132 protein-coding genes, 1 pseudogene and 1 riboswitch (1 of these 134 running past the window's edge) are annotated in these 115,343 nt (G+C 36.0%); of the genes and pseudogenes, 20 read left to right on the top strand and 113 right to left on the bottom strand.

Annotated elements, in window-relative coordinates; translation table 11 throughout:
* The 6 genes in view from H9650_RS13875 to H9650_RS13850 are tightly spaced (at most 19 nt apart) and all read right to left on the bottom strand, a layout consistent with a single transcriptional unit that may run on beyond the window.
* Positions 1–767: the 5' portion of a biotin--[acetyl-CoA-carboxylase] ligase gene (locus tag H9650_RS13875; protein WP_225216094.1), read on the bottom strand. The gene continues 214 nt to the left of window position 1, outside the view; 767 of the gene's 981 nt are visible here — the first part of the coding sequence; its start codon is at positions 765–767; its stop codon lies off the left edge, out of view.
* Positions 757–1,938: a CCA tRNA nucleotidyltransferase gene (locus tag H9650_RS13870; protein ID WP_191697458.1), complete on the bottom strand. Its 1,182-nt coding sequence runs from the start codon at positions 1,936–1,938 to the stop codon at positions 757–759. Before H9650_RS13870 ends, H9650_RS13875 begins: the two co-directional genes overlap by 11 nt.
* Positions 1,938–3,068 carry an N-acetyl-alpha-D-glucosaminyl L-malate synthase BshA gene (gene bshA, locus H9650_RS13865; protein ID WP_144536857.1) on the bottom strand — a complete coding sequence of 377 codons (1,131 nt, stop codon included), beginning with the start codon at positions 3,066–3,068 and terminating at the stop codon, positions 1,938–1,940. The genes H9650_RS13870 and bshA overlap by 1 nt, the downstream gene beginning before the upstream one ends.
* Positions 3,069–3,087: 19 nt before the next feature.
* Entirely contained in the window at positions 3,088–3,495 is a 408-nt protein-coding gene (mgsA, locus tag H9650_RS13860) for a methylglyoxal synthase (protein WP_144536859.1), read from the bottom strand.
* 11 nt (positions 3,496–3,506) lie between these two features.
* Positions 3,507–4,283: a 4-hydroxy-tetrahydrodipicolinate reductase gene (dapB, locus tag H9650_RS13855; RefSeq protein WP_191697457.1), complete on the bottom strand. Its 777-nt coding sequence runs from the start codon at positions 4,281–4,283 to the stop codon at positions 3,507–3,509.
* Complete coding sequence (locus H9650_RS13850) at positions 4,283–4,618, bottom strand: nucleotide pyrophosphohydrolase (RefSeq protein WP_151110148.1); 336 nt, start codon at positions 4,616–4,618, stop codon at positions 4,283–4,285. Before H9650_RS13850 ends, dapB begins: the two co-directional genes overlap by 1 nt.
* Positions 4,619–4,719: 101 nt before the next feature.
* On the opposite strand from H9650_RS13850, the gene H9650_RS13845 reads away from it, so the two are divergent.
* Entirely contained in the window at positions 4,720–5,589 is an 870-nt protein-coding gene (locus H9650_RS13845; protein ID WP_151110150.1) for a YitT family protein, read from the top strand.
* A gap of 133 nt (positions 5,590–5,722) precedes the next feature.
* Here H9650_RS13845 and H9650_RS13840 read toward each other — a convergent pair whose 3' ends face one another.
* The 34 genes from H9650_RS13840 to prsW form a co-directional block, all read right to left on the bottom strand.
* Entirely contained in the window at positions 5,723–6,397 is a 675-nt protein-coding gene (locus H9650_RS13840; RefSeq protein WP_191697514.1) for a zinc metallopeptidase, read from the bottom strand.
* Between the two features lie 63 nt (positions 6,398–6,460).
* Positions 6,461–7,048 carry a DUF1405 domain-containing protein gene (locus H9650_RS13835; protein ID WP_191697456.1) on the bottom strand — a complete coding sequence of 196 codons (588 nt, stop codon included), beginning with the start codon at positions 7,046–7,048 and terminating at the stop codon, positions 6,461–6,463.
* A 117-nt stretch (positions 7,049–7,165) separates the two neighbouring features.
* Positions 7,166–7,948 carry a menaquinol-cytochrome c reductase cytochrome b/c subunit gene (locus H9650_RS13830; protein ID WP_191697455.1) on the bottom strand — a complete coding sequence of 261 codons (783 nt, stop codon included), beginning with the start codon at positions 7,946–7,948 and terminating at the stop codon, positions 7,166–7,168.
* A gap of 41 nt (positions 7,949–7,989) precedes the next feature.
* The gene (qcrB, locus tag H9650_RS13825) at positions 7,990–8,664 is read right to left on the bottom strand and encodes a menaquinol-cytochrome c reductase cytochrome b subunit (protein WP_144536871.1); all 675 of its coding nucleotides are present in this window, start codon (positions 8,662–8,664) and stop codon (positions 7,990–7,992) included.
* Positions 8,665–8,684: 20 nt separating this feature from the next.
* Positions 8,685–9,188 carry a ubiquinol-cytochrome c reductase iron-sulfur subunit gene (locus tag H9650_RS13820; RefSeq protein ID WP_144536873.1) on the bottom strand — a complete coding sequence of 168 codons (504 nt, stop codon included), beginning with the start codon at positions 9,186–9,188 and terminating at the stop codon, positions 8,685–8,687.
* A gap of 154 nt (positions 9,189–9,342) precedes the next feature.
* Complete coding sequence (locus H9650_RS13815) at positions 9,343–9,792, bottom strand: YpiF family protein (RefSeq protein WP_144536875.1); 450 nt, start codon at positions 9,790–9,792, stop codon at positions 9,343–9,345.
* A gap of 16 nt (positions 9,793–9,808) precedes the next feature.
* Positions 9,809–10,360 carry a ReoY family proteolytic degradation factor gene (locus H9650_RS13810; protein ID WP_144536877.1) on the bottom strand — a complete coding sequence of 184 codons (552 nt, stop codon included), beginning with the start codon at positions 10,358–10,360 and terminating at the stop codon, positions 9,809–9,811.
* A gap of 20 nt (positions 10,361–10,380) precedes the next feature.
* Complete coding sequence (locus tag H9650_RS13805; RefSeq protein ID WP_225216082.1) at positions 10,381–11,625, bottom strand: tetratricopeptide repeat protein; 1,245 nt, start codon at positions 11,623–11,625, stop codon at positions 10,381–10,383.
* 94 nt (positions 11,626–11,719) lie between these two features.
* Positions 11,720–13,012 (bottom strand): 3-phosphoshikimate 1-carboxyvinyltransferase, encoded by a 1,293-nt coding sequence (gene aroA / locus H9650_RS13800; RefSeq protein WP_151110158.1) that lies wholly within the window; start codon positions 13,010–13,012, stop codon positions 11,720–11,722.
* 13 nt (positions 13,013–13,025) lie between these two features.
* Complete coding sequence (locus H9650_RS13795; protein ID WP_144536881.1) at positions 13,026–14,123, bottom strand: prephenate dehydrogenase; 1,098 nt, start codon at positions 14,121–14,123, stop codon at positions 13,026–13,028.
* Positions 14,123–15,223 carry a histidinol-phosphate transaminase gene (gene hisC / locus H9650_RS13790; protein WP_191697454.1) on the bottom strand — a complete coding sequence of 367 codons (1,101 nt, stop codon included), beginning with the start codon at positions 15,221–15,223 and terminating at the stop codon, positions 14,123–14,125. Before hisC ends, H9650_RS13795 begins: the two co-directional genes overlap by 1 nt.
* A gap of 22 nt (positions 15,224–15,245) precedes the next feature.
* Positions 15,246–15,611 carry a chorismate mutase gene (gene aroH / locus H9650_RS13785; RefSeq protein WP_191697453.1) on the bottom strand — a complete coding sequence of 122 codons (366 nt, stop codon included), beginning with the start codon at positions 15,609–15,611 and terminating at the stop codon, positions 15,246–15,248.
* The gene (gene aroB, locus H9650_RS13780) at positions 15,612–16,700 is read right to left on the bottom strand and encodes a 3-dehydroquinate synthase (RefSeq protein ID WP_191697452.1); all 1,089 of its coding nucleotides are present in this window, start codon (positions 16,698–16,700) and stop codon (positions 15,612–15,614) included.
* Positions 16,701–16,702: 2 nt separating this feature from the next.
* Positions 16,703–17,884, bottom strand: a complete 1,182-nt coding sequence (aroC, locus tag H9650_RS13775; protein ID WP_191697451.1) for a chorismate synthase — start codon at positions 17,882–17,884, stop codon at positions 16,703–16,705.
* Between the two features lie 150 nt (positions 17,885–18,034).
* Positions 18,035–18,805, bottom strand: a complete 771-nt coding sequence (locus H9650_RS13770; protein WP_191697450.1) for a CheR family methyltransferase — start codon at positions 18,803–18,805, stop codon at positions 18,035–18,037.
* Between the two features lie 605 nt (positions 18,806–19,410).
* Positions 19,411–19,857: a nucleoside-diphosphate kinase gene (gene ndk / locus H9650_RS13765; RefSeq protein ID WP_144536893.1), complete on the bottom strand. Its 447-nt coding sequence runs from the start codon at positions 19,855–19,857 to the stop codon at positions 19,411–19,413.
* Positions 19,858–19,937: 80 nt separating this feature from the next.
* Positions 19,938–20,912, bottom strand: coding sequence for a heptaprenyl diphosphate synthase component II (gene hepT, locus H9650_RS13760; RefSeq protein WP_191697449.1), 975 nt, complete (start codon positions 20,910–20,912; stop codon positions 19,938–19,940).
* A gap of 20 nt (positions 20,913–20,932) precedes the next feature.
* Positions 20,933–21,637 carry a demethylmenaquinone methyltransferase gene (locus H9650_RS13755; protein WP_154310934.1) on the bottom strand — a complete coding sequence of 235 codons (705 nt, stop codon included), beginning with the start codon at positions 21,635–21,637 and terminating at the stop codon, positions 20,933–20,935.
* Between the two features lie 15 nt (positions 21,638–21,652).
* Entirely contained in the window at positions 21,653–22,402 is a 750-nt protein-coding gene (locus H9650_RS13750; RefSeq protein ID WP_154310935.1) for a heptaprenyl diphosphate synthase component 1, read from the bottom strand.
* An 89-nt stretch (positions 22,403–22,491) separates the two neighbouring features.
* Positions 22,492–22,713: a trp RNA-binding attenuation protein MtrB gene (gene mtrB / locus H9650_RS13745; protein WP_144536901.1), complete on the bottom strand. Its 222-nt coding sequence runs from the start codon at positions 22,711–22,713 to the stop codon at positions 22,492–22,494.
* 67 nt (positions 22,714–22,780) lie between these two features.
* Complete coding sequence (gene folE / locus H9650_RS13740) at positions 22,781–23,350, bottom strand: GTP cyclohydrolase I FolE (RefSeq protein ID WP_154310936.1); 570 nt, start codon at positions 23,348–23,350, stop codon at positions 22,781–22,783.
* Between the two features lie 178 nt (positions 23,351–23,528).
* Positions 23,529–23,801 carry an HU family DNA-binding protein gene (locus tag H9650_RS13735; protein WP_144536905.1) on the bottom strand — a complete coding sequence of 91 codons (273 nt, stop codon included), beginning with the start codon at positions 23,799–23,801 and terminating at the stop codon, positions 23,529–23,531.
* A gap of 173 nt (positions 23,802–23,974) precedes the next feature.
* Positions 23,975–25,453: a stage IV sporulation protein A gene (gene spoIVA / locus H9650_RS13730; protein WP_144536907.1), complete on the bottom strand. Its 1,479-nt coding sequence runs from the start codon at positions 25,451–25,453 to the stop codon at positions 23,975–23,977.
* Between the two features lie 81 nt (positions 25,454–25,534).
* Positions 25,535–26,242: an LptM family lipoprotein gene (locus H9650_RS13725; protein WP_154310937.1), complete on the bottom strand. Its 708-nt coding sequence runs from the start codon at positions 26,240–26,242 to the stop codon at positions 25,535–25,537.
* Positions 26,243–26,255: 13 nt separating this feature from the next.
* Entirely contained in the window at positions 26,256–26,435 is a 180-nt protein-coding gene (locus H9650_RS13720) for a DUF2768 domain-containing protein (protein WP_225216090.1), read from the bottom strand.
* A gap of 109 nt (positions 26,436–26,544) precedes the next feature.
* Complete coding sequence (locus H9650_RS13715) at positions 26,545–27,564, bottom strand: NAD(P)H-dependent glycerol-3-phosphate dehydrogenase (protein ID WP_154310938.1); 1,020 nt, start codon at positions 27,562–27,564, stop codon at positions 26,545–26,547.
* Positions 27,565–27,587: 23 nt separating this feature from the next.
* Positions 27,588–28,898, bottom strand: a complete 1,311-nt coding sequence (gene der / locus H9650_RS13710; RefSeq protein WP_144536913.1) for a ribosome biogenesis GTPase Der — start codon at positions 28,896–28,898, stop codon at positions 27,588–27,590.
* Between the two features lie 122 nt (positions 28,899–29,020).
* Positions 29,021–30,163 (bottom strand): 30S ribosomal protein S1, encoded by a 1,143-nt coding sequence (gene rpsA, locus H9650_RS13705; RefSeq protein ID WP_154310939.1) that lies wholly within the window; start codon positions 30,161–30,163, stop codon positions 29,021–29,023.
* 93 nt (positions 30,164–30,256) lie between these two features.
* Complete coding sequence (locus H9650_RS13700) at positions 30,257–30,844, bottom strand: lysophospholipid acyltransferase family protein (RefSeq protein ID WP_151110179.1); 588 nt, start codon at positions 30,842–30,844, stop codon at positions 30,257–30,259.
* Positions 30,845–31,516, bottom strand: coding sequence for a (d)CMP kinase (gene cmk / locus H9650_RS13695; protein ID WP_144536918.1), 672 nt, complete (start codon positions 31,514–31,516; stop codon positions 30,845–30,847).
* Between the two features lie 77 nt (positions 31,517–31,593).
* Complete coding sequence (locus H9650_RS13690; RefSeq protein WP_144536920.1) at positions 31,594–32,241, bottom strand: flagellar brake protein; 648 nt, start codon at positions 32,239–32,241, stop codon at positions 31,594–31,596.
* 72 nt (positions 32,242–32,313) lie between these two features.
* The gene (locus tag H9650_RS13685) at positions 32,314–33,597 is read right to left on the bottom strand and encodes a PepSY1/2 domain-containing protein (RefSeq protein ID WP_154310940.1); all 1,284 of its coding nucleotides are present in this window, start codon (positions 33,595–33,597) and stop codon (positions 32,314–32,316) included.
* Between the two features lie 9 nt (positions 33,598–33,606).
* Positions 33,607–34,341: a spore cortex-lytic enzyme gene (gene sleB / locus H9650_RS13680; protein ID WP_225216089.1), complete on the bottom strand. Its 735-nt coding sequence runs from the start codon at positions 34,339–34,341 to the stop codon at positions 33,607–33,609.
* Positions 34,342–34,840: 499 nt separating this feature from the next.
* Positions 34,841–35,536 carry a glutamic-type intramembrane protease PrsW gene (prsW, locus tag H9650_RS13675; protein WP_144536926.1) on the bottom strand — a complete coding sequence of 232 codons (696 nt, stop codon included), beginning with the start codon at positions 35,534–35,536 and terminating at the stop codon, positions 34,841–34,843.
* 79 nt (positions 35,537–35,615) lie between these two features.
* Here prsW and H9650_RS13670 point away from each other — a divergent pair, with 79 nt between their 5' ends.
* The gene (locus tag H9650_RS13670) at positions 35,616–36,602 is read left to right on the top strand and encodes an asparaginase (protein ID WP_154310941.1); all 987 of its coding nucleotides are present in this window, start codon (positions 35,616–35,618) and stop codon (positions 36,600–36,602) included.
* Between the two features lie 563 nt (positions 36,603–37,165).
* Here H9650_RS13670 and H9650_RS13665 read toward each other — a convergent pair.
* The 6 genes from H9650_RS13665 to H9650_RS13640 form a co-directional block, all read right to left on the bottom strand.
* Positions 37,166–38,134, bottom strand: a complete 969-nt coding sequence (locus tag H9650_RS13665; RefSeq protein WP_191697448.1) for a YpdA family putative bacillithiol disulfide reductase — start codon at positions 38,132–38,134, stop codon at positions 37,166–37,168.
* 31 nt (positions 38,135–38,165) lie between these two features.
* Positions 38,166–38,930: a metallophosphoesterase gene (locus H9650_RS13660; RefSeq protein WP_191697447.1), complete on the bottom strand. Its 765-nt coding sequence runs from the start codon at positions 38,928–38,930 to the stop codon at positions 38,166–38,168.
* 172 nt (positions 38,931–39,102) lie between these two features.
* Positions 39,103–39,735, bottom strand: a complete 633-nt coding sequence (locus tag H9650_RS13655) for a CBS domain-containing protein (RefSeq protein ID WP_144536936.1) — start codon at positions 39,733–39,735, stop codon at positions 39,103–39,105.
* A gap of 73 nt (positions 39,736–39,808) precedes the next feature.
* Entirely contained in the window at positions 39,809–40,441 is a 633-nt protein-coding gene (locus tag H9650_RS13650) for a LysM peptidoglycan-binding domain-containing protein (RefSeq protein ID WP_154310943.1), read from the bottom strand.
* A gap of 77 nt (positions 40,442–40,518) precedes the next feature.
* Positions 40,519–41,928, bottom strand: a complete 1,410-nt coding sequence (locus H9650_RS13645; protein WP_144536940.1) for a RecQ family ATP-dependent DNA helicase — start codon at positions 41,926–41,928, stop codon at positions 40,519–40,521.
* Positions 41,921–42,955, bottom strand: a complete 1,035-nt coding sequence (locus H9650_RS13640; RefSeq protein ID WP_144536942.1) for a helix-turn-helix domain-containing protein — start codon at positions 42,953–42,955, stop codon at positions 41,921–41,923. Before H9650_RS13640 ends, H9650_RS13645 begins: the two co-directional genes overlap by 8 nt.
* 111 nt (positions 42,956–43,066) lie before the next feature.
* Between H9650_RS13640 and H9650_RS13635 the strand changes: the two genes are divergently transcribed.
* Positions 43,067–43,315: a ferredoxin gene (locus H9650_RS13635; RefSeq protein ID WP_144536944.1), complete on the top strand. Its 249-nt coding sequence runs from the start codon at positions 43,067–43,069 to the stop codon at positions 43,313–43,315.
* Positions 43,316–43,466: 151 nt separating this feature from the next.
* Here H9650_RS13635 and H9650_RS13630 read toward each other — a convergent pair whose 3' ends face one another.
* From H9650_RS13630 to H9650_RS13575, 12 genes and pseudogenes are all read right to left on the bottom strand, one after another.
* On the bottom strand, positions 43,467–44,060 hold the full coding sequence (locus H9650_RS13630; protein WP_144536946.1) for an ECF transporter S component: 594 nt from the start codon (positions 44,058–44,060) through the stop codon (positions 43,467–43,469).
* 154 nt (positions 44,061–44,214) lie between these two features.
* Positions 44,215–44,349: riboswitch (FMN riboswitch) on the bottom strand.
* Positions 44,350–44,888: 539 nt separating this feature from the next.
* Positions 44,889–46,142, bottom strand: coding sequence for a hypothetical protein (locus tag H9650_RS13625; RefSeq protein WP_191697446.1), 1,254 nt, complete (start codon positions 46,140–46,142; stop codon positions 44,889–44,891).
* Positions 46,135–46,677, bottom strand: a pseudogene (gene sigX / locus H9650_RS13620) (RNA polymerase sigma factor SigX); the annotation flags it as partial. The gene H9650_RS13625 and the pseudogene sigX, both read right to left, overlap by 8 nt.
* 45 nt (positions 46,678–46,722) lie before the next feature.
* The gene (locus tag H9650_RS13615; protein ID WP_151110193.1) at positions 46,723–48,504 is read right to left on the bottom strand and encodes an ATP-binding protein; all 1,782 of its coding nucleotides are present in this window, start codon (positions 48,502–48,504) and stop codon (positions 46,723–46,725) included.
* Positions 48,497–49,213: a response regulator transcription factor gene (locus tag H9650_RS13610; protein WP_144536954.1), complete on the bottom strand. Its 717-nt coding sequence runs from the start codon at positions 49,211–49,213 to the stop codon at positions 48,497–48,499. The genes H9650_RS13615 and H9650_RS13610 overlap by 8 nt, the downstream gene beginning before the upstream one ends.
* A 120-nt stretch (positions 49,214–49,333) precedes the next feature.
* Complete coding sequence (ccsB, locus tag H9650_RS13605; protein ID WP_151110195.1) at positions 49,334–50,518, bottom strand: c-type cytochrome biogenesis protein CcsB; 1,185 nt, start codon at positions 50,516–50,518, stop codon at positions 49,334–49,336.
* Between the two features lies 1 nt (position 50,519).
* Complete coding sequence (resB, locus tag H9650_RS13600) at positions 50,520–52,181, bottom strand: cytochrome c biogenesis protein ResB (RefSeq protein ID WP_151110197.1); 1,662 nt, start codon at positions 52,179–52,181, stop codon at positions 50,520–50,522.
* A 13-nt stretch (positions 52,182–52,194) separates the two neighbouring features.
* Positions 52,195–52,731, bottom strand: a complete 537-nt coding sequence (resA, locus tag H9650_RS13595) for a thiol-disulfide oxidoreductase ResA (protein ID WP_305076191.1) — start codon at positions 52,729–52,731, stop codon at positions 52,195–52,197.
* A 97-nt stretch (positions 52,732–52,828) separates the two neighbouring features.
* Positions 52,829–53,563 (bottom strand): pseudouridine synthase, encoded by a 735-nt coding sequence (locus H9650_RS13590; protein WP_191697444.1) that lies wholly within the window; start codon positions 53,561–53,563, stop codon positions 52,829–52,831.
* A gap of 101 nt (positions 53,564–53,664) precedes the next feature.
* On the bottom strand, positions 53,665–54,627 hold the full coding sequence (locus H9650_RS13585; protein WP_191697443.1) for a D-alanyl-D-alanine carboxypeptidase family protein: 963 nt from the start codon (positions 54,625–54,627) through the stop codon (positions 53,665–53,667).
* 53 nt (positions 54,628–54,680) lie between these two features.
* Positions 54,681–55,259, bottom strand: coding sequence for an SMC-Scp complex subunit ScpB (gene scpB / locus H9650_RS13580; RefSeq protein ID WP_144536965.1), 579 nt, complete (start codon positions 55,257–55,259; stop codon positions 54,681–54,683).
* Entirely contained in the window at positions 55,240–56,010 is a 771-nt protein-coding gene (locus H9650_RS13575) for a segregation/condensation protein A (RefSeq protein WP_144536967.1), read from the bottom strand. The genes scpB and H9650_RS13575 overlap by 20 nt, the downstream gene beginning before the upstream one ends.
* A 54-nt stretch (positions 56,011–56,064) precedes the next feature.
* Here H9650_RS13575 and H9650_RS13570 point away from each other — a divergent pair, with 54 nt between their 5' ends.
* A complete protein-coding gene (locus H9650_RS13570) occupies positions 56,065–56,568 on the top strand; it encodes a DUF309 domain-containing protein (RefSeq protein WP_151110199.1) in 504 nt (167 codons plus the stop codon).
* A 2-nt stretch (positions 56,569–56,570) separates the two neighbouring features.
* Here H9650_RS13570 and H9650_RS13565 read toward each other — a convergent pair whose 3' ends face one another.
* The 12 genes from H9650_RS13565 to H9650_RS13510 form a co-directional block, all read right to left on the bottom strand.
* Positions 56,571–56,930 (bottom strand): GNAT family N-acetyltransferase, encoded by a 360-nt coding sequence (locus H9650_RS13565; RefSeq protein ID WP_144536969.1) that lies wholly within the window; start codon positions 56,928–56,930, stop codon positions 56,571–56,573.
* A 164-nt stretch (positions 56,931–57,094) separates the two neighbouring features.
* The gene (gene lysA, locus H9650_RS13560; protein WP_144536971.1) at positions 57,095–58,417 is read right to left on the bottom strand and encodes a diaminopimelate decarboxylase; all 1,323 of its coding nucleotides are present in this window, start codon (positions 58,415–58,417) and stop codon (positions 57,095–57,097) included.
* Positions 58,418–58,482: 65 nt separating this feature from the next.
* A complete protein-coding gene (locus H9650_RS13555; protein ID WP_151113699.1) occupies positions 58,483–59,928 on the bottom strand; it encodes a spore germination protein in 1,446 nt (481 codons plus the stop codon).
* A gap of 2 nt (positions 59,929–59,930) precedes the next feature.
* Positions 59,931–60,716, bottom strand: a complete 786-nt coding sequence (locus tag H9650_RS13550; RefSeq protein WP_144536972.1) for a SigF/SigG family RNA polymerase sporulation sigma factor — start codon at positions 60,714–60,716, stop codon at positions 59,931–59,933.
* Positions 60,716–61,162: an anti-sigma F factor gene (spoIIAB, locus tag H9650_RS13545; protein ID WP_144536974.1), complete on the bottom strand. Its 447-nt coding sequence runs from the start codon at positions 61,160–61,162 to the stop codon at positions 60,716–60,718. Before spoIIAB ends, H9650_RS13550 begins: the two co-directional genes overlap by 1 nt.
* The gene (locus H9650_RS13540; protein ID WP_144536977.1) at positions 61,152–61,508 is read right to left on the bottom strand and encodes an STAS domain-containing protein; all 357 of its coding nucleotides are present in this window, start codon (positions 61,506–61,508) and stop codon (positions 61,152–61,154) included. The genes spoIIAB and H9650_RS13540 overlap by 11 nt, the downstream gene beginning before the upstream one ends.
* A 353-nt stretch (positions 61,509–61,861) precedes the next feature.
* Entirely contained in the window at positions 61,862–63,166 is a 1,305-nt protein-coding gene (locus H9650_RS13535) for a pyrimidine-nucleoside phosphorylase (RefSeq protein WP_191697442.1), read from the bottom strand.
* Positions 63,167–63,181: 15 nt separating this feature from the next.
* On the bottom strand, positions 63,182–64,360 hold the full coding sequence (deoB, locus tag H9650_RS13530) for a phosphopentomutase (protein WP_191697441.1): 1,179 nt from the start codon (positions 64,358–64,360) through the stop codon (positions 63,182–63,184).
* Between the two features lie 72 nt (positions 64,361–64,432).
* The gene (gene xerD / locus H9650_RS13525; protein ID WP_225216081.1) at positions 64,433–65,332 is read right to left on the bottom strand and encodes a site-specific tyrosine recombinase XerD; all 900 of its coding nucleotides are present in this window, start codon (positions 65,330–65,332) and stop codon (positions 64,433–64,435) included.
* A gap of 188 nt (positions 65,333–65,520) precedes the next feature.
* Positions 65,521–65,961 (bottom strand): ferric iron uptake transcriptional regulator, encoded by a 441-nt coding sequence (fur, locus tag H9650_RS13520; protein ID WP_144536985.1) that lies wholly within the window; start codon positions 65,959–65,961, stop codon positions 65,521–65,523.
* An 85-nt stretch (positions 65,962–66,046) separates the two neighbouring features.
* Positions 66,047–66,514, bottom strand: a complete 468-nt coding sequence (locus H9650_RS13515; protein ID WP_144536987.1) for a hypothetical protein — start codon at positions 66,512–66,514, stop codon at positions 66,047–66,049.
* Between the two features lie 56 nt (positions 66,515–66,570).
* The gene (locus H9650_RS13510; protein ID WP_154310950.1) at positions 66,571–67,113 is read right to left on the bottom strand and encodes an NUDIX hydrolase; all 543 of its coding nucleotides are present in this window, start codon (positions 67,111–67,113) and stop codon (positions 66,571–66,573) included.
* 68 nt (positions 67,114–67,181) lie between these two features.
* Between H9650_RS13510 and H9650_RS13505 the strand changes: the two genes are divergently transcribed.
* Positions 67,182–68,078, top strand: a complete 897-nt coding sequence (locus tag H9650_RS13505; protein ID WP_191697440.1) for an aldo/keto reductase — start codon at positions 67,182–67,184, stop codon at positions 68,076–68,078.
* Between the two features lie 238 nt (positions 68,079–68,316).
* On the opposite strand, the gene H9650_RS13500 is transcribed toward H9650_RS13505, so the two are convergent.
* On the bottom strand, positions 68,317–68,856 hold the full coding sequence (locus H9650_RS13500) for a P-loop NTPase family protein (RefSeq protein WP_191697439.1): 540 nt from the start codon (positions 68,854–68,856) through the stop codon (positions 68,317–68,319).
* Between the two features lie 199 nt (positions 68,857–69,055).
* Between H9650_RS13500 and H9650_RS13495 the strand changes: the two genes are divergently transcribed.
* Both H9650_RS13495 and H9650_RS13490 read left to right on the top strand, forming a co-directional pair.
* Complete coding sequence (locus H9650_RS13495) at positions 69,056–69,643, top strand: ArsR/SmtB family transcription factor (RefSeq protein ID WP_144536995.1); 588 nt, start codon at positions 69,056–69,058, stop codon at positions 69,641–69,643.
* Positions 69,644–69,662: 19 nt separating this feature from the next.
* On the top strand, positions 69,663–70,916 hold the full coding sequence (locus H9650_RS13490) for an MFS transporter (RefSeq protein WP_191697438.1): 1,254 nt from the start codon (positions 69,663–69,665) through the stop codon (positions 70,914–70,916).
* A 90-nt stretch (positions 70,917–71,006) separates the two neighbouring features.
* Here H9650_RS13490 and H9650_RS13485 read toward each other — a convergent pair whose 3' ends face one another.
* From H9650_RS13485 to H9650_RS13430, 12 genes are all read right to left on the bottom strand, one after another.
* Complete coding sequence (locus H9650_RS13485; RefSeq protein ID WP_191697437.1) at positions 71,007–72,632, bottom strand: extracellular solute-binding protein; 1,626 nt, start codon at positions 72,630–72,632, stop codon at positions 71,007–71,009.
* Between the two features lie 67 nt (positions 72,633–72,699).
* Positions 72,700–73,572 (bottom strand): carbohydrate ABC transporter permease, encoded by an 873-nt coding sequence (locus H9650_RS13480; RefSeq protein WP_151110216.1) that lies wholly within the window; start codon positions 73,570–73,572, stop codon positions 72,700–72,702.
* A 63-nt stretch (positions 73,573–73,635) separates the two neighbouring features.
* A complete protein-coding gene (locus H9650_RS13475) occupies positions 73,636–74,568 on the bottom strand; it encodes an ABC transporter permease (protein ID WP_225216080.1) in 933 nt (310 codons plus the stop codon).
* Between the two features lie 163 nt (positions 74,569–74,731).
* Positions 74,732–75,376, bottom strand: coding sequence for a YesL family protein (locus tag H9650_RS13470; protein WP_191697436.1), 645 nt, complete (start codon positions 75,374–75,376; stop codon positions 74,732–74,734).
* Positions 75,377–75,443: 67 nt separating this feature from the next.
* On the bottom strand, positions 75,444–75,959 hold the full coding sequence (locus H9650_RS13465; protein ID WP_191697435.1) for a hypothetical protein: 516 nt from the start codon (positions 75,957–75,959) through the stop codon (positions 75,444–75,446).
* 135 nt (positions 75,960–76,094) lie between these two features.
* Entirely contained in the window at positions 76,095–77,525 is a 1,431-nt protein-coding gene (locus H9650_RS13460) for an extracellular solute-binding protein (protein WP_191697434.1), read from the bottom strand.
* 75 nt (positions 77,526–77,600) lie between these two features.
* Entirely contained in the window at positions 77,601–78,665 is a 1,065-nt protein-coding gene (locus tag H9650_RS13455) for an alpha/beta hydrolase family protein (RefSeq protein WP_191697433.1), read from the bottom strand.
* Between the two features lie 12 nt (positions 78,666–78,677).
* A complete protein-coding gene (locus H9650_RS13450; RefSeq protein ID WP_191697432.1) occupies positions 78,678–80,486 on the bottom strand; it encodes a ligand-binding sensor domain-containing protein in 1,809 nt (602 codons plus the stop codon).
* Positions 80,487–80,499: 13 nt separating this feature from the next.
* Positions 80,500–81,735: a DegT/DnrJ/EryC1/StrS family aminotransferase gene (locus tag H9650_RS13445; RefSeq protein ID WP_191697431.1), complete on the bottom strand. Its 1,236-nt coding sequence runs from the start codon at positions 81,733–81,735 to the stop codon at positions 80,500–80,502.
* A gap of 17 nt (positions 81,736–81,752) precedes the next feature.
* Entirely contained in the window at positions 81,753–83,423 is a 1,671-nt protein-coding gene (locus H9650_RS13440) for a polysaccharide deacetylase family protein (protein WP_191697430.1), read from the bottom strand.
* Between the two features lie 431 nt (positions 83,424–83,854).
* The gene (locus H9650_RS13435; protein ID WP_191697429.1) at positions 83,855–84,118 is read right to left on the bottom strand and encodes a DUF3886 domain-containing protein; all 264 of its coding nucleotides are present in this window, start codon (positions 84,116–84,118) and stop codon (positions 83,855–83,857) included.
* A 13-nt stretch (positions 84,119–84,131) separates the two neighbouring features.
* Positions 84,132–85,316 carry an acetyl-CoA C-acetyltransferase gene (locus H9650_RS13430; protein ID WP_191697428.1) on the bottom strand — a complete coding sequence of 395 codons (1,185 nt, stop codon included), beginning with the start codon at positions 85,314–85,316 and terminating at the stop codon, positions 84,132–84,134.
* 108 nt (positions 85,317–85,424) lie between these two features.
* Here H9650_RS13430 and H9650_RS13425 point away from each other — a divergent pair, with 108 nt between their 5' ends.
* Both H9650_RS13425 and H9650_RS13420 read left to right on the top strand, forming a co-directional pair.
* Positions 85,425–86,321 carry a hydroxymethylglutaryl-CoA lyase gene (locus tag H9650_RS13425; protein ID WP_191697427.1) on the top strand — a complete coding sequence of 299 codons (897 nt, stop codon included), beginning with the start codon at positions 85,425–85,427 and terminating at the stop codon, positions 86,319–86,321.
* A gap of 11 nt (positions 86,322–86,332) precedes the next feature.
* Positions 86,333–87,265 carry an alpha/beta hydrolase gene (locus tag H9650_RS13420; protein ID WP_144537021.1) on the top strand — a complete coding sequence of 311 codons (933 nt, stop codon included), beginning with the start codon at positions 86,333–86,335 and terminating at the stop codon, positions 87,263–87,265.
* Positions 87,266–87,622: 357 nt separating this feature from the next.
* On the opposite strand, the gene H9650_RS13415 is transcribed toward H9650_RS13420, so the two are convergent.
* From H9650_RS13415 to yneA, 5 genes are all read right to left on the bottom strand, one after another.
* Positions 87,623–87,844, bottom strand: coding sequence for a YneF family protein (locus H9650_RS13415; RefSeq protein WP_144537029.1), 222 nt, complete (start codon positions 87,842–87,844; stop codon positions 87,623–87,625).
* Between the two features lie 148 nt (positions 87,845–87,992).
* Complete coding sequence (gene tkt / locus H9650_RS13410; RefSeq protein WP_191697426.1) at positions 87,993–89,993, bottom strand: transketolase; 2,001 nt, start codon at positions 89,991–89,993, stop codon at positions 87,993–87,995.
* Positions 89,994–90,080: 87 nt separating this feature from the next.
* Positions 90,081–90,314, bottom strand: a complete 234-nt coding sequence (locus tag H9650_RS13405) for a DUF896 domain-containing protein (RefSeq protein ID WP_144537032.1) — start codon at positions 90,312–90,314, stop codon at positions 90,081–90,083.
* A 64-nt stretch (positions 90,315–90,378) separates the two neighbouring features.
* Positions 90,379–91,026 (bottom strand): YneB family resolvase-like protein, encoded by a 648-nt coding sequence (locus H9650_RS13400; RefSeq protein ID WP_191697425.1) that lies wholly within the window; start codon positions 91,024–91,026, stop codon positions 90,379–90,381.
* Positions 91,023–91,334, bottom strand: a complete 312-nt coding sequence (gene yneA / locus H9650_RS13395) for a cell division suppressor protein YneA (protein WP_191697424.1) — start codon at positions 91,332–91,334, stop codon at positions 91,023–91,025. Before yneA ends, H9650_RS13400 begins: the two co-directional genes overlap by 4 nt.
* A 175-nt stretch (positions 91,335–91,509) precedes the next feature.
* Between yneA and lexA the strand changes: the two genes are divergently transcribed.
* A complete protein-coding gene (gene lexA, locus H9650_RS13390; RefSeq protein WP_151110235.1) occupies positions 91,510–92,130 on the top strand; it encodes a transcriptional repressor LexA in 621 nt (206 codons plus the stop codon).
* Between the two features lie 130 nt (positions 92,131–92,260).
* Here lexA and H9650_RS13385 read toward each other — a convergent pair whose 3' ends face one another.
* Complete coding sequence (locus H9650_RS13385) at positions 92,261–92,647, bottom strand: hypothetical protein (protein ID WP_191697423.1); 387 nt, start codon at positions 92,645–92,647, stop codon at positions 92,261–92,263.
* Positions 92,648–92,848: 201 nt separating this feature from the next.
* Between H9650_RS13385 and H9650_RS13380 the strand changes: the two genes are divergently transcribed.
* From H9650_RS13380 to H9650_RS13370, 3 genes are all read left to right on the top strand, one after another.
* A complete protein-coding gene (locus tag H9650_RS13380) occupies positions 92,849–93,298 on the top strand; it encodes a DinB family protein (RefSeq protein WP_191697422.1) in 450 nt (149 codons plus the stop codon).
* 637 nt (positions 93,299–93,935) lie between these two features.
* On the top strand, positions 93,936–94,538 hold the full coding sequence (locus H9650_RS13375; protein ID WP_191697421.1) for a hypothetical protein: 603 nt from the start codon (positions 93,936–93,938) through the stop codon (positions 94,536–94,538).
* Positions 94,539–94,896: 358 nt separating this feature from the next.
* On the top strand, positions 94,897–95,583 hold the full coding sequence (locus tag H9650_RS13370) for a hypothetical protein (protein WP_191697420.1): 687 nt from the start codon (positions 94,897–94,899) through the stop codon (positions 95,581–95,583).
* A gap of 96 nt (positions 95,584–95,679) precedes the next feature.
* On the opposite strand, the gene H9650_RS13365 is transcribed toward H9650_RS13370, so the two are convergent.
* The 7 genes from H9650_RS13365 to H9650_RS13340 form a co-directional block, all read right to left on the bottom strand.
* The gene (locus H9650_RS13365; RefSeq protein WP_191697419.1) at positions 95,680–96,369 is read right to left on the bottom strand and encodes an N-acetylmuramoyl-L-alanine amidase family protein; all 690 of its coding nucleotides are present in this window, start codon (positions 96,367–96,369) and stop codon (positions 95,680–95,682) included.
* A 117-nt stretch (positions 96,370–96,486) separates the two neighbouring features.
* A complete protein-coding gene (locus H9650_RS13360) occupies positions 96,487–96,756 on the bottom strand; it encodes a phage holin (RefSeq protein WP_191697418.1) in 270 nt (89 codons plus the stop codon).
* On the bottom strand, positions 96,753–97,046 hold the full coding sequence (locus H9650_RS13355) for a hypothetical protein (protein ID WP_144537052.1): 294 nt from the start codon (positions 97,044–97,046) through the stop codon (positions 96,753–96,755). Before H9650_RS13355 ends, H9650_RS13360 begins: the two co-directional genes overlap by 4 nt.
* A 276-nt stretch (positions 97,047–97,322) precedes the next feature.
* Complete coding sequence (locus H9650_RS13350; RefSeq protein ID WP_191697417.1) at positions 97,323–97,802, bottom strand: ArpU family phage packaging/lysis transcriptional regulator; 480 nt, start codon at positions 97,800–97,802, stop codon at positions 97,323–97,325.
* 167 nt (positions 97,803–97,969) lie between these two features.
* On the bottom strand, positions 97,970–98,131 hold the full coding sequence (locus H9650_RS13345) for a DUF3954 domain-containing protein (protein WP_144537056.1): 162 nt from the start codon (positions 98,129–98,131) through the stop codon (positions 97,970–97,972).
* The gene (locus H9650_RS20685) at positions 98,121–98,246 is read right to left on the bottom strand and encodes a hypothetical protein (RefSeq protein ID WP_263619337.1); all 126 of its coding nucleotides are present in this window, start codon (positions 98,244–98,246) and stop codon (positions 98,121–98,123) included. The genes H9650_RS13345 and H9650_RS20685 overlap by 11 nt, the downstream gene beginning before the upstream one ends.
* 30 nt (positions 98,247–98,276) lie before the next feature.
* A complete protein-coding gene (locus H9650_RS13340) occupies positions 98,277–98,471 on the bottom strand; it encodes a hypothetical protein (protein ID WP_191697416.1) in 195 nt (64 codons plus the stop codon).
* Between the two features lie 222 nt (positions 98,472–98,693).
* On the opposite strand from H9650_RS13340, the gene H9650_RS13335 reads away from it, so the two are divergent.
* The gene (locus H9650_RS13335; RefSeq protein ID WP_144537060.1) at positions 98,694–99,020 is read left to right on the top strand and encodes a helix-turn-helix domain-containing protein; all 327 of its coding nucleotides are present in this window, start codon (positions 98,694–98,696) and stop codon (positions 99,018–99,020) included.
* 31 nt (positions 99,021–99,051) lie between these two features.
* Positions 99,052–99,498 (top strand): ImmA/IrrE family metallo-endopeptidase, encoded by a 447-nt coding sequence (locus H9650_RS13330; RefSeq protein ID WP_191697415.1) that lies wholly within the window; start codon positions 99,052–99,054, stop codon positions 99,496–99,498.
* Positions 99,499–99,939: 441 nt separating this feature from the next.
* On the opposite strand, the gene H9650_RS13325 is transcribed toward H9650_RS13330, so the two are convergent.
* The 8 genes from H9650_RS13325 to H9650_RS13290 form a co-directional block, all read right to left on the bottom strand.
* On the bottom strand, positions 99,940–100,332 hold the full coding sequence (locus tag H9650_RS13325; RefSeq protein ID WP_191697414.1) for a group-specific protein: 393 nt from the start codon (positions 100,330–100,332) through the stop codon (positions 99,940–99,942).
* 14 nt (positions 100,333–100,346) lie between these two features.
* Positions 100,347–100,628, bottom strand: a complete 282-nt coding sequence (locus H9650_RS13320; protein ID WP_191697413.1) for a hypothetical protein — start codon at positions 100,626–100,628, stop codon at positions 100,347–100,349.
* Positions 100,629–100,685: 57 nt separating this feature from the next.
* A complete protein-coding gene (locus H9650_RS13315; protein ID WP_191697412.1) occupies positions 100,686–101,216 on the bottom strand; it encodes a D-glycero-alpha-D-manno-heptose-1,7-bisphosphate 7-phosphatase in 531 nt (176 codons plus the stop codon).
* Positions 101,217–101,413: 197 nt separating this feature from the next.
* On the bottom strand, positions 101,414–101,860 hold the full coding sequence (locus tag H9650_RS13310) for a DUF2262 domain-containing protein (protein WP_191697411.1): 447 nt from the start codon (positions 101,858–101,860) through the stop codon (positions 101,414–101,416).
* A 231-nt stretch (positions 101,861–102,091) separates the two neighbouring features.
* Positions 102,092–102,523, bottom strand: coding sequence for a hypothetical protein (locus H9650_RS13305; RefSeq protein ID WP_225216079.1), 432 nt, complete (start codon positions 102,521–102,523; stop codon positions 102,092–102,094).
* Between the two features lie 194 nt (positions 102,524–102,717).
* The gene (locus H9650_RS13300; protein WP_225216078.1) at positions 102,718–103,050 is read right to left on the bottom strand and encodes a DUF3139 domain-containing protein; all 333 of its coding nucleotides are present in this window, start codon (positions 103,048–103,050) and stop codon (positions 102,718–102,720) included.
* Positions 103,051–103,186: 136 nt separating this feature from the next.
* Positions 103,187–104,038 (bottom strand): hypothetical protein, encoded by an 852-nt coding sequence (locus tag H9650_RS13295; RefSeq protein ID WP_191697410.1) that lies wholly within the window; start codon positions 104,036–104,038, stop codon positions 103,187–103,189.
* Positions 104,022–104,942 carry a WD40/YVTN/BNR-like repeat-containing protein gene (locus H9650_RS13290; RefSeq protein ID WP_191697409.1) on the bottom strand — a complete coding sequence of 307 codons (921 nt, stop codon included), beginning with the start codon at positions 104,940–104,942 and terminating at the stop codon, positions 104,022–104,024. Before H9650_RS13290 ends, H9650_RS13295 begins: the two co-directional genes overlap by 17 nt.
* Before the next feature lie 196 nt (positions 104,943–105,138).
* On the opposite strand from H9650_RS13290, the gene H9650_RS13285 reads away from it, so the two are divergent.
* Together H9650_RS13285 and H9650_RS13280 are read left to right on the top strand one after the other, a co-directional pair.
* The gene (locus H9650_RS13285) at positions 105,139–105,330 is read left to right on the top strand and encodes a hypothetical protein (protein WP_191697408.1); all 192 of its coding nucleotides are present in this window, start codon (positions 105,139–105,141) and stop codon (positions 105,328–105,330) included.
* Between the two features lie 31 nt (positions 105,331–105,361).
* Positions 105,362–105,793: a hypothetical protein gene (locus H9650_RS13280; protein ID WP_191697407.1), complete on the top strand. Its 432-nt coding sequence runs from the start codon at positions 105,362–105,364 to the stop codon at positions 105,791–105,793.
* A gap of 121 nt (positions 105,794–105,914) precedes the next feature.
* On the opposite strand, the gene H9650_RS13275 is transcribed toward H9650_RS13280, so the two are convergent.
* Positions 105,915–106,142 carry a lactate dehydrogenase gene (locus H9650_RS13275; RefSeq protein WP_191697406.1) on the bottom strand — a complete coding sequence of 76 codons (228 nt, stop codon included), beginning with the start codon at positions 106,140–106,142 and terminating at the stop codon, positions 105,915–105,917.
* Positions 106,143–106,412: 270 nt separating this feature from the next.
* On the opposite strand from H9650_RS13275, the gene H9650_RS13270 reads away from it, so the two are divergent.
* The 3 genes from H9650_RS13270 to H9650_RS13260 all read left to right on the top strand — a co-directional run bounded on the left by H9650_RS13270 (position 106,413) and on the right by H9650_RS13260 (position 108,685).
* Positions 106,413–107,327 (top strand): iron-hydroxamate ABC transporter substrate-binding protein, encoded by a 915-nt coding sequence (locus H9650_RS13270; protein ID WP_191697405.1) that lies wholly within the window; start codon positions 106,413–106,415, stop codon positions 107,325–107,327.
* 546 nt (positions 107,328–107,873) lie between these two features.
* Positions 107,874–108,023: a hypothetical protein gene (locus H9650_RS13265; protein WP_154310977.1), complete on the top strand. Its 150-nt coding sequence runs from the start codon at positions 107,874–107,876 to the stop codon at positions 108,021–108,023.
* Positions 108,024–108,505: 482 nt separating this feature from the next.
* Positions 108,506–108,685 (top strand): hypothetical protein, encoded by a 180-nt coding sequence (locus tag H9650_RS13260; RefSeq protein ID WP_191697404.1) that lies wholly within the window; start codon positions 108,506–108,508, stop codon positions 108,683–108,685.
* A 148-nt stretch (positions 108,686–108,833) separates the two neighbouring features.
* On the opposite strand, the gene dnaN is transcribed toward H9650_RS13260, so the two are convergent.
* The 8 genes from dnaN to H9650_RS13220 all read right to left on the bottom strand — a co-directional run bounded on the left by dnaN (position 108,834) and on the right by H9650_RS13220 (position 114,765).
* Positions 108,834–109,964 (bottom strand): DNA polymerase III subunit beta, encoded by a 1,131-nt coding sequence (dnaN, locus tag H9650_RS13255; protein ID WP_191697403.1) that lies wholly within the window; start codon positions 109,962–109,964, stop codon positions 108,834–108,836.
* A 512-nt stretch (positions 109,965–110,476) separates the two neighbouring features.
* The gene (locus H9650_RS13250) at positions 110,477–110,623 is read right to left on the bottom strand and encodes a hypothetical protein (protein ID WP_154310979.1); all 147 of its coding nucleotides are present in this window, start codon (positions 110,621–110,623) and stop codon (positions 110,477–110,479) included.
* A gap of 693 nt (positions 110,624–111,316) precedes the next feature.
* Positions 111,317–111,733: a hypothetical protein gene (locus H9650_RS13245; protein ID WP_191697402.1), complete on the bottom strand. Its 417-nt coding sequence runs from the start codon at positions 111,731–111,733 to the stop codon at positions 111,317–111,319.
* A gap of 407 nt (positions 111,734–112,140) precedes the next feature.
* Positions 112,141–112,788, bottom strand: a complete 648-nt coding sequence (locus H9650_RS13240) for a zf-HC2 domain-containing protein (RefSeq protein ID WP_191697401.1) — start codon at positions 112,786–112,788, stop codon at positions 112,141–112,143.
* Positions 112,778–113,275, bottom strand: coding sequence for an RNA polymerase sigma factor (locus H9650_RS13235; RefSeq protein ID WP_154310982.1), 498 nt, complete (start codon positions 113,273–113,275; stop codon positions 112,778–112,780). Before H9650_RS13235 ends, H9650_RS13240 begins: the two co-directional genes overlap by 11 nt.
* A 325-nt stretch (positions 113,276–113,600) precedes the next feature.
* A complete protein-coding gene (locus H9650_RS13230; RefSeq protein WP_191697400.1) occupies positions 113,601–113,852 on the bottom strand; it encodes a hypothetical protein in 252 nt (83 codons plus the stop codon).
* A complete protein-coding gene (locus H9650_RS13225; protein ID WP_191697399.1) occupies positions 113,836–114,504 on the bottom strand; it encodes a M15 family metallopeptidase in 669 nt (222 codons plus the stop codon). Before H9650_RS13225 ends, H9650_RS13230 begins: the two co-directional genes overlap by 17 nt.
* Positions 114,505–114,765: a phage holin gene (locus H9650_RS13220; RefSeq protein ID WP_154310985.1), complete on the bottom strand. Its 261-nt coding sequence runs from the start codon at positions 114,763–114,765 to the stop codon at positions 114,505–114,507.
* Positions 114,766–115,343 lie beyond the last annotated feature (578 nt).

Here is a 115,343-nt window from a genome sequence, read left to right as displayed (position 1 = left end):
CTATATCTTTCTAAATGAAAAAGTACTTTAGAGACCAATAAAGACCGGTCTACAGCTGTGCCCGACTCCATTTTTAGAGAGGTTGCAATAGGCTCCAATACCCCCTTAAAAGAATCAGCGGTTTGATTGACATTGATGCCTATCCCAACAATAATTGCTTGAACTCTATCCATATCTGCTTGCAGCTCAGTTAGAATACCTGTTACTTTTTTCCCGTTAATCAGAAGGTCATTTGGCCATTTAATATTAGGAACACAATTTGTGACCTCTTCAATAGCTCGTGCAATTGATACAGCAGCTACTAAAGTAAATTGGGCCGCAAATTGTGGAGTTATTTTCGGACGCAAAATGACACTCATCCATATTCCCTCACCAGATGAAGATTCCCATGAGCGATCCATTCTTCCACGCCCGGCTGTCTGCTCCTCAGCAATGACAACTGTACCATGTAGAGCGCCATCTCTAGCTTTATTTGCAGCAATTGTTTGCGTAGATTCACAAACAGGATGATAAATAATTTCCCTTCCAAGATGCTCTGTTTGAAGATGAAGAGAAATACGCTCAGCAGCCACTGTATCAGGCAATCTATTTAGGATGTAACCTTTTTTCTTAATAGCTACTATTTCATAGCCTTCTTCCTCTAGCCCCTTTAAATACTTCCATACCATTGTTCTAGATATTTCTAGTTCATCTGCTAGTATTTGTCCTGAGATTGGTTCACCGCTTGCCTCTTTTAATCTGGAAATAATTTTCTCTTTAATTGACATATTCACGAATAAACCATTCCTTTATATGTTGTCTGTCATTTTCTATTTCCTCATTTAATATCATTGTAGTTAATCTATCTAATACTTCCCGAATCCATGGCCCACGCTTTTCCTTCTTCCATTCCATCAGATCATGTCCGCTTACAACAATCTCACGTACAGATGAAATAGCCAGTCTGGCTTTTAAATCAGCTAATATGTCAGGAGTATAGGGATGTTCAATATGCTGTATAATTTGACTATAGCTGGCGGCACCAATTAAAACCTCTACTGTAAACTGGAATAATTCATATGAAGTCCAAAAACCCTTCTTCAAAAACTTAACCGCAAGCAACACGTTTTTGACATAGCTCTTCTCATCATTTGAACATTTGAAAGTTGACAATATCTCGCCTATATTCAGTCCCTCGTTCATCAATACAAAAAAAGCCCAGCCATTGGCTCTATTGCCAAAGTGATTAAATTGCTTCCATAATGAAACGTTGGTACACCAATCTCCCAAAAAGTGCTCGGAGAGACCAGTTGCAGCAAAAAGTTCCATGCCTCTATACGGATAATTACTTATCCAAATCTTTTCAAGCTCTACTTTGACTCTTTCCATAGAGATGTGAGTTATTAGAGGATGGAGCTCTTGTATAGCATCCAAAGTAGACTTCTCTAAGGAAAAATTTAGTTGAGAGGAAAAACGAATTGCCCTTAGCATACGAAGAGCATCCTCAGAAAATCGTTCCTTTGGATTTCCAACCGCTTTAATAATTTTAAGTTTTAAATCCTGTTTACCACCAAAAAAGTCGATTAGCTCGTCTTCCTTCGTCAAGGCCATTGCATTGATGGTAAAATCTCTACGCTGGAGATCTTCTCTCAATGTTCGGACAAACCGGACCTCATCTGGCCTTCTAAAGTCACTATAAGACGTTTCAGATCTATAGGTCGTTACTTCGATAGGATCTTCTAGTACGACAAGAACTGTTCCATGCTCTATTCCTACATCGATGGTATGTTCAAAAAGAGTTTTTACCTCATGTGGTAAGGCATTTGTAGTAATGTCAACATCATTCGCTTGTACTCCTCGCACGAAGTCTCGCACTGCTCCACCAACTACATATGCTTCGAAGCCAGCATCCTCCAGTTTAGAAATCACCTTAAATGCATCTGGCCATCGATCTTTCATCAGTTTTTCGCCACTCTTTCGTACATCTTTTCATATTGTTCGACTATTTGTGCAGAGCTAAAACGAGTTCGTACTATCTCTAATGCTGTTTCTTTTAATTGATTATGTAAAATAGGGTCCTTTAAAATCTTCAATCCATATTCAGCTACTTTTTCTATATCGCCAAGAGGAACAAGATACCCATTTTCTCCTGGAACTATTACTTCTGGGATCCCTCCTACTGCTGTACCAATACATGGAACCTCACACGCCATTGCTTCTAATAGCACTAATCCAAAGGACTCCTTTTCAGATAATAGTAACATCAAGTCAGAAATTGCATATAATTCCGAAACATTTTCCTGCTTACCTAAAAATAGGACGTCCTTTTCAATCGGCTTGCCTTTTACATATTCCATGACCGGGTGCTTTTCTGGTCCATCCCCAACTAGTAAAAGCTTAGCCGGAATTTCTTTATGTATGAGCTCAAAGCTTTTTACTACATCTGGTACATGCTTGACCTTCCTGAAATTAGAAACATGAATAATAACTTTTTCATTTTCTTTTATACCTAAGAGTTCCTTAAGATTGCCACCGTCTTTTTTATGATATTCTCTTTCATCGACAAAATTATAAATTGTCTCTATATCCTTTTTCGTTGTTATAAGTTCTCTCGTTTGCTTTACTAAGGATTTAGAGACAGCAGTTACCACGTCAGACTTCTCAATTCCGTATTGAATAGCTCCTGTAAGCGAGGAATCATAGCCTAGCACTGTAATATCAGTTCCATGTAATGTAGTAACTATTCCAATGTCTGAGTTTGCCATATCCTTTGCCAATATTGCACAAACCGCGTGAGGTATAGCATAATGCACGTGCAGAACGTCTAAACCTTCGTCCTGAATTACCTCAGCCATTTTGTTTGCCAGCGCAATATCGTATGGAGCGTATTGAAATACCGAATAGCTATTAACCTCTACCTGATGAAAGGTAATGGTTGGGTAAATTTTGTTTAAACGGAAAGGCACGCTAGAAGTGATGAAATGTATTTCATGACCTCTTTCTGCCAGCATTTTCCCAAGTTCTGTTGCAATAACACCGGAACCCCCGACTGAAGGATAGCAAGTGATACCTATTTTTAATTTACGCATATATTATATCCTCATTTCCTTAACGTCCGCGGCGTTCTTCTAGCAGTCGCCAATCTAAAAATCCTTCTTCGATTCCTTTTAAGAGTACTTCTGCCGTCCCCATATTTGTAGCCAATGGAATTTGATAAACATCACATAGACGTATTAAAGCAGTTACATCAGGCTCATGGGGCTGAGCTGTAAGTGGATCTCTAAAAAAGATAACCATATCCATTTCATTGTTGGCTATTGCTGATCCGATCTGTTGGTCTCCTCCTAGGGGGCCAGATTTGTATCGATTGACTGACAAACCTACTTCATCAATAATCTTTTTACCAGTCGTCCCAGTAGCAAATAATTCATGCTCCTCTAAGATGGTTTTATAAGCTGTTACAAATTGGATCATATCTTCTTTTTTCTTATCATGGGCAACTAATGCGATTCTCATGTTGCTTCCTCCTATAGGATAATTTCTTCTAAACCATACACTAATTTGCTTTGATTCATCACTTCTTTAATAGAAATAACCACACCTGACATAAACGAACTTCTATTGAAGGAGTCGTGTCTTAAAGTTAATAGCTGACCATCTCCACCTAAAAGCACTTGTTGATGTGCGATTAAACCGGGCAAACGAACGCTATGAATGCGCATTCCATCAAAATTAGCGCCTCTTGCACCTTTAAGAATTTCTTCTTCTTCTGGATGACCTTGAACTGAAGCTTCTCTAGTATTTTGTATCATTTGTGCAGTTTTAATCGCAGTCCCTGAAGGCGCATCTACCTTCTCATCATGATGCAGTTCAATTATCTCAACATCCGGTAAATATTTTGCAGCAATTTGGGCAAACTTCATCATTAATACGGCTCCAATAGAAAAGTTCGGAGCAATAATACAGCCGACTTGTTTTTCTTCTACCAAGTTTCTAATATTATCTAATTGTACTTCTGAAAAGCCTGTAGTGCCAACAACAGGTCTTACCCCATACTCCAATGCTGTAATAATATGCTCGTAAACAGCAGAAGGTACGGTCAAATCAACTAAAACGTCCGGTGCCGTTTCTTCGATTAACTCTGTTAAAGAAGTATAAATCGGTATATTATCTCCTAAGGTAGCTTCTGTTTTTTTTGAATCTAATAATCCTACTAATAGAAAATCCTCGTTTTTTATAATGGTTCCAACTGCTTCCCTTCCCATTTTGCCTCTGGGCCCTGCTACCGCTACTTTTATTACCATTATGAGTCCTCCTTTTTAGTCCATCGATCTTTATCACGTGTATTATATTTATAAAGTACTTTTTGTAAAGCATCTTCTAGGTCAATACCCTCTGAGTTAGCCAAACAAATTAATACAAAAAAGAAATCACCCATTTCATCAGCAAGTTCCTTCTGTACCTCTGTATTCTTTTTTTTCTTAGTACCATACTTATGTTGAACCTCTCTAGAAAGCTCTCCTAGTTCTTCTGTGAGTCTTGCTAGGAGCTCCATTGGAGGAAAGTATCCTTCCTTAAATTGGCTTATGTATGTATCTACTTCCTGTTGAAGCATTTTCATGTTTTTATGTTCTTTCATAAACTCACTCTCCCACATTTATCGTAATAAATATACACTACTGTTGTCAAAAGCTATAAAATATTATAGATTTAGTATGGACTATTAAATGAGGTGGTACAATGGGAATAGGCTTAAAATTTAAGAATATATTGATGATTATACTGGGATCTGCAATTTTTAGTTTTGGATTTGTACATTTTAATATGCAAAATGCCCTTGGAGAAGGCGGATTTTCAGGGATTACGCTAATTCTTTATTTTGTATTTGGGTTAGATGTTTCTGTTATGAATCTTGTGCTGAATATACCTATGTTCTTTTTAGGTTGGAAGCTTTTAGGTAGAAGAGTATTTTATTATACCCTTATAGGAACCTTTTCAGTTTCTGTCTTCTTAAAAATCTTCGATATATATGAGATTCAACTCGGGATTAGCGATGATTTATTTTTAGCCTCACTTTTTGCTGGTGTCTTTATAGGTACAGGGCTTGGTATCATCTTCCGAGCTGGTGGTACTACTGGTGGAGTTGACATTATTGCTAGATTAGCCCAAAAATATTTGGGCTGGAGCATGGGTAAAACAATGTTTATGTTTGATGCATTAGTTATTTTAGTTTCTTGGCTAACATTCTTGGATATTCGCTCAATGATGTACACGCTTGTTGCAGTATTTGTAGGTGCTCGAGTTATAGATTTCGTCCAGGAGGGTGCATACGCAGCTCGTGGAGCATTCATCATATCTGAACATCAGGATGCCATTGCTAATCGTATAACAACCGAAATGGACCGGGGAGTAACCGTCCTAAAAGGCTATGGGCATTACACAAAAAAAGATAGGGAAGTTTTATATTGTGTTATTTCTAAAAATGAAATTATGCGATTAAAAACTATCATCTCAGCTGTTGACCCCCATGCATTTGTTTCAGTTACAGAAACAAATGATGTAATGGGTGAGGGCTTTACATTAGACGAACAAAAAAGACCACTCCTTTAAACTAAAGGATATAAAAAGAGCATGCTTGCATTTTCACTCTGCAAAACATGCTCTTTTGTTTTTTATTTATATTAAAATCATTTTAAAACAAAGAGACTATCCTAGCAGAAGCTAAGATAGTCTTCATTTTTAACTATTCGTCTCTAGACATACCTGTATAGATTAAGACTAGACGTAATAGCTCAAGCACTGCTACCGCTGCGGCTGCTACATACGTTAAGGCAGCTGCACTCAATACTTTTTTAGCGTGTCTCTCTTCTTCGTTACGAATAACACCTAACGAAACCATCTGATTCATAGCTCGACTAGAGGCATTAAACTCAACAGGAAGAGTAACGATTTGGAATACAACCCCCATGGCTAATAGAATAATACCTAATAACAACATGTTAGTTGAAGTTGCAAAAATACCAATCATAATAAAGATCCAAGATGCATTAGAAGATATATTAGCTACCGGAACTAATTTATGTCTTAATGTTAAAAAAGAGTAAGCTTCCTTATGCTGAATAGCATGGCCTACCTCATGAGCAGCTATTGCAGCACCAGCTACAGTAGCTTCATGGAAGTTATGACTAGATAGCGCGACAATTTTGGTCATCGGATTATAATGATCACTTAAGAAACCGCTGCTTTCTACTACTTTAACATCATATAAACCATTTTCATCTAAAATTCGTCTAGCTACTTCTGCACCAGTCATACCGGATGTAGAACGTACCTTAGAATACTTTTTATAGGTGCTTTTAACTTTCATCTGTGCATATATCGGCAATAATAAAATTATCGCAAAATAAATGATATACATTCCCAACAGACTTTTCCCCCTCTCAATATCTAACACTAATTTTAATAGGAAACTGATCTACAATCAACTAATATGATTTGACCTTCTTTGATAAATGGATATTGCAAGCAGAATACATGCAATTGATAGCCAGAAAGTAAAGTAACCAATGTTATTGGCATAATCACTTAAGCTTCTATAGGTTGGCATTTGTCCAAAAACGTAATCAATGACGTCATTATGTAAGGTCCATATTGCCGCGATTAAAATATGGCCAAGTTTAAAACGATAGAAAGGAATATATAAAACAGCCTGTAAAGCCATAGCAAAATGAGATGCAACTAGCATCCATCCCATCCATCCAATACCTCCAATTTCCACATATGTCCATAGATTCATAACTACAGCCCATAAACCGTATTTAACTAATGTAATTAGCGCTAATGCTTCTATTAGCTTCCAATTCTTTTTAAGCAGCCAGCCAAGAAGAGCTATCATAAAGAAAAGACTCGCAGTCGGGCTGTCTGGTACAAATATTAAAAACTTAGCTTCAGTAACAGATAATTGCCCTTCATACCAAATGTAACCATAAATCGTGCCCAGAAGATTTACAAAAAACAATAACCACATAAAGGATTTGTTGTAAAGCAACATCTTTAAATGCATTAACATATATATTACCCAATCTCCTCTTTTTTATAATTAAGTTATTTTGTAACATAGTTGTACCATTAAAAAATTTATAGCTAAAAAAAGAGAGCCAGTTACCTGACTCCCTTAATTTTTGGATTATTCTACTGGCTGTAAAGTTGTTATAAACTCAGCAATCTGTTGTAATTCCTCTTCAGTTCCTTGGAATGTGCCTCCTGGCATAGTTCCAATACCTTCATGAGCAATATTAACAATTTCTTCAGCTGTATATTCTAAACCAATAAGTGGCTTACCTATACCGCCTTCAAATGCATTACCATGACAACCTATACATGATGAGCCATTCTGATAAATTTCATAGCCGGGTGCTGTTTCATCAATTTCCACTTCGACTTCTTCTCTAATTTCACCTTGAGCTTTAGCAGCTTCCCAGTCATGGTTTGCTACAGATTCCCAAGTCAAGAAAATGATGGAAGCAATTGCCAGAAGCATGAAACCAGTTGGTAAAGGACGTTTCCATGGGCTTCTTTCCTTGCTTGTATCTAAGAATGGTACTAGTAAAAGTGCTCCGAAAGCAAGTCCTGGCATAACGATTGCACCGATAATATTAAATGGTCCAGAAGCAAATTCGTATTTTAATAATTGATATAAAAATAGGAAATACCAGTCAGGTAAAGGAATATATCCTGTGTCCGTTGGGTCAGCTGGTCGCTCTAACGGCGATGGATGTGCGACTGTCAATACTAAATAACCGACTAAAAATACTGCTCCAACTAACCATTCTTTTAACAAGAAGTCAGGCCAGAAAGCTTCTGTTTTACCTGGATACTCAGAATAGTCTTTAGGAGTTTTCTTTTTACGGCTAGAAGGATCCGTTACACGAGAATCTCCAACAAATTTCAAACCTTTTCCGCGATGCATATTGTCCCCTCCTTTTAAGAATTATCTGTTCCACTTACCCATTATAGTGGACCAGAAATACCTTGACGACGAATCATGATAAAGTGAGCTGCAAGTAAAGCAAAAAGAGCAGCTGGCAAGAAGAATACATGAATCGCGAAGAATCTTGTTAATGTTTGTGCACCGATGATTGTTTCATCACCAGCTAATAGCGTTTTGATCATGCCACCAATAACTGGAACAGATGCGGCAATTTCAATACCTACTTTTGTAGCGAACAATGCTTTCATGTCCCAAGGAAGTAGGTAACCTGTAAATCCTAAACCTAACATAACAGCGAATATTAATACTCCGACCATCCAGTTTAGTTCACGAGGTTTTTTGTAAGAACCAGTAAAGAATACACGCAAAGTATGTAAGAACATCATAACAATTACAAGTGATGCTCCCCAGTGATGCATCCCACGCACGATTTCACCGAATGCTACTTCGTTTTGAAGGTAGTAAACAGATTCCCATGCATTCTCGATATCAGGTACGTAATACATTGTTAAAAACATACCAGAAAGAATTTGAATAACTGTGATGAAGAAAGTTAATCCTCCGAAACAATAAACAAATGCTGAGAAATGATGTGCAGGGTTTACGTGTTCTGGTACTTCATGGTCTGCGATATCACGCCATATAGGTGTAATATCAAGACGTTCATCCACCCAATCATAGATTTTATTAAGCACTGATGTCGTACCCCCTTACATTAAACTAATGTGTTAGTTATAGCTTTTCCAATTTCTAAGAAACCGTCATTTTCACGTACTTCAAATTGATCCAACGGACCTAGAGGTGGTGTTTTTGCAACATTCTGTCCGTTTTTCTCATAACGACCTGCGTGACATGGACAGAAAAATTGGTTTTTGTGCGCTGGGTCACCTTCCCAGTTGACTGTGCATCCTAAGTGCTTACAGATTGGAGATAATGCGATTACGCTGTCTCCTTCTTTGTAAACCCATGCAGAACTAGTTACATCAGACTTGTACCAGCCGTCTACCTGTTCAAAAGTAAAGTCTACTCGTTCAGGCACATCTGTAAGATCTGCAATTTTCTTCTCAGTCAGTACGAAGTCTCCACCTTCTGATTTTTGCAATACAGGATCAACTGCAAAACGTACCATTGGCATTAGCATACCTGCAGCCATAAATCCGCCAACACCCGTTAATGTATAACTTAAAAATTGACGTCTTGATACTTTATTGTTACTCATCCTTTTCCCCCCTCTAACTTAAAGGTCAGTCCAATGGACATACTTGCTTGAATTAATAATACTAGGACATTTCAATGATATATCAATAAAAATAGAAGGTCAATAATTCCTGCCACGAATTATGAACTTTGTGAACAATTAATGAAAGATATTGTCACGAATTTGCCCATTTTTTTGCAAAAAGCGGGATTAATTGTCTTAATTGATCTTCCAATACGGATATTTTCATTTTTTGATCCATGGAATCAAGTGGTATTGATGGGAACCATATTACATTTTGATCCTCCCCCATTGTACTCCACTCTCTATCAGAAGTAACGTAAAATGTGTGTTTAAACCCAGCTTTTTTTAATTCCTCATTCCAAGCATCTAGTAATGACTGCTTGTCCTGATTATTCGTGTAAGAGAAGGAAGGAAATAATACAATCCTTCCTTTAAACTGATTTTCAATTGTGTTGGCTAACGATAAGGTAAAATCAGCTGCCGAAGCAGCAAATGGGAAGCCATGCTCTGAACCATCTATTAATATTAGTGGAATTATTGCTGTGTCTATATACTCTTTTTGTGCTTGAAAAACTGCGCTATCTTTTCCGTTCCAATGCATGATAATCTCATCTCTCCTATTTTTCTCTATACGGAAGATTTTTCCACAATGCGGAAAGCTCGAGAAATTTTTCTTTATTGTTTTCGTCAATTGCTTGATCAATCTGTTTTTTCAACTGCTCAGCCTGAAAAGATTGCAAGCTTTCTGTCAATATATCTTCTGCTATCATCTTATCTTTTTCACTAATATGCAAGTATTTCGGCATATATGGGTTCTCTTCTAAAACTGCTAGGTACTCCGGACTAGGAGGAAGAGTTTGAAAGTTCAACTGAATATACATTTCTTCCTCTGGGTGCAATCGAAGATCATGAAATGATTTTTCTGCATCCGCGGTCATGATACTACCTTTATAGAATCTAAAAGGTATTCCGGAGGAAGTAGTTACAGACATAATCATAGCACGAGGGCAATAATGAGCTTCCTCCACAAAATGTACATTGTTCAACATTGTTTCATGGCTTATTAAGTAATTTAAAATCCACACGCACTCTCTTCTTTTCATTTGATACTTTTTCAAAAACCAACGGACAAACTCTTTTTTCTCGCCAACTGAAACAGAAGCAGTCACATAACCTCTCCTTCCTATCTTTATTCCATCATGTCAAACCATTCACTGTTTTCAGGCTGAAGCTTCTGCAATTTGGAAATGATTTCTTTAGCTTCTTCACGTTTACCTTCTTCTAAAAGGAAGTATAAGTATTTTTCTAAAAATGCTACATCCTCTTTATGTTCAGTATATGCAAGTTTATAAAATTCGTATGCTTTTTCATACATTTCTAAACGTTCATATGCCTCTGCTAGAAGTGGATACATAGATGACCATTCAAATTGCTCTTGTTTTAAGGCCTCGTATAGTTCAATCAGTTCTTCATCCATCTCTTCCTGTGAAAACAAAGAAGAAAGTATGTAGATAGCATCCATATATTCCGGATCTAATGCTATAGCTTGCTGAAGAAAACTTTCTGCTTCCTTCACTCTACCCAATTTCAATGAAATTTTACCTGCAAATAAATAATATTCTTTTTCAAATTCATCTCGAGCTATTCCGTTTGTAATAGCCTCTAATGCTTCCTCGTTCTTTTCCAGCATTGCATAAGTTTCTGCCAGGAGCATATACCCTGAGAAGAAATCTGGATCAATTTCTAAAAGATGATTTAAATGTTTTGCTGCAGTTTCATATTGTCTAGCTTGGAAAAAAGCATAAGCAGCTTGGAATAGAACTTCAGGGGCCGCTTCCTTCTTTAATGCATCTGTGTAATAAGGAATCGCCTCTTCATAAGCAGCACCAGCACTATAAATTTCAGCTACTTTTAAAGGCAAATTCACTCCTTGTAGCTCATTTTGAGAAGCTAACAGCTCCTCCATTAATCGCGCAGCCTCTAAATATCTCCCCGTTTCAAACAATAGCTCGCCTTTTGCATATTGCAGTAATGGCTCTTTTGGTAAAATAGCAATTGCTTCATTTATTTTATGTTCAGCAACCTCATATAAACCAATCATTTGATAATAATCAGCTAAAGTAAGCAAAGCCTGTGGATAGGACTCACTTTTCTTTTCTATATTGCTTAGCATTTCCAAAGCATCGTCTTCTTTATTCAATTCTAAATATAATTGTGCCTGATCTATTTTGAGCTGATCCTCTTCTGGGAATATAAAGTTTAAATGCTCTAAAAGCTTTAATGCCTCTTGGACAAATCCATACTCTGTCAACATATCAGCTAACTCATACTGCTCATCCGGATCTCCTTCTAGCAAGAAAGCGTCCAGCATTACTCCTAACTTTTCTATATCTCCATTCTCCATTACTCGAATAAAGGGCATCATTCTTTCCATATCATCACCATTCCTTCTCATTTATTAATCGTACAAGAACTTTTAAAGTAGAACAAGAAAAAGACTCTCCTTATTAGGGAGAGTTATGGAAAAGTTATTGTTTCGTGACTTTTTCTATATGTTCAAAGAAATTTGGATAAGAAACAGCAATACATTCATGATTGTCGATTGATACCGATCCCTCTGTAATTAGTGCCGCAATAGCAGCCATCATCCCAATACGATGGTCTCCGTAAGTCAATAATTCTCCGCCATGCAATGGAGTTGGCCCTTCTATGATCATCCCGTCTTCTGTAGGAGTAATATTAGCTCCAAGTTTTCGTAGTTCATTAACAACTGCGTCTATGCGATTTGTTTCTTTTACTTTTAATTCTTCTGCATTTTTGATAATTGTTTTTCCCTTAGCTTGAGTTGCTAGAAGAGCTATTACTGGTATCTCATCTATTAATCTAGGAATTAGATCGCCTCCTATAGTTGTACCTTTTAAATCTGACGTTTCAATAGTCAAAGCACCGATTAGCTCGTGACTTGTATTTTCTGATATATCGATTGTTAAAGATGCACCCATAGATTGTAATACGTCAATGATCCCTGTCCGAGTTTTATTTAACCCTACATTGGTCAGCTCCAACCTACTCTTTGGAGAAATAGCCCCCGCAACCAAGAAAAAGGCAGCAGATGATATATCCCCAGGCACTATTACATGAGTACCTGTTAGCTTTTGCCCACCGTGAAGACGAATCATTCTGTCCTCAACTTGAATATTTACTCCAAAATGACTAAGCATTTTTTCTGTATGGTCACGAGTAGTCTCTATTTCTTCTACTATTGTTTCACCTTCAGCATTCAAAGCAGCTAATAATATAGCAGATTTAACTTGAGCACTTGCTACAGGCATTTTATAATGGATGGCCTGCAAATTTGACCCCTCCACTGATATTGGGGTGTACTGTCCATTTGCTCGACCAATCAGTTTTGCGCCCATTTGCTTTAATGGCTCAGTAACTCTTTTCATAGGCCTTTTTTGAATTGACTCATCCCCTATTAGTACAGAGGAGATATTAGATCCTGCTAATATTCCAAGCATTAAACGAGTTGTAGTTCCAGAGTTACCAGTATATAAAATCTCATCAGGTTCTTTCCATGTAGAAATCCCGTTGCTTTTTATTTCTACACGGTCCTCTTCTACCTTTATATCAACCCCGAGCTTTGAGAAGCAATCAATTGTACTTAAGCAATCATCACTCTGTAGGAAGCCTTCTACTGTTGTAGTTCCTTCTGCGATAGCCCCAAACATAATAGAACGATGAGAAACTGATTTATCCCCTGGTATTTTAATACTTCCTTGTAAGGAAGGCTTATCAAAATTTAATAGTTTATCTGACATCGTAGATCCCTCCCTAAGCAATATATGTATCAAATGAGGTATGAGTAGCAATACATTTAACAGCCTTCGCACGGTCTTCCATCGACTGAAAGCTAATGACCAAAATACCAAATATGTCTTCTCTTGTTTCCACAATACGCAAATTTGTTATACTTATATCCTCTTTTGCTAAATAACCAATAACTTCGGAGATAACACCGGCATAATCCGGAACATCCACATACAGGTCATATACACTATATAATGCTCCTTGAGCAATTGGTAGATCATCTCGAATTTGTTTTGCCTGTGCAAAGTATTCCTCGATATCTTTTTGGTCTGCCTTTTCTATAAGATGCTTTAATCGTAACATCTCCTCCGTCCAAAGCTGAAGCTGATTACTAATTTCCTGGCGGTTTTGCATCGTTATGTCTCTCCACATAATCGGGTTGGAAGAAGCAATACGAGTTATATCTCGAAAACCACCTGCTGCTAGCTGCTTTGTAAAAGGAAAGCTCTTATTTTCCTCTGACAGTTGATGTACAAGTGAGGCTGCTATTAAATGAGGGAAGTGGCTAACAGTTGCTGTCATATGGTCATGCTCCTGTGCACTAATCTCAACGAGCTTTGCTTTAGTAACTAGCAAAATATCCTTAAGTCTCTTTAAATTTTCCTCCGCTTCGTCTACAAAGGGAGTAAGCATATAATATGCATTTTCAAACAAATAGGCACGAGCTGCTCCTATACCACTTTTATGGGAACCAGCCATCGGATGCCCCCCAATAAAAGTAATTCCAAAATGCTTAAGTACTTCAGCAGCATTCATTATTTCATTCTTCGTGCTACCCGTATCCGTAATGATCACATTTTCTTTTAGTTTCCATGTTGGAAGCAGCTTCATAAGGTCGATTGTTATACTGACTGGAGTTGCAAATACGATAATATCTGCTTGCTGTGCAGCATCTTCCATATTAGAAGCAATTTCATCAATTACCCCTAGCTTTTTAGCAGTAACAAGAGAATTTTCATTGCTATCATAGCCTACAATAGTCAGACCGTCTTTCCTCTTTAGCCCTAAAGCTAGAGAGCCTCCTATGAGACCAAGTCCAATAATGAAGATGGTTTGTTTCATTAAATTACCCCTACCTCTGTCAATACTTCATCTAGTTTTTGAAGTAATTCTTCATTTTGTTCTTTTGTTCCAATAGTAATTCTAAGATACCCTGGTTTTCCTAAAGCATTACCACTGCGAACGATATATCCACGCTGCATAAGCCCTTGGAAAACTACGTCACTATCTGCTTTTACTTCCATCAAAATAAAATTTGTGTGAGAAGGATAGAAGTGCAGCTTTCTCTCTCTACAATATGCTTCGAATTGAGATTTCCCAGCATTATTTTTTTCCTTGCAATCAGCGATGAATTGCTGATCGCTCAGTCCTAATATGGCTACTTCCTGAGAGATGACTGTATTGTTAAATGGCTCTCTTGTCGGCTCTAGCTGACTAATTACTTCCTCAGAACCTACTGCGTAACCTACACGGAAGCTTGCTAGCCCATAAGCTTTTGAGAAGGTACGCATCACTAAAACATTGGGATGTTTTTCTATTAACTGAATAGAATCTTCATAACTATTATCCGTGATGTACTCTGTATAAGCTTCATCTAATACGATTAATACATCACTTGGTGCTTGCTCTACAAAAGCCTTTATCTTATCGCTTGGAGTTAGTGTCCCGGTAGGATTATTAGGATTACAAATCCAAACAATTGCTGTGTTTTCATCGATGGCCGCAAGCATTTTTTCTAAATCATGCTCTCCCTCTGCTGTAAGAGGAACAGTACGTGCTTCTGCGCCCTCCACCACGGCATTATGCTTGTATTGACCAAAAGTTAAATCTGCCATAATAGTATTTAAACCAGGCTCTAGAATCGCTCTGGAAACGATTAATATATTCTCGTCAGAGCCGTTACCAAATAACAATTGCTTTTCGGAAATATTCAAATGGTTAGCAACCGCAGCGCGAAGCTTAGAGGCATATCCATCTGGATATAAAGCAAAATCTATATTAGCATTTGCCAAAAATTCCTTTACTTTTGGTGAAGCACCATATGGATTTTCGTTAGATGCAAGCTTTGTAACCGTTTCAAGATTAAAGGCCTTCTTAACTTCATCCATTGTTTTTCCTGGTTGGTATGCTTGTAATCCAGCAATTTGTTTTTTGAATTTCATTCTATTTACCCCAATTCTATTATTATCTTTTTAATAAGTCTGGTCTCAATTGAATTGCCTTGTTTAAATATATGTGTTGAATTTCCTTTTGTGATTTCTCTGTATTGACATGCATCATTAAACGTATGCATTTCTCTAGCGCACCCGGGACATTCATTTCGTGCGTACACATTACCGGGACGTACGACCATCCTTCTATACCTCTCACAGCCCTCGCAGGAAAAGCTGAAGTAATATCCGTAGTGGTGCTAATAATGACAGAAGCGATTGACTCAGGATCAATGTCGTTCGCCTTGACCATTTCTAAAGCAAGACGGGACGTTTCTTGCAATACTTGCTCATTAGAATCTGCATCCACTGTTGTTGCTCCTCTAACGCCTCTAATCAATTATTTCCCCTCCATTATCCATTTTCGTAATTGTTCGTCACACTGTTTTATGTCTTCCATTGGAACAACCTTTATAAAAGGCACCCCAATGGTGTCAAGTAATGCAAAATGCAGTTGCTTTTTCATTGTCTTTTTATCCTTCAGCATGAAATCCGCCAATTTCTCAAAGGGACATGCTAAAACCTGCTTTATATCATATCCAAGTCTAATAGCCAGCGAGTAAAATGATTTTGCAAAGCCATTAGGCAGATTGCCGAACTTTTCACTAAGCATTAGTGCGGGAATCATTCCAATCATTACTGCTTCCCCATGTGAAATCTTTCCGTATCCAATGGATGCTTCTACTGCGTGACCATATGTATGCCCAAAGTTGAGATATTTTCGGAAGCTGCTCTCTTTTTCATCCATTTCAACAATTTTGGCTTTGACACGGATGCCCTTATCTAGCCAGTGTAACAATTGCTGTTTATCTAAATTATTTAATGAAGTAAGCTGGTAAAATTCCTCCACCCACTTATTATCGCTAATAAGTGAATGCTTAATAACCTCAGCCATGCCAGACTTAACCTCTCTTAGAGGAAGTGTCTTTAAAAAGTGAAAATCATAAATTACTTCTTTCGGCTGATAAAAAGCACCTATCATATTCTTTCCAATCGGATGATTAATCGCTGTTTTCCCACCAACAGAGCTGTCATGTGCAAGGATAGTAGTAGGGATTTGATAGAATGCAATGCCTCGCATAAAGGTGGCTGCAACAAACCCTGTTAAATCTCCTACAGCCCCTCCCCCAAAAGCAAATATAGCAGAGTTCCTTGTAGCTCCCTCCTGTAAAAGAAAGGTATGAACATTTAAATAGGATTCAAAGGTTTTACAGGACTCTCCAGTTGGAACAATACAAATTTTAAACGGAGCGGTAAAATTTTCTCTTACATAGTCCTCATGTAAACTCCAAACAATTTCATCGCTTACGATAATTAGCTGATCATAGTCTTCTAGCTTTTTTTTATTTCTGAAGGAAAAATCCTCAAGGATGCCTTCTCCAAGATGCACCTCGTAACCAGAGGCATTTGTTTTAACTGGGATAATCATGTTCAAAACCCCTTTGTATACGCTCTATGTCTTTCAATATCTGCTTTTAAAATATCCATTTGATCGCCTTTAAAAGTATCTAATACAGCTGAAGCAACTTCCCAGGCAATAACGTTTTCTGCTACTACAGATGCTGCTGGTACTGCACAGCTATCAGATCGTTCAATGCTTGCTTTAAACTGCTCCTTTGTATCGATATCGACACTTTGTAATGGTTTATATAATGTTGGTATAGGCTTCATCACACCCCTTACAACAATCGGCATTCCTGTTGACATACCTCCCTCGATACCACCAAGTCTGTTTGTATCACGAACGTATCCCTCTTCTTTGTTCCAAGAGATTTGATCGTGCACTTGACTACCAAACAAGTTAGCCATCTCAAATCCTAAGCCAACCTCGACTCCCTTAAATGCATTGATACTCATCATTGCCATAGCGAGTTTACCGTCAAGCTTTCGATCATAATGAACATAGCTTCCAACACCTGCAGGCATACCAGTAATTATTACCTCAACGATTCCTCCAATAGTGTCTCCAGCTTTTTTAGCTTGATCAATTGCCTCCACCATCTTCGCAGAAGCTTCAGAATCTAAACAATAGACAGGGTCTGCCTCCACTCTCTCACGAATTTCATCAATCGACATTCCTTCTGCTAAATTTAAATTTGCTTCAATACCGCCTATTTTGGTTACATGAGCAACAATGGAAATACCAAGCTCATTTAATAATTGTTTTGCTACTGCTCCAACTGCCACTCGGACGGTTGTTTCTCTAGCAGAAGAACGCTCTAAAACATTTCGTAGATCACGATGGCCATATTTCATCCCACCGACAAGATCTGCGTGACCTGGACGGGGTCTTGTAATCTTTCTTTTAATCTCGTCCGGATCCACATCTTCTCCAAGCGGTTCAATGCCCATAATATGTGTCCAATGTTTCCAATCATCATTATTAACTACTAGGCAGACTGGAGATCCTAATGATTTACCGTGACGCACTCCTGCTGTGATGGCAACTGTATCTTTCTCTATTTGCATACGTCTTCCACGGCCATGTCCACCTTGACGTCGTTTTAATTCCTTGTTTATCTTTTCACCTGTAATCTCTAATTGGGCTGGTAAACCCTCTATTATGGCTGTTAGTTGTGGTCCATGTGACTCACCTGCTGTTAAATAACGCACAACGCTTTCCCCCTTCAACTCGCTAAAGTATTTGTTTTCAACTATAACATATAAACTTAAAGTATAGAAGAAAAACTGTCCGTTTTGTATCGGACAGTTCCTCATTAAATGTCACTAATTCCTTGCTTAACCAAACTTAATGCAATCTTACTACTTTTTTCTATAGAAAAAAGTATCCTCCGGCTCAAATCCATATTTAGTAGGATTAAAAATTTGTTCTGTACTGCCAACAAAAAGTATCCCACCTGGACGTAATGAGTTGCTAAAACTTTGGTAAATTTGGTCTTTAGCTTCTTCCGTAAAATAAATCATGACATTGCGACAAATAATCAAATCGAGATTTTTCTCGTATGTATCCATTAAAAGATTATGCTTTTTAAAGGTAACTGTTCGTTTAATAATATCATCTATTTTATAAAATGAAGTTTGCTTCTCAAAATACTTATTCTTCATTTCAACTGGTACCTCGGCCAATGACCTTTCAGGATAGATACCTACCTTCGCTCTTTGGATTGCATTTTCATCTATGTCAGTAGCAATAATTGATATCTGAGACAATGGTAGATGGTTTGAAAGCACCATGGCTGTAGTATAGGGTTCTTCTCCTGTTGAGCACGCAGCACTCCATATTTTTAATCGCTTATTTTCGGCTAACAGCTTTGGAAAAAGTTTTTGTTGTAATACTTCCCATCTCTTACTGTTTCGATAAAATTCTGACACATTAATGGTCATCCTGTCTAAAAACTCATTCAGAAGATCTCGGTCTTTGTCTATCGCCTCAAAGAAAGAAATAAAATTCTTATAACCTTTTTTTTCATATAATGACGTTAAGCGACGTTTCATTTGGGCTTCCTTATATAAAGCTAAGTCAATACCAGTTTTTCTTTTAATAGATTCGACAAATTTTATGTAATCTTGCAAATATATCGTTCCCTTCCACTAGCCTATCTATAAAGTATAGCGCAATCTATTCGTTTAGAATATAGTTAAAAAACAGATAAATATGAACATTTACTTTAAATTCTTTTTTGTTAGATAAAATATAAAACATAGGATTAGAAGGAATTTAGCAAAGATAAGCAAACACATAGAAAGGAGGTGGTGGTCTCTTAATAGTTGAGTAAAGAAGTTCTACCAATGGATAAATGAAAAGGAATCAATCATTGCATTTAATTTACGGACAACTGGTGCTTTGGCCAAGTGGCTTAAACATTAGCATTTCAAGTTGTTCACATTCATTGATTAGACTTTTAGTCATCAGGATACTCAACACTTTTTAAATATGCCGACAATGGTCGATTGAAATGGAAGGCGCGAAGACTCTTAAGCTAACAGCACAAGGCGAAGCACCGGGTCTGAGCGTAGAGAGGAAGAAGGCTGAGGCCGTGCCCGAAATGGAATTCGACAATTTCTTATATGTATTGTAAATAAAAAAAGACTATAAACAATTTCAAATTTCTTTGAGTTTGTCTACAGTCTGAAACCATCTCTCCATTAAGAGAATTGGTTTTATTCATACATTTAAATTAGTTAACCCATTTGTTAGCATCTTTAGAGTAAGATACTAGCTCTTCTTGCTTGAAGAATAATCCAATTTCACGCTCAGCGCTTTCAGGTGCATCAGAACCGTGGATAATGTTTTTTCCAACAGTTACTGCGAAGTCACCACGAATAGTTCCTGGAGCAGATTCTTTTGGGTTAGTAGCACCCATCATTAAACGAGCTGTAGAAATAACATTTTCACCTTCCCAAACCATTGCAAAAACTGGTCCAGAAGTGATGAAGTCAACTAGTTCTCCGAAGAATGGACGTTCTTTGTGCTCACCGTAGTGTTGTTCTGCTAATTCAGTAGGAATTTGCATTAATTTTGCTCCAACTAATTGGAATCCTTTTTTCTCGAAACGACTAACGATTTCTCCAATTAAGTTACGTTGTACGCCGTCAGGTTTTACCATTAAAAATGTTTTTTCCATCATGAACACTCCTTCAAATATAAAATGGATTTTATTTCTCCACCGTTAAAAATACTAACATTACAGTCAATTAATTTCAATTAAAAGTTGCGTTTGCTCATAAATAATGCAACATTTTGCAAAGATTTCTTGGCAGAGTTTGTTGGAAGTTGTTTTACTTCATGCAGCGCCTTTTGTAAATACATATTACTTATTTGTTTAGCGCGTTTTATACCATCCGATTGACGAATCTCGTCAAGTAATACTTGCATCTCCCGCTCTTCAATTTCACCATCAAAGACTTTTTGCAATAGCGGATGGATAGTTGGATCGTTCTTTGCGTAAATAACAGGTAAAGTAATATTTCCCTGCAACAGATCACCACCAGCTGGTTTACCTAGCTCTTCCTCAGTGGATGTAAAATCTAAGATGTCATCAATAATCTGAAAGGACATTCCCACATAATAACCAAATCTCTTTAAACGCCTAACAGTCTTTTCATCTGCTCCGGATGAAATAGCACCTAATTCGCAGCTAGCCGAGATGAGAATTGCCGTCTTTCTTTTTATTCTTCTTAAATAATCTCTAACTGTCTGATCAACAAAACCCTTGTCCTCAATTTGAATAATCTCCCCGATACAAAGCTCAACCATCGTGTGCGAGAGAACTTCGTGGGCGTATGTATTTTTTACTGCTGTTATGTATTCAATAGCCTTAGCAAAAAGAAAGTCACCTGTATACATAGCTACTCGGTTGTTCCACTGGGACTTCACCGTTTCTCGGCCTCTTCTAGTTTCAGCATCATCTATAACATCATCATGGACTAAAGATGCCATATGAATCAATTCGACAGAAACAGCAACTTGCTTAATAGACTCTATAGAATAGTTTCCAAATTTAGCGGAAAGCAGTACAAACACAGGGCGAATTCGTTTTCCCCCTGCTAGCAACAAATGAAGCGAGGCCTCATTCAATAAGTGGGAGGAAGAATTCACAGCTGCTGCTAATTCATTTTCAATGACTTCCAAATCCGATTTAAGATCGGAATAAAGCAGTTTTAATCTCATCTTATCCACAGAAACAAACCTTCCCCCACTTAAAAATCTTTCTTAAAGCCAATATGTCTGGCTGCTGCCCCACCGCTGTATGGTTTACTATTAACGTTAACCATTCCTACCGTTTCAAATAATTTGGCCAGTTCCGCTCTATTAGGAAATTCCTTTGCAGACTCTTGTAACCAAGAATACTCTTTGTAGCTCTTAGCAAAAAGCTTTCCGAAAACTGGCATGATATATCTAAAGTAAAAACGGAATCCAGCATTAAAAAGCTTGGAATCCGGCTGAGAGGTTTCTAAACAAACAATCATACCGCCTGGTTTAGCTACTCGATTCATTTCTCGCAACACTTGTTTATAATCCGGAACATTTCGTAAACCAAATCCAATAGTTACATAGTCGAATGTATTGTCTTCAAAGGGCAATTCCATAGCATTTCCATGAATCAATTCTATTTGTGGAATTTCCTTTACTTTTTCTTTTCCTACATTCAGCATATTTTGACTAAAATCTAGCCCTTTAACTGTTCCTGTAGGACCAACCTCTTTCGCTATTGCAATTGTCCAGTCCGCCGTACCACAGCAAACGTCTAAGGCGCTGCTTCCTTCTTTAACCTGCATTGCTTTCATCGTATCGCTGCGCCAAATTTTGTGCTGTTGAAAGCTTATGACAGAATTCATAGAATCGTAGTTCTCAGAGATTTTCTCAAAAACTTCATGGACATGCTGTTCTTTTGTTTTTCCCATGTGTTAAACCTTCTCTCAACTGCTTTTTAAAGCTTGTTCGGTCACTCGCTCTAAAATCGCATGCTTTACATTTTCTTTTAATATATTCGAGTATCTTACATCGCGCACCAAATTTTTTTCAACCGCTTCCATTTCAGTGCGAAGAGTTTCTATCTTAGTCTGTAGCAGGAATGAGTTTCGGATATAAAATGTTTCTTCCCTATTTTCATAAGCATTTAACTCTCTTCTTAGAGCTAGGAGAAGTAAAGCTTCTTTCATGATAAATACATACTCATTGTAGGAAAAGTGCTCCATAAATTGTTCAATTGGCTTACTTTCGATCAATTGAATAGATTGCATAAGCTCTCCATATGAGTAATCTAAGTGATCATAAAATCTTGTTTTATGCTCCGTGATAGATGAGACTCCTGAGGAAAAGATTTGAATTAACTCAATTTGCTTCCCCTTAGCTAATAGCTGATAATATTTCCCACTATAATAATCTCCAGCTAATACTTGTAATTGCTGCTCTTTTGTCGTTGCGTTTTGTTCCTTCACCAAATCATGAGCGGCAAGTGCTGCAAAAATAAGGGATACGGCAATGGTTGATTGTTTGTTCGCTTCAGCCCATTCTTCCCCATTGAGTAGCGGTAAAAGTGTAAAAAACAAACGATCTTCATCAATAACAGGTATTCCTGCATATTTTAACAGAGTATTATGCTGTATTTGCATGAGAATATCTTTTTTATATTGTTCTATATGATGTTTAATCAAAGATTCATTCATACACTTTACTCCATTTCCCAATCGCAGTTAGCTTTAATCTGTCATGATCAAATATATTATAACTAGCGATTATTGGCCATTTAGGTTAATTATTTCTTAGAATCACTTTGGATAATTCCATTGTCTGTATGAATAGAAGCTTTACCTCTAATTTTCATTGCAGATGTATGCTCTGTAAACTGAGCGATCATTACTTCACCTGTATCAAGTTTTTCTGAATGGTGAAATTTAGTATCTGAGCCACGAGTCAAGCCTATCACTTGTACTCCATCTTCCTCTGCCTTTATAACGATAAAATCTGAACTAGACATTACAATAGTCTCCTTTGTTCATAATCTAAATTCATCATACCATATTATTTACTATCCTCAAAAGTAGTTATTTCATTCGGATAAACGATAAAACCTCTGAACGTTTAATCTCGTCTGTTTCGTATATACCTCTTGCTACAGCAGTTACTGTCTTAGCGCCTGGTTTTTTTATCCCGCGCATCGTCATACACATATGCTCAGCCTCAATGACAACATAAACGCCATGTGGGTTAATCATTTCCATAATGTCGTCCGCAATTGTAGAAGTAATTCTTTCTTGAAGCTGAGGTCTTCTTGCTGTAACTTCTACGGCTCTAGCAAGCTTACTAAGCCCTGTCACTTTTCCATCTCTAGGTATGTATGCTACATGTGCCTTACCATAAAAAGGTACTAAATGATGTTCACACATAGAGAAAAAAGGTATATCTTTTACTAAAACTAGTTCCTCATGCTCCTCATTAAAAACTGTTTTGAAATGTTCTTTTGGATCTTGATGAAGCCCTTCAAACATTTCTGCATACATTTTAGAAACTCTTTTTGGAGTATCCAGTAATCCTTCTCTTGTAGGATCCTCCCCAATAGCTTCTATAATCATCGTCACTGCATCTTCTATTTTTTTCAGATTGACCTTCGTCATCTGCTGACCCCCTAGATAAAACTGCATAATATGTCGTATGTATCTTAGCATATGAAACGCAGATAAGAAATAATTTTCACTTCACAGACAACACAAATTAATATTATATAATAAAAAGAAAAGAACGGCTACCATGAAGCAAGCTTCACAGTAACCGTTCTATGTACTACATCATCCATTATTTTACTGCATCTTTAAGTGCTTTACCTGGTTTAAAAGCAGGCACCTTGCTAGCAGCGATGTCGATTTCTTTACCTGTTTGAGGGTTACGTCCTTTACGTGCAGCACGTTCACGAACCTCGAAGTTACCAAAACCGATTAATTGAACTTTTTCACCATCTGCAAGAGCAGTTTGAATTGATTCAAATACAGCTTCAACCGCTTTAGATGCATCTTTTTTAGATAAATCAGCAGCCTCTGCGACAGAGTTCACTAATTCTGTTTTATTCATACTATTCACCTCCTCTCAAAGGAAGATAAGCTTCAATCCTGTAAAAAGAGTATCACAACCGAAAACCCTTCGCAACACTATTTGTCTGTGTTTGAGCAACTTTCCTAAAAAAAAAGGTAATTTAACAAAATAACGGGACTTTTTGCATAGTCGCAAAAAGCCCCAAATCATGTTTATAGAATAAAGGTAACCATTCCACGGTCTCCCTCATTTACCATTCTTTCAATTGTTTGACGCATTCTCTTCTTCGCAACCTGACTAACACTTTCTGTTTTATATCGAATGCTTTCTTTCATAACCTCTACAAGAGAAGTTCCAAAAACTTGTGTTTCCCATAATGCATCTCGGTCATGTAAGAACCCATGTTTTAAATCCTTTAGAAGCTGCTGACTATGAAATTCTGAGCCCAAAAGTGGGGCAAATTCGGCTTCCATATCTACACGAATAATATGGAGAGAGGATGCCTTAGCCTTTAAACTAACCCCGAAGAAATTATTTTGCTTAATAATTTCAGGTGCAGAAGGCTGGAAGTCTTGTATTGATGGCAAAGATACTCCATAACCAGTAGTTTTTGCTGCTTCAAGAGCATCGGCAAATCGATGATATGCTTTTTTAGCAGTTGAAGCCTCCTTCACAAACAAGAGCCAATCTTTTTTAGACGTAATCGGTTCATCTAGCCATTCATCGCAAACTTCTTGAAATACCTCTGGCTTAAGATCTATTTGAATACAAGCAGAGCCCCTACCTGGATCTGCTTCTATCACCTCTGCGGTTTTAATAAATGGTACTTCTTTAAATTTTGAAGCCAACTCTTTGACATCTCTCATTTTAGAAACAATTTGCAACCACTCCTGTAAAGAAGTCGTAATTTGATTGTTCACAAAATGATCTGGTTCCAATACATCTGTCCAATCCGGTTTTACCAGTTCAATATCCGTAATTGGAAATTCATAAAGCGCCTGTTGGAGTATGTACTGAATTTCATCCGCAGTCATTCTATCGACAGCGACTGGAATTACAGGCACCTCATGGTATTTTTGAAGCTCTTCACATAATTGAAGTGTTTCTAAATGGCCAGGCGTTTTACTATTTACAACAATAACAAAAGGCTTTCCTATTTCCTTTAGTTGAGTGATAATTTCATTTTCCGCTGATTCAGCTGCTCTTCTTGGAATATTATTCACAGTGCCATCGGTCGTCACTACAATTCCGATTGTGGAATGATCGCGTATGACTTTGTCAGTCCCAATTCTCGCTGCTTCTTCAAACGGAATAGCGTCATTGTGCCATGGTGTATGGACAAGTTTTTGCCCCTCTTCACCTGAGTGGGTTTTAATACCATCAATCATATAACCTACACAATCTACTAATCTAATTTGCAGCCGCAGTTGTTCTTCCCCCAAGTATATATTAGTGCCATGGGCTGGAACGAACTTAGGTTCTGCAGTCATGATGACGTTTCCAGGAGAGCTTTGTGGAAGTTCGTCTTGTGCTCGTAATCGTTCTGATTCCTCAACAATATTCGGTATTACAACTAGCTCCATTACTCTTTTGACAAACGTAGATTTACCTACCCTAACCGGACCTACTACACCAAGATACACATCGCCATTTGTTCTTTCTGCTATTTGTTCATACAGTTTACTAGACATCGGTATTCTCCTTTCTTCGCAATTTAATATATGCACTAAAAAAACGTTTCATGCATAACACATGAAACGTTTCCTATGTTGTTATTTATTGAGCATAAAAACTGGTTCGTTATTTTCATCGACTGTATATGGCAATGAATATGCAGGAACTATTGCGAAGTTGTCTGTTAGCAGAAAACGTATATCATCACCTGGCTTCACATTGACTTCTGTGTCTTGTAGCATTCGATTTAGCTCAATCGAATAGTCTACATACACTTTTCCGTCTCCAGTAGCCACTAAAGGGAGCATTGTGTCGGAATAAGGGCTTTGAACAGATAATTCATTCTTGTAGCCCATTTTTTTATAATCTAGCTTATAGACCCCTTCCGTGATTGTCTCAGCGATAGGGCCATAGCCATTAATACCTTTTCGATAGTTAAGATCACGCAATGTATCTGCAATACGCAAATCTACCAATTTAACAGTTGGATTTTCCTCCACGTCCATTAAAACATACTGATAAATTCCACCTGCTTCGAATGAATTAGCCGGAGTTTTCCCTAAGTATGCGGGAACAATTTTCTTAAAATCTATTGGATATTTTATATATTGATCTGTTTCCTGCTCACGTGTTTTAATAGGCAACAAACCACCTGAAGCTTCTCTAAAGCTCTCTACTGCAGTTTGAACGGAATTTAGCTGGTCTTCATAAGGCAATAGGTTTTCTGGCTCGTAACCACCTTTAAAACCACATCCACTTAATACTAGTACAACCATCGCCATAACTGTTAATAATAGTTTTTTCATCCGAATCTCCTTACTAAGCTTTTGTTGGATTGAAAATGATATAAACCATTGTGATAAATCCTATGAATAGTAATATGTATGCTATTAGACCAAAGATGAATTTTAGGATTCGGTTAGAAAATTTATTTTTAACAAAAAACATTAATAACATAGCCATAAACATACATCCCATGGAGCCAAAGGATATCCACATTTTGTCCATTGAAGAGACTAGTAACAAGAGTTTCCCCACCTTTCATGAAAATATTATATCACATGAAAAAAGAGTTGCTTTTTCATACAACTCTTCTTTATGTCAATTTTTAAAACGTCTTATAATCTTCCAATTCATTTTTTTTCGTACGGTGCATTAGTGAATCCACCGCTTCTTTCGGGTGTACATTTTCAAAAAGAACAGAGTGGAGAGCAGCCGTAATAGGCATATCGACTTCTTGTTTTACCGCCAGCTGATGAGCTGCTTTTGTCGTACGAACGCCTTCTACAATCATTCCTACTTCTTCTAGCACTTCCTCTAGACTTGCACCCTTACCAAGTAGATTACCTGCTCTCCAGTTACGAGAATGAACGCTCGTACACGTTGCTATTAAATCTCCCATACCTGTTAAACCTGAAAAAGTATAAGGCTTGGCCCCTAAACTAATACCAAGTCTTGAAATTTCAGCTAATCCTCTAGTAATAAGAGCAGCCTTTGCATTGTCTCCGTAGCCAAGTCCATCTACGATTCCAGCAGCTAATGCAATGACGTTCTTTAAGGCGGCTCCTATCTCTACGCCGATAACGTCATCATTGGTATAAACTCTAAAATAATTATTCATGAATAAATCCTGAACTTTTTCAGCAGCTACCATGTTGTCACTAGCCACTGTAATAGTAGTAGGATGCTGAAGCACTACTTCCTCAGCATGGCTTGGACCAGACAAGACAACAATACCTTCAACTAAAGATGCTGGTATTTCCTCAGCAATCATCTCAGAAATTCGTTTCAAGGAATCTGGTTCAATTCCTTTAGAGACATGGATGAAAAGCTTTTTATCATTCATTAGCTTTACAAAGTCCTGACATACCTCTCTGATTGCTTTTGTAGGTACCGCAATTACAATCGTTGAAGCGTGATCTATCGCTACTTTCAAATCACTTGTAGCTCTAAGATTTTCGGGTAATTTGGTATCAGGCAAGTACTGCTTATTGGTATGATCTTTGAGTATTTCCTCTGTTTGCTTCTCTCTGTGTGACCAAAGAAGACAATCATGGTTATTATGCGCAAGAACCATTCCAAGAGCCGTTCCCCAGCTACCAGCTCCAAGCACTGTAATATTCGCCATTTTTAATCCCCCTTTATGCTATTTTAAGTTCTAGCTCGAGTAATAATTTTAATTGGCGTACCTTCAAAATCAAATGATTCACGAATACGGTTTTCTAAAAATCTTTCATAAGAGAAATGCATTAACTCAGGTTCATTTACAAATACAACAAATGTAGGTGGTTTGATAGCCACTTGTGTCGCATAATAAATACGTAATCTTTTACCCTTATCTGTAGGAGCAGGGTTTCTAGCAACTGAATCTTCGATCACTTCATTTAAGATAGAAGATTGTACACGCATCGCATGATTTTCGCTTACTTGATTGATGACAGGGAAAAGTGCGTGAACACGTTGTTTTGTTTTAGCCGAAACAAATACTATTGGGGCATAATCTAAAAATTGGAAATGCTCACGAATTGATTTTGTCATTTCATTCATCGTTTTGTCATTTTTTTCAATAGCATCCCATTTATTCATAACAATTATTACAGCTTTACCACCTTCATGAGCATAGCCTGCAATCTTCTTGTCTTGTTCCTGAATACCTTCTTCTGCATTTAGAACAACTAAGACGACATCCGAACGTTCAATTGCTTTTAATGCCCTTAGAACGGAATATTTCTCAGTAGTTTCATACACTTTCCCTTTTTTGCGCATACCCGCAGTATCGATCATCACATAATCTTGTCCATCAAAAGAGTACTCTGTATCAATAGCATCTCTTGTTGTACCCGCTATATCACTAACAATAACGCGCTCATGACCTAAAAACGCATTGATTAAAGATGATTTCCCTACATTTGGGCGACCAATTAGGGAGAACTTAATAACTTCCTCACCATATTCCTGCTCTTCTATATCAGGAAAGTTTTTCGCTACCTCATCCAATAAATCTCCTAGACCCAAGCCATGAGAACCGGAAATCGGAAATGGTTCGCCTAATCCTAAAGTATAAAAGTCATAAAGCATTTCACGCATATCTGGATTGTCGATTTTGTTTACTGCTAGCACAACAGGTTTCTTCGTTTTGTAAAGTATTTTAGCAACGTATTCATCAGCTGCCGTGACTCCTTCTCTACCATTTGTTAAGAAGATAATCACATCCGCTTCTTCCATTGCAATTTCAGCCTGTTGTTTAATTTGTTCTAAAAATGGTTCATCGCTTAATTCGATACCACCTGTATCGATTATATTGAATTCATGGGTAAGCCAATCAGCCGAGCTATATATACGATCTCGTGTTACTCCTGGAATGTCCTCCACGATAGATACACGTTCTCCTACAATGCGATTAAATATAGTCGATTTACCTACATTAGGCCTACCAACGATTGCTACTACTGGTTTTGTCATTACTATTACATCCTTCCAAACTTCGTCTAAGTTGTATTATACAACAAAATAATAAAAGCAGGCGACTTTATTGAAGTCACCTGCTTGAATAAGTTACATATTATGACGAAAAAAAGCTATTCTTACTTGTTAGTGAAGTCCTTTAAGCGGTCGCCTAGAACATCGCTAATAGAGAAGCCCTTGGATTCCTCTGGCATTTGATAATCAGCTAAGTTGAAACTATCTTCGTTCTCCACTAGCTCTTTAATGCTTAGTGACAAACGCTTTTCTTTGCTGTTTACATCCAACACCTTCACCTGTACTTCTTGTCCTTCTTTAAGTACTTCTTGAGGAGTTCCTATGTGCTGGTGAGCAATTTGTGAAATGTGAACCAATCCCTCAACCCCAGGGAAAACTTCGACAAAAGCTCCGTAAGAAACTAAACGTCTAACCTTTCCTGTTAAAACAGAACCTTTTGAGGCCTTTTCTTCTAAATCAGACCAAGGGCCAGGTAAAGTATCTTTTATAGACAATGAAATTCTTTCCGAATCACGATCTATAGATAAAACTTTTACTTTAACTTCTTGTCCTTCAGTTAACACGTCCGACACATTGTCTAAGTGCTCATGAGATATTTGAGAGATATGAACAAGTCCATCTACTCCTCCGATATCTACAAATGCACCAAAGGATGCTAATCTTTGCACTGTTCCTGGAACAACGTCACCGGGATTTATAGCATCAAGTGTTTTATTTTTATTTACCGACTTTTCGTCCTCTACTACCGCTTTATGAGAAAGGATTAATCGGTTTTTGTCTTTTTCAAGTTCTACAATTTTAAAGGTTAAAACTCGTCCTTTATAGTCTTCAAAGGATTCAACAAAGTAATCTTCAATTAGGGAAGCAGGTATGAATCCACGCACTCCTAAATCTACTACTAGTCCACCTTTTACAACTTCTTTAACTTCTGTTTCAATAATTTCTCCGGTTTGGAACTGTTTTTCTAAAGTTTCCCATGCTTTTTCAGCATCAACTTTTCTTTTAGAAAGAACATAGTTTGATTCTTCTACTTTTGTAATCATAAGTTCTAGTTCATCACCGATGGAAACGGAGTCGGACGCTTTTTCAATATGCAGGCTAGATAGCTCGCTAATTGGAACTATACCATCGAAAGGTGCACCTTCAATTGATACGATCACAGATTTTTCATCTACCTGTGCAACCGTCGCTTTTACCAGATCTCCTTCTTTAAACTCTTGCGTGTTTAAGTTCATTTCTTCTGACATATGATATTCCTCCTTCACAACGTCTCTTCTCTATTTTATGCGAACTTTCACAGAAATACAAAAAGAAGCACTTTTATAATAGAAATTTATATTTCAGTTAGTTTTATATTGCTCTATTAGCTTAGCAATATGTTCCATTATTACTTCAGTTACTTCTTCAGCAGAGGCTCTTCTCTCTCTATATGGTTCCATATCAATTACTTCACCAAACACTATTTTTAAACGTTTAAAAGGTTTATAGGGTCCTATTATGGCACATGGCACTACATTTGCGTTTCCTCTCAATGCAAAAAAACCTGCACCAGCAAAGCCTTTTCCAAGTTTTCCGTCTTTACTTCTTGTCCCTTCAGGAAATAGTCCAACAACCTCTCCCTCTTTTAAAAGCTTTAACGCTTTACGTAAGGCATCACGATCGCTCATCCCTCTTTTTACCGGGAAAGCTCTTACTCCAGGTAGTATGCTTTTTAGTATAGGTATTTTAAAAAGCTCCTCTTTCGCCATAAAATTGACTGGCCGTGGAGCATTGATTCCAACAACAGGAGGATCTAGATTTTCTATATGGTTAGAACAAAGCAAGATTCCGCCCTCTTTAGGAAAATTTTCAGACCCTATCACTTCAAATCGATAAATCGGTTTTAAGACTGCAAAAACGACTGTTTTTGCAAAGGAATATAGCTCCAATCATACCATCCTTTCTTGTGCTAGCTGCATAATCTTATTAGAGACTTCCTTAATAGTAAGAGATGTAGTATCAATGAAAATAGCATCCTTCGCTTTTACTAAAGGAGATGCTTCCCTTTCGCTGTCTAATTTATCTCTTAAAGCTATGTCATGCATTAATTCTTCTAGGTTTGTATGAATTCCTCTTTTTTGATTTTCTAAAAATCTTCTATTTGCTCGTTCCTCCACACTTGCAGACATGAAAATTTTAAGTTCTGCGTTAGTCAGTACGTGAGTTCCTATATCACGGCCATCCATAACAACTCCGCCATGCTTGCCCATTTCTATCTGTCTCTTTACCATTTCTTCCCGTAGATTTGCATGAGCAGCTACGACGGAAACGTTGGCAGTTACCTCTTTAGAACGTATTTCTTCGGTTACTTCTACTTGATCTAGGAATACTAGTTGTCCCTTTGGAGAAGGCTTAAGTTCAATAGAGGTTTCTTTCAGTAGCTCTGTTAGCTTAGTCCCATCTTGCAAATCTATGTTAAGTCCAAGCGCTTTATACGTAATAGCGCGATACATTGCTCCAGTATCTACATATGTATACCCTAATAATTCAGCTGTTTGTTTTGCTATTGTACTTTTACCAGCAGCTGCTGGGCCGTCTATTGCAATTTGAATTTGTTTCATTAATTTATCCTCCACTCTATACGCATATATTTTATCATATTACGATTCAAAAAAAAAAAGCCTGTAAATACAGACTTTTAATTTAGTCCTTTTTTCCGTAATAACAGCTGTCTTTCAAAGCAAAACCGTACGATTTGTTGCTTGTCTAAATCATCTGTATTGGTAAATTGAAGGGATGCAATCTTTACAGATTCCTTTTCCCAAATACGTACAACTAAAGCAGTTGTAAAAACGTATCTCATTTCTCCATTATTAAAAGGTAGGGGAATAATAAGAGAAACTTCATCATTTGCATTAAATTTCACGTCAAAGGGAATGATAATTGCTACACCACCAGCACTAATATCATCAGTTACAAATTGGTATTTTTCATCTCCAAATTCAACTGCGATATCTATGGGAGAAACAACCCTAACAAAATTTCGACGTTGAATTTTCATGAAATCAGAGGATTCAGGATAAGGAAGTCTTATCATCGGAATTTGCCCCAACTTTCTACCTAGCACCTCTGTAGGGAAGGCATATACTGATTTAGCCTCCTCTATAAATGTAGCTCTTAGTTGAGTACCCTCTATCAATACGATTGTCTTATTTGTAACTGTATCAATAGGATAATCGATATATATAAACTGATCATCCATATCTACTACTTTACACCGGTATTTTTCGGATTTGTCTGTGAATGTTGGCTCAAGTGTTAAATTAGTACCTAGTTTTATTTGCATAATTTTTACCCTCTTTAATTGTAATAATGACTTAATTATGACACTTAAAGAGGGATTTTTCTATATATTATTTTAAGGCAGTTTCTCCGATTGGAGAATCTCGTGAGTTTCCGCGTCGATATAGACTTTATAAGTTCCTATCTTATCGCTTCTAGTCAATAATTCGTAAGCAAGTCGTTGCTGTAATTCATCATTTTCTACATATGCCATCTTCTCTTCTTCAATTTTTAAATCATCAGCAAAAATTTCTTTATAGTCTAATGGCACTATTTTTTGACTAGCTATTTTTTCCTCTTGAATATATTCCATTGCATTTAAACCTAATAGCTCCCCATTATCTTTAGCTATTTTGAGATGAACACCATCCGCATAAACAATAGCATTATTTTCGGCATCCTTACGAGCAAATGCTAAATGCCAAGCAATTGTATTTTCTCTGAATTCTATCAACTCAGTATCCTCGAATCCAAGCCTCTTCATTTGAGCTAAAGCTTTTTCCTTCATACTCTCCGTATCGATTGAATTTTTATCGAAAGGTCTTTCCATTAAGAAAGATAAAAGATGGCCTCCTTTTTTAGTGAAATCCGCATAACCTATACGAATGCCTTTATGAAATTCAATATGATAAAAAGGATAAGGAGCATCCTTTCCGCTTTCTGTAACATGTATTTTTGCATCAGCTAACTCTGGGAAGAATTTAGCGAATTTTTCTTTTACATCTTCAACGCTTACTGGCTCGTCCGAAATATGCTGTAAATCCTTTTTCTTTTGTTGATCGGTTTCACTCGCTGTCATCGGAAAATCACTTTCTGTATAGGCTTTAACCGAAGCACCAAGCGATTTCCAATTTTTTTGACTTTCCTTACTTAATTTATTTTGGACAAATGAAGTTACTATATAGTCCTTATTTCCATCATCTCGATTGGTAAATGCCCACTGATCTGATAAACTTCTCAAATTCCCACGGGCGTCTACCATGTTGGTTTGCCACTCTTCAATTGGTACTTTACCAGCTCGTACTTGAGCTGCTCCATTACCAATTCGAGTTAAATAGTTCATCCATCCAGATGAAGTCTCTTGGTCTATAGGCAATGCCGAGATGGAAGCTCTGATATCGGAAGAAAGTCTCCAAACGTCCTGTAGCGGACGATCTAATGATGCTTCATCCTTGAATATTAATGTCTCATCGATTGAATCGCTTAACTCTGTGAGCTTTTCTGAAGCAGAGTTTAACTGATTAGAATATTGACTTGCTAGAGCATTTTTAAGGTTTGTATTTTGCTCCTGCACATTAAAATGGTAAACAACAAATATGGCTAAAGCAGCTATAACTATTACCCATCCAAATTTTTTCATATGGTCTCCTTATGAGCAAAAAATATGCTGTCCGATTTTTTTGATATGCGGTCTTGACCAAATCCATTGACTAGTTGCTGTGTCTGGGTTGAAATAATAGATGGCATTTTCAGATGGATCCCATCCATTTAATGCGTCTAACACCGCCTCTTTTGCACGTTCATTTGGTTCTAACCAAATTTGCCCATCTGCAACTGCTGTGAAAGCTAATGGTTGGAAAATAACTTCACTAACAGTATTAGGGAAGTCGGGGTGCTCTATCCTGTTGAGAATTACTGCGGCTACTGCAACTTGCCCTTCATAAGGCTCCCCTCGTGCTTCTCCATAAACTGCGTTAGCGATTAGCTTTAAATCCCTTTCACTATATTCAGGTGGTAACTGCATATTAGTACTATCTGGTTTTTCATTTTTGACTTGATTATCTAGACTCTCGTTACCATAATAAGTAAAGCTTTTGCCTTTGTTAATTTGTTCATGTACATATGCTTTGTCAAATTTTGACGCTTTCACTAATTTCGATTTAGTACTCTCCCCAAGCATTCCATCGACCGGTAATCCATACTTCTCTTGAAAGTTTCGAAGCGCCCAGTAAGTTCCATAACCAAACTTGCCGTCAATTTCACCGGTATAGTAGCCTATATACTGTAATCTGGCTTGTAATTCGATTACATCGTCCCCATATGCTCCCCGCTGAACTATTTGTTCGGAGAATGCTTGAGTTGTTTGTTCTTTAGTTAACAACATATAACTGGCTGTACAAAATATTAAGCCAATTAGGATGTATTTAATCTGTTTCATATGACATCTCTCCTTTTTAACTAGCTTGGATAAAGTGGATTAGTTTATACATATTAACTTTTAAAAAGGAGTCTTTTAGTAAGAGATAAATTATCTTATATTCGGAGTTTATAGTTTTATTGTATTTGCTTACTTCTTAATCGATGATTTTCATTTACAACAGGCGCATTCTATGAATTCTTGAGTAACTAAAAAAGTCCAATTTCTAAATTTTTAAATTAAGAAATTGAACTTTTTTATATTAAAATTTATCTCCAATTTTAGTAGTAATGATATTGATGATGGATAACTGATTAAAAATTCTATCAGCTTCTCAAAAATCCTCACATTCACACAACGCTAATATCCCTAAAATAAAAATGGATCATGACTAATAGTCAAGATCCATCTTGTTGATATAAATTTATTCCACCAAAGTTTTGTTAGTGAATCATTGTGATATGAACTAATTTGTATCTTCCCTTATAAAATATTCGTGCTTTTCAAATCTTGTTCTACGTGATAAGATATGTGCCTGCTTTACTTTCGACAGGCCAAAAATCCATAAAAACAGCATAAACGGTACCATTAACAATATTTCTAACCCTGTGAAGGTTAGTATGCTATTATAAATTATGTGTAGAAACAATGGGGCAGCTAATGCATAAAAAACCTCATATTTTATTTTTTTGGTAGAAGTAAATTTAGCTCTTCCAATATAAAATCCCATGACAACCCCAAATAATGCATGACTCGAAACGGGAAGTAATGCTCTTAAAAAAGCTTCGTCCATTCCGAAGTTTAAGAGGTAAAGGATATTCTCTACCGTGGCAAATCCAAGAGAAACACTTGCTCCGTATAGAATTCCGTCATATGGATCATCAAAGTCAATGTGGTTGTATAAGGCTACCATTAAAATCAACCATTTAAAAAATTCCTCTAAAGCGCTTGTCACTAAAACATTGCGTAAAAATAGAGTATCAAACAAATGCTCCTCAGTTAGAACGTGCTGAATAAACATAATTGGAAATGTTAATATAGCACCATAAATAAAAGTATGTAACAAGAGTCTTGAAGGTTCTTTCGAAATTTCTTTTCGAAGATAGAAATAACTTAAAAGCGCAAGAGCCGGTGCTATTGCACAGGAAAGTAGTACGAACATTTTCTTACTCCTTCCATATTACTAATAATAGTATACAATAATTTCTAATCATTTTGTAAAAAAATTGGAGGTTATATAATTGAAAACAATTTTACTCATCCATACAGGCGGTACTATTTCTATGCAAGTAAATGTAGATACAGGTGCTGTGATGCCATCCGAAAAAAATCCACTTATGGTGGAGGCAGAAAAACTAAAGGGCTTTGCAAATATTATAGAAACTGAAATCTTTAATCTCCCATCACCACATATTACCCCTTTTGAAATGTTACGACTTAAACAATTAATTGATCAATACATTCAAGAAGGAAATATTGATGGAGTAGTTATTACACACGGAACCGATACATTAGAGGAAACGGCCTATTTTTTAGATTTGACCATTGGAACCACTATTCCCATCGTACTTACTGGAGCTATGAGATCGGCAAACGAAATAGGATCGGATGGTTTATACAATTTAGTAGCTGCTATACAAGTAGCTTCATCAGACGATGCACAAGGTAAAGGCGTATTAGTAGTATTAAATGACGAAATACATACAGCCGAGAACGTAACGAAAACACATGCTAGCAATGTAAGTACATTTCAGAGTCCTCAGTATGGACCTATAGGATTTATATCTAAGTCTATTGTGTATTTTCATCATTCACCTAATCATCAACCAATATTTCCGATTCAACAAATTAACAAAAGAGTTGCTCTGTTTAAGGTATATGCAGGAATGGAGCCTGATCTTCTTGAGGCATCGGTTAACTTAGGGTTTGATGGTATTGTTCTAGAGGGATTGGGTCAAGGTAATGTTCCACCAAGCTTAGTACCCGTTATCCATGATATTTTAGAAAAGAAAATACCCATTGTTTTAGTGTCAAGATGTTTTAATGGCATTGCGCAGGACGTATATGGATATGTAGGTGGAGGAAAAGGATTGAAGGAGCGTGGGGTGATTTTCGCTCAAGGTCTAAACGGGCAAAAAGCTCGACTAGCTCTCCTGATCGCCTTAAACCATCTGAACCCTGAGCAAGCTCTACATAGTATATTTAGTAGACAAGAGAAACAGCTATAGTTTTTAACAAAAAGAAGAAAGCTATTTTGCTTTCTTCTTTTTGTTAAATAATATGTTCTTTTATTTATATACCTAAAACAGAGATAAAACTTGTTACTAAACTTTTTTTCTGTATCCATAATTGAAATTGAGTAATCATTGTAATAAGTTGCGCACTATTTGTATCATAGTTTTCCATAAATTCTTTTTCGGAATAAACAAATGGAAAACCCAATACTTCTTTCAAGGTAATTTTAATAGGTTTTTCAGTTAAAAATATTTTTAGTTGTTCTAATTCGAAAGAAATCACTTTCCACGTATCTATATCAATTTCATTGAATGCGTAATAATCAAATTCTTTACAACACTTCTCGAAGACGGGCAGCATATAGCTAAAGTTCTCTTCTGTGAAATAAATAGAAGAAGTATTCCAGCATTCCCCTTTATATATATATCAGGTAATATCTCTATATAACAAGTACCTTCCAGATTATGTACATCGGTAATAATTTCAATCATTTAGAAACTCCTTTATAGAAGAAGACAGTTTTAACAGATGTTTGTTTATTCACATGCGCACTTTCTTACAAAGCTTTTCTCTTTATTTCTGTAGCAATTTGTTCTCCATGAAATCGACCGTTTTCTATAAAAATTTCATTTGCATTATTGCCCGCAGCGATTACTCCAGCTATAAAAATCCCCTCTACATTAGTCTCCATCGTATCCGGATTGTGAAAGGGTTTACCGGAAGTGGCATCTATTGCTACACCCATCTTTTCTATAAATGAATGATCTGGATGATAACCTGTCATAGCGAAAACAAAGTCGTTTTCAATCGTAAATTCACCGTCGGGACCCTTTAAAGTTACACTATCATCATTTATAGCCATAACTTCCGTATTGAAGTGCATATTTACTTCATTATTACGTACACAGCCTTCAAATTCTGGTAGAACCCAAGGCTTAATACTTTGTGAATATTGCCCTTGACGGTACACTACTGTCACATGCGCGCCCGCCTTATTGAGTTCAAGTGCAGCATCGATAGCTGAGTTTTTGCCCCCTATCACCAAAACATTTTGGGCAAAGTAAGGGTGCCCTTCCTTAAAATAATGGAATACTTTTGGCAGGTTTTCTCCAGGAATACCCATATAATTTGGATGATCATAATATCCCGTAGCGATAATAACATTTTTCGCTTTATAAGAGCCCTTAGAAGTTGTAATGACAAAATGATTTGAAGCTTTTTCCACATTTTTTACATGCTCATATTTATTAACTTGAATATTTTTACGTTTTACTACTTCGCGATAATAAACCAAGGCTTGATTTCTTTTTGGTTTTCTTTCCTCTACGATAAACGGTACATTTCCAATGGCAAGCTTTTCACTGGTACTAAAAAAAGTTTGATGGGTTGGATAATTATATATCGCATTTACAATGTTACCCTTTTCTATAATGAGCGTTTTTAATCCTAACTCTTGTGTGGAAATTGCTGCAGAAATTCCACAAGGTCCTCCTCCAACTACTACTACATCAATAATTTGTTCCAAGTACAAAACATCCTTTCTTACTTTTTACTAATCATTTACAACCTTTAAGAGTAATGATATGGCATTCTGGTTTAGCACCAAGGCGCAGCGGTACGCCTGTAGTACCAAACCCATTGCTTATTAACTCTGCTTTATTTTCCTTCAATCTAAAACTACCCTTTTCATATATCCCTAAAGGACCAATACGAATTTGACCGCCATGTAAATGTCCAGCCAACATTAATCGTGGGTTACTTATTTTTTGAGCCGCATGAAAGAATGCTGGTGCATGTGTTACAAAAATTAAGATATCCTCTTCTTTTACATCCTCGAAGGCTTCTGCTATATTTACTTTTCCGACAAAGCCATCATTAATACCTACTAATCGCAAGGAAGGATTTAGATTAGAAAGAACTACAGAACTATTGTTCAAAATATGAATATCAAGGGATTCGAACAAAGATAATAAGTTACTTTCTCCGACTTCTCGGTCGTTATTACCATAAACATAAAAAACAGGGCCAAGCTTTTTTAATTGCTTTAAATTGAATTCTGTCCGATTCAATGGTACTCCTTTTTCCGTGAGGTCTCCACCAATAACTACTACATCCACCTTTCCGATAATACTGTGGATGAGTTCATCTTTAATTTTCCGACGGTGAATGTCAGATATAAAAAATATATGGAATTGCTCTCCTTTAGGTATTTCTTTTACACAGAGACTATGTTCTTTGACATTCGTTTGAAATGCTAAAAAGAGCATATATGTGAAAAGAAGCAAGCACAATACCAAAACTGTTATTACTATATACAACATTAAATCCCCCCTAACCATTATAAAAAAAGCACAAGCGCCTATATCTACCCCGAAAAGCAAATGGGGAAACACGAGAGGTATCAGCTATAGCTTCAGCATGACTATATTATCTTTCAAGCAAAAAGACAGGGATTTTATCCCTGTCCTTAAACCATTCGTTATATTGATTATATTACTCATCTTTATCAATATGTAACACTCGAAAACCTGACTTTTCTAAGTCTTGAATAATTCGATCTAATTTTTGCTCATTGTCAATTTTAAGAACTATTCGGCGCACTAGCTTGTCAGTTTCATCAAATGTTACTAGCGAAATTACAGAAGTGTGATACTTATGCAAAATGTCGGACATTTTCAGAATTCTTCCTTCAGATTCTACAGAAGTAAAGGCAATTCGAGTGCCCTTTGTATTCATACCAAATGCACTTTTAAACTGATGAATTGTGTCATAGCGTGTGACTATGCCTAAGAACTTCTCATCTTCTACTACTGCTAAAATTGGAAAATCATATAGCTTCATAAAAGCCTGTTCAAACACATCACTAGTTTGAACAAATGTATCTTCCCTTGTTACAACATCAGATACCTTTGTTTGTTTCAAAAAAGTATCTTTATCTGTGTTGCTATAAAAGAACGCCTTGTATAAAAGGTACTTGTTAAACATCCCCTTATACTTTCCATCCTCAATAATTGGTAATGCATCAATATCCTTTGCCTCTAGTTCATTTAAAGCGTCCAAAACTGAAGCATTGCCTTTAATAGTTAAGCATTTTTCCTTTGGTATCATTACACTTTTTACAAACATACAAACACCTCTTTCCAAAACGGTCTATACCTATATATTCTATAAAAAGTGAATTTATCCTTCCAACTTGTGATTATGGCAGAATTAATTTTTGTCCTTCATAAATTTCATTGGAAGCTAGTCCATTTGCAGCTTTTATCTTTTCGACTGCTTCTGGATTATTGTAGTAGTTCATCGCGATTCGATATAATGTTTCATTACCCTTAACTATATGAGTTTTCGCGTCTTTTTTTGGTTCTTGTACAGTTTCTTTTTTAGGCTGAGTTGGTGCTGGTGTTGCTGCCTCCTCCTTTTCTTTAGGTTCAACTGCCGGAGGGGCTGGAGTTGATTGAGGCACTTCTGTTGTATCTTCTGGCTTCTCTGCTTCTGAAGTTTGATTTTTTTCCGTTTCGTTTGCCTCTTCTTTTTCTTCCTCTTCTTCACTGCTGCTGTTCAAATTCGAAATTGGCTTAGTAACAACCTGTATGATTCCTTCGTCTTCAGTTGAGGCTTCGCTTTCTGGTTGATAAAAAAATTGTACATAAATCAAAACACTTGCAGGCAATAAGATAAATATAAAAAACAAGGATGGGATGAGTATATTCTTTTTCTTTTTCTTTTTACCTGGTGGATTTCTTCTACTTCTTCTCAATTCAGTTGCTTCACTCTCTACACCAATGGACTGTCTATGTTCGTCAATCTTTTTTTGATAATCATCTTTACTCATATTAGTCAAACTCCATTCTTCCACTTATCTACTACTATTATGACGAATTTTGTTGAAAATGTAAATGTTGTTAAGTATTATAGGATACTTCCTAATCTACTTTTCCAATCTAATACTGTAGCATGGATAAGGGGTTTATCGTGTAAATGAAATAACTCTTGAAGATTTAAAGAACATTTTGAACAGCAATTTAAAGGCTTGTCTATCAGCTTTTGATCGAAATAGGCAATTACCTGTTCCCTAATACAATTCTCATTTTGTAATAGCGTGTACAAGCTTTGAATTTCTATCCATTTTTTTTGTCGAATATTCTTAAACAGTTCTATAGTTTCCTCTGTTGACAATACCATTTTCCAATAATCTAAAATTCTTTCCGTTGTTTCAGATAACTGCACCTGATTTTCATTGGTCTGATATGCAAGGATAATATCCTGTTCGTCGGGAAAATCCTGCATCGCAACAAAATAAGCTTGTTCTACATCGGATAACATATAAAGAATGGAGGCAATGGACTGTTTTCCGTCTCTACCTGCCCGTCCAACCTCTTGCATATAATTGGCAACGGAGGTTGGTATATGATCATGTATAATTTGTCTAATATTATCCTTATGTATACCCATTCCAAAAGCATTCGTAGCACAAATCCAATCTAAATGGCCTTGTTGGAACTGTTGCTGAATGAGAATACGGTCATCTTGATCCATTTTAGAATGATAATAAGCGACTCTGATGCCCTTTTTTTGTAACTCTTCTGTATAAAATTCAGTTTTTTTCCTCGACTGACTATATAATATACCAGGTCCAGTAGTGCTAGTAATCCTATTTAATATCCATTCTACCTTTTCTTTTTGGCTCTCCACCTCATGTGCTTCGTAAGCAATATAAGGACGATCCAAGGAATGAATATATTCAAATGGCTGTTCCATTAACAAGGTAGTTTTTATATCTTTTACAACTTCCTTTGTGGCTGTAGCAGTTAAGGCTAGCACATTTGCCTTTCTTAACGATTTAAGCGACTCAGAGATCCTTAAATAATCAGGTCGGAAATCAAATCCCCACTGGGAAATACAATGCGCTTCATCAGCAACTATAAAAGCTAAATTTAAACTAGCTAACCTTCTTTGAAAACGCTCATTCTGTAACATTTCAGGTGATGTAAAAATAAATTTATAATTTTGTAAACCAGATAACGCCTTTTCTCTTTGCTCGAAGGATAAAAATGAATTGATGGCCACTACTCTTTTTTCTCCCATCATTTTTAACTGCTCTACCTGGTCCTGCATTAAAGAAAGCAAAGGGGATACTATTAGCACCGCTCCATTCTTTAAATATGCTGGTAGCTGGAACAGCAACGATTTACCCATCCCAGTGGGCAAAATAGCTACTACATCCTCTCCAGCTAGGACTTTTTCGATTATTTCCCTCTGTCCTTCTCTAAAATCTTTATATCCAAACCTTGTTTGAAGAATGTGTTGAAGTTCATCCATTTTCTTTCTCCCCTTTAGCTAAAGCCAGTCTAATTTGAAAATAGCTTAACTCAGGTATGTTCTCGCGAATTAACCTCAATTTTTTGGTTTGATGTTTATTGGAGAATTCTAGCACTTTTTTTATTTGGTCGTTCAATATAAATGATGTCAAAGATAAACTTCGATCAGCTGCTGCTATTTCTATTAAGTGATCTTCGATTGTATTTGCTTTTAAAGATCTTAGGGCAGCGATATCTTGGATAGAGTAACCTTCCTTTAAAAGCTGTTCGGTCTTTAAAGCGGATTGTGTTAAAGGACTATGTACAAAAATCTCTTTTGTTAAACCTATTAAATCTGGATGACTTTCTTGATTGATGTTATCTAAGACAATATGCAACGCTTCTACAAATTGAAGCTTCATATCTATAATAGATTCTCCACACTCCAGTGCTAATTGCTCCCATGTGAGCCCACTAATGTGATAACCGCTCATTCGATAGACTAATAGTATACGATGTATTTCCTGTAACTCAGCAATTTGAAGTAAATGCTCTAACTGACTTTTAAAGTCCTTTTGAAATGTTGATGATTTATAGTCTCTCCCTCGTAAGTAATCTTTCACAAACTGGTGAACCGAATAATCTTTTTGATTGGGAATAAATCTAGTTTCATTTTTATTAAAATAAGATAGTGTTTGGACTACTAATTCTAATCTTGACCAGAACAATTTTTCGTTTCCCCTTAGCTCCCAGCCATTAAACAAAGGTTCTGTATATCCAGTTAACTGTTTTAAACCTTTATGACTAATCCTTAGTAGAGAATCTTCCTCTTCAATCCAGTTGTTTTGTTGGAGTTTAAACAACTGCTGCTTATATTCTTCTTGTGTTAACTTCGGATAAATAGAGAAAAAACGATGTAGATTAAAATAAGTGACATCTTGAATGGTTTGTCCAGATTTTTTCCCTTTTAATAAGTAAAAGGAAGCCATTGCTGACCGTTCCCCATTAAATTTTTGAATAATATTTAGTAATAGTTGGCTAAAATACAATTTAAATACCTCACAGTTTGAAAGTATTTTTGTTGAAAAGAAACGTAAACAGCTTTAGAATGAATAAGATAGCTAATTCTTATAAGTAGAATTAAAGGAGAGAATATACTAATGGCAAAATATACTATAGTAGATAAAGATACGTGTATCGCATGCGGAGCTTGCGGAGCAGCTGCTCCAGACATATATGACTATGACGATGAAGGTATTGCCTTTGTTATTTTAGATGATAACACGGGAACAACGGAAGTTCCAGAGGAACTGATGGAGGACATGGAGGATGCATTTGAAGGCTGCCCTACCGATTCCATTAAAGTTGCTGAAGAATCATTTGAAGGCGACGCTCTAAAATTTGAATAGTATATTAATGCCAAGAAGGATGACTAGCTCATTTTTCTTGGCTTTTTATATTTCTATAAACTTAAGTGGCAGGTTAATGCTATACCTACAAAAAAATAAAAACCGCAGACAAACTAGAAATTGTCTAGTTTGCCAGCAGTCATACATATCTTTAATTTATATTTGGAACTTTAAACGACTCGCTCACCTTGTCTAGTATAGGCTTCAATCGTTTAAATAGAACAACCATAACAATTGTAACTATAATACCTTTTATCAGATTAAACGGTAAAATACCGTAAATGATAGAATTAAATAAAGCTGTTCCTGTTTCCGCTGGGAAGTTTAAAAAGTACGAATACATTGGTAAGAAAACATAATAATTTAACAGGCTCATACCAAGAGCCATACAAACTGTCCCGACGCCTAAGCCGTAAGCAATCCCTTTAGAGGAAGAAACTTTACGATAAATGACATAAACAGGTGTCAAAAACAAAATACTAGTTGCGAAGTTAGCCATATGACCGACTGGAACGCCTGTGGGACTTCCTGAAAAGAACCAATCTAGTACGTTTTTCATGAAAGCTACAATGATTCCTGCAACTGGCCCCATTGTGATAGCAGCAATTAACGCTGGGATATCACTGAAGTCAATTTTCAAATAAGCTGGTAAAACTGGTAACGGAAATGCAAGCAGCATTAAAACGAAAGAAATACTACTTAGCATTGCGATTGCAATAAGCATTCGCGTCTTACTTTTTGCCATAAATCCTCTCTCCTTTTGCGATTCACTCCACAAGAAGAAAGGTTCAGTTCGTTATCAATACTCAAAAAATCCCTTAAGCAAATAAAGCTTAAAGGAGAAAAAGGTACACTTAAATAAGCGTATCCGTATAAGAGCATACGAAAAACGACTGCACCTTCACCTTCTCCCATCCAGACTATACTGTCGGCTTTGGAATTTAACCAAATCCTGCCTTTTACGGCTCGCGGGCTCAAGAAAAAACTCTTCTAATACCGCCGATCGGGAATTTCACCCTGCCCCGAAGATGAATCAATATTTTATTGTCATTCAAGATTATCTCGAATTACAATCATTTTATCAAACTATATTAATATATGCAATACAACTGTTTCGATTTAAGTATATTAACAGATGAACCTTTTTTATGAAATTAAAATAAAGTGATTTTTGTTCACCTTAATATATAACTGTAATAAATAACTCTTTCCGACTATAAAACTTGCCTGAACGGTCATAAATTTTTCTATCCGGTCATAAATCTCGTCCGAACGGTCATAAATTTTTCTATCCGGTCATAACTCTCGTCCGAACGGTCATAAATTTTTCTATCCGGTTATAAAACTCGTCCGAACAGTCATAAATTTTTCTATCCGGTCATAACTCTCGTCCGAACGGTCATAAATTTTTCTATCCGGTCATAAAACTCGTCCGAACAGTCATAAATTTTTCTATCCGGTTATAACTCTCGTCTGAACGGTCGTAAATTTTTCTATCCGATTATAAAACACTTTTTTCGTATAAAAAAACCAATAAAAAAATCGACCGACTAATTAGTAGGTCGATTCTTTATTATTCGTTCATCATGTACCCATTAGGGCCAATTGGGATTGGTAAAGTAGCTGTCAAATCAAATCGATCCCATTGCTTCTGTACAACATTTTCTAGACGAACTGTTTTATCGAAGCTTGCAGCTGTTAATGTAAAGGCTTCAATCATAAGAATAGAATCTTCATATTCCAATGTTGCCAAATCTAATGCTTCGTCAAATGTTATTACAACCGTGTTGCCTTCCTCTGATACCTCATAACTAACATCTTTCGGTACAACAGTCGTATAAAGATCATTTGCTGATTTTGGCATATCTTTAAAAGCATTCTCAAACTTAGCATCCTTTGGAACAAGGAATGTCAGTCCGCTATTCATTGTGTGTTTAAAATACATTCGTTCTTTGTTTCCGCTTGCCAATTCCTTTTTCCCTATTACTCCTACTTGGTCCCAATTGATAGCTGTGCCATCCTCACTTAATCGTTCCAGGAAGGAAAAATCCGTAAAAATATGACGGATTGTATCAGTATACACTCCGGAAGTAGCTGAAGCAGCATCATAACCATGCCCTTTAGGTAAATAGTGTTGAAGCGTATCGCCATCTGAAACTAAATTACCTTGCAAGGGCAAATATTCCTCGAACCCTAGAGCAGATTCATCTATAGTGCTTGCATATTTTTCATATAACTGAAGACTATTTGGCAATCCGTCAGTAAATTCTTCGTTTATTTTATCCTTAGGTATAATTATTGTGATTGGGTAAGCTTCTGCCCCTTCTGTTACAGAAAAATGAAATGGAATTCCATCATTTAAATCATCTTCATATACAGTTCTAGCGTTGTTAAAGGCTTGAACTGGCACTAATTCACTTTCGACAGCTAAAGAATTGACTACATCATTTGAATTTTCTATAGCCGCATCTTCCTTGGCTTCCATTCCGCCCTCTGTTGTTTCTACCTCAGAGGCAGGAGCAACGTCCAACGTTCTCAACATGTCCGATTTGTCTGTAGCCTGTTGCTGGATTGCAGATTTTTCACTACTTGTGCCCAAGTATGAAGAAATTAAGAACGTTAACAACAAAACAGAAGCAACAGACACTAAAAGTGGCATCCATTTAGAAAACCATTTATTATTTCGTATGACTTTATTTAAATCGGAAGAATCCATTTCTAACTTCACTCGATTGTATACTTCATCCTTCGAACGATTATCTGTGAACTTGGGCATGTTGTGTAAGAGCTCATCTAACGCTTTATTCTTTTCTTCTTGATTACTCATGTAAAACATTACCCTCCTTTTGTTTATCAGATAATTTTTCTCGAAGTGATTTAATAGCTCTATGCTGAGTAGTCTTTACCTTACCTTCTGTCCAATTTAATACTTGTGCGGTTTCAGCAATGGACAGCTCTTGAAAATATCTCATAATGACTACCATTTTCTGATCTCCAGTACATGTATCTAAAGCTAGTAGCAAGGCTTTCATTTCATCATTTAAAACAGTAAAATCCTCCGGCAACATGTCTTTTGATGCAAGCTGTGTAGATTCCCAGTCAAAAGCATCAAACATTCTTTTCTTTCTAACGGAATGCTTTCGAAAATGATCAATAGCTACATTTTTTGCAATTGAAAATAACCATGTTTTCTCGGAGCTTTTTCCCTCAAATTTACTGTAAGCTCTTAGAACACGAACATAAACCTCCTGGACCAAGTCTTCCGCAGTTTGTCTATCTTTAACTAGATAGATCAAAAACTGAAAAACGTCTTGATGATAGGTATCATACAAGCGGTGGAAAACGGAGTCATTCATAATGCTCCCCCCGTTCTTTCAATTAGTCGTTTCATCTCCCGATTTGTTACATTAGCTTAATGGCAATTGAATAATAAATGTTGTGCCTACCCCGACTGTGCTTTCTGCTGATAGGTGACCTTCGTGTCTTTCGACTATATTTTTCGCAATAGCAAGGCCGAGGCCAGTGCCAGCTTTCCCTCTAGTTCTAGCTTTATCGGCTTTATAAAACCGCTCAAAAATATAAGGTAAATCCTCCGCAGGTATACCAAATCCAGTATCTGATACCTTTATAATGATTTGGTTTTTGGATTTCTCTAACAGTACGGAAACAGAGCCTTCTTCCGGAGTATGCCTTAAAGCATTATCAATTAAGTTCGTTAAAACCTGTTCCATACGATCTTCGTCTATCTCAATTTCGATTAATTCCTCAGAAGGTATATTGTGATCAAACTTTAAGCTAACATTACTTTCTTTCGCAGCTTGGTCAAATTTTTGGGTAATCCTTTCGATTACCGAAACAATTTCTGCTTTTTCTTTGTGTATGCTCAAATAACCTGATTCAAGTCTCGCTAAATCTAATAACTCTGTTACAAGTCTACCCATACGTTTAGATTCATCATAAATAACCCGAATCATTTCATTTTTGTCTTCTTCTGTCGTGACTATTTCATCGATAATGGCTTCACTGTATCCTTGCAGCATAGAAATAGGTGTTCTTAGCTCATGAGAAACATTAGCGATGAAATCTGAACGCATTTTGTCTAATCTATGTTGCTCAGTCATGTCGCGCAATACGACCACTGCCCCACGAACAGATTCATTGCTATAAAGAAGGCTGATCGACACAGAGAAGTATGATCCTCTTATTTCTAATTCCTCATCTAATTCTTCTTCTAAATGCAATACATGCTCTAGAAGATGCTGAAGTTCATCAGGTAAATCTGATTTGTTAGCAATGTCATTTTCTTCATGCCATTTATTTAACAGTTGGTCAGCCTGTGGATTACTTACCTGTACTTGAAATTCTTTGTTGAAAGTAATTACGGCATCTGTCATAGAAGTAAGAATACTTGAAAGCTGTTCCTTTTCCTGATTGATTACCTCCACATGATGCTTTAATTGCTTACCCATTCTGTTAAATGCAGAGCCAAGCTCCCCTATCTCGTCTCTTTGCGTATAAGGTACCTTCGTTTCAAAGTTTCCTTTAGCTAGCTCTAAAGCCGCCTCTCGCATCGATCGAAGGGGAGATGTGATTTTAGAAGAAAGGAAGAAAGTAAGCAAGGTTGTAAGTAACAGAGCTATAAATCCAGACAGAAATACAATTTTTGTCGTATTATTAGAGGTTTTATTTACAACTTCTAAGCTTTGATAAATAAAAACTGCTCCATGAACCTGTTCGTCAGCTTCTAGAGGAGATGCCAAAATTATATAGTTTTCCATTCGATTTTCTTCTGTCATGGATGGCATTAGCATTTTCTTAATAATTGTTTTATCCGAAGTATAAATCTTGGAAAGCTGCTCGTCTTCTAATATTTTATCATTGATAACTTCTTTATTGAGACCCTCTTGAACGGAGAGGAATACAGAATCTGCATTTCTTACAATTAATGTATTTGTTTCCGAGCCTAAAATATCACTAATAATGGAGAGGGAATTCTCTAGATTTTCATGCTGTTCTACAATTTTCCCTATAGTAGCAGCTTCTTGTCTAAGAATTTCTTCCGCTTGTTCTGTATGAAAGTCTTCTAAAAATTCTAGCATTAGGACTGTAACGATAAACAACACAAATAAGACGAGAAGCAATATGGTTCCCCATAGCTTCCCGACCACACTATTCCAAATCCTATTCATTTCCTACCTCGAATTTATAGCCAACTCCCCAAACAGTTACAATCATTTTCGCAGCTTTTTCAGAAACTCTATTTAATTTTTCACGTAATCTTTTTACGTGTGTATCTACTGTACGTAAATCTCCAAAGAAATCGTAATGCCAAACTTCTTTTAACAGCTGTTCCCGATCAAAAACTTTATCTGGCGCTTTAGCAAGGAAGTAAAGCAATTCATATTCTTTTGGAGTTAAGCTAACTTCTTCACCATCTGCAGTGACTCTATGTGCATCATGGTCAATGGTTAAATGAGGAAATACAACAATATCCTTAGAAATGGAAACTGTCTGTGATGGAGAAAATGCTGCTGATCTTTTCAGAAGTGCCTTTACTCTAAGAACAACCTCTCTTGGACTAAAAGGTTTTACAATATAATCGTCCGCTCCCAATTCAAAGCCTTCTACACGATTAGCTTCTTCGCCCTTAGCTGTTAAAAGAATAACTGGTGTGTCTTTATGTTCTCGAAGCTCTGTAATAACCTCTATACCATCTTTTTCAGGCATCATAATATCTAGGAGAATACAATTATATTCATTTTCTAAAGCGAGTAAAAGAGCAGCTTCTCCGTTTTCAGCTTCCTCTACCATATACCCTTCTCTTTCTAAATACATTTTCAACAAACGACGGATACGTTCTTCATCATCTACTACTAAAAGTTTTATCATTTCTGACATTTAAATATCATACCCTTCTATCTACATCTATTCTATATTGTACAATTACTTAACATAAAAGAAAAGAAAAGCTCTACATTCTGCTGAATGTAGAGCTTTTTGACACTACTTTTGACTTACTTATGCGTATGAGTGAAGACCCGCAATGATTAAGTTTACAGCAATAAGGTTAAACATAATGATGATAAAACCTATTAATGCCAACCATGCAGATTTTTCACCTTGCCATCCTTTTGTCAATCTTAAATGTAAGAATACCGCATAGAATAACCATGTGATAAGAGCCCAAACTTCTTTTGGATCCCAGCCCCAGAAACGAGACCAAGCTTCATGAGCCCATATCATTGCAAATATTAGAGCCCCTAATGTGAATACAGGAAAGCCAATTAATACAGAGCGATACCCGATTTCATCCATTAGTTGAGAATTAGCTTTTTTAGCTAATGGCTGTAAAACTGTAGCAATACGTTTACGTAAGATTAATCGAAGTAATCCATAAAGTACTGTACCGAATAGGACTGCCCATACAACAGTCGTTAACTTCTTACCATTAATTAAAGGTGGAACTTCAATTAGCGGTTCCATAGCCCCATCAGTAATAACCTCTGATTCATTCATACCAAATAGTGCTGGTAGGTTATATTCTATATCATGTGGATTTCCTTCTTTGTCTATATAAGAATATTCTGCTGAATAATCTACTGCAGAAAATGAAACAGTTGAAATAACGAAACCTAAAACTAAAACTAAAAGGTACATGGTTGCTTCTATCCAAAAACGTTGCTTAGACGGTTTTGTTAGGTCGATATTTTTTAGTAACCATATTAAACCGGCTACTGCACTGATTGCTAATATAGCTTCACCAAGTGCTGCTGTAATAACATGAATAGTTAACCAGTGACTTTTTAGAGCTGGGATTAATGGAGTGATATCCTTTGGGAACATGCTTGCATATGCAATGATTAGCACTGCTATAGGCAATGCAAAAAGACCAAGAGCAGGAGTTTTATAGATAAAGTGAATAAGTATAAAAGCTCCTACTACAAGCATTCCGAATGCTGTAGTAAATTCAAATAAGTTACTTACTGGTGCATGTCCAGCAGCAATCCAACGGGTAATAAAATAACCCAAGTTAGCTACAAAACCAATAATCGTCACTATAATTGCTAAATTTCCCCATCGTTTATATGAATTTGTAGCTGCTGCACTTGAAGATTTGACTGCTCCACCAAATAAAAACGTAGCAACCAAATAAGCGACAAACGCTACAAACAATAAAGTCTCACTTACAGAAACCATTGTCATTTTATTTTACACCTTCCTCTGTTTCCTCTTTTTCTTGTTTTGCATCTAAATCTTGCTGATCTTCGTATGGTGGTATATTGGTTATCTTCGAAACCTCATCGATATCCTTCTTAACGCTCATCCAGTTTTTGTTCGTGTGAGCAGCTACTACCATCTGTCCATCCTCTAAATATTGAAGCCAAATACGTCTATGGTTCCAATAAGACCCTTGTGCAACACCAATCATAAAGATAAGTCCACCAAGCATTAGAATAGGAAGTGTTAAATCTTTGCGAATTGTAAGACCTGACATATCTCTAGTTTCTACACTTTCAAATTTAACTTTATATTCTGTTTCCCCTAAAGGTTCTAATGTATTTTGAATCATGACAAAACTAGTTTCACCTTTTGGATATTCCGGGCTGTACATTTTCACTAAAAATGCAGGATTCTTAGGCTCAGGAGTCTCTGATTGAGGTTCACCATCTACAAAACCAGAAAAATTAGCGTAGTAGTCTACGATTTCTACCTTATAACCATCATTTAACTCGTACATACTTTGTGGATTTGATAACTCCACCGTAAACTGACCATGATCAGTACCAGTAGCTTTGTCCTCCAAATGGAAAGTCATAGACTTTAATTCATTAAGACGGAAATCCATCTGGAACACAGAGAAATTATCAAATTTCAAAGGTTCATTAACCTGGATGGACTCTTCCTTCACTAACTTTAAGTCTTCGGGATGACCAGCGACTGCATCATCTGGCCCTTTATATAAAGCTACATCCGTTTGATAATTTTTAGCAATCGATCCCACTCTATCAAGTGCTTCACCAAAAACTTCTTCTGACTCTTCTTTTGTATATGTTTCATAGATGAAATCCTTACTCTCTAAGAAATAACCATCTGTTTGTGGTATGTAAAGAGTTTCTCCTTCTCTTATCCACATAGTTTCATCTACATAAAACCCTGGGATTGCACGTAGCATAACACCAAACAGGAAAAGTATTAAACCTAAATGGTTTACGTAAGGGCCCCATCTGGAAAAACGACCTTTTTCTGCAAGAATTGCATTTCCTTCTCGTTTAACCTTATACTTCATTGACTTAAGCTTTTCTTCCGCCTTCTCAAGAGATTCGACAGGAGCTTCTACTTCTGCTGCGCCGAATACACGCTGACGTTTCAAAAAGCTAATATGTCTTTTTGTTTTTTGTTTTTTAAGAGATTTGTAAAGTGGTATTACTCTATCCAAACTTGCAATGACTAAAGAAATACCTAGCATTCCCACTAGCGTTTGGAACCACCAGGAGCTATAAAGATCAGAAAGTCCTAATTCATAATATAATGTTCCAAACCATCCATACACTCTCTCATAATACGCTGCAATATCTTCTTCTCTCGTTGCAGGAACATAAAAAACCTGTGGCAGAATAGTTCCTATAGCGGCAGCTATTAGGATAGCAACGATAATCCACATTCCGACTTTTACACTAGAGAAGAAATTCCAGATTTTATCAATTATTGTTTTGTTATAGGTTTGAGAACGTCTTGCAGACCCTTCATATCTCATATCAACAATCTTTTGTTCTCTCGATTGTTGACTTAAAGGGCGTCCACAGCTTTCACAAAGCTCTGTACCTGCAGGGTTGACGTGCCCACATTTACAAACTATCTTGTCCATCTAAAAGACTCCTTTAGGAAGGTTTGATTTGTTCCATGAAATTTGCAATATCTTGCTCGGTCATCTCACCTTTAATAATCTTTTCTATCTTACCTTCCGGGCTAATCAAAAAGGTTGTTGGTAGCGGATCAATATTATAGGAATCCAACAAGCTTTTGTTTTGATCGATTGCAATAGGAAATGTTAAGCCATAACGGTTAGCAAAACGATTTACCTTTAAATCCGATTCTCCAACATTAATAGCTAGAGTCTGAACACCTTGATCTTTGTAGACATTGTACTGATTGTCCATTGCAGGCATTTCCTTTGCACAAGGTTTACACCAAGTTCCCCAGAAATTTAAAAAGATGCCTTGTCCTTTGTAATCAGAAAGCTTATGCTGTTCTCCATTCGTGTCTACCACATGGAAATCCGGTGCTTTATCGCCGACTTGTAAAACTGCATTTTTTTCTTTAGTCACGTTAGAGAAAATTGTAAATACAATTGCTAGTGTAAGTACTACTAAAATAACTGCTCTTATGTAAAAACGTTTTTGTTTGGATTGAGCCAAATTTATTTCCTCCATTCCATGCATTGCCGACAATATTATATCAAAATTAATGTCCAAATTGAGAAGGACATATGAAGGCTTTGTGAACTTTTCATTGTTATTTACCTATTTTACCTGTTTCAGCAAGAACTCTGAGCTGTTTTACCTCATGAGTTGTTAGTTCTCTCCACTCCCCTGCATTTAAACCAAGCAAAGTTAGAAAGCCAAATCGTTCTCTTTTTAGTTTTTGCACAGGAAAACCAATTGCATCGAACATGCGTCGTACTTGACGATTTTTTCCTTCATGGATAGTGATTTCTACAATCGACTTATTCGTTTTCTTTTCAGAAGACAAAAGCTTTACCCTTGCCGGTGCGGTCTTGCCGTCTTCTAAGACAACTCCACGCTCAAGAGGTCTTAATTGTTCCTTAAGTGGTATTCCTTTAAGTCTCGCCACATAGGTTTTGTCCACTTTAAATTTAGGGTGGGTCAACGCATACGAGAAATCTCCGTCATTTGTTAAAAGTAGTACTCCTGACGTTTCGTAATCTAATCTTCCTACTGGATATAGGCGTTCTGTAACATGAGGCAATAAATCCGTCACGGTTTTCCTACCTTTGTCATCCGTTACTGCAGAAATAACTCCTCTTGGCTTATAAAGTAAGTAGTATTTTTTTTGTTCCTTCTCTAACTTTACTCCTTCAACCTCCACCGTATCAGAGTCAGAAACTTTTGTACCTAATTCCTTCACTACTTTACCGTTTACTTTTACTTTTCCTTCCAAAATTAACTCTTCAGCTTTTCTTCTAGAAGCAACACCTGCGTGTGCTAATACTTTTTGTAATCTTTCCAAGTAATTCACCTCGTCCATTCTTTCCATACATGAGTGAATTATGTCACACTTTTACATAAAATAAAAGAAGACAGTCTTTTGGAAAAACTGTCTTCTCAAAATTATTTGACTTTCTTCACATTAAATTCTAGTGCAACATCTTTATCAATCATTACTTTCCACAAATAAGGCTTTTTCTCGTTGTTATTACGAGGAATAATTAGAACATTATTCAACTGATCCTGTTCCTCTTTATTCAACAATAAATAATAGTCTTTTTTTACTTCTATCACGTCTTTTTGAAATAGCTGATATTTCCCTTTTTCCACTACCTTAACATTCTCATAGTTTTGAAAGACTTGCTCAGCCAAGGAGACATGAGTATTCCAATCATTCGAGTGGTTCAATGTCACTACTATAACTTCCTTATCCTTATCTTTTAAATAAGTGACAAGGGTTCTTCCTGCTCTCTTCGTATAGCCAGTTTTTCCGGCAACGGTGTACTCGTTGAAGTGCATTAGTTTGTGCTTATTTCTCCATTTGATCGAACGTTCCTCTGGCACAAAATTTTTGGCGGAGGAGATTTTTTTAAAGTCTTCATTTTGGAGTGCTAAACGGAACATATTAGCCATGTCATGTGCAGAAGCGTAATGATCGTCATTGTGTAAACCTGACGGATTCGTAAAGTGAGAATGATCTAACCCTGCTAATTCAAACTTCTCGTTCATCAGCTTAACGAAACCCTCTAATGACCCTCCTGTATGCTCTGCTAAAGCGTATGCAGCATCATTTCCTGATTGAAGCATAAGACCATGCAGTAAGGAGTTAACTGTCCAGACCTCACCAGGCTGTAAATAGAGCGAGGAACCCTCCTGGGCAGCAGCAACAGAAGAAATTGTGATCTCTTCATCAAGTGTGGCATTATCCAACACAGTCAAAGCCGTCCAAACCTTTGTAAGACTTGCAATAGGCAACTCTACATCCGCATTACTTCCAAGCAATAGTCTTCCTGTCTTAGCATCAATAACAGCATAGGAGGATGAGGTTGCATGGGCATTACTAATATTTATTAAAAGAAAAAACAAAACTAGTATAAACGCTTTTTTGTAAATGGAAAATACTCCTTTTTCATTTATTTCTATCCTTCAAATGCCTCTTGAAACTTGGTCATAAACAAATCGGTGTCTCCCATATCGTCTACTTCCACATCTTCTGGTAAAGGAGGCAATGCACTTATATCTTTTAAACCGAAGTACTGTAGGAATTCCTGTGTGGTGCCGTACAAGATAGCCCTACCCGTTCCTTCTGCACGTCCAACTTCTTGAACTAGTCCTTTAGCAGATAAAGTATGTATCGGTCTTTCTGATTTCACTCCTCTTATATCCTCTATTTCTACCCTTGTAATAGGCTGCTTATATGCGATGATAGCCAAAACCTCCAAAGATGCCTGAGATAGAGATTGAGTAGTAGGATTTTCAACTAGCTTTTGAATACAATCCACGTTTTCTTCCTTCGTTACTAATTGATACGTGCCAGCAAGTTGTTTAAGTTGAATTCCTCTTTCCTCAGAATCTTCATATTCCATCATAAGCGAGTCTAAAGCTTCTCTTACATTTTCTTCATCTTCCTCCGTTAAAAATGCAAGCTGTTTCTTTGTTAAGCCATCTTCTCCACTAACAAATAAGAGGCTTTCTATTTTACTCTTCAATTTCTTCATATATTTCTATTTCCTTTCCTAGTTGAACAAATAAATCTTCAAAATTTTTCTTCTGCTCAACCTTGACCGCCTGTCGTTTCATAAGCTCTAATATTGCCAAGAAAGTAGTAACAATTGTTGTTTTATCTCTAGTAGGGAAAAGCTCATAAAATGACAGTCTTCCATTATGCTCTTTTAATGTAGAGATTACATTATTCATCGACTCTCGAATGGAGACCTCTTGTTTACTTACGCGAGTATGGAGAGGAGCATTTAGCTGTTTTCTCCGAAGCATCTTCTGGAAAGCACCAAGCATATCGTAAACATTTACTTCAAGATCAAACAAGGCCAATTGCTGATTGCTTTGATAGCCACTCAAATCCGTTGGAGGCTTAGTGTAAAATAGATTTCGAGTTTCTTCTAACTCTTGCAAATTACTAGCAGCTTCTTTGTATTTCTTGTACTCTATTAATTTAAGAACTAACTCGTCCCTAGGATCGTCAAGATTAATATCAAAATCATCTTCCAGTTGATCATCCTGATGAATCGGAAGAAGCATTTTACTTTTAATAGAGAGCAAGGTAGCGGCCATCACTAAGTATTCACTTGCTTCATTTAACTCCAGCACACGCATCGCATGTATGTGTTCCATATATTGCGTGGTGATTTCGGCCATTTTAATATCATATATATCTATTTCCAAACGATTTATTAAATGTAATAATAAATCGAGTGGACCTTCAAATGCTTCTGTTTTTACTTCGTAAGACATAAAACTCCACCTAATATTAATTTTAATCATAATTATAGAGGAAAGGTGATTGTAATGCACCCTACATTCCATCCTAATTTTGTTCAATTTTTAAAAGAATTTAATGACATCAACGATTATTTCGAATGCCACGAGCTGTTAGAAGACTATTGGAAGGAAGTTGCACCTCGCCAAAAAGTACATTCTTTGGCTGCACTTATCCTACTTTCCACTTCTATGTACCATTGGCGTAGAGGGAATTTTTCAGGAGCACTAAAAACAATGGGTGGCAGTATTAAGCGAATGAAAGAAACAAGTCACTCTCCCTTCTTTGAAACTATTAATTTTCATCGATTATACCAAGATGCTACAAATGCCTATAATTCTATCCAAAGGCAGGAACCATTTTTAGGATTTCAAATTGACATCCAAAACAAGGAGCTTCTTTCCCGGGTTGAGGAGATACCATTCGTAAAGGAAGAAGATCGAAATTTTCTTATTCATAAACATATGCTTAGAGATCGCTCTGAAATACTTGAAGAACGAGAAAAACAGAAAAAAAGAAGAGAAGGCCACTAAGGTCAGTTCTCTTCTTTATCTGCATTGCATTTTTCAAAGAAAGGTTTTATTTCTTCCGTTGGTTTTACAGTGGTGGTTTGTAAAATATTCGACAGTGTTTGAACCATATTTTTGCCAATACCTTCACCTCGATGAGAAGGATTCACAGAAATATGCTGAATGACACCTTCAGTGCCTTCCATACGAACTCCTACAATTCCTACTACATCTTCATCCTTTTTCCAAACAAATAAATGCCAATCTGGATTAGATTCATATTGATGAATTGTTTCTAGCAATTTTTTTAAATCTTTTTCATTGGGCATGAAAGACAACAGCCCCATAGAAATTTTTTCATATGCTTTTTTATAACGACATAACATGTTTTAGACCCTCTTTTAATTTCTTTAAAAGAACTTTACTACCTTTTATGATAATTGTCCAACTATAGTTTAACATTTGGTGCTATAAGGAACCAATACAATGCTCCCCATACTATACCAACTATAAATATAATTAGAAACAAAATAACATTCTTGTTTTTCACTTAGCCTCTTCCTTTCTCTAACGTGAAGGGAAGGTCAAGACGAACAAGGTCTTCCAGAGTTTCTCGTTTCACTGCCAACTGGTGACGACCGTTTTCAACAAAAACAACGGCGGGTTTTGCTATGCGATTATAATTGCTTGCCATTGCATAACCATATGCACCTGTACAAAAAACAGCCAAAATATCCCCTGGTGAAGCTTTTGGTAGTGTAATATGTTCAATTAGCTTGTCACCAGATTCACAGCATTTACCAGCAATGGTATACTCCACTTCCTTGAGTTCTCCCATTTTGTTAGCAATAGCTGCACTGTACTCCGCTCCATATAAAGCTGGGCGAATATTATCAGACATACCGCCATCAACCGCTAAATAGTTTCGTATTTCTGGCACTTCTTTTTCCGAGCCGATCGTGTAAAGTGACGTTCCCGCGTCCCCTACTAACGAACGACCAGGTTCAATCCATATTTCAGGCATATCTAGGTTCGCTTTGGAAACTAAATCTTTTACTGCAATCACCATTTCCTTCACATAAATAGACGGTTCTAATGGTGTGTCTTGCTCCGTATATTTAATCCCAAACCCTCCACCTAAATTTAGCACTGTACAAGCGTAATTAAAGGTGTTTTCCCACTCAATCATTTTAGTAATAAGCTTCTCTGCTGCCACTTTAAATCCGATTGTTTCAAAAATTTGGGACCCGATATGGCAGTGCAATCCCAGTAATTCAATAAATTCATCTTTATAAACCTGTTGGAAAGCTTTATCTGCTTGTCCATTCATCAAATCGAATCCGAATTTTGAGTCTTGTTGTCCAGTCGTAATATAATCATGGGTATGTGCTTCAACCCCTGGAGTCACTCTCAGAAGAACTTTCACTTTTTGGTTGAGTTTAACAGTTAGTTGTTTTAAAAGCTCAATTTCATAAAAATTATCCACCACTATACAACCAATTTTATGCTCCATAGCTAATATTAATTCTTCAACACTTTTATTGTTACCATGAAAATGAATACGCTCTGCAGGATACCCTGCTTTAATAGCTGTATATAGTTCTCCAGCGGAGACAACGTCTAAGGATAAGCCTTCTTGCTCAATCACTTGGTACATCGCAACGCTAGAGAAGGCTTTACTTGCATAGGCAACCTGTGCAACTACATTTTCTTGCTTGAATGTGTCTAAAAAGGCTCTAGCTCTAGCTCTAATAAGAGACAGATCATATACAAACAGAGGAGTCTCATATGTTTTTGCAAGTTCTAAGGAGTCAATACCACCTATTAATAGGTGCCCTTTTTCGTTCACAGCATGCTCTGATACCATTACCATGTATCCTCGCCTCTTTTCCTCATTTCTATATGAACTTTACCATATCGAATAAGGGAAATGCAATGCTATTTGGAGCGATCTCGAACAGGTGATCGTGTTATATAAGGTCGCTTTGCGTTGGTTGGCATCGGAAAACGAATGAGTATACGAGCAAATGCTCTTGGATAAAAAGGAATTAACGGCCATAAATAGGGTACATTTAACGGTTTAAGACTACATATGTACCAAATCAAACATACGGTTGCTATAAAAAATCCATTTACTCCTAAAATGGCTGTCCCAATTAAAATAAACATTCTGAATATTTTAGTCGCTATACTTAGCTCATAGGAAGGGATAGCAAATGTAAATATAGCTGTGATTGCTGTGTATAAAATGACTTCAGAAACAAATAATCCAACATCTACAGCCATTTGGCCAATAACTAATGCCGCAATGATACCCATCGCAGTGGATAACGGAGTAGGAGTATGAATAGCTGCTAGCCTTAAAAATTCTATCCCAATATCCGCAAAGATTATTTGTAGTAAAAGCGGAATGGCACTTTTCTCATTGGGACCTAAGAAGTCCAAGGCATTCGGAAGAAGTTCTGGATGCTTAGACATTAAATACCAAAATGGCAAGAGAAATAAACTGAAGAAAACACCAAAAAAACGAATCGATCTTACTAAAGTTCCTATTGCCGGTGCCTGTCTATACTCCTCTGCATGTTGTAAATGGTGGAAAAGAGTCGTAGGGACTATAATAACCGATGGAGAGGTATCTACTACGAGTAAAATATGTCCTTCAAGCAAATGTGCAGCAGCTATATCCGGTCGTTCTGTAAAGCGAACAAAAGGCATAGGATGAAAGCCTTGAACAAATAACCATTCCTCTAATGCCTTATCGCTCATTGTAAAACCGTCATGTTTAATATTTTTAAGACGCTTCCGAATAAGTTTTAAGTTTTCTTCATTTGCCACTCCTTTAATATAGGAAATTGCAATGTCCATTTTACTCATGGAGGATATTTGGTGTAGTTCAAATCGGAGATTGGTGTCTCTTATTCGTCTACGAATGAGAGCAGTGTTTAATACAATATTTTCGGTAAAGCCATCCCTGGAGCCTCGTACAACCTTTTCGTTGTCAGGCTCCTCAGGTGTTCTACCGGGATAGCTACGTACATCAATCGTGTAAACAGATCCATTTTCTAAAATGAATGTTACCTGACCACTTAGTAGCGCGGCAATCCATTTTTCTCTAGAATCATATTCCGTTATAGAGTAATAAGGAAAATAATGACTCATAATTTCATTTTGATCTAGGTCCTCTTCTGGAGGACATTTTAAAGTGCCGGTCATCAATTCAGTTAACGTTGGACCATCGATAAGACCGTTAATATAAACAAGTAACACTGGAAATTTAAACAAATGGGTATGAAGAATCCCGAAATCATAAGACTCATTCACCCCAAACTTCTCTTTTAAATATGCTTCGGCCTCGGCCACATCCTTAAATAACGGTTTCGTAATAATCACCTATCTCTAGCTTTTGTATTAGCGGTACTACCAACAGGCACTAGCCAGCTCTTTAACTGTGTCAATATCTTCTTTTCTAGCCTTGACACCTGAACCTGGGATATACCTAACCTTTCAGCAATATCACTTTGAGTACAGTCTAGGTAATAACGCAGATAAATAATCATCTGTTCTCGTTTTTCTAGTTTTTCTACCAATTCTCTCAGAGGAATATGATCAAATGACTTTTCAGAACGCTCATCTCTCATTTGGTCCATCAAGGTTAAAGCATCACCACTATCGTTTTCATAGAGTTGCTCCTGCAAGGATGCGGGATCTCTTAAAGCGTCCGTGGCCATAACTATATCTTCTCTTGAAACCTCTAATATACTTGCTAGCTCTAAAATGGTTGGCTGCCGTTCATGAGTCTTAAGAAAATCGTCTGTAGCATGACGAATTTTAAAATTTAATTCGCGTATTGATCGGCTTATCTTCACCATTCCATCATCTCTAAGAAATCTCTGTATTTCTCCAATAATCATAGGAACTGCATACGTAGAAAACTTTACCTCATAGGACAAGTCGAATTTATCAACCGACTTCATAAGACCAATACATCCAATTTGAAATAAATCCTCTAGGTCTGCCCCCCTAGAAGCAAAGCGCTGAACAATAGACCAAACCAATCTTGTATTTCCTTCTATCATTTGCTGTCTGGCAAACTTATCCCCTTCCTGCGACAAGGCAATAAGTTCTCTCATTTTCTCTTGGGTCAGTAAAATAGTTGGCTTGTTGTTCATCATTAGACGATCCTACATGATTCTTGAATTGGTACAAATTTCTTCGTGATAGTAACGGTTGTCCCCCTATCAGGAATGGAGTAAATATCCACGTCGTCACTGAAGCTTTCCATTATCGTAAAGCCCATTCCAGAGCGTTCCTGCTCAGGCTTGGTAGTATATAAAGGCTCTCTCGCCTGTGTCACATCTTGTATTCCACGCCCATAATCAACGATGGAGACCACAATCTCTCTTCCGCTTCTTTCGGCATGAATTTCAATCTTGCCTACGCCATCCTCTTCATAACCGTGCACAATAGCATTGGTTACAGCTTCTGAGATAACTGTTTTAAATTCAGATAGCTCCTCAATTGTCGGATCAATTGCTGAGATAAAACTAGACATCACCATTCTCGCTAATGCTTCATTCTCACTTTTGGCAATAAAAGATAATGTGATTTCATTGTCCATAAACTATTCCCCCTAACTTTGAAATTATTTCAATTTCTGACTCACTGTAGATGTACGGGCTTAAACCTGCAAACTGAAAAATTTTACGCATCGTTGGTGACGGGTTAACTATAATTGTTTGACCATCAATTGGCGCTAGCTCTCGCATTCTACCTAGAATTAGTCCTATACCTGAACTATCCATAAAATTTAAATCTTTCAAATTCCAAACTAGTACTTTAATAGAGCCATTTTTAATCATTGGTACTATCTCATTCCTTATTTCAGAAGTGCTATGATGGTCTAGCTCACCTTTCAATCGAATAATTACAATTTCGTCTCCTACTTTTTCAACATCATGTTTCATAAAATCGCCTCCTCATAAAGCGCAATTCCACATAGAATTCTATAATCCTTTGCGCCTGACAAAAGTAGAAGAAATCATCGAAATTTAGAAGATTTTCGACAAATGGGCTATACACATTTAGTATGGGAATATTCAACAATTTTTAATCAAAAAATAGACATCTCGTAAAAGTTTTTATTAACTTTTACGAGATGTCTATGGAAGGGCAAATTCAAGCCTGTACTCTTTAAAATCTTTTACTCACTGAATATATGGTGTTGAAATACTAGGTTGTATAAAAGATAATCTGAAAACAACCAACTTTAAAATAGCCAACAAAAAAAAGAGCGACCAAGGTCGCTCTAATACAAATATCATTCTGTAATTATTTCATAAACTAATGGTGGTGCTTCTTTTCGTTCTGCTTCGATATGAATGTTTTCGTGTAATTTATTCATAACCTCTTGAACATTTTCAGAGTTCGCGTAAATAGTAGCAAGTGATTCGCCTTCATCTACTTGGTCTCCTACTTTTTTGTTTAGCATTATACCTACTGCTAAATCGATTTCAGACTCTTTTGTAGCTCTCCCAGCACCTAATAGCATGGCAGCAGTACCAATTTCATCTGCCTCCATATAAGTTACGAAGCCTGCGTTTTTAGCAGACACTTCAAAGATGAAATCTGCCTTTGGTAATAGAGCAGTATCGTCTACTACTTTTTCATTGCCACCCTGCCATTTGATGAATTGCTTGAAGATTTCTAGTGCAGAACCATCGTCGATTGCTTTTTGTAGCATTATACGGGCTTCTTCTAGAGTATCAGCTTTTTCTCCTACAACTACCATTTGGCTACCTAAAGTTAAGCATAGCTCAGTTAAATCATCCGGACCTTTGCCTTTTAGTGTGTCAATTGCTTCTTGTACTTCTAGGGCATTTCCAATCGCTCTTCCGAGTGGTTGGCTCATATCAGAAATAATTGCCATTGTTTGACGTCCTACACTATTACCGATTTGAACCATTGCTTTTGCAAGCTTTCGAGCATCTTCAGTTGTTTTCATGAAGGCACCGTCACCAGTTTTAACGTCTAAAACAATTGCACCTGCTCCTGCTGCAATTTTTTTACTCATAATTGAGCTAGCAATCAGTGGAATGCTGTTTACAGTAGAGGTAACATCGCGCAATGCATAGAGCTTTTTGTCAGCAGGTGTCAAGTTACCACTTTGCCCGATTACCGCTACTTTGATTTCATTAACCTGTTTAACAAACTGCTCAGAAGATAACTCCACATGGAAACCATCAATCGCCTCTAGTTTATCGATTGTTCCACCTGTGTGTCCAAGGCCACGTCCGCTCATTTTAGCTACTGGAACGCCACAAGCGGCAACTAGTGGACCCAAGACTAATGTAGTTGTGTCACCAACTCCACCGGTAGAGTGCTTATCAACCTTAACTCCTTCAATAGCAGAGAGGTCTATTTGCTCACCAGAATTGACCATAGCCATTGTTAGGTTAGCACGTTCTTCATCGTTCATATCCTGAAAATAAATGGCCATTAGTAAAGCACTAGCTTGATAATCTGGGATTGAATTGTTTGTATAGCCTTCAATAAAGAAATTGATTTCTTCTTTTGTTAAAGCTTGGCCGTCTCTTTTCTTTTCGATAATATCATTCATTCTCATTGTCATACACGTCCTTTATTTTAATAAGGATAGGAAGCTTTCACCAAAAGCTGTTGGTTTAACACCAAAGTTTTCAGTAATGGTTGCTCCGATATCTGCAAATGTCATGCGTAAAGGCAATTCTTTTACCTCTGTGAATCTAGGCGAATAAACTGTTAAAGGAACATATTCACGCGTGTGGTCTGTTCCAGGCATGGTTGGATCATTACCGTGATCGGCAGTGATAATCAATAAGTCATCTTCTGTGAGATTAGGAAGCGCTTCCTTCAAGCGAGCATCAAACTCTTCAAGTGCTTTACCATAACCGATCGGATCTCTTCTATGACCATATAAAGCATCAAAATCTACTAAATTTAAGAAGCTTATACCTGTAAAGTCTTTTGCCAATGTCTCGATAAATTTATCCATGCCATCCATATTATCTTTCGTTCTAACTGTTGAAGTAATACCTTCTCCATTAAAAATATCATTAATCTTACCAATTGCCATAACTTCTAAACCAGCGTCTTGTAATTCATTCATTGCAGTGCGACCAAATGGCTTCAATGCATAGTCATGACGATTAGAAGTTCTCACAAAGCTTCCTGGCTCTCCGATGAATGGACGTGCGATAATACGTCCCACTAAAAATTCAGGCGACAGAGTAAGCTCTCTAGCGATTTCACAAATTCGATATAATTCTTCTAGCGGTATAATTTCTTCATGAGCAGCTATTTGCAAAACAGGGTCTGCAGAAGTATATACAATGATTGCCCCTGTTTTCATATGCTCTTCCCCAAGCTCATCTAAAATCTCTGTACCACTTGCCGGTTTGTTCCCAATTACTTTACGACCAGTTTTTTCTTCTAAAGCAGCGATCAATTCAGCTGGGAAGCCGTTAGGATACACTTTAAAAGGTTTGTCGATGTTTAAGCCCATGATTTCCCAGTGACCTGTCATCGTGTCTTTTCCAACAGAAGCTTCTTGCATTTTACCAAAATAAGCTGCTGGTTTTTCTGCTGGAGCAATTCCTTTGATTGGTTCAATATTACCCAATCCTAGCTTTTGCATTTCTGGCATGTTTAAGCCATTCATCTTTTCTGCGATATGACCCAGCGTGTGTGAGCCTACGTCACCAAATGCTGCTGCATCAGGTGCTTCTCCAATTCCTACCGAATCCATAACAATAACATGTATACGCTTAAATTTTTCCATGAATAGTACCTCCTACTTGTTCTATATTAGTGTACCAAAAATTCCTCAAAAATAAATGTCAGACCTCTGACATTATGCACGAGGATGATATTGTTTGTAAACTTCTTTTAATCTTTTCTTGCTTACATGAGTGTAAATCTGTGTTGTAGAAATATCTGCATGCCCTAACATTTCCTGTACTGCCCTTAAATCAGCACCATTTTCAATTAGGTGAGTAGCAAAGGAATGCCTTAGTACATGAGGCGTAATTTCTTTTTTAATACCAGCCATAAGGGCATGTTTGTTTAGTAGTTTCCAAATACCCTGTCTTGTTAAACGTTTGCCACGCTGATTAATAAATATTGCGTCGGTACGTTCCTGTTTAAGTAACTGCGGCCTAGCATTTTCAATATAATTACTGCATGCTCGCAACGCAGCTCCTCCAAGTGGAATAATACGTTCCTTCCCGCCTTTTCCAAATACACGAACAAAGCCCATTGACAAATGTAAATCCTCGAGATTTAGATTTAGACATTCACTTATACGCATACCACTTGCATACATCAGTTCAAACATAGCCAAATCTCGAACACCCTGTGGCTTGGACACACTGATACTTCCAAGAAGACTGTTGAGTTCTTCTACTGACAAGAAGTTTGGGAGTTTCTGCTCCAACTGGGGCAGCTCTAAATGAATAGTCGGATCATTCGATGCCACTTTCTCTCTCAAAAGAAATTGATGAAAGGATCGAATAGATGATATATGACGAGAAATTGTCCTTGCAGACTTACCATTCTCCTTTAAATCTCTTAAATGGATGATAATATGCTGTCTTTCTACATCACTTAAACTCTGCAAATGCTGTTTTTCATAAACAGACTTCAAATAATCCGTTAAATCTTTTTTATACGAAATTAAAGTGTTTTCCGCTAACTGCCTTTCAATACGCAGGAAATGTAAATAGTCTTCTAAATGAAGTATGCCTTCTTTCAAATTTAAAATCTCCTTTTAAAAAATCTATGCTGATAGCTGCAAAAAAGGGAAGGGTAATTTCCCTAACCATTGGAGCTTTTTCATTTAACCTCGCGCTATAACGCTGAACCTAGATAAGTAATTTAGTAACAGCATATCCTTTTTTAACTATTAAAAAAAGGATAGCATATAATAGCTATCCTTTCCGGTTATTTATCTTGGCAACGATGACAAATCCCATGGAAAGTCAGTCGATGATCCTTTATGATAAAGTTCCATTTCTTTTCGACGATTTCCTCTACATCCTCGAGTAAATCCTCTTGAATTTCATCCACAGCTCCACATTCAATGCAAACAAGGTGATGGTGGAAATGAGCAGCGCCCTCTTGTCTCAAATCATAGCGTGATACGCCGTCTCCGAACTGAATCTTATCTACAACATTCAATTCGTTCAATAACTCTAATGTACGATAAACTGTCGCAAGCCCTATATCAGGAGATTTTTCTCTAACTAGTAGGAAAACATCTTCCGCACTCAAATGATCTTCTTCATTCTCAAGCAATACTCGAACTGTCGCTTCACGCTGTGGCGTCAGTTTATAGCCCGCACCAGATAATTGTTTTTTAATACGATCAATACGGCTTTCCATATGACGCCTCCTTAACTACCACTATTATACCAAGAAGTGTTTTCTCATTACAAGCCATTCACATAATAATTATTATTATTTAATACTAATTATTATATACTATAAATGGTAAAAGAATAAACTCTATTATAATAGTAATTATATAGAAGGCAAGTGTAAAGAGATTTACCCGATTTGCCAAAGCCAAAAGTAGAATGCAGTAAACTAGTTGAAAAGGAAACCACCAGAAAACATACGGGAATGTAGTTTCTTGTGTCTGTAGTAAATAACTTGAACAAAAGCCATAAAAGGTTATTTTGAAGGCACAAATAACTAATGTAAACTTTTGCAAATACCGATGCTGATAAAACAGAAAAAACACGACTGCAATCATCAAATGAGGAAAGATAGTCTCTAAAAAACTAGGTGGCCCTTCAAGTAAGACTCTTGCATCCAAAAGGTTGATGATCCATTGCTGCTGTTCTGGTGAACTTCTTTCGAATAATATTAATCCGCCAACAAAACTCAAAACTAGTACGCATAGTGAAATGAAAATAGTATAAGACTGGTTCAACTTGGAATCCCCCCTATCTATTTTCATCTTATGCTTGTACTAGGTTCAAACATGCTTCATTTTAAGTAATCTTTTAACCAAATATATGCAAACGCTGTTTTAGCATCAAATATTTGCTGAGAGATTACCATTTGTTCCATTTCCTCAAGTGATACGTGCAATAGTTCCACAAACTCATCCTCATCTAAAGCAGATGCTTGTTCCATTTTTGCAATATCCTCTGCCATATAAAGGTGAATAATCTCGTCAGCGAAGCCTGGTGAAGTGGCAAATGATTGGATAAATTTCATATTAGCACAGGTGTAACCTGTCTCCTCTTCTAACTCTCGCAATGCCGTTAGCTCAGGTGCCTCATTAGGTTCAATTTTGCCAGCTGGTATTTCAATAATAGAGCGTTCCAAAGCTTTTCTATACTGTTCTACCAAGATAATCTTTTTATCGTCTGTCACAGCTATTACTGCCACCGCTCCAGGGTGCTTAACAATCTCCCTTTTAGCTGTTTTACCATTTGGCAATAGTACTTCATCCACTTGTAAGGTTATGATTCGTCCAGAAAATTCAAGATTGGTCTGCACTGTTTTTTCTTCAAATTTTTTCATTGTTTCGCTCCCTCTTATTTGAATCTACCTAGTTCTCATTGTAACATGTAAGAAAGGAAGTGATAATCTTGGAAAAAAGACAATTAGGAAAAAGTGATGTTTCGATTTCAGAAATTGGACTTGGATGTATGTCACTGCCATCAAATCTTGAAGAAGCAGAAAAGATTATTCAAACCGCATTAGAACATGGCATTACTTATTATGATACTGCAGATTTATATGATCAGGGCGAAAATGAAAAAATGCTAGGGAGCCTTCTTAAATCTCATAGACAAGAGATAATCATTGCAACAAAGGTTGGTAATCGACCAAATGAAAATGGTGATGGCTGGCATTGGGACGCCTCTAAAGAATGGATTCAAAAAGCTATTCATGACTCCTTAAAACGTCTCCAAACAGATTATATCGATGTATACCAGCTCCATGGGGGAACAATGGAAGACAACGTGGATGAGGTTATCGACACAATGGAATCTCTCAAAAAAGATGGCCTAATTAGGGAATACGGCATCTCTTCTATTCGACCAAATGTTATCAATCGATTTTTGAATAAAAGCTCTGCAGTTTCAGTTATGATGCAATATAGTTTACTAGATAGAAGACCGGAGGAATGGCTTTCCTTACTCGAGCAAAACGATAGTTCACTACTCAGCAGGGGCTCACTTGCAAAGGGCTTGTTGACGGAAGATGAAGGTCTAATTCGAGCGAAAAAGACTGGAGATTACCTCTCCTACTCCAACAAAGAACTATTAGACACATTAGTTAAGCTTAAAGCATTAGATATACCTCTAAATTCGATTGCCCTTCATTATGTGCTTCAAAATGGTGCTGCAATCGTTGGAGCAAGCTCTAAAGAGCAACTAATGGAAACTATAGAAGCGTATAAATCCAAGGTTTCAATAGAAATACTAGAAAAAGCAGCTGAAATTACAAAAAAAGATAAATATACTGAGCATCGATTATAAAAACAAAGATTTTAGCCCCTGAAGGAACCTTACTTAGGGGCTTTTTATGTTTTACCGAGCATGAAATTGTATTGTCGTAAAATTTGAGCTGATTGTAGTAAATTAACCAAGGATTGTAGTAATTCCGCTAATGATTGTAGTAAATAAGCTATACTTTGTCGTAATTCACATAGTGTTGAAGCAATTTAGTTGGTTATTATAGAAATCTATGAGCTATTTAAAAATACGGGACATTGAACTAGAAACTACCGTTATCGCGCAAGAAGTCCATTGTAAGATGTACTCGTTCTTCCACTGAATAATCTCCTTCAATTCTCAATATCGGGCAGTTTAACGAATCCATCCATTGTTCGTGTAAAGCTTTACTCCTTACTTCTAAACCTGCGTAATCATATAAGGACGCCCATTCAATAAACTTCTTATATTGATCATGCTTAGCCCCACCTACATATATTTCATCCCCGTATCTTTCAAACTCTCTTTTCTCTAATCTTTTTAATCTAATATTTGGTGGAATCGACAAAAAAATGACCAAATCGAAATAAGATTTGAAGTTATCTCCCCAACCACATAATGCCCCTGATAAAATAGAGCTCTCATACTTATTTAGGTCTTCCTTCAGTAGATATCTTCTTTCTCCTACTTCTCTTATTTCCGTATATTTTGTTAACCAGAAATAATCATCCGTATCCAAATGTGTATTGTGAAGAACAGTTGATAATACTTGAGCCAAAGTAGTAGTGCCTGAGCCTGACGCACCTAAAATATGTATTTTCATTATTATTTCACCCCTCTTTCCATTTTCATCCTATCCATTCTAACCCAATAATTTCTCTTAATATAGTATCGTCTATATTCTTACCATCAAAATTTCAAAATTTTTTTATTTTTACATAAAAACACGTTACATCTATTTACATTTATTACATAACGGATTACAGTTAATAAATATTAACCGGTTAAAAAGGAGAATTTACATGCAGCAAAAATCCATTTTTATAATTGAAAGCTACGAACAGTTAAAGGTTATTAGTGATCCGTTACGTACTAAAATGCTGATGCTACTAGTCGAACAACCCCACACAGGACATATGCTTGCCCAGGAACTCAACTTATCTAGAGCAAAAATTCTTTATCATCTTCGAGAACTGGAGAAGCACCAAATCATTAAGCTTGTAAGAAAGGAAGAACGCGGAGGAAATATTCTAAAGTTTTACCAAGCTGTAGCAAAGGGGTTCATCCCTGCCGATAACCTATTAAGTTACGTGGAAGCAAAAGAGGCTACTAGACAGTCATATTTGGAGGTAATTGATCGTGCTAAGACCAGAGTTTTAACTGCACCTGATAAATCCTTTGAATTAAATTCGTCAAATGTCGAAGAATGGCCTAAACTCTCTATTCAAAAAGAAGTAAAAGTTAGTAAAGACAAATTCCTCGAATTTACTCGGAAGTATAGAGAGCTACTAGATGAGCTTGAAAAAGATACAGACCTTGAACAGCAAAACTATTATATTATGACCACTGCATTTCAGATTGAAGAACCTATCTTTAAAAACAAACCATAAGGTAAAAGGAGTATATCTATTGAGTAGAGAGCAAGTGTTAAGGGAAAACAAGAATGAATTCCTTTCTTCAAATTTGTTAAGAAATCGAGCATTTGTTTTTTTATGGTTATCAAGTACAACCTCTTTTTTAGCACTATCTACTTATTTATTTGCGGAGCAATGGTATATCATCAAGGTTCTAAATAAAGAAAGTGCCCTTGGGATTGTGATGATGTTAACTATGCTACCACGTATCATCTTTATGACAATTGGTGGAGTATGGGCAGACCGCTATAAAAGATCTCAAATTATGCTTGTTTCAAGTTTAGTAAGATGTGTTTTGGTTATAATTATGGTATTTTTTCTACGAATGGATATTCTTGAATTCTGGCCTCTAATTTGCTTTGCATTATTATTTGGAGTATTAGATGCATTCTTTTCTCCAGCAAATACATCATTACTTCCTAACCTAGTTTCCAAAGATCTTCTTACAAGATCAAATTCATTTATCCAAAGCTCAAACCAAATTGCTATGTTTTCTGGGCCAATGATTGGTGGATGGGTACTTACTGTAGGATCTTTTAGTATTTTATTTTCGTTAATCGCATTCTTTTTGTCTTTGACTTTTGTTTTTTCCGCATTCATAAAGGAAGAAAATCGTAAACAAAACTCCTCGAAAATGGATAGTACGAAAGAGAAATTAAAAGAAGGATTTTCCTATGTTTGGAAGATGCCCTTCCTTAAAAATATGTTGTTTGTTCTAGTTGTCATTAACTTTTTCTTTTTCGGTCCGCTTCTCATGGGCATACCACTTCTAGTAGACAAAGTGATCCATGGAGTACCGTTAGATTTAAGCTTTTTACAAGGCTCTTACCAAGGTGGAATGTTAGTCGGTGCCATAATTGTAGGATTACTAAACTTAAGAAAGAAAAGAGGACTAATAGTATTACTAATCATTTCTATCCTGGGGCTTCTCTTATCTTTACTTGGTCAAATCGAAGCAGTTTGGCAAGGTATTATCTTACTTTTGATGATGGGCGTCCTTTCCTCGATAATTAATGTTTCACTCATCTCCCTTATTCAAGAGCAATGTGATGAAGAAAAAATGGGAAGAGTAATGAGCCTTATTAATGCCTCATCTAATGGTCTTGTCCCACTTTCCTATGGGTTTGTTTCATTAGCACTAATGTTGAATATAACAATTTCGAACATTATGCTTTTATGTGGCATTTTAATAGTAATTATTTCTATAATATTTACGTTGAATTCAAGAGTAATAAAAGAAGTAAATTAGTGTTTGAAGATAAATAGTCCTTATGGAAAGCTATAAAAAAGAGCTGCCCCAAAAGTCTGGTAAACTTTTGAGACAGCCCTTACTTTGAGATTATTTCCATTCTCTTTCTGTGTAGCCTTTTGCTTTAATACCTTCGTTTGTTTCCTTGATGATTGCTTCTCCACCTCGTTTCATGTACTCATCTACTAGGCTATCCCAATCAGAAATCGGTCTTTGGCCAGCAATCATTTTGGATTGCTCGTTCATAATGAACTGAGTTAGATCTGTGCCTTTTTCTTGGTTAGTTGGAGACATAACCCCATATGATGGATCCACATATAATTTATTGGCTTCAAACATTTCTTGTAAAGATTGAACCATTTCCTTCATCTCTGGCATTTTGTAGTCATCAGCATATGTGATATTTGCATCTGTTGGTACTTGCTCACGATTGTCTAAGAAATAAGTTGAAGGAGAAAGCCCATCTGATGAGAAGTTTGGCAATTGAACAGCCTGCCCGTCTTCCATGTTATATCCTTTACCTTCTCCACCTAAATAGAAATCGAAATCCGCATTGTCTGGATTTTTCGTGTCTCTTGGATAGAATTTCTTCCCGAAGTCTACCATTTCTAATGCACGGAAAATCTTACCTTCATCACCAGCCATTTTTGCATTAAGTGCTAGAATTCCTGAATAGCCAGATCCGATTGTAAAGCCTTTTGATTTATCAGGTGCTTCAAAAGGAGGAATTGCTACTAAGTGAGCGTCTGGATTTGCTGCTAATAATCCCTCAAAGTAAGCCTCTGACATACCTGAAACGCCACCAACAAATATTCCAGCCTTACCAGAATAAAACTCAGTGTTTGTACTAGCCCAATCAAGTACTGCGAAATCCTTTGTCATCGCACCTTCTTTATAAAGGTTAGCGAAGAATTGAATCAAATCTTTTCTTCCTTCAGAAATGATACCTGGGATATAATTGCCTTCCTCGTCTTGGTGGTACCATGCATTAAAATCCCAGTATGTTCCCATGTTAAAGTTCGGGTTAATATTTTCTCCAATTGCAACCCCATAAGTATCATTTTTACCATTACCATCCGGATCTTCCTTCGTAAAGGCAATTGCAACCTTCTCTAATTCTTCATAGTTTGTTGGGATTTCTAAGCCAAGCTTATCTAACCAATCCTTACGAATAACTGGCGTTACAGGATATGGTTGAGAGTAACGAGGAATACCATATATTTTGCCATTCACCTTAAAAGAGTTATAGACATAGTCTGGAATGTTTCCTAGCGTGTCATAGTGCTTAAGATAATCATCTAGTGGCAAGAACGCTCCCTGTTCAGCCCATTGATAAAAGCGTGTATCTGTGCCTGGAAAACCGATTAAATCTGGCATAGAGCCGGATGCTACTATAGCAGAAGACTTTTCAATGTAATCTCCCTGAGGTATAATTTCTGGCTTGTAGTCTACATTGAAGCGCTCGTTGATCATATCAAGTCCTGGACTTTTTAGTGGTGGCGGATCTCCAAAACGGAATGTCATCCCTGTAATTGTATACTTCTCTGTATGATCAAAAGGATCTACTTTAGGTTCCTCTTTATTTCCTTCTTCAGTCTTTGTTTCATCTGCAGGCTCTTTCGTTGGTTCAGTTTGGGCATTTTCATCGGTACAAGCTACTAAAACAAGACCAATAATAAGAATTATAAAACCATAAAACCACTGCTTACTTCTCACATTAACCCCTCCGTTACTATTTTTGTTGGCTGGTGAAAAAAATCTGCGATGTCATTACAATAGAAAGTTATCCTTTGACAGACCCAAGCATCACTCCTTTAGCAAAGTGTTTTTGTAAGAAAGGATAGACTATCAAAATTGGTAAGGTGGCTAACAAAATAGCTGCCATCTGTACCGTTTCTGGAGGTGGTAAATTTTCAAGCATGGCTGCATGCCCACCGAGTGCAGCATTAGGTTCGTTGACAATAACGATTTGCCTTAAAATTACTTGAATCGGCCATTTTGCAGGATCATTTAAATAGAGAACTCCCGAAAAATAGCTATTCCAATGACCTACCGCGTAAAATAAACCAAACGCCGCCAATGCCGGCTTAGATAAAGGCAAGATAATACGAGTAAATATTTGAATATCATTTGCACCATCTATTAACGCTGCCTCAGTTAGTTCCTCAGGAATGCCCTTAAAAAACTGAGTAATAATAATCAAATTAAAAGGACTGATTGCAACAGGGATTATAAGTGCCCATAGGGAATTTAATAATCCTGTTTCCTTTACGACGATATAAGTTGGAATCATCCCCGCTGAAAAAAGCATTGTAAATAAAACTAGAAAAAGAATTGTACGCTGACCCAAAATGTTTCTAGTTAATGAGTAAGCCATAGTGGTTGTAAACAATAGGTTAACAAAAGTACCTATTACAGTAATATAAACAGTCACAAATAAGGATCTTACAAATTGATCAGAACCTAGTATATACGTATAGGCATCAGTCACCCATTCCTTTGGCCATATGAGGAAATCGCTATTTAATACATCACTGACGCTGGAAAAAGAAACTGAGAAAATATATAAAAATGGAAATAGCATTGCAGCAGCAATAACTAAAAGAACCGTTCCATTAAAAAAATCCATTACTTTTTCTCCTGAAGATCTGAACATTAACATACCCCCTATCAAATGAGACCTTTCTTCATAGTCTCATCATCCTAAATTATCAATCTATCAATATAAACCTTCCTCCCCAAAGCGTTTTGCTAGCCTATTTGCGAGTACTACTAATATTAATCCAATAATCCCTTTGAATAAGCCAACGGCAGTAGCAAAGCTGAAATTAGCCTGTTGTATTCCCTTGAAGTATACATATGTGTCGAGCACGTTCCCAGATTCCATGTTGAAGGGATTTAACATCAGAAAGATTTGCTCGAAACCGCTATCCATTACATTTCCTAGGCGAAGAATTAGCAGAATGACAATTGTACTTTTCAATGCAGGTAGAGTAATATGCCAAATCTGTCTCATTCGACTTGCACCATCCATTACTGCAGCCTCGTATAGATGAGGGCTGATTCCTGATAAGGCGGCCAAGAACAATATTGTTCCCCACCCAGATTCCTTCCATATTACTTGAAGGATAACAATGGGCTTAAACATAGCTGGATCTGTTAAAAAAGGAATAGGATTTATATCTAGAAAGGTTCCTAGAAAGTTATTCACCAAACCTTCACTCCGAAGAAAAATAACTGTAATACCAACAACTACTACCCATGAAAGAAAGTGGGGCATATAAACAATTGATTGAAGAAACCTTTTATAAAGTTGGTTCCTTAACTCATTTAGCATGAGGGCCAGAATAATTGAGATTGGGAAAGCAAAAACAATTTGTAGTAGAGAAATTTGTAGTGTATTCCATATAACTTGCACCACTTCAGCATCCTCAAATATTAATCGAAAGTATTTTAACCCTACCCAAGGACTATCAATAAACCCTATAAAGGGACTATAATCCTTAAATGCAAGAAGTATACCGACCATAGGAATATATCGATAGATTAAAAAATATAATGCCCCCGGCAAAAGAAGTAACAATAAATAGCGATCTCTCCATAATTTTTGTTTAATGGAATTTTTCTTGGACGGCTTGGGGTTTTTCTTCAATTCAGTTACTGGAGGTACAACTGTCTCTAAGTTCTTATTTTTAGTTACAATAACCTATTTCCCCTTTCCTTTGAACTGATTCGCTAAAATGATTACCTGTATAATACCTGTATTTATAATAATATTAGTTTAAATTTTACAATTATTCAATATTTTTCTAAAATTATTTGTGGGCCGTATTAATATTGTGCCTCTGCTTAGATTCTATGATTTGAAACATCTTATTAGAGATAAAAATCAAAGCAACACCTATTAAACTTCCACCGTAAAAAGGGATTAGTCCAGGTATCTTCATCATTAAATAATAAGGAAAATAAAACCCTAAAACCATGAAAATTGCAAATAATGGGTTGGAAAGTACAATATAAATACAATCTTTAAAGTATTGTATTAGCTTCATCTGATAACCAACATAGAGTGGAAACGCATATAATAGAGCAATCAAATAAATGACCCCTAATATAAAAAAGAAAAAGGAAGCTATTAAAGCAGCTATGTTAGGCAAACTACGGAAAAATTGTAAATCTACAAAAAGAATGATGCCAATAATAACCCATATGTAACCAAATAGATTAGATTTGAGGAATTCTTTTTTATAGATTTCTCTAAAGAGTGTAAAGGACTTTATATCTTCTTCCCCATTGCTCCATTTACGAATAATGGTAAGCATTGCAACAGTAGCTGGAAAAAACCCAAGAATCCCCAGCCCTATGACCATTCCAACTAACCAAAGGATATTTACATAAGCAAGTTTCATCCCCCAGTCCATATATCGATATAATGTACCTCTCCATCCTGTCAGTTCCATACCAAACACCTCTTAGATTTATAAGATTCACGAAATATTCCATCTATTTATAATAAAAAAGGCTTATTTATAGCGTAACCGCCACGCTATATTGGCCTTTTTCGAGGTTTAACTTAAGCATTCCATTTTGGAAGCCACAAATCCCTTGTCCCTTTATAGTCTCTTTGCCATTTATCAAAATTTGAATTGGCCTCGGTATTTTTAGTGAAACTGTAGTATCTTCTTTTACCTCTAACATGATCAATACGGAAGCTTCGTAAAAATATACTGAAATATTGGCATCGTTGCTCACATGACAAAAATGATTCCCTTCTATTTCAAGCGAACTTGCACCTTTAATAGAAAACTTGGATGGATACATTTCATTGTTCAGGAAAGTTATCCAAGCCTGTTTACCTAAAAATGTCATCTTGTCAGATATTAAAGCTCTTCTACTAATCTGTTCCTCTTTAGGAAAAAATAAATAGTCTACCTTTTCTTCTATTGCTCGGTCTATCTTAAACACTAAGTGAGATTCTGTTTTAGTTAAGTTATAATAAAAACCGACTTGAGGGGCACGAAGACTAAGCAAGGCTAATTTCATGCTTTTTCTCCTCCTTTCGTAGAAATATCGCAATTCAATTGCTGCCCCAACAAACTGTTTACCTTACTATTACATTCGGAGGCATAGATAAAAAAGAAATCAATTAACCTACCTGCCGTTTCATAAAAAAACTAACTATTTTTTTACTAAGGAATTTTTTCCTTCTAGTAGGTTTTGAATTCTTTGACACGTATCCTGTGATTTTTCCATATTCGCCCATAGGAATTGCATTTCTCGTTCAACTAATTCAAATTCTTCAACAGTCAGATTTAAATCCTTTATAGTTACAGCATTTGGCATCGTTTCTATAAATGCATTATAGTGTTCCGGATGAATCCCAGTCTGTAAAAGACTATTATCTTCTGCCACAGTCCGAAGCATTGGAATCGTACAGCCATTTTTCTTTATAAGCTTCTGCGCTTCCTCACCAACCATAAAATCAATAAGTGCATGTGCAGACTCCTTCATCGTACTGTCCACATTGATTCCCAAAGCACCACCTAGTAACAGGGTGGCAGACTTTTTGTTTTTAGGAGGGGGAATTACGTCCCACTGTATTTTATGGTCCCTAAATTCATTCATGAAATAATAGGTGGTTAGAATCATTGCAGCTCCTTCACGCATAAACAAGTTTTCTGCGAGGTCATTGCTACCATGAGAAAATATTGGAGAAACTTGATGCTTATACATCAAATCTACACAAAACTCAAGCGCCTCTATATTCTCTTGACTGTTCATCACTGGCTGAGAACCATCGGAACCGATAAAACGTCCATTATTTTGCAGAAGAAATACTGGCCAACGGTTTGTAGAAGAGGAAAAACAAAAACCATACTCATTAATAAGATTATCCTCACTAACTTCATTAGTAGCCTGCTGAGAAATATGCAATAAATCCTCCCAATCCTTTATTAAAAATTCTTCAGTTATCCCCGCTTTTTTAAAAATGTCCTTATTATAGCAAATCATTACTGGCGAGAAGACGAATGGCGTCAAATGAATTTTACCTTCCGTAGTAAACATATCAAAAATCTGATGATAGCTATCCTTCTCCGAATCAAGATGTGCTGGTAAATAAGGCTCTAGCAGGTCTAAACGATTTGAATCCATCAATTGTCTAAAATGATAATCCGAAACAATAAAAACATCTGGACCATTTCCATGCTTAAAGGCTTGTGAAAGATTATAGACATACTGATTATTCGGCAAAACTTCAAGATTTACCTTTATATATGGGTTAAGCTCTTCAAATCGACTAATAATCTGACGGATTGTCTCTATTTCGTAAGAGTTGGAAAACCATCCAAGTGTAATCGTTTGCTTCTGTGTTTCACAGGGCAATGTAACTCGGTTGCCCTTTCCAGCTATTTTTTCTATTAGGCCTGCGTCCACTAGTTCTGCTAATGCTTTTCGTATGGATACTCGGCTAAGCTCATACTCTTTACTCAAAGTGTTTTCTGGAAGGATAAATTCTCCAGGCTTAATCTTTCCTGTAATTATTTCTTGCTTTACCTCATGGATAAACTTGTTATAACGACTTTCAAAGTCACTTTTTCTTTTTAGCAATGCATACAACTCCCCTGCCTCAAATCGGCCCAAATTAACTATAAATACATAATATCATGTGGAAGGTTGATAGTATCACTTTTCCTTTAACCACCTATCTAAAAATAGGTAAGCCATTTGTCTAATTTCTTTTGGAAAATCATGATCAGAGTTTCCAATAAGCGTTTTAATTCGATCCCCTTGTTCTAACCATCGATATAAGGAGTTCAAATCATTCAAGCCTTGTGCAGCCGGCTTCCAGTGTGGGAATATATAATCATTTTGCCCCATCCACATAAAAAAAGGGGTTGGTGCGACCAATGCCGCTATCTCCGTAAACTCAAAAGGAACTTTACCCTCATTTATGTATTCACTTAGCTTTGGTATATGACTGAACCATTCTCGTTTACCCCATCGATGCAGTTCTGGATCCCCAGCAATTGTTGAAAACCCGCAGCTACAAACCACTGCCTTTATTCTTCGATCAACTCCAGCTAAGAAGTAGCTATTATAGCCTCCTAAAGAGTGGCCAATAGCACCTATTCTAGTGCTATCAACGCAAGTAAAATTCTCTAACAGACTAACTCCCTGCTTGTGATCAGTAATCATCTTCGCCACAGCCGACCAATTAGGATGTTGCCTATCAAAGGTTGCTGTTTGAAAAGGTTTTTCGATATCTAGAACCCGTTCTCCTGCTGTAATAGTATCAGGTGCAAGAACTACATATCCCCTCTTGGCAAGTTCAAGTCCATATTGTCTATTTTCTCTACCTTCTGGCGTACTTACATCGTCTTTCCCTACTTCACTCGTAGGATGTAAGGCGATCACTGTTGGATGCTGTAATTTATCCGAATATAAGATTTCCAAGGCATCGTTCTTACTCGCCAGATTTTTTGAGTTAACCTCTCGTGGCAGTAGCAGGTTTGCCGGCACAGTATCTCCAAAAAACGTAGCATACCTTACTTTTAGAAAATAGTATTCAGGAAATGTCTCCCATGAGGATACTTCAAACTGCGTTTTTACTAATGGCGGGATTCCTCCAATACATTCAAGCCATGTATTTTCTAATTGACTTCTCTTTTTCTCCCAGTCTTCTTTACTTCCTATTTCGTGTAAAAGGGATGAGGCCCCTTGTTGATTTAAAGTAGTTAATGTATACATTCCTGCCCTCCATCAATCTAGACTTACGCTATACAAATGACTGCCGCTCCCATAGTAAATTCTTTTTTGATAGAGAGCAATTCCGCTACTCGCCTTTGTGGGCAATTCTTCAACTAACAAAATTTCAGTGCCTGGATATTGCATATTCTTCACGAAGAGTCCTTTACTCATCAGGCAGTAAAGAGATTGAGTGAGCTCATCAAACACGAAACAAGAGCGAATAGGCTCCCCATAATGAGAGAGATTCTTTTCAGTAATAATTGTGTTGGTTGACGGCATCCATACAAAATATAAACCTTTCTCCGTCACTCCATGAACGTAATCATAACTATCCGTATAAATAGAGATGATTTCTCGTGTTCCTTTATAGGGAGCAAATTTATACTTCAATTGTTTTGTTTTTTTATCTAACACATACAAATTGGCGTCTTGCGCTTTGACCTCGGCTCCTCCTGGGGCTTCTACACTAGTTCCACCAACGAGATCCCCGTTTCTTAGCTCGCTAAGACAGATCGTACTGTGATAGGGTAAAATATTATTATTAGAAATTACAGTATGTTTTTCTGTCTCGATATGAAAGAATGCTAAAGCACCACCAACTACCCCATAACCCGGAAATCCACCCCATACGACTTCTTTTTTATCGCTCGTGGCAAGAGCACACCGTGGACGATGAATATGCTCCTCCTCTAAAATTAAGCGAGGGCTAGTAGGTTTTTCTGATTTCTGATTCATATTATGAACATAAAGCTTGCCACCTGCATAAGCTACTCCCACAAGTAAATCGCCCTGGGAGGCATAGGCACAAATATTTCCACCGCCGCCTTTTTCTAGTGCTCCAAAATTTTTAAAGGAGTTATTAGATATATCAAATTGAAAAAATTGTAGAGGATGCATGGATGTTCCATAAATGTATCCGGATATATCGAGATAAATAGTAGAGAGTTCAGCTCCATCCGACTGATAATTTAGCTGAATGGTTGTATGAACTCCAGTTTTCTTTTCTACAATTTCTACATATCTTTCCGATAGACTGTAGCTTAATATTTCATAGGATGCTTCTTGATAATGGTGTATTTTTTGAAATCCAGTTCCTCCATAATAAGATGGTGCAACATAATTAGCAGTCTGAAATTCACCCTCTGTGAACTTTAACCACTGTGAAGCTGTTAATACATCCCTCATATCTGATGCCTCCATATGCCCATAGACAAAACCATCTGTGCCAAGGTAAATATAACCTGACCCCTTTTGCCTAAGGGAAGAGGGAATTAGATTCTTTTTCTTGCCTGTTTTTAAATGAAAGGCTATTATGTCCTTGAATTCTGTACCTACTCCAATATATACCCAGCCATATTCGTCAACTGCAAGACTACTTGGATATTTTTCTTGTGAATGCATGGAGCCGTAATCCATGACACTCTTCGTTTCTGGATTATAGGATAGTAAAAAACATCGTGGATAGGTGGTGAAATAAATGTTACCTGTTAAATCCTCCGCAAAACTAAATCCAACAATTTCTTCTTCATTTTCAATCATTTGATAATCTATGAAGCGTTCCAAGAACGGGTCCAACACCAGCAGCATATTTCCTGCACCTGTATAAAATAGCCCATTACTACTAAAGGAAGCAAAAGGATATTCTTTATTTCCCTCTGGGAAAAAAACCTGTTTGGAACTACCCATGTCTATGTCAACTATTAATACAAACCCCTTTGAAGCAATAACAAATCTAGTGCCATCCTCCTTCGTACATAAGGCAGCAGTTCGCTCTTCCTCCGCGTCAATAGGAGTCCCATGATCTATAAATTTATTATACATAAAGACCTCTCCCTTACACACGATAATGGGCTGCTACTTTATTTAACGCCGTAATCATATCCTCTATATCTTTGTTCTCAAAAAACTCATTGATATCTAGTCGAATTGCATTCTGCAAAATTCTTTCCGCGTTCGGACAACTTCCAATAGCATAATCATAGTTACCTTGGTCAAAAGGATAATGGCTATTTAAGTAAGCCTGCTTTTGTTGAAATAAAATTTGAGCGTACAGAACCTGTGGTATGTACCCAGGTGAGTTTGGTATACCCTCTGCTAATAGTGCCGTCGAGAATTCTTCACGTGTACATTTCAAAGATTCCGAGTCCAGAGTGAACATATAAAACCAGTAGCTACACCATCCACCTTTAGTAATTTTCATTGGATGAATGCCCTTCGTATTCTGTATTCCTACGGTCAATTGTTCTCCAAGTTCGTTTCGTCTCGTACAAATCCATTCCAGCTTCTTTAATTGAGCTATACCAACTGCACCTTGTAGCTCTGTCATTCGATAATTTGGTGCCAAGTATTCGATATCCCTTATAACTGACTTTTCCTGTCTTTTATAATTTTTGTCCGCAAAAGCATGTGTTGTGTAGTAATCTTCCTCTTGACCAGAATTAATACTAACAATTCCGCCATCTCCAGTAGATATATGCTTAAAATCATTTGTGCTGAAGCACCCATAATCTCCAATTGTTCCCGTCAAACGTCCTTTGTACGTGGTTAGATAGCTTTGGGCGCAATCCTCAATCACCTTTATCTTATGTTTTTTAGCAAGCTCCATGATTGGTTCCATGTCACAGGGGTTGCCAGCAAGATGAACGACGATAATTGCTTTGGTTTTCGGTGTAATTACTCTTTCGATAGATTCAGCTGTTAGGTTATAGCTATGTGGCTCCAAATCTGCAAACACCGGGACAGCGTTTTGATACAGAATTCCGATAACGGTACCTTGGTCTGTTATCGGACTTGTTATTACTTCATCACCTACTGTAACGCCAGCAGCTCCTAAGGCTACATGAAGCGCAGCAGTACCCGAGGAGGTTGCAACACTATACTTTACTCCATACATTTCATTAAAATCGGATAAAAATTGCTTGACCTTGTTGCCAAAATGATAAAAAAGAGTATTCTGCTCTAATGCTTCAAGTAGCTCCGTGGCTTCATCTATGCCAAAGCGCTTTCCAGTACCAAAGGGAGTCGTTTTTACTTGTTGGCCACCAAATATTGCTAAAGTATTGTTTTTCATCATAAGCCCCTCCAACATTAAGCTTCTTTTAAGATGTGATTGGCAATCGAAGCAATTTTACAGTTCAATCCAAAACGTTTGACCGTTTGTGAAGTTTCAGCCGAAACAGGCAAAAGAACGACTAACTTATCCTCATATATATTCCCTTTAAGCTCGATCTCACCTAAATCGGAAATACCTATGATTTCTACTTTTCGTCTTCCTCTTACCCAATTGTTAATTTGCTTACTGGTCCAGAACGAAAAGCCTTGCTGCTTTGCAGTATGGATTAATTGGACTATAGCTTCACGAACAGGTTGTTGCTGATAAATATGAATTTGATGAAATAGAAAATGGGCCACTCCATTCACTCTTTTTACTCCTTCAAGAAAAGGTTCAATGACCGTTGCATCAGCTAATGTATGATGATTTAAATCCTGCGTCAGGAAGCCAATCTCCAACACGTCATATAGTCGATTTTTTTCATCAGCCCAAGCCATTGGAAAATAAGGTTGGCATGTTCCAAATAGGAATCCTATATTTCCTCTTTTACTTGGCCCTCTCGACTGATCTGCTTCAATCCCATATTTCTCACACCATACAAAAAATTCTCCCCACCCTTCGAATCTCGTATAATGATTTTTATTTGAAATTATATTTTCAACTTTTGTAGATTGTTGTAGCCATGTAAGCTGTGCTTCAAAGGCTTCTTGCGACCAAATGCCATCATCCTGCTCAAGCGCATTATAATGGAGTGCTATTTCATGACCATCTTTTTTTATCTGCTCATAAATAGAAGCATTATAACCAGGCGCAATCATACACCAAGTGGATTGCACATTCTCTGATTTTAGTGTATCTAGTGTTATTTGTGCTGATTCATCAACATTAAGGTCACTATCATGAGAGATCATAGCCATATGCTTCACGTCAGTTGGCCAATAATCAATAAGAGGAATAGTAAGTTGTTTATCCATTGCACATTTAACAAGATGCTCTAGAATAACCTCTCTCCATAAGTCTGCGTAAGGATGAGGAAAATACGGCATTCCTGTTTGGGTAAAGATTCTATCTAAATCCCAATCTAGCTCGAAGCCATCATCTGCCTTTAAAATATCCTCATCAATATTTGCACTCCCATCTGGTGCTGGAATGCCGTCTAAAGTTACTGGAGCAGTTCCTTGCTGCATAGCAACGATCGTTTGTGGTATAGGAACTGCCCAACGCTCAATCGAGCCCTTTCCGTGCTGAATTCGCTGTAGTGCATACGCATCCTCATTTAGCAATGTCCCTAACTGGCTGTGCGATAACTCTGTCCCTTCATAGGTCCAAGGTTCCGCTTGAAGATATCGAAGAGGGGTCTGTTGATTGAGAAAAGTCGAAAGCTCTGCATATCCTGCAGTGGAAATATGTTGACTTTTAAATCCTAACTTATCCTTCAGATTATTTAGTCCACCATATGCAATCACAATTCCCCCAGACTCTACATAGTTTAGTATTTTTGCTTGAGTAGCTTCAGTATCCGGGCATTGAGCGACTATCAATAAATCAAAGGAATTAAGTTGTTCCAAACTATCTATTTTTTGATAAGGGAGTCTAAAATGGTCGAGAATTTCATAAACATAACATTCAAAAACATTGTTTCCCCTCCCCCATTGCTTCTCTGCTTCCTCTCTATCTAAAAGAACCCCCAGCCTTGCCATTTTCATTGAATGGTCACTCCTCTATAGGAACAGACAGGTATATTACATGTCTATTATATTGTTATGATAATCATAGTATAATTGGATATTTTTATCAATTAATTGTTTGAAAATTTTATATATTTTTTATAATCGAGTTTTTGTTTTTGGAAATTGGATTTTCAAATGAGAGTGAGATTGCCGTAAAACAAGGCTCCATTGTAGTAATTTACACAGTTATTGTCGTAAACTGCTGCTTCTAGGAAACAGACCGATTTCAGCATAAAAGCAAAAAAAAATGTGTTTTAATTATTTTCTTTTACTTATTGAGAGGATTGTCTGCTCTAAAGATGAAGGAAAAATAATATTCTACTTATCAAATAGCCCTATGCTAATTTTTTAAAATTCCTTATCTAATAAAAAAACCTATTCACCTTTGCGGGTGAATAGGTCTTCAATTAGAACTTAGATCCACCAAAGCCATACTCATCGAGTAGCTCTTCAAAGGTTTTGTTCTTTTCTTTTTGTTTTTTTTCAAAAGCAAGCTGTGCCTGTCTTTCCTCTTCTCTTTCTTGTTCAGCTGTCACTAACTGTTGCTTCGTTTCTTTTAACTTAGCAAGAACATCCATAGAAAGCTGATCAGAAAGAGCATTACCTTCTTCTTTTACAGAAGAGGATTTTACTTGCGGCTGTTGATGTCTTTTTTGCTTTTTTTTAGCCATTTTTTCACCTACTTTATGAGCGTTTCACAATAGTAGCTACCCCTTGACCTCCACCAATGCAAAGTGTCGCAAGTCCTGTTTTAGCATTTCTCTTCTCCATTTCATGAAGTAAAGTAACGAAAATACGAGCACCACTAGCACCGATTGGATGGCCTAAAGCAATAGCTCCACCATTTACATTTAGTATATCATGATTGAAGGATAGCTCTCTATCAACTGCTATAGATTGAGCTGCAAAAGCTTCGTTTGCTTCAATAAGCTCAATATCACTAAGAGATAACTGGGATTTATTCAATGCCTTTTTCACTGCCTCTACCGGACCAATACCCATTACGCTTGGATCTACTCCAGCAGATGCGTTAGCCACAATGGTAGCCAAAGGTTTTAGGCCCAATTGATCTGCTTTTTGCTTAGACATCACAACTACAGCAGCTGCCCCGTCGTTAATACCAGAAGCATTTCCAGCGGTAACAGACCCATCTTTTTTAAATGCCGGACGCAATCCAGCTAGTTTTTCCTCAGTAGACCCTTTTTTCGGATACTCATCTTTATCAAAGATAACGGGATCTCCTTTTCTTTGTGGAATTTCCACAGGAACTATTTCTTCATCAAACTTTCCATTTTCTACAGCTTCTGCAGCTCTTGCTTGTGATCGCGCAGAGAATTTGTCCTGCTCTTCACGTGAGATGTCATAACGGTCACAAAGATTTTCTGCCGTTATACCCATGTGATAATCGTTGAATGCGCACCATAGTCCATCGGAAATCATGCTATCCACTACTTTTTGGTCTCCCATCCGGAAGCCGTCTCTAGCATTCTTTAATAGAAAAGGGGCTTGACTCATATTTTCCATTCCGCCAGCTACAATTATTTCTGCATCCCCAGCAATAATTGCTTGAGTAGCAAGATGAATTGCTTTAAGTCCTGAACCACATACTTTATTTATAGTCAGAGCTGAAACCGATTGTGGAAGTCCAGCCTGAATGGATGCCTGTCTGGCAGGATTTTGTCCTAGACCTGCTTGAAGCACGTTCCCCATGATTACTTCATCTACTGATTCCTTTTCTACCCCTGCTTTTTCTAACGCCTTATCAATAACGATAGCCCCAAGTTTAGTTGCTGGTACATCCTTTAATCCACCCTGGAAAGAACCAATCGCTGTTCTAACAGCACTTACGATTACAACTTCATTTGTCACGTGAATTTCCTCCTTAATATTCCCTTTTTCAATAAAATCTAATAAATCAAATTAAAAGTTTGCTTGTTCAACCATCCATTCATTACAATAAAAGAGGGAGGGATGAATATGTATAGTTTACCAAATAAAGTGACAATAATCGAGGTAGGACCAAGAGATGGTCTACAAAATGAAAAAAATGAGGTTCCAACAGAAATAAAATTAGCATTTATTGAACAGCTTCAACAGGCTGGTATAGAAGAAATGGAACTAAGTTCTTTCGTATCACCAAAATGGGTTCCACAAATGAAAGACTCAAAAGAAATCGTTACGAAAGTTAAAAAAGTGGGTAGACAATTTGTACTAACACCAAATAAAAAAGGTGTAGAGCTAGCAATGGAAAATGGAGCTACTAGCTTCGCAATTTTCGTAGGTGTATCAGATAGCTTTAACCAAAAAAATATTAACAAAACTACAAGAGAAAGTATGGATGAATTAAAGCCTATTGTGGAAAAACTAATGGAAGATGGACATTTTGTCCGAGCATGTATTTCTACTGCGTTCTATTGTCCTTTTGAGGGTGCGGTCGATCCACAAAAGACAATCGACCTATGCAAGGAATTCGTGTCATGGGGAGTAAACGAACTTAGCGTAGCAGATACCATTGGAATGGCGAATCCAAAAGAAAGCTATAATTTATTCCATGCTATAAAAAATGAATTTACGAATACATTAATTACTGCACATTTTCATGATACTCGCAAAATGGGGAATGCCAATATATTTGCAGCCCTACAGGCCGGTATTTCAAGATTCGACACATCTGCAGGTGGCTTAGGAGGATGTCCTTTTGCACCCGGTGCCACAGGAAATGTAGCAACTGAGGATGTTGTGAATATGCTACATAAAATGGATATTTCCACCAATATCAATATGGACGAATTATTAAAAGCAGTCAATATCGTTGCTCCATATGTTTCCAGACCAATTGAGACAGGGATGTATAGATTATATAAGAGCAAGTAGGAGCTGAGCTTATGAAAAAAAGAGTTATCGTTTGGACGAGTATTTTCACAAGTATTCTTACAGCAGTAGCCACAGTGTTTGGTTTTTTTCTCACGAATAAACTCATGTACATGAAGAAAAAAGAAGATGACTTTATTTACAATCGAGAAATTACTTCCAAACGTTTAGATGAGGTCTGGTTTAATGCTGTAAACAAATTAGAACGGTGGATACCCTCCAAGAATGGTTACTCTCTGAAAGCGATTTTCATTGAACCTCTCCAAACGAAGAATTATGTCATCATTTGTCATGGTGTTACTGAGAATAAGATTAATTCGCTACGTTTTGTAAGAATGTTCGAAAGACTTGGCTTTAACTGCGTCGTCTATGATCATCGTAGACATGGTGATTCTGGAGGTAAAACGACAAGCTTTGGTTATTACGAAAAAATGGATTTACAGGCAATAGTGGAAGCAGTAAGGGAACGTGCAGGCGAAAAAGCGGTAATTGGGATACACGGGGAGTCAATGGGAGCAGCCACCACCCTACTATATGCCGGTTCAATTATTGACGATGCAGACTTCTATATCTCAGATTGCGCTTTCTCTGATTTTGAAGACCAGGTTTATCATTTACTTACCCAAACCACACCACTTCGCTCTAGCTTAGCCATCCGATTTGCTAATCTCTTCTTAAAATGGCGAGATGGTTACACCTTGAATTTGGTATCTCCGATTGATGTAGTAGATAAAATAGAAAAACCTGTTTTATTTATTCATAGTATGGAGGATGATTTCATCTTGCCAAAGATGACAGAAGATTTATATGAAAAGAAAAAAGGACCTAAAATGCTCAAATTATTCGATGTAGGAGCACACGCTAAATCGTTTAATGAAAATAGCAAGGAATATGAAGAAGTTGTATCAGATTTTTTAAAGCAATATAGCTTACTAGGGGAAAAATAGGCATTTCTAATTTGATTTTAAACGATTAATATTCCATTAATTAAGCATATTGAATAATAAAATTTTAAGATTAGGATTCCATTATAGAATTGGAATCCTCTTTTTATTTTTATTGATAACAAATCATTCCTAATTGAAATCTTTACATAATAAATTCAGAGTGAAAATCTCCTTAAAGAGAATCTATATTTCTTTGGGAGTCTACTTTAATAAAATTCAACAAATATTTTTGAAGTAATCCTTTTTCATATTAGAAATAATCCCAAAATAAAATGAGTGTATATAAAAAACTGCAAACAGCTCAATTAGTTTGAGATGTTTACAGTCAGAAAGCACCCAATTAATGAGTGCCTTTAATTATTTGTTTTGCATTTTATTCATTTGGTTCATCATTTGTTTCACTTGTTTTTCGGATGGCTTACGACCCATCTGTGCCATCATCATACGTAGCATTTGTTCATTGATTGGTGGATTTTCTTTCAAATATTTCATCATATATTGTCGTGCTGCAAAAAATCCGATTACAACACCACCGATTAAAGCGACAATTACTATAACAACCCATATCCAAGTATCCAATGTTTCTCCTCCTTTACCAACTTCTCTACGTGTACAAGACACCAATTGAAATTATACTATAAATTTCATAGGCATTCTATATAAATTCTTTGATAAATAGCAATTCGAATACTTTTAAGAAAAAGTATTCGAATTGCAAAGAAGAATATTATTTTTGTAGTAGATTTTTCATCTTAGAAACAACATTTTCTACACTAAAGCCATATTCCTTCATTACGATCTCTCCAGGTGCACTTGCACCGAATTGGTCTATTGCAATAACGTCACCTTCGAATCCAACATAACGATGCCATCCAAGAGAAGATCCCATTTCAATAGCAAGGCGTTTTGTTAAGTTAGAAGGCAACACAGCATTTTTATATGCAGTATCTTGTTTTTCAAATCTATCCCATGATGGCATAGATACTACAGAAACTTGAATTCCTTCTTCTGCTAAAGCTTTTTGAGCCTCTACTGCTAGTCCAACCTCTGAACCTGTTGCAAGTAAGATACCCTCTGCATTTTCAACTGGTGAAACGATATAAGCTCCCTTTTCCACACCTTCACTAGCTTGGTCTACAGAACCTTTAAGTGTAGGTAAGTTTTGACGAGAAAGCACTAACACAGTTGGTTGATCCTTAGAGGATACAGCTAATTTCCATGCTTCCGCTGTTTCATTTGAATCAGCTGGACGGATTACTGATAAGCCTGGCATAGCTCTTAGTGAAGCTAAATGCTCAACTGGTTCATGAGTTGGTCCATCTTCCCCTACTGCAATACTATCATGAGTGAACACATATGTTACTGGCAATCCCATTAATGCGGATAGACGAATTGCAGGGCGTACATAATCACTGAATACGAAGAATGTCCCACCGAACACATGTAGACCGCCATGAAGGGCCATACCATTAAGAGCAGTACCCATTGCAAACTCACGAACACCAAACCAGATGTTTTTGCCCGCATAGTTTTCTGCAGAGAAATCTCCAGCATTTTTAATAGTCGTTTTGTTAGAACCAGCTAAGTCAGCACTTCCTCCGAAAAATGAAGGCAGATTTTGAGCGATGGCATTAATCGCTTCACCTGAAGCTGCTCTACTTGCTTGTGAAGTTCCTTCTTCATAAGTTTTAAGTGCATCTGCAAAGTTTGCAGGCATCTCTCCATTAATCGCTTGTTTTAGAGTTTGAGCTAGCTCTGGGAACTCTTTTTCATAAGTAGCTAATCTTTCGTTCCATGTAGCTTCTTCTTGAACACCTTGACGCTCAGCAGCTTCCTTGAAAGTTTCATAAACTTCCTCTGGTACATAGAAATCTTCTTCGAATAACCATTTATATTCTGCTTTAGCTAATAGAGATTCTTCTTTACCAAGCGGCATACCATGAGCATCTGCTTTTCCAGAGCGGTTGGGAGAACCAAATCCAATAACTGTTTTCACTTCGATAATTGTTGGTTTATCGTTTTGTGATTTAGCTTTGTCGATTGCAGCTGAAATTGCTTCAATATCATTACCATCTTCTACATAAATATGGTTCCATCCGTATGATTCAAAACGTTTTTCAATGTTCTCAGAGAAAGATTTATGTAAATCTCCATCTAACGAAATATCATTACTATCATATAATACGATTAATTTATCTAATTTTAAGTGTCCCGCTAGAGAAATAGCTTCAGCAGCTACACCTTCCATCAAATCTCCATCTCCGCATAATGCATACGTATAATGATCAACAATAGAATGTCCTTCTTGATTGTAAGTAGCAGCTAAATGCGCCTCTGCCATAGCCATACCTACAGCCATACCTATACCTTGTCCTAAAGGACCAGTTGTTGCTTCTACCCCTGCTGTGTGACGAAATTCTGGATGTCCGGGAGTTTTAGAGTCCCACTGTCTGAAGTTTTTAATCTCTTCCATAGGAAGATCATAACCACCAAGGTGTAGCAAGCTATATAACAGCATTGAGCCATGACCTGCTGATAAAACAAAGCGGTCGCGGTTAAACCAATTAGGATTGCTTGGGTTGTGGCGTAAATGTTTTGTCCATAATGTGTACGCCATTGGTGCAGCTCCCATAGGAAGACCTGGATGACCAGAGTTTGCTTTATCGATTGCATCGATAGATAGAGTACGAATAGTCGTAATTGCTAATAAATCTGATTGTAATGACATGAATGACATCCTCTCGAACAAAATTTTTTCTATAATAATAGTTTAGACAACAATTCGTGTATTATCAATGGTTTCTGAAATGATTAGTTAATTCAGAAATTTACCCTTTTTCGCTTGTTGTACCTTTTCTGGTGTAACATCGTTTCCAGAAGGGTCGATAACTTTTACACTTTCTATTGTATCTCTCATTGTTGCTCTAAATGTTTCCAAATATTCTTTACGCAAAGCACTTTGTTCTTTTGCTTCCTCAATAGATAATCCACTGGACTTAGACTTTTTTGCCAGCTCATTAATACGTGCTAGTTTTTCTTTACTTAACATATTTTTCATCCTTTCAACTAACTCTTATATAAAGGTATGAAAAAAACTCACGAAGTGCAAGTCTTTACCCTTCGTGAGTCTCTTTAAATTCCATATATCTTCTATGTACGGTTGCTTTACTTATATTAAAACCTAATCCCTTTAATGTAGAGGTGATTTCCTCGTATGTGAGCCCTGCGTTCCGTAATCGGACAATTTCATCAACAGGTATATCTATTCGCTCTCTTCCCTCAGGGTTTCCACGAGTTTTTAAATTCTTTTCTGGACGATAGCCTTTTGATATCGCGCGCTTCATTCCTCTTTTAATCTTAGCATTATGAATTTTACGTTGATATTCCTCCACCAAGGCAAGGATTTCTAAAAGCATAGAATCCATTTCATTTAAGTTTAATATCCCTTTATCCTGTAACGTATAGACCGTTGTGTTTGTTTTCTGAAGTAAATGAAGGACAGCCATTCTACCATTACCTCTACCTATTCTAGTTTCATCTTGCACAAACACCGCTTTGATATCATTTTCTTTTACATAATTGAGCATCTCTAATAGCCCGTCTCTCTCAACATCATATCCACTATGCTGATCTGCAAAAACCTGAGAAACCTCACTGCCCTGTTTTTTAGCAAAATCTATCAACTCTTCCTCTTGTCTCTCTAAAGAAGTTTCTTGTGTGGATTTGTCTGTACTTACTCGACAATAAATAACTGATTTCATTCTCCCGCTACCTCTGTTCCATAATTTAAGTGAAGGTTCTCACTTACTTTAGGAACAACTATAACATCCCCAGCTTTAATAGAGGTATCGTATAAATTATTCATTTCTATTACCTGACTCACCCATTCTTCCCTTGAATCTTCTATGCCATATTTTGTTGCAAGAGCCCATAAGGAATCCCCTTGTTCTATTTTGATGTGTGAGTCTTCCTCGGTTGTTATTGTATGTGAGATTACCATAGTTGTCATAAATATAAGATTTAGTCCTAAAAATAATGCTAAAAAATAATTGTTTTTTACCCAATTCATAAAAAAACCCCCAAAATTAGAATGTTTGTTCGGAATGTATGTTCTAATATTAATACGAACATTTGTTTTTGTCAACAAATATTAGAACCTATGTTTGCATAATTTTCAGGACACTGGTATACTATTAATAAGTATTAATCTAGTAGGGAATTTATTACTAAAAGAGGTGAACTCATTGAAGAAAGCGTCTAAAAGACAGGAAGATATTCTAGCTTTTATAAAGGAAGAAGTTCGTAAAAAAGGCTATCCACCATCCGTACGTGAAATTGGTGAGGCAGTAGGGCTTGCTTCAAGTTCTACTGTACATGGCCACTTAGCAAGATTGGAAAGTAAAGGTTTAATTCGTAGAGACCCTACGAAACCACGTGCAATAGAAATATTAGATGGTTTAGAGGCTACGGTCGAAAGGCAGGGAGTTGTGCATGTTCCTTTAGTTGGGAAGGTTACAGCTGGTATGCCTATTACTGCAATTGAAAACGTTGAAGAATTCTTCCCGCTTCCTGAAACATTTGGTACTTCAGATGATCACCTATTTATGTTAGAAATTATGGGTGATAGTATGATTGAAGCTGGAATCTTGAATGGAGATTATGTCATTGTTAAACAACAGCAATCTGCTAATAATGGGGACATCGTTGTAGCAATGACAGAAGAGGATGAAGCAACAGTAAAACGATTCTTTAAAGAAAAAACGTATTTCCGCCTTCAGCCGGAGAACTCTGCGATGGATCCGATTATTGTTAATCAAGTCTCTATTTTAGGAAAAGTAGTAGGAGTTTACCGACATATTCACTAATGATTGCTTGACTTCTACAATTTTCATAGTATGATTACTTTGAGCCGATATCATATCTAACAAGAAAGTGGACATTTTTGTTTAGATCATCGAAAAACCCCTTCATGTTCGAGACATGAAGGGGTTTTGTTTATATTATTGCTTGTTTTGATTGTTTTGGTATTACATTCATTCCCTCTAAGAGAGTCTTTGCATCTTCATTAAAATAATGTTTGATGTCTTGTCTTATTAGCAAGGACGGGTTATCTCTTATTACCATTCTCAAAGCTCTAACGTCAAATTTCATAGCATGCTTATTAATCGTGTAAATCAAGGAAACTTCTTGGCGAGTTAAAGGCTGGGCTCCTGATTCTAGGGTGTCGTTTATGTAATCTAACACACTTCTCGCATTATCAATAAGTAAATGCTTATTGATATTAACTAGATTTAGATTTTCCTCTATATATTTTCTTGCTGAAGCATAATCTAACTTTTCTATACTATGATTAATCACATTAATTAATTCATTTGCATCCACATTCTATCCCTCCACTAATTCCGGAATTACAGATATATAAGTAGCATTGTACTATATTAACATCAAATTTGTAAGCTCTTTATCCTATTTCAATTCATCGGAATATTAAAAAATCTTTAGGAATTCATAAATGAATACATTTGTTTATTAAAATTTATATTTACATTATTTAATTTATATTAATAGAAAGGATTGATTTATTTGGCTTTTCCATATCGGAATGATTACAGAAAAACGTTATTACCTTATTTGAATAGTTTACAAGAAGAAAGCTGGTTTAAAACCTCACCAACCTATCCAAATAATTTGGCATGGGTTCTTTCACATATTGCTACTAGTGAGGATTTCTGGATTAATGAAGTGGCACTCCAACAAAAGTTAGTTTTGACTTTAGACAAAAATTCCTCTCCGTTCGAAATACTTAAAGCTTATCAAGATATTCGCATACATACAGACGGAATATTAAATAACTTGACTGATCAACAGTTTAATCAACTGATTGAAGTCCCTAAATTTTCTGATGGTTGGATTCCTCCTTCTCCCCCAACTTTTAACTGGGTATTCCATCATATATATAGTCACGAAGCATACCACATAGGACAAATTGGCATCATCGCTCATTTCAATGGTTTTCCTAAACCTCTTTTTTAAATTAGCTTCATTGTCTAACTGAGAATATTGTTCAAAAATTATCTAATGGGGGTGAAACAATTCATCCCATTCCCTTTCGCTACATTAATTTGGCTCTTCTATCCTCAAATCATTAGATTCAACAAAAAAGGAAGGACTAAAATAAAAATTTTTGTCTTCCTTTTTTTGTTTCCCTAGCTGATGAGTACTGAAGTTAATACATATATGCATCCCCCCCAATTCCACATCTGATTATTTAAAAGCTACATAGTAGGATTTTTCTTCTCAATGCCACCTCATGCCTCAATATTTATTTTCCATAAAAATGTTATTTAAATACCTTTTCTAATCCTACTGTTCTCGTAACCTGTCGTATATATCCACTCTAACAAAAACCCGTTTTCCTTCCTTATAGCAGTGACTTCATTTTAAGAGATGAATATAGTAAATAAGTGCATATTTTAAAGCCGACTGAAATCCCCTTTCTTATCGTGAGAAATAATAAATAAAGTACAGGAACTAACGACAGACCTTACATTTGCTCAACTAAATCCTTGTAAAAGCAACTATTTTTCTATCATCTTAAACCAAGTTATACAATACGTTCTTTACTTTTTTTAATAAGCACAGGATTAAAAGCCAAAAGGAGTTTTTGATAATGCGAAAATGGTTCTTTTTAATAATGGTTTCTTGTATGTTGGGCCTTACTGCTTGCTCCATAGCAAAGGAGGAAGAAAAACCTGAAAAAGAGATAGAGAAAGTAGTAACAAAAGAAGAGACTGCAGCTGAGGAAAACAAATCAGATTCAAAAGTAGAGGCAACAGTAACTGAGGAGGTAGTCGTATCTACAGATAAGGAACTGGTGCAATACTATGTGGACGATGTGAGAGTAGCTTATATGGAGGTAACAGATTTAGCAGTACGCTGGGATGAGCTAAGATTTGGATCATCCAATGGTCAATTGGACAGCTATACATTTGCCACTACTATTTACGAGGAAATTCTTCCACAAAATATGTTTGTTTTAGAAAACATTGAAGCTATTATTCCTCCAAATGATGATATTGCAGCCACGCATGAAATATTAATAGATGCTATTAGCAAGCAACATATCGCATTCAGTGAAATTGCTGCTGGTCTTGATGCGAATGATCCAAACAAAATAACTAAAGCAAACGAAATTCTAAATGAGGTTAGGAAATTGGATCGTGAGTTTTCAAGAAAAATGGAGGCTCTTATTAAAGAATACGGAATCCAATAACAAATTCTATTAACCTTTTTTGATGACTGATCGCCCTTGTTTAGCGACCAGTCTTATACATACAATAATTTTCATTTTTATATTGTAATAAAAAAACAATGTTCTTCTTTCAAAATGCCTATTAAGTAATGGCCTCCCTAAGCTCTTCCAGCCTATGACCTATACACAAAAAGACGTAATCTAAAAGAGTCTCCCCTAAATAATCGACTAACACGTTAAAGTATTTACTTTTTCTCTCATCTCTTTTTTTACTGTTTGATTGTAACAAAATATCTCTTTGCTCTCATAAAAAACAGTATTAATGGGCATTCTGTTAATGTTTAAATGTAATTCTACATATGACAGGTGGAGAAGAATAATGGGAAATTCAAAAGAACCTTTTTATAAGAAGTGGTGGTTCTGGGTAATCGTCGTAATTTTTGTTATTGCACTTGCATCAATCGGCGGAGATGATGAGCCAGTCAACGATATAGCTACCGAGAAAACCACAGAAGACAATAAAAACGAAGCTTCAACGACTGTTGATCCAAAAACAGACGAGGATAAACAAGAAAAGAAAAATGATGGAAAGATTAAATCAGGGACATACAAGGTTGGTACTGATATATCCGCAGGAGAATATATAGTGTTTGCTAACGGCTACACATATATAGAAAGTTCAAAAGACAGCTCAGGTACATTGGAAGGTATTATTTTCAATGATAATTTAAGTAAGGATTCCCATTCCTATGTGACGCTTCACGATGGAGAATATTTTAAGTTTCAGGATGGTGATATGTATTCTATTGAGCAAGCTCCTTCTATAGTTCCTAATGATGGTATTTATAAAGACGGTATGTACAAAGTAGGAAAAGATATCCCGGCTGGAGAATATAAAATTATTTATAATGCTGAGACAGGATTAGGATACTACGAAGTCTCAAAGAGCAGTTCGCATCAGTTAGAGGATATCGTGACAAATGAAAACGTTGAAGCAGATACATATATTACAGTCTCTGATGGACAATATATAAAACTGCAAGGCGTAACAATCGAAACTAAATAGAAAAAAGCGTTGTGATAGAAATCTCAACGCTTTTTCAATATAAATTATTTAATATTTTACAATGAAGGACTCCCAACTCACTGCATCATTGACCTATTATTTCACTCTTAAAACCTGACCAACATAAATTGTATAATTGGAGTCTAGGCCATTCCAATCTTTAATCTGTTGAACTGTGCTTCCGTAAGTTTGACTTAAACCGTAAACTGTATCTCCACTTACTACTGTATGATACACAGCGGTACTCTTTTTAGGAAGCCCAAAGGACTTAACAATACCATTTACATGGCCTCTTGCTAGAGATTCAATGAAAGAGGATGTCTTAAGTTTAGCTGCGTCATTGGCATTATCGATGAAGCCATTTTCTGTAAGCAACGAAGGCATATTTGATTCACGCAAAACATGAAAATTAGCCGTTTTCTTTCCTCGATCTGAAAAATTAACAAGCTTTAAGATCTCTGAATGAATATTTGTTTGATATGTTGTAGTAGGAGTTCCGCTACCTGGATAGACATAATCCTCATAGCCTGTCCCCCCTCCTGCATTAATATGAATAGAAAGGAAGAAATCTGCTCCCCAGGCATTCGCTTGATTCGTACGATCCTGCAAAGTTGGAAATGTATCTCCTGTACGACTCATTAATACAGTTACATTGTTGTATTCAGCTAAAAGAATATTTTTCACACGTGTTGCAATTTGCAAAGTTAAATTTTTCTCCTGTAATCCATTACCTACAGCTCCTGGATCAGTTCCCCCATGACCTGGATCAATAAAAATTTTTACCATAATCAATCACCTCTTCTAATTTTTTGTTTTTATTTTTTTAAAGAAAACTTGTACAACCGTTGTCTACACCAATGGAATCACCCCCTTTCAATAGAAAGAGCCACCCATAAGGGCAGCTCAATTTGGTTTTTTATATGTCATTGCTCTTTTACTATCAGAGAGATCTTGTGTAGTAGGATCTTGAATCAATCCTAATGTCGCTAACAGGCCAAAAACTACATTTACCATGGCTAATATCCATTTCTCTATGTTCTCTGAAAAGGTATACTCAGTAATTCCTAGACTATTGAAAGCAATAAGCATTAGCTCTGCTAGGATAAATAATTGGGACAGGAAACTCATCACCCAAATCTTGTTTTGTAAACGCACATTCCAGTTGATATTCATACACTCGTCACCTCCTGAATAAGTGCTACTTCGTCTAATCGACGGTGAGCTTGCTTAGTACTTTCCTCCACTCTTATAAGTCTTTCTGACAAAATTTCTCTATGCTTTTCCGATGCTTTCATTTCTTGTTGAATTATCTCCACCCCTCTACTGATGTTATCGAGCTTGGTTTCAATTACCGCTGTTCTAGCTGCCTCTGCCTTCATATCCTTGTCCCTATTGCGACTATAAGTAAGCAACCCAACAAGAAACCCTAAAACTGTGCAACTCATGCCGATGAATAATTCCATTCCCTCACTCCTTTTTAGGGAACAAAAAAAGAACGGCCCTATTGGGAACGTTCTCTTCTGTCCACTCATATTTTTATTCTTCTTAGTTTATATTAAAACATATCCAAAACGAAAATGTGTGCCAGCAATGTGCCTTCTTTTTATGAGCTCACTTTCTATTCCAAACAACAAAGTGACAATGGTTGTGTTTTAATTACAAAGCACTAATTAGGTAATTAATTTTTAAAACCATTCTATAGGTTATATTAAAACACATCTAAAACAAAAAAGTGTGCCTTAAAAGTGCCACTCGATTATTTCACTATCTTTCAGATCTATGTCCTTAATCAAGATCTCTTGTTCTTTCCATACAACTAAATTCAGTACTATAGCAAGCTTTTGAAAGGCCGCAGATTTAATACGATAATACTGCCGATGAGAAAGGTGAAGGTCGGTGTAAACTTCATAATCGTATACCTCCTCCTCACCAAAATATTTCATCGTAATTATAGATCTTTCCTTGTAGGATAGTTTGTTAACAGCATGTATAATTTTCTCCATTACTAGCTTTCTTTTTCGCTCATAATCTATATTTTTCACTGCTGAATTTTCAGTAGACGAGCCACTAAAGCTTCCAGATGGCGGTACCAAGGAATACTGAGCTGTAATAGTTGGCATTTTATCTAAAGAAGATTGAAGTAGATATCTTCTAAATTCTGCAAAAGCACGTTCCACTGCTTTTTTGGTTTTACGAGAATCTATTTGCTGTATATTCATTTAAAGTCCTCCTTAATATGGAATGCACAAGTTTGTATATTTGGACATTAACGGCAAGATTACAAGAGGCATCCTTTTCCATTTGGCCTTAAACTACAACGGGTGCAAAGCAAAAAAAAGACACAAGACTTGTCTTCAAGTCTGTGTCCTGGTTATTCCAGTAACGGTTATATTCTTTTAGTCGATTGAATCTCTATATGTGTAGGCTTTCCATTTTGCCAAGTAATAATTTGTTTTCCGTAGCCATATTGTGGTTTTTCCACTAGCTCCATTTCTCCATCTTTAATCAAACATACAGCTTGCTCGATTTTTAGTTTTTCATTTTTCATACATATCAGCTCCCTCTCTTACTTTCTCTAGTCGAGCTAAGCGCTTGTCCACTTCAATCAAACAAAAGCTAAAGCTTAGAGTAACAGTAGTCAGAAGTACGTATAAAACAGACAATTAGAACTCACCCCTTTCAAACGCTTCATGCTACCAGTTCCTAAACATATTAGATAAAAGACTTTCAGAGTATGGGTTAAAGCGTATTTCACTTGACTGTTCCTTCACTTTTAAATATTCCTCATAGCCTCTGGTTTTCGTAACTACAAACCAAATTTCAAATGGATCCTTTAGAGTACCATTATTGAAATACCATACATCCAACAAATACGTTTCCTGCTTCATCTAATTTTCTCCTCCCTCTCCAAGTAACCATTTCGGTGACTTTACAATAAAAATTTTTATTCATCCATTATCTTAGAAGTTCAAACCTGATTGTGAAAACAATATATCACCATATTGGTTACTTGTAAATGGTTAAATAGCATTATACCTTAATTTCACTTCCGTTATGGTGACTTTTATTATATAATTAGATAAATACTATTGCAGGAGGAAAAAAGTGACATGGAGCTGACTAATTACGTAGGAAAACAGATAAAAAAATGGAGGATTATGAGAAATATGAACCAAGAAGAATTGGCTGAAAAGTTACATACTACTAAACAAACTATTTCTCGTTATGAAAAAGGAGAAAGGAAGGCCAATCAAGAAATATTATATGAGCTTGCTAAAATCTTAAATGTTTCTATCAATGAATTTTTCCCTCCTTTAGAATCTAAAAAGGGTAAGAATATCGAAACAATTGCCGCCCATATAGATGAGGATGTTACCGAGGAAGAGATGGAGGACATCAAAAAGTATATTGAGTTTATCAAATCACAAAGAAAATAATTTCCATGAAGGATTAAGGGGGTGTAATTACATGAGTTTCGAGAAACTACTGATGGAATATCCGCAAATATGTATTATGGAAAAGGACTTGCCAAAGGGGCTTTCCGGTCTATACTATGACAATAATATAGAAATCAATAAATCCAAGTCCTCTTACGAAAAACACTGTATTTTGGCTGAAGAGCTAGGACATTACGAGACGTCCACCGGGAATATAACCGATTTAGGTAATATAAACAATCAAAAGCTAGAACTGATTGCAAGAAGGTGGGGCTATGAAAAAATTGTCTCACTCGATCATTTAATCGAGTGTTATCTACATGGGTATACGACTGTCGAGGAAATTTGCTTGCACCTTGAAATTACAGCTAACTACTTAAAAGAAGCCCTTAACGTCTACAAGCAACGATATGGAATTTCCATACAATATAAGGAGTATGAGCTGTTTTTTGATCCATTAAATATTTCAAAAAAATAAATCTAATAGACTTAACTAAATTTTAACGTCTTGTGGAGGCTTCTATATGCGATTGATAGACATAATTGGGATATGTGTGTGCGTCATTGTATTAATAAATTTATTTATTTTTTTATTTCTTAGAAAAATAATCATGCTTGCGGATATACCGATTAACTATAAAATGCATGAATTGAACTCCTTTTTCTTTCTAGTCCTACTAACTTCTTTTGTACTGATTTTACTCCTAGTATTCTCGGGGAAATTTCTCAAATTCACTATAACCATTTACGTATTATTAACGGCAGTACGAGCTTTTTTTTACTACATCGACAATAAAAACATTAATAATAACATGGTCAATGTTTTAAATGAAAATTTAATCTGGATGTTTTTATTCCCATTAATAATCGGTCTTGTTTTGTATACTAACAAAAAAACTGCCTAACTTATCCCTTAATGTTATTGGTGATGTATACCTATTAAATAGTGAGCGAAGGATTGTAGATCTCCAGTAAAACGGTCAACCCCATCCACATGATAAAAAGTGCTAGTTTGGTCAAAATCAAAACTTGAATTCGTAGAAGAATATAAAAAAATTCTTTTCTCTAACCCCAGAGCTATTCCCATCTCAATATGGCTACCCTTACCGGCTGGAAGAAGAACAACAAGAAAATCAGAATCAACTACTGCTTGTTTTTCTATTCTGCCAATCTCAGAGAGCAAGTTATACGAATCTACTCTTTCATTCTTAGTCCAATCATATGTGTGGTTCCAACCTTCAAGTTTTAAAATTCTAGCAAGTTCTCTTACTTCATGGATATTCTGAAAATTTGAGGCAATGTAAAAATTCATATTAACTCCCCCCTTTAAAATAAAGTCCAAATTCTATAAAGATATTTATTGTTTACGTTAATTTTATCTTTTTGCACAACAACCATTATATTTAGATAGTTTGCCCATTTTGGTATGAGCTTCTCGAGAGAATTAATCACTTTTTCATCTGGAGTTGTATACCCAACATTCACTTTACTAACTAAGTAGCCTAAAAAATCGCCATACAATGAATTAGACCATTCATACACTTCATTCTTAGTATCAAAAATCCTATTATCTTCTGAATATTGGCCATTTATCCAATGTATCTTCATACACAAGCTCCTTTCTGCTTCGAGCAGCAATTAAGTTTAGGAAATAATATTCTCGGTTTACTTACTTTGACTATCCTGAATAATCCATTCAGCGGCGCCTGCTAAATCAGAAAATATCGCATCAGCTAGAGGGTCACTTTTTCCAAGGAAAACACATTTTGTACCAGCTTTTTTACCCGCAATAATATCCGTATCTGTGTCTCCAACCATATAAGAAGAGGGTAAATTTATTTCATACTTCTTGGCAAGATCTTCAATTAATTTACTATTAGGCTTTCTACAGGAACAGCCTGACTTTGGCTTATGGGGACAATAGACAACATCATTCACAATCGCTCCTTTCTTCCTTAAAGCTTCCTTCATATGCTCATGTATATGAATTAACTGCTGTTCCTTCATATATCCAAGACCTACTCCACCTTGATTGGTAACCACAAACACATAATTAAAGATAGTATTTAATTTTTTTATAGCCTCTGGTACGCCTGGCAGGAAATATAAGTCCTTCGGTTTATTCACAAATTTAACTCTATTAGTTAGTACTTCGTTTATAACACCATCGCGATCTAAAAATACAGCTTTTTTCATCTCTTACACACCTTTATTATTTTCTCCTAGTGTTCCCCGGAAGAAAATAATTATCAGTCTATAAAGAAAAAACCTAAAATGTTTTCGTTTTAGGCTAAGGTGTGTACGTATGTTATTTATTATCTCTTAAAGAAAATATTTAAAACGATAATTAATATAATAATTCCTACAACCGCAATATCTATCCATTTTCTCAACTAAATACTAGCCTCTAGTAGGTCTAAACAATGATCAAAGGTTGCGTGTATTCTATGCCCTCCAAACAAATTGCCATCACGGAATTCACAATATATTTCATTTCCACTTATTTCCACATCATATAATGAAATAGACGTAGCAAACTTTTCTTTTGTTATATCATATTCCCCAGCATCCACTTCATCCCAATTTAGAGTCGGATCATTTTCATCGTATTCTGGCCAAAAATCATTTTTATAATGAATCATATTTGTTGCTACAGATACTCTTGCCTTCTCATCTATAGATGTAAAAAACTTTTCGGCGATTATCAACAGCCTCTTGGCATCGTCTAAATTACTACTATTTAAGCTCCAATGAATTTTACTTTCATGATTTTCATAGTTATTGGTTATTTCATTGAAAGTAAACAGCCCCAATTCGTTGCTGTAAATAGATGAGTTCACCTAATCATCCCCTTTGAATAGATCTTCGGAAAGAAATTTACATAATAGAACTTTCGATAGTTCACATTCACCTATGAATTGATTTTATTCATTAATTAAATTTTGCCGACGATTACATAGAAAAGCAATATATATACCACAGCTAATGAAATGGAAAGTATCGAAGCATATTTTACGAACCCCTTTTCTTTCTTAGAAAGCCAAGATTGTATGGAGTAAAAATCATATATGCTACTTTAAATTATGCAGATCAAATGATTCTTCTAAATCTCCCCATTTAACATTTACTGTAATGACAGCATCTTCGGTTAATTTTGAGCCACCTTTTGAGGCCCCTGAAGAAGAAAATGTAACGGACGATGGAGGTTCTGTGAACTCTTGAATTCTTTTCCCGCTACTATTATCAGTTTGATAAGAGTATTCAAGCTTTTGTAGTGACGACAAATCTTCTAATGAACCTTTGTATTTTAAAACGAACTCATAGCTGGCATCGTTCGAATACGTTTTTGTTCCATTTGTTTCTCCCCATTTTTCGATTCCTTTATACAAATATTCAGCTTCCCAATGATCACTTTCTCCAATAAATTTATAATCGTTTTTCGTGGTCTCAGAACAAGCAGTCAAAAATAATATTGTAAAAAACATAGCGAGTATTTTTTTCAATTTCAATTCCCCCTAAAATTTTAAATTTGAGCTCCACTTTATAACTATTTGGATTTAATACAATTACCTCTGTTTAATTTTTAGCAATACATCACGATTAAATATGATGTTTACTTGTTATTCAAACAGCATTAGACAAATGTCTACACCATTTGGATTTTGTAGGTTAACTCGTAGAGAATGTTGCATTATTATTAATCATTTATAGGTTCATATTTCATACCTTCATCTATTGATTTTCCATCATCATAGACAACTAGAACTATTTTTTTACTATTACCATTATAAAAATATTCATAACTATAAGCAGGATCATCTTCAAAAGTGACTATAAATCCATACCCACCATTCTTATAGTCTTTAATTATCTTTTTTGATGATATCTTATTATCATCTACACCTTGTTTATTCAGATATTCAGCATATTTTACTTCAGCATCCTCTTGACTGCCAGGATAGGTAGCAACTATAGCTAAAATTGCTAATCCAACCAAAACAACTAAACTTATTATTATTTTTATTTTCAATTAATACACCCCTATGGATAACTTGAACGCAATATAAAATTTAATTTAGAAATTTTCAATCATCAGTTATAGTTGTTAGTGGATAAATTAATCCATACATATAGATAGATTGGATTTACTTGCACTCATTTATAATTTATTCAGCAGATAGATACTTCAGAGTTATCGGATCGTTGTTATTCATAGTTGCTTCATATAATACGATTTCTCCTGAGGGTGGTATTGGTTCATTCGAGTTACTATTAAAGTTCTCTGATAAACCTATCATCCAAGTTGCTTCGTTATTTTGGACCAAAACAACGGCTAATGTACCAAATTGAACAACACTGTCCCATTTAAACTTTTCCGTTTTTCCGTTGAGTATAACAGTAATTCCATCCGGTGAACTGATAACCATTGCATTATCCCCTTGCCATTGTCCAGCGATAGATGGGCCAACGTAAGAATAGGAACCCTCGTCACGATCCCCATAGGTACCGATATATTGGTGTATCGTACTATCAGCAGCTTTATAAGTAACAGCGGCAATGTCTTTTTCTACCCACTTTACTTTAAACTCGCTTTTAGTTTTATAGGGCAAAATTTCTTTTTCCCGAGCAAATATCCAATAATATGATCTATAGTATTTTGCCTGTTTGGCTTTCCTATCTTCCTTAATGACTAACACATTTTTAAAATCTGGTGAAATACTTAGAATATGTTTAGTTTGATAGCTATGGATAGTAATAAAAACCCCTTGTATAAATAGAAGTACGACTGTAATGCTCACTATTATCATTTTCCACTTTTTATTGACAGTGAGCAGAAGAAACAAGGAGAGGAAAATGGCTAATACTATTAATATGTTTATCACGTAAAAAAATCTATTATCCACGTACTCTATTACATATATTGATTTTAAAAAGAAATATCCCATTTGAACACTAAACAATCCAATGGCCATTAGAAAGAATAACCAGCCTCCTATTTTTTTATATTTTCGGTTCATTTGGTGTTACCTCCATTAAAAATTCCCATGTCTTTCCGTTATCATTAGAAATGAATTTCCCTTTAACTTTCCCACCTTGGTAATCACCATTAGGTCCTTGATTAATGTAGACGGCTAAGTAGTCATCTTCTTTAAAAGGTACCTCCGCCAGAACAAATATTTTGTTATATTTCTCTGGAATATTGATATTGGCTTCACGCCAAGAGGCCCCTCCATCTTGCGTGACATGAAGATCCGGTTCTTCAGGGTTAAGTATCCCAAATGACAAGAAGCCTATTTCTTCACTAACAAATCCCCCATCTGAAATTAATCTGGTGATATTCGAATGAGTCGCTTCTTTCCATTGCATCCCGCCATCCTTCGTAATATAAACATTTGTCCATTCCTGTGACATTGTACGATCACCTGAAATTATGACGTAACCAAAGGAATCATTTAAAAACTCAACTTTTCGAAAACGAATTAGAGGATAGCGATCTACGACAACTATATTCCCCCATGTCTTACCTTCATTTTTTGTATAAAGCAATTCGATACTGGTTTCGTTTGAATCATTTTCATTAGAATATAAAAAATAGGCATGCCCCTGTGAAAGTATATAGCTATCATCTATCAGTTCTGTCTTACTTCCGGAATATTCCCCTTCAAATAACTTTTCTTTTTCAATAGGAACTTCAATCCATTCATTGCCACTATTAAAAGTAATTTGTACTTGATCATTTTCTAAAGAATATCCAGTTAAATCGTCTACATAGAATGGCTGTAGTGGCTTTGTTTGTTCTAATGTTGTTATATTATTCTGCTTGGAATCCGTTGGAATCGCATCTAAATTTTCGTAAAATAAAGTACCTACGAATATACCAACTATCATAATGCAAGCAGTACCAATTATTATTTTTTTCATTAAAAATACTCCTGTCGTTTCCTTGTTATTCCTATTTTAAATTAGTTGAAGTTTCAACTGTTATTAGTCCTATTCCATTTTTTAATTCTCTTCTATTATAGCGGTTTCTACAAGGTTTTTGGAAATATTTGTAGAATATAGATAGTAGAGTAAAATGACTGTTAATGTTAACAGTACTTTAGAGGAGGATTATAGAATGAAACGTTTCTTTTGGTCTTTATTTGCCGGGATAAGTGGTCTCCTTATAGGTATATCACTTAATCAAATAATAAACGTAAATTCCTTTGACTATATTTTATTACTAATGATAGGTGTGGCTATCATGTCATTCGGTATATGGGGTTATCGTAAGTATGTCGGCAAAGGCTTACTATTCAAATCAAAATGAGATAGAACAACAAATGATAAGGAGCATTAAGATGAGGAAGGCTTACTTATTCTTATTCACTCTATTTGTGTTAATAACTGCTTGCCAAGGGCAAGATCCTAAAGTTATTACCTTAAAGGACGTAATTAGCTCCCTTGAAAATCAGCACCTTACTCTAGAAGAGCCAAAGGAGAGGATTGGTAATATTTTTGGTAATATTTTTGGCAATAAGCTAAACGGCATAAAACCAAATATATATTTGCTAGATAACAAACCATTCTTAATCTATATCTACCCTTCTGAGGAGGATCGGAAAAAAGGGCTTAAAGAATTTAAAAAAGAGACGGAAAACATGAATGTTGTGTCCTATAATCTATACGAATTCCATAATGGCTTAATCTTTTATGTATACGAAACAGATTTAAATGAAAGCATCGAGGAAGGCTTGCAAAAAGCCCTAAGTGATTTAGAAAAGGTCCAATAGGTTTTGTGAAGCTGATTATTAATCGGTACATTTTAAGCTTCCTCTTCCTTGCAATCTATTAGACAGTAGCTGTATATATTGAAGGGACCTCTATTTTATACAAAGAAGTCCCTTTCTATTTTTAGTTAAGTGGCCTAGATATAATGAATTCATATTTTTCTACGTTCTCATCTGCTTCCATTGATACTCCAAAAACCGTTGTGGCATCGTTACATATTTTAACATTAGGAAGTTCGTCTTGCGTCAAAGAATCAAAAATGTCAGGGTTCATTTTTATTAAGTTAATTTGTTTACCTTGTGAAGTAAGATATTCAATTCCTTCATGAATCCTATTCAATAATATTTCCATCTTTATCCCTCCTTCGTTACCTCTTTTTGTAGTTTATCCAGAAATACTAAAAATATTTGAGAAGGTTGTTATCTTCCTCTATTAGGACCAGTAAATTATTTTCCTCCTTGTGATATTACACATGTATTTCCAACCATGAAAATAAAATATTATATTGACAATTTTTATTAATAGAATTAATATTTATGAGAGTTAATTGAAAATGATTATCATTACTAATTAATATCAACTTTTCTTAAAATACAAATGATAAAAAAGGAGTTTTACATGATGAAAAAGCTATTTATAACATCCTTATTTTTCTTAGTGCTTTTACTTGCAGCATGTGGGAACAATGACACGAACAAGGAAGAAACTGAAGGAGAGACAAAGTCGGATACTTTTACATATGATTCTGAAACTGGACCTATTGAGGTTCCTACAGATCCCCAAAGAGTAATAACTCTTACAAATGGCCCAAACGCACTGGCTTTAGATGCTAATATCGTTGGAATTGACGACTGGACGAAGATGAACCCTCTTTTTCAAGAACGACTTGATGGAGTAGAAGTTGTAACAGAGGAAAACCTAGAGAAAATAATTGAATTAGATCCAGACCTGATTATAGCAGGCTCGCATATGAATAATATTGATAAATTAAATGAAATCGCACCGACTGTTGTTTTTACATGGGGAAAACTGGACTATTTAGATCAGCAGCTGGAAATTGGAAAGCTTCTGAACAAAGAAAAAGAAGCTAAAGAATGGATTGAGGATTTTAAATCACGAGCGGCTTCCACTGGAGAGACTATTAAAGCGAAAATTGGTGAAGATGCTACTGTTTCTGTTATTGAAAGTGGTAATAAGGAGTTTTATGTTTTCGGAAATAATTATGCACGTGGCACTGAAATTTTATATCAAGCCATGGGTCTAAAAATGCCGGAAAAAGTGGAGGAATTGGCTCTTGAATCTGGTATATATACATTTTCCACAGAATTACTTCCTGAATTCGCTGGAGACTATGTAATTTTTAGCAAAAATCCTGATGTAGATAACTCTTTTTTAGAAACAGATTTATGGAAGAACATCCCTGCCGTCAAAAACGGTCAAGTATATGAAATAAACACAAAAGCTTCTACTTACAGTGATCCAATTACTCTAGATACTTTGCTTGATTTTTTTGAAAGCTCCTTTTTACAGAAATAATACTAGAGAAAGCTCACATCTTTAATGTAAGTACGATTGCATATTTTTAGATATGAAGAATACTAATTTAAACAATCAGTTGATGGTATTTTACCTGAAGCTGATTGTTTTTTACAATTGATTCAATTTCTAAAGAATTAGTAACTTTACAATGAACAAAGTATAATTGAATTCCACTTTCCGCGGTGGGATAAGCCATCACCGTCGCTCACGCGTCATTTTTGATGGCTTATCTATCTACCTTCCCCCGATGGAGTCGTCGCCTGCCGCTATAATATGTTGTCTATCTTATTAGAGTTTAATACTCTGTATTTTGCACCACATAAAATTGCTTGTTAACTCCAATTAGTGTATCTACATTCTTCTTTTCTTTGATGTATCTACTGAAATAAATTCTATCGATACAATAATATTTACCTATTAGAAAGTCAATTCTACTAATTAGTAAGCACTACTAAATTCACTGAAAATTCACTCAAAATGACCGATGAATAAATTGGAACCGTTGTCTATAATTTACTTATATTTGAAAGGATGGTGAAAATAATGAAAAAGAGAATAACTAAGTTACTACTCGCTTTTGGCTTTGTGTTTGCTTTATCATCTACAACAATTGCTTCAGCAGCAACTGTACAAGCACCTCCAATTTGTAAGCCTGATTATAGTAATGCTCCATGTGTACCTAAGGACTTGTGATTATTGTAAAAGTGATTACACTCTAATATTAAGTGGGTAAGACGAAAAAACATTAAACTTTTTATCTCTGTTTTATGCCTAACAGCATTTTTAATCGGCCAAAGTCCGGCATCAGCTTTTAATTGTGGCACTGGTGCATCTGCGCCATGTTTAGACAGGCCTTAATCATTTAATACAATAGCGCTTGTTTCAATCTCTGGCGCTATTGTATTGTTCAGAGATGTTATTAAAAGAAGTCAACTTCTTTGATTTTGAAAGAAATTTTGTATTTTTACAGTAGTCATGCCTGTACAATAAATTGTTACTTACATAAGCTAAATAACAACTGAGAAATTTATTTTACTCTCATCTCAGTTTACATGAGGACCTTAGATAAAGGTCCTTTTTTATTTTCTTAATTTTTAATGCATGTATTTCACTACTAATTGAATAAAATTATAGAGAATGGTTCATGCTTCTAAAAAAGAAGAAGGAGAACAATATTGATAAAATTTGAATTACATTTAAATGACTTTTATGTAGACACCCTTAATGACTTGGTTAGACAATTCAATGAGCTTATTCCTGATAATGCACCTTACTCATATTCATCTCAGGATGTTATTGAATTACTTCTCATTCGTGAACATGTGAATAGCGAACTAAAGCTGATTAGACATTGAAGAAGGTCTTTTTTTATGTTTTTTAAACTTACAACTATGTACAGTGTTAACATATTTATTAGTTGAATTTCAACAAAAAAAGAGCCTAAGCTCCTTAAATGAAAAAATTACAAAAGTACATTTTAATTTGCATTCTAAATTGTACTATTTAATAGGAACGAACAGGTGAAATAAGATGAAGATAAGATAAATTGTCAATAGGTTCAATTAGGATTGGTCTCATAGAACCGCCAAAACTTATTCTTATCTCTTCTTCCTTGATTGCTTTTAATGCGTCCATTAAAAAACTCCCATCAATTGAAATATTTAAGTTAGTTTCACCTGTAATAGCCTTAATGTTCAAAGTTTCTTCTATTTTCCCTATTTCCGACGAGTTTGAGGAAATTTGTATTTTTAAATCATTCATGATTTCTAGATGTACATTATTATTTTTCCATTCACTCGCAAAGAGACAAGCTCTATCTATACTTTTTAATAGTTGATTTGTACTGAGAGTAATTGTTGTTTTCGAGTTTTCTGGAAGTAATCCTGAAACATTTGGGTAAATTCCATCAATTAATCTAGAAAAAAATGAAAGTGTATTTGATTTACAAATCATATACCGGTCTGTAAAAAAAATATTTAATACACTATGTTCATTATTAATTATTTTAATTAGTTCATTTAAACTTGTACTCGGTACAATGAAAGTTCCATCTACATTGGAGTTTATTGCAACCTCTCTTAAAGCTAAACGTTGAGAATTTGTTGCCACACACTTAAGCCTGCTATCTTTGACTGACATGTTAACTCCTGTTAAGACAGGTCTAGCCTCGCTTTTTGATACTGCAAAAACAGTTTGTTTAATAGCCTCTATTAGATCTTCACTAGAAATTGTAACATGTTTATTTTCATCTATTTGAGGAAGAGTGGGGTATTCTTCTGCATCAAATCCGTATAAGTTTGTTACTATTTCATTGGATTGTATGGTAACTAAATGTTTTTCGTTTACTTTTATATGTATTTTCTCGGGCAATTTCTTAACAATTTCGCTTAAAAACTTTGCTGAAATTACAACACTGCCAGGATTATAAACTTCCAATACTTTCCTTCCATCAATCATTAAAGGAATAACCTTTTCAATAATAAAATCTGAATTGCTACCGACAAGGGTTAAACCATTATTATTTGCAATTATCTTAATACCTGTCAGTATAGGAAAGGTTGTTTTTAAAGATACTGCTCTATTAACATCTGATATTGCCTTATTAATACATTCATTATCTATTATAAATTCCATAGTTGATCCACCTCTTTTTAATGTAAGTGAAACTAATTCGACAAATTAAACTATAACTCCTGCTTTTTGTAATATGATTTAGAAAAAAATATAGACCATCCGTTAGTCAGACTCCTATCACTACGGTGCATCAGAGCCTGTCCCTTCCTAACTGGAATCATTCATAGGAGTTTAATAATACTCGGAACATTACATATCACTTTTTAAAACCTTGGTGTGTTTAGACCACCACAATTTAGTTTTATAGAAAAACATTTTATCACCACTTCTAAAGCATAATAAAAAGCAGCACTTTGTATTGAATGTGACTTCATGAACTATTTTTGTTCAAAGAGACAGGAAAAGATTTGTTCCTTTAATGGTTTTTTATTAATCTGATTTTATGCCACTATTATTGGAACTTCATCACCCTATTTCCTAGAGCAATTAGCTTCACTTATTAATTCCTTATCCTCTTTCTCATAATAAAAAGCACCTCCGAAGAGATGCTCAAAAAACTTTTAAAAATCTTATTATGGATAGTAACAATGACCATTATTAGTACATATTGGCCTAGGACCATCACCTTCGCCAACGTGTTGAGCGCTTGCCCCTGCTCCAAAAGATAAACTTACAATAAGCAAAGCAACAATCGATAATAACTTCTTTTTAATTTTCATAATTTTACCTCCTTTTTAGTTCATTTTTATCTCTCAATTGTTATATTCTACTTTTTTATCCAAAACCCTTTATTTTTTATATTATTTTTAATTTTTAAAAATAAAAAACTACGTCGGTTTGGATGTGATTTTTTATTTCTTCTATTGCAACCAAAGAAGCTTTATCGTTCTTAAAGTTTCTATTTCTAAGCTCTCTTTGCCCATTCATTAAACAAGATATATATAAGCAGTTATGAAGGCTGGCGCATATGAAATTTATGCAGGAACGACTGGAGCGTGGATCTAAGCAAATTACAACGGATGTATGTGCATATCTTAAAAGACTGCTGCACGTTCAATTGATAAATTTGATGAGTACATGAAAGAATTTGAATAATTTCGTGAAAGAAATGTGGTAGCATTTTAAATTCATACCAATAACCTCATTTACAATATACAAAAAAGCGTTGGAGCCTTACAGCCCCAACGCTTTACTATTAATACATCTTCAAATATTGCTCACGTTCCCATGGGTATACAGTCGTACGGATGACATACTGCCTTAATGTATAGAACTATATAGTATTAAAATGTAGATAAAACAAGGTTTTCAAGAAATCATTTAACATGTGATTCTACAGCCTAAAAATAAAAATGGGGTATTTATGGGGTGGATTATGGGGTAAGATTAATTATTGAAAAACGTTGAGACCACTACATTTTGGTGGTCTTTTTTTTTATTTTAAATTTATTTGGATTTCTATCTATAAAATCTTCGATTTCTTCAGCTAAATTATATACTAAGTGAAAATAATGTTTTTCTGTCAATGGACCTTCTTTCCTCCACTTCTGCATCTCTTCATAGTGAAAAGTATAAAAATATCCTTCAACTTCTCTTCTTTCTATGCCTTGTTCTTTAGCCATATCAGATATAGATAAACCTTGGTTCCACTTTTGCTCGTATTCTTCTCTGCTCATTCTCAAAAATTTCGATATTTCATCATAATCGTATTTAACATGATAAATTACCGTGCCTTCTTCTTTAGCTGAGTCACTTGCATAGGCAGTTGTGGTAATGGTTAATATTAAAATAAAGACTGTAAATATCCTTTTTAAAAGAATCTTTAACATATGATCATCCTCCTAGTTACATTATGAGAGGATTTTATATTACTTATAATAATCTAATTACTACCATACCAACCAATTTTATATAAGCCTGGCCTTGGTACGAGTATCATTATATAAGGATTGATTTAATTTACACAATAAAAAATGAGCTGGAAAATGTATCTCCAAGCTCATTTTTATTTGATTGTCTTTTTACTTAAGCACCGGTTAGTTGAATAGCTATATTAATATGAACTAATCTACCCACACACACTAAAGTAATTTAACTATTTTATTTTGGATATACTTTTTTAAAACGTTCGCATACAACTAACATATCTGGTGTAAATTCGTTCAGAAAAGGACGATTTTTGGAACAATAATCTCAGGTTAATGTAGCAGCTAGTTCTTTCTTATTCATGTTCATGTCATTTTCTTTTATCTTCTGGATCGTATAAATCCTTTAATCGTATCTCTTCCGTACTGTTTTTATATTGAATGAGTATTTTGTCTTCATCTGTAAGTTTCATTTCTTCACCATTGTCTAGTATTAATGTGTTTGCATCTAAAAATGTAAACGTGACAGGACTTCCATCTTTGAAAATACTGGCTGGTTCTGAAAGATCATTCCATTTTTCATAAATAATGATCTCATAGATATACTTCTGTCCCCTAAAACTCATTGGTAAAATATATCGATTGTCATTTTTCGTTTGAAAGGACAGCGTAACCATTGTACCTTGTTGTTTGATGGATGTTTGCACATTTTTTTCATTTGCAATCCACATTTGGTCGAAGAAGAAGAAACAACCAATGAAAATGGATAGTAGTGATCCTACAATAATGAAAATCTTTTTTCTGTTTTTTGATCGTACCTTTTTAAAATAGTCGATACCTTTCTCCTCCTTTTTTTTCTCATCGGTATGTTGTACCAACAAATCTTCCTGCATTTCCTTTACATACTGTCGGCAATCCTCACATTGTTCCATATGTTTTTCGATTTCATTATTTGTTTCTTCGCTTGTTAAATTTTCTATGTAGCTCGGGACTAAATCTCTAAATACACTATGATTCATAATCTTCCCCACCTTTTCCAATTTGTTGTTTTGCTCGGTAAAATGTTACTCTTGCCCAGTTTTCTGTTCCGCCTAAAATGGAGCCAATCTCTTTAAAAGATAAATCCCCTAATAATCTGAGATAAAGTATTTCACGTTTAATGTCACTCAGTAGTTGAGCTTTTTTATAAAAACTAATTTTATCTTCATTTTTAAAATATTCATCTTCTAAATTATAAGAAATAGGCGTTTCATCACTTAATGAGTTTACCAACTTGTGCTTGTTTTTTTCGCGATTCATTTCTTGTAACCAAACGTTTTTGGCAATTGAACATAGCCATGTTGAAAATTTTGCTTTTCCATTATGATGAAAGTTGTCAATGGACTTAATGGCTTGATAGAACGTCTCTTGCGTTAATTCTTCAGCAGATTGACCATCATTTGTAAGGGTTAATAAATACCTAAAAATAAAGTCCCCATATTCTTGATATATATTTTCTTTATCCACGATTTACCTCCTTTCTAATGAGAATTTTGCTATACTGAACCAATATTTTTGAAAGTCAACCATCTATATATCCAGAAATTTGTTGATTCGTTACAACAATTTTTATTTTTTATTTTTGTGACTAAATCATTTTATCTTATCATTTCAACCAAAGAAAATTGATCGGAATATTATAAAGTATTTTTATTGCACGAAACTTAAATAGCTATCATTTTTTTGTAAGCGTCAAATAGCGTCTACCTATTACTCAAGGGGGGCTATTGTTATACTGCCTATAAAATATAGTTTGCTCGCGATAGTTGGAATCACTACTTATGAAAAAAACTTACCACTCCAACCAATTTTCTAAATACACAGGCTTGCTCTCAAAAGATTCCCAGTCAGAAGGTTTCTCATTTAACCAATCAAAGAAAGTCACAGGATTGCTTAGATAAGGTTTTTCTTCCACAGATGAAGAAGTATCCAAGTTTCTCTTAGAACGCCCTACAACCTTATTATAAGTTCCTACGAATACACTTCTTATAGTCTTAGAAATAGTAATAGTTCCATCTGCAATATCATTAGCTATATTCCTCACCTGGATTCAATACACGAACTTTTTCTAATTTATTAGAAGTATGTGGAGAGTCCTTCCACAGATTAATAGGTTTCAGGATTATCAGCTTACCGATTTGACCTTTTTTAAGTTCGGTCTTGCCCCACATAATTTTATCAGTATTAGTAACCCCTTCTACCGCTTTCAATGATGGAAAAATAGGTCTATGTCCAGCCTTCAATTGGGCTATGCTTAATCCTTTGTTGTATTGCAAATGAGGATAATCTTTAAAGCTCTTCCAATCCCCACCCCATTCAAACCCCATTGATTTAGCAATAGCTACCACACGTTTCCATTTATCATTAACTGTCCACAATGATTTATTACCATCATCACTGACTAAAAAGTAATCAATAGCTAGACCATAATTGTGGATGGACGTTCCTGGTTGAGCATTAGATACAATACTTCCTTTTAAACCATACTTTTTACCATTCCAAATATAATTTGGTCTCTCTTGACCATATATATAAGCTTGGTCCTCATTTGAACGAAATCCAGATGATATTTGAACATAAATATCTTCTTTGTAGCATCGTTTAATTAACTCTATTGTGTATTCCTTCAGAGAAGGATGAACAGCACCAATTCGATTAACGGATCGTCTGATTAATTCCTCAAGTGCTACAACCATTTATTTCACCTCATCACGTGGTTTTTTGTAAAACATGGCTTGCTTACTGTCTGAAACTCCTTCTGTTGTTGGGTCTGAAACTACTCCTAGTAACACTAGGATTGCTAAGACTGTATTAAACAAATCTGTTGCTTGCTCATTGTAAATCGTTGTATCGAATCCAAAAAAAGATGCTACCTGTTGGGCAAGTAACATCACTAATGCGAATAAAGATATTAAAAATGGTTTGTGTTTGAAACGTACTTTCCAGTTAATTTTCATGTGTTATTCCTCCTAGAATATATTTGCTATTGCAATACCAACAATTCCTCCAACGACTGCTGTTATTACCGCAGTAATAAGTGCACCAGTGATTTTACGTCTAATCCAATTTGTATCTTCCTAGATTTCAGATAATGTAGATTTGATAGTATTAATCTCTTGGTTCTGCAGCTGATCCGATAATTCTAGTTTGTGGATGTCTTGCTTCATTCGGTCTTGCTCACTTTTTAAGACGGTTTGTCCATTTTATAATTCTGCAATGTCTTGCTGAACTTTTTCCTACCACACATCCATGTTCTCCACCTCCTTGTCCATGTACTGCCCCCTTGAAAACATATTTTCTATTAAAAAAGAACGCTCCATATTGGAACGTTCCTACTAATATATTCTCTATTTCAATATTGCCTTGTTTACTAAACCTATTAATATTCTAATCGTAAATTTAAATCGATTAACTGTGCACTAAGAAATGCAGCACTTTAAAACAAAACATCTACTCCTTTGACTTTCTTAAAAGTCATCGAAATCAGAGCTAATTTTATGAACATTTTGTTCAGATAACTTAAAGAAGGTACGTT

This window comes from Psychrobacillus faecigallinarum, from assembly GCF_014836595.1.
Classification (GTDB): Bacteria; Bacillota; Bacilli; order Bacillales_A; family Planococcaceae; genus Psychrobacillus; species Psychrobacillus faecigallinarum.
Note: the sequence above shows the minus strand (reverse complement) of the source record. Positions and strands in the feature narration are given on the sequence as shown.

Bases quoted from the DNA above. Each gene is read 5' to 3' on its own strand.
- H9650_RS13870 (WP_191697458.1), bottom strand. From the start codon at position 1,938: ATGAAAGATCGATGGCCAGATGCATTTAAGGTGATTTCTAAACTGGAG.
- bshA (WP_144536857.1), bottom strand. From the start codon at position 3,068: ATGCGTAAATTAAAAATAGGTATCACTTGCTATCCTTCAGTCGGGGGT.
- mgsA (WP_144536859.1), bottom strand. From the start codon at position 3,495: ATGAGAATCGCATTAGTTGCCCATGATAAGAAAAAAGAAGATATGATC.
- dapB (WP_191697457.1), bottom strand. From the start codon at position 4,283: ATGGTAATAAAAGTAGCGGTAGCAGGGCCCAGAGGCAAAATGGGAAGG.
- H9650_RS13850 (WP_151110148.1), bottom strand. From the start codon at position 4,618: ATGAAAGAACATAAAAACATGAAAATGCTTCAACAGGAAGTAGATACA.
- H9650_RS13845 (WP_151110150.1), top strand. From the start codon at position 4,720: ATGGGAATAGGCTTAAAATTTAAGAATATATTGATGATTATACTGGGA.
- H9650_RS13840 (WP_191697514.1), bottom strand. From the start codon at position 6,397: ATGTATATCATTTATTTTGCGATAATTTTATTATTGCCGATATATGCA.
- H9650_RS13835 (WP_191697456.1), bottom strand. From the start codon at position 7,048: ATGTTAATGCATTTAAAGATGTTGCTTTACAACAAATCCTTTATGTGG.
- H9650_RS13830 (WP_191697455.1), bottom strand. From the start codon at position 7,948: ATGCATCGCGGAAAAGGTTTGAAATTTGTTGGAGATTCTCGTGTAACG.
- H9650_RS13820 (WP_144536873.1), bottom strand. From the start codon at position 9,188: ATGAGTAACAATAAAGTATCAAGACGTCAATTTTTAAGTTATACATTA.
- H9650_RS13815 (WP_144536875.1), bottom strand. From the start codon at position 9,792: ATGCATTGGAACGGAAAAGATAGCGCAGTTTTTCAAGCACAAAAAGAG.
- H9650_RS13805 (WP_225216082.1), bottom strand. From the start codon at position 11,625: ATGGAAAGAATGATGCCCTTTATTCGAGTAATGGAGAATGGAGATATA.
- aroA (WP_151110158.1), bottom strand. From the start codon at position 13,012: ATGTCAGATAAACTATTAAATTTTGATAAGCCTTCCTTACAAGGAAGT.
- H9650_RS13795 (WP_144536881.1), bottom strand. From the start codon at position 14,123: ATGAAACAAACCATCTTCATTATTGGACTTGGTCTCATAGGAGGCTCT.
- hisC (WP_191697454.1), bottom strand. From the start codon at position 15,223: ATGAAATTCAAAAAACAAATTGCTGGATTACAAGCATACCAACCAGGA.
- aroB (WP_191697452.1), bottom strand. From the start codon at position 16,700: ATGATTATCCCAGTTAAAACAAATGCCTCTGGTTACGAGGTGCATCTT.
- ndk (WP_144536893.1), bottom strand. From the start codon at position 19,857: ATGGAAAAAACATTTTTAATGGTAAAACCTGACGGCGTACAACGTAAC.
- H9650_RS13755 (WP_154310934.1), bottom strand. From the start codon at position 21,637: ATGGGAAAAACAAAAGAACAGCATGTCCATGAAGTTTTTGAGAAAATC.
- H9650_RS13750 (WP_154310935.1), bottom strand. From the start codon at position 22,402: ATGAATGAATCTTTGATTAAACATCATATAGAACAATATAAAAAAGAT.
- mtrB (WP_144536901.1), bottom strand. From the start codon at position 22,713: ATGTCTAGTTCAGATTTTATCGTTATAAAGGCAGAGGAAGATGGAGTA.
- folE (WP_154310936.1), bottom strand. From the start codon at position 23,350: ATGACGAAGGTCAATCTGAAAAAAATAGAAGATGCAGTGACGATGATT.
- H9650_RS13735 (WP_144536905.1), bottom strand. From the start codon at position 23,801: ATGAATAAAACAGAATTAGTGAACTCTGTCGCAGAGGCTGCTGATTTA.
- spoIVA (WP_144536907.1), bottom strand. From the start codon at position 25,453: ATGTCTAGTAAACTGTATGAACAAATAGCAGAAAGAACAAATGGCGAT.
- H9650_RS13725 (WP_154310937.1), bottom strand. From the start codon at position 26,242: ATGAAAAAACTATTATTAACAGTTATGGCGATGGTTGTACTAGTATTA.
- H9650_RS13720 (WP_225216090.1), bottom strand. From the start codon at position 26,435: ATGTGGATATCCTTTGGCTCCATGGGATGTATGTTTATGGCTATGTTA.
- H9650_RS13715 (WP_154310938.1), bottom strand. From the start codon at position 27,564: ATGGCGAATATTACAGTGCTTGGAGCTGGTAGCTGGGGAACGGCTCTT.
- der (WP_144536913.1), bottom strand. From the start codon at position 28,898: ATGACAAAACCAGTAGTAGCAATCGTTGGTAGGCCTAATGTAGGTAAA.
- rpsA (WP_154310939.1), bottom strand. From the start codon at position 30,163: ATGTCAGAAGAAATGAACTTAAACACGCAAGAGTTTAAAGAAGGAGAT.
- cmk (WP_144536918.1), bottom strand. From the start codon at position 31,516: ATGAAACAAATTCAAATTGCAATAGACGGCCCAGCAGCTGCTGGTAAA.
- H9650_RS13690 (WP_144536920.1), bottom strand. From the start codon at position 32,241: ATGCAAATAAAACTAGGTACTAATTTAACACTTGAGCCAACATTCACA.
- H9650_RS13685 (WP_154310940.1), bottom strand. From the start codon at position 33,597: ATGAAAAAATTTGGATGGGTAATAGTTATAGCTGCTTTAGCCATATTT.
- sleB (WP_225216089.1), bottom strand. From the start codon at position 34,341: ATGTTGTTAACTAAAGAACAAACAACTCAAGCATTCTCCGAACAAATA.
- prsW (WP_144536926.1), bottom strand. From the start codon at position 35,536: ATGTTCGTACTACTTTCCTGTGCAATAGCACCGGCTCTTGCGCTTTTA.
- H9650_RS13660 (WP_191697447.1), bottom strand. From the start codon at position 38,930: ATGTTGTATATAGTAATAACAGTTTTGGTATTGTGCTTGCTTCTTTTC.
- H9650_RS13655 (WP_144536936.1), bottom strand. From the start codon at position 39,735: ATGTTTGTAAAAAGTGTAATGATACCAAAGGAAAAATGCTTAACTATT.
- H9650_RS13650 (WP_154310943.1), bottom strand. From the start codon at position 40,441: ATGAGTAAAGATGATTATCAAAAAAAGATTGACGAACATAGACAGTCC.
- H9650_RS13645 (WP_144536940.1), bottom strand. From the start codon at position 41,928: ATGGATGAACTTCAACACATTCTTCAAACAAGGTTTGGATATAAAGAT.
- H9650_RS13635 (WP_144536944.1), top strand. From the start codon at position 43,067: ATGGCAAAATATACTATAGTAGATAAAGATACGTGTATCGCATGCGGA.
- H9650_RS13630 (WP_144536946.1), bottom strand. From the start codon at position 44,060: ATGGCAAAAAGTAAGACGCGAATGCTTATTGCAATCGCAATGCTAAGT.
- H9650_RS13625 (WP_191697446.1), bottom strand. From the start codon at position 46,142: ATGAGTAATCAAGAAGAAAAGAATAAAGCGTTAGATGAGCTCTTACAC.
- H9650_RS13615 (WP_151110193.1), bottom strand. From the start codon at position 48,504: ATGAATAGGATTTGGAATAGTGTGGTCGGGAAGCTATGGGGAACCATA.
- H9650_RS13610 (WP_144536954.1), bottom strand. From the start codon at position 49,213: ATGTCAGAAATGATAAAACTTTTAGTAGTAGATGATGAAGAACGTATC.
- ccsB (WP_151110195.1), bottom strand. From the start codon at position 50,518: ATGACAATGGTTTCTGTAAGTGAGACTTTATTGTTTGTAGCGTTTGTC.
- resB (WP_151110197.1), bottom strand. From the start codon at position 52,181: ATGGACAAGATAGTTTGTAAATGTGGGCACGTCAACCCTGCAGGTACA.
- scpB (WP_144536965.1), bottom strand. From the start codon at position 55,259: ATGAAGAAATTGAAGAGTAAAATAGAAAGCCTCTTATTTGTTAGTGGA.
- H9650_RS13575 (WP_144536967.1), bottom strand. From the start codon at position 56,010: ATGTCTTACGAAGTAAAAACAGAAGCATTTGAAGGTCCACTCGATTTA.
- H9650_RS13570 (WP_151110199.1), top strand. From the start codon at position 56,065: ATGCACCCTACATTCCATCCTAATTTTGTTCAATTTTTAAAAGAATTT.
- H9650_RS13565 (WP_144536969.1), bottom strand. From the start codon at position 56,930: ATGTTATGTCGTTATAAAAAAGCATATGAAAAAATTTCTATGGGGCTG.
- lysA (WP_144536971.1), bottom strand. From the start codon at position 58,417: ATGGTAATGGTATCAGAGCATGCTGTGAACGAAAAAGGGCACCTATTA.
- H9650_RS13550 (WP_144536972.1), bottom strand. From the start codon at position 60,716: ATGATGAACAACAAGCCAACTATTTTACTGACCCAAGAGAAAATGAGA.
- spoIIAB (WP_144536974.1), bottom strand. From the start codon at position 61,162: ATGGACAATGAAATCACATTATCTTTTATTGCCAAAAGTGAGAATGAA.
- H9650_RS13540 (WP_144536977.1), bottom strand. From the start codon at position 61,508: ATGAAACATGATGTTGAAAAAGTAGGAGACGAAATTGTAATTATTCGA.
- H9650_RS13535 (WP_191697442.1), bottom strand. From the start codon at position 63,166: ATGAGAATGAATGATATTATCGAAAAGAAAAGAGACGGCCAAGCTTTA.
- deoB (WP_191697441.1), bottom strand. From the start codon at position 64,360: ATGGAAAAATTTAAGCGTATACATGTTATTGTTATGGATTCGGTAGGA.
- fur (WP_144536985.1), bottom strand. From the start codon at position 65,961: ATGGAAAGCCGTATTGATCGTATTAAAAAACAATTATCTGGTGCGGGC.
- H9650_RS13510 (WP_154310950.1), bottom strand. From the start codon at position 67,113: ATGAAAAAATTTGAAGAAAAAACAGTGCAGACCAATCTTGAATTTTCT.
- H9650_RS13500 (WP_191697439.1), bottom strand. From the start codon at position 68,856: ATGAAAATACATATTTTAGGTGCGTCAGGCTCAGGCACTACTACTTTG.
- H9650_RS13495 (WP_144536995.1), top strand. From the start codon at position 69,056: ATGCAGCAAAAATCCATTTTTATAATTGAAAGCTACGAACAGTTAAAG.
- H9650_RS13480 (WP_151110216.1), bottom strand. From the start codon at position 73,572: ATGTTCAGATCTTCAGGAGAAAAAGTAATGGATTTTTTTAATGGAACG.
- H9650_RS13470 (WP_191697436.1), bottom strand. From the start codon at position 75,376: ATGGAACTGACAGGATGGAGAGGTACATTATATCGATATATGGACTGG.
- H9650_RS13465 (WP_191697435.1), bottom strand. From the start codon at position 75,959: ATGAAATTAGCCTTGCTTAGTCTTCGTGCCCCTCAAGTCGGTTTTTAT.
- H9650_RS13455 (WP_191697433.1), bottom strand. From the start codon at position 78,665: ATGTATACATTAACTACTTTAAATCAACAAGGGGCCTCATCCCTTTTA.
- H9650_RS13450 (WP_191697432.1), bottom strand. From the start codon at position 80,486: ATGTATAATAAATTTATAGATCATGGGACTCCTATTGACGCGGAGGAA.
- H9650_RS13445 (WP_191697431.1), bottom strand. From the start codon at position 81,735: ATGAAAAACAATACTTTAGCAATATTTGGTGGCCAACAAGTAAAAACG.
- H9650_RS13440 (WP_191697430.1), bottom strand. From the start codon at position 83,423: ATGAAAATGGCAAGGCTGGGGGTTCTTTTAGATAGAGAGGAAGCAGAG.
- H9650_RS13435 (WP_191697429.1), bottom strand. From the start codon at position 84,118: ATGGCTAAAAAAAAGCAAAAAAGACATCAACAGCCGCAAGTAAAATCC.
- H9650_RS13425 (WP_191697427.1), top strand. From the start codon at position 85,425: ATGTATAGTTTACCAAATAAAGTGACAATAATCGAGGTAGGACCAAGA.
- H9650_RS13420 (WP_144537021.1), top strand. From the start codon at position 86,333: ATGAAAAAAAGAGTTATCGTTTGGACGAGTATTTTCACAAGTATTCTT.
- tkt (WP_191697426.1), bottom strand. From the start codon at position 89,993: ATGTCATTACAATCAGATTTATTAGCAATTACGACTATTCGTACTCTA.
- H9650_RS13405 (WP_144537032.1), bottom strand. From the start codon at position 90,314: ATGTTAAGTAAAGAAAAACTAGCACGTATTAATGAGCTGGCAAAAAAG.
- H9650_RS13400 (WP_191697425.1), bottom strand. From the start codon at position 91,026: ATGAAATCAGTTATTTATTGTCGAGTAAGTACAGACAAATCCACACAA.
- yneA (WP_191697424.1), bottom strand. From the start codon at position 91,334: ATGAATTGGGTAAAAAACAATTATTTTTTAGCATTATTTTTAGGACTA.
- H9650_RS13375 (WP_191697421.1), top strand. From the start codon at position 93,936: ATGCGAAAATGGTTCTTTTTAATAATGGTTTCTTGTATGTTGGGCCTT.
- H9650_RS13370 (WP_191697420.1), top strand. From the start codon at position 94,897: ATGGGAAATTCAAAAGAACCTTTTTATAAGAAGTGGTGGTTCTGGGTA.
- H9650_RS13365 (WP_191697419.1), bottom strand. From the start codon at position 96,369: ATGGTAAAAATTTTTATTGATCCAGGTCATGGGGGAACTGATCCAGGA.
- H9650_RS13360 (WP_191697418.1), bottom strand. From the start codon at position 96,756: ATGAATATCAACTGGAATGTGCGTTTACAAAACAAGATTTGGGTGATG.
- H9650_RS13355 (WP_144537052.1), bottom strand. From the start codon at position 97,046: ATGGAATTATTCATCGGCATGAGTTGCACAGTTTTAGGGTTTCTTGTT.
- H9650_RS13350 (WP_191697417.1), bottom strand. From the start codon at position 97,802: ATGAATATACAGCAAATAGATTCTCGTAAAACCAAAAAAGCAGTGGAA.
- H9650_RS13345 (WP_144537056.1), bottom strand. From the start codon at position 98,131: ATGAAAAATGAAAAACTAAAAATCGAGCAAGCTGTATGTTTGATTAAA.
- H9650_RS13340 (WP_191697416.1), bottom strand. From the start codon at position 98,471: ATGAAGCAGGAAACGTATTTGTTGGATGTATGGTATTTCAATAATGGT.
- H9650_RS13335 (WP_144537060.1), top strand. From the start codon at position 98,694: ATGGAGCTGACTAATTACGTAGGAAAACAGATAAAAAAATGGAGGATT.
- H9650_RS13330 (WP_191697415.1), top strand. From the start codon at position 99,052: ATGAGTTTCGAGAAACTACTGATGGAATATCCGCAAATATGTATTATG.
- H9650_RS13325 (WP_191697414.1), bottom strand. From the start codon at position 100,332: ATGAATTTTTACATTGCCTCAAATTTTCAGAATATCCATGAAGTAAGA.
- H9650_RS13320 (WP_191697413.1), bottom strand. From the start codon at position 100,628: ATGAAGATACATTGGATAAATGGCCAATATTCAGAAGATAATAGGATT.
- H9650_RS13315 (WP_191697412.1), bottom strand. From the start codon at position 101,216: ATGAAAAAAGCTGTATTTTTAGATCGCGATGGTGTTATAAACGAAGTA.
- H9650_RS13295 (WP_191697410.1), bottom strand. From the start codon at position 104,038: ATGAACCGAAAATATAAAAAAATAGGAGGCTGGTTATTCTTTCTAATG.
- H9650_RS13290 (WP_191697409.1), bottom strand. From the start codon at position 104,942: ATGAAAAAAATAATAATTGGTACTGCTTGCATTATGATAGTTGGTATA.
- H9650_RS13285 (WP_191697408.1), top strand. From the start codon at position 105,139: ATGAAACGTTTCTTTTGGTCTTTATTTGCCGGGATAAGTGGTCTCCTT.
- H9650_RS13280 (WP_191697407.1), top strand. From the start codon at position 105,362: ATGAGGAAGGCTTACTTATTCTTATTCACTCTATTTGTGTTAATAACT.
- H9650_RS13275 (WP_191697406.1), bottom strand. From the start codon at position 106,142: ATGGAAATATTATTGAATAGGATTCATGAAGGAATTGAATATCTTACT.
- H9650_RS13270 (WP_191697405.1), top strand. From the start codon at position 106,413: ATGAAAAAGCTATTTATAACATCCTTATTTTTCTTAGTGCTTTTACTT.
- H9650_RS13265 (WP_154310977.1), top strand. From the start codon at position 107,874: ATGAAAAAGAGAATAACTAAGTTACTACTCGCTTTTGGCTTTGTGTTT.
- dnaN (WP_191697403.1), bottom strand. From the start codon at position 109,964: ATGGAATTTATAATAGATAATGAATGTATTAATAAGGCAATATCAGAT.
- H9650_RS13250 (WP_154310979.1), bottom strand. From the start codon at position 110,623: ATGAAAATTAAAAAGAAGTTATTATCGATTGTTGCTTTGCTTATTGTA.
- H9650_RS13245 (WP_191697402.1), bottom strand. From the start codon at position 111,733: ATGTTAAAGATTCTTTTAAAAAGGATATTTACAGTCTTTATTTTAATA.
- H9650_RS13240 (WP_191697401.1), bottom strand. From the start codon at position 112,788: ATGAATCATAGTGTATTTAGAGATTTAGTCCCGAGCTACATAGAAAAT.
- H9650_RS13225 (WP_191697399.1), bottom strand. From the start codon at position 114,504: ATGGTTGTAGCACTTGAGGAATTAATCAGACGATCCGTTAATCGAATT.
- H9650_RS13220 (WP_154310985.1), bottom strand. From the start codon at position 114,765: ATGAAAATTAACTGGAAAGTACGTTTCAAACACAAACCATTTTTAATA.